Here is a 115,343-nt window from a genome sequence, read left to right as displayed (position 1 = left end):
TTTTAGGAATCTCCAGTTGTTCAAAAAGATCCTCTTGGTGTTTTCTTTTACTTGGTATAACAACAGCAATATGGTGGATCATATCCCATTTGATACTGTCTTTTCCGCCTTCCAGGCCGCCATAGCGATGACGTTGGAATAGCGTTCTATATGCATAGCGGAACAGGCTTGCTGGTGTTGAAATATCTAAGAAAATGACCCCAGTTGCTCTGGCTAAACGTTGCGGCAAACATAACCCATAGTTTCCATCAATAACCCAATTCTCTTCCTTTATTGCCATATCATGCAATGAGATAAATTCATCACGGGAACGGGCCTGCCAATCGGTGTTAGGTAAATGAAAAAGCTGATCCAAATGAACTACTTTCAATCCACATTTCTTTGAGATTGCATTCGCAAGTGTAGATTTGCCACTATTCGAAGGCCCCATAATGCAAATTCTATTTCCTAAATCCGAAAGCTGCATGATTTCCTCCAATAGTGATAGTTTAGATTATTGCTCCCCGAATGGGCGAGGGGCATTGATTATATTTAGTCGATAAATCAATGGGTTATTTTATATAAATAAAAATAAGGTATAGATCATATTATACCCTCAATGGAAAAGCTAACTGTATCAGGCGGCATCCTTGAATAATATATTCATATGTAAATAATCCGGATGCAACCTAACATTGACCCGAAACCATCGAATATTGACCTAATGATTGTGGTTCACTTTCCTAATTCCACCATAATAGCCTTATTGAGCCAATCTCGTTTTCTACATAATTTAATAAGGTTTTTATTTATGAAAATCACGCAAGTCCGCAATGCGACACAAATTATACAATTTGCAGGTAAAAAATTTCTGATTGACCCAATGTTAGCGGATAAAGGCAGCTATCCCGGAATTGAAGGCAGTGTTAATTCAGAAATTCGCAATCCAACGGTGGAGCTTCCATTTAATAAAGAAACTCTGCTTAGTGTTGATGCTGTTATCGTCACGCATACACATTTAGATCACTGGGATGATGCTGCTATTGCCATTATTCCAAAAAACAAAATCATCTATGTGCAAAATGAAAGTGATAAACAGCTTTTATCATCACAAGGATTTACAAACCTGCGCATCTTGTCTGAAACGAGTCAATTCGAAGGCATAGCCCTAATAAAAACAGCGTGCCAGCATGGTTCGGATCTCGCTTATGCCAATCCTCAATTAAATAAAAAGTTGGGGGAATCCTCTGGAGTTGTATTTAAGCATCCGTCAGAGAAAACGCTTTATTTAATGGGAGACTCAATCTGGTTCTCATCCATCGAAGATAATATAAAATTACATACTCCAGACGTTGTCATTATGAATATTGGCTGGGCGCATATACTAGGATACGGTTCCATTATTTTTGGGCAAGAAGATATTGTGAAAGTTCACTTTTTACTGCCTGATGCACAAATAGTTGGAACTCATATGGAGGCGTTAAATCACTGCCTTGTAACGCGTCAACAATTGTTAGATTATGCAACGGTAAATGGTATGGCCAACTATGTATGTGCCCCTGAAGATGGTGAAACTGTCACATTCTAATAAATTTTAAAATAAGGGAGCGATAAATTTGAAAAAAACTTCTGTAGCTATTATTGTCACCGAAGGATTCAGTACATTTCACTTATCCGTTCCCTTAATTTTTTTTGGCGGAACAATGACAGATAAAAAACTTTTTACGCGCTTACTTTGCGCTGAAAAGGAAGGGATTGTTTGGTCAAAAGAAGGCACCGCAGTCAATGCTGATTATAATTTTGATGCAATAAAAACAGCGGATATTGTTATTATTCCCTTTTGGGAACATGTTCATGAGCCTCCTTCTGAATCGCTCATTAATGCCATCATTGCCGCTAAAAAAAATGGATCATTACTTGTTGGTTTATGCCTTGGTACATTTGTCCTCGCTTACGCGGGTGTACTTGATGGTCATCGCGCAGCAACACATTGGGAATATGAAAGCCAATTTCAACAACTATTCCCGCAAGTTAAACTTGATGTCAATGTTCTTTATACTGAGGACAATGGCATCATAACTTCCGCGGGTACTGCCGCGGCTCTGGATTGTTGCCTATATATTGTGCGCCATCTTTATGGTGCCAAAACGGCTAATGAAATGGCGCGAAAGATGATTACCCCACCTCATCGCAATGGCGGCCAAGCTCAATACATTGAACAAATTGTTCCTCACAGCACAACGAATCAGCGCATAAATCAACTGCTGGATTATTTATTGATTCATTTACAGGATGCACACAGTATTGATTCTTTGGCCGAGAAAATATCCATGAGCAGGCGAACGCTGACTCGCCATTTTCATAAAGCAACAGGAATGAGTATCGGTGAATGGTTAACCACAGCACGATTACATCGAAGCCAAGAACTGCTTGAAAACCCTGAGTTATCAATCGAGCAAGTTTCCGAACTGGCCGGGTTTCAATCATCTATAACTTTTCGCCAAATATTCAAAGAAAAGTCAGGCGTAAGCCCAATAGAGTGGCGGAGAACGTTTATTGGGTGAATTTAATTTCGATTGAAATAATCGAAGGCGCTTTAAATAAGCAAAAGCGCCTATGAAACCGATTAAATCAGATAGAATGTGCCTTATTCCCACTTGGCATTTCATGCCGAGGATTGCTCTCAACATATTTAGCAAAAGCCAAATACTCTAAATTAGCGACAGATCCTTTCTTCTTTAATCTTTCAGGTAAACTATCCGTAGGGTTTAAAATAATAGCCTGAATACAAACAAAGAGTTTTTTACCATCACTCCATTGATGGTTTACCGTGTCATATAAGCCATAACCTTCAGCTTTAAATTTTTCCCTGATCCTGTTTCCACCGCTATGCCCAGATTTACCGATCAGAGAATTTTCTAATTGTTGCAACCTTCCTTTTAAACCATTTTTAGCAACGGTCATACCGATATAAGTAATTTCATCTTTCCAATCAAAATCTCTGCCTGAATAATCATCATGAGAAATCATGATGGCATAAATACCCGGCATATTGATATTTTCCTGAAAATGGCGATTTTCCCAACTGTACCATTTACCATAACAAAGTGCGGCATAATCACTATGCATTGTATTTCCTTATTATTAGTTCAAAAAGTGCACTGCTGTTAAAAAATTAGGTTAGAAATATAATTTTCTAATTTATATATTGCAAACATTATGATGTTAAGAAATCACAGTACAAAAAAATCAGTTTTTTAGGATTGCTTTCAAGTGTTGCCACTCTTTTTCAAAATACTTACGCAAAAAACATCGCCTGATATTCATTTTTATCTTTCCTATCGTACTTCTTGTTATCTGTTTTCTCCTTTAAGTAAAGGCCTCTTAAACATCCAATGGTTATTAACGTATCTTGCTTTTCTCACCAATGTCTCCGAAAAATCTTGTCTCAACAAAAAAATAAAATGCTTTAATGTATTGACGTACTTATGTCTGCCTATTATTTTATCGTCAAGGTTCGCGCAAACCGGTCAGCCCGTAGACAAAATCGAAATCGCGTTTTTTATCATAAATTTTCTTCACAGAGCCTGTTTCTTTAAGCTCTGCGTTTACGGGCCGCAGAGTATCGTTTAAGGAACAACATTATGCTCTCTGATCTGATTATCGATGCTGACGCTAGCATTCTTCCCCCTCCGCCAAAAGACATTCTCCGAAAACATGTAAGCTTCCTGAGAAATCATTGCGATATCCCTCGAGGGCACGCTTTGGAGATGGTGGCGTATTTCCATCATTTTTCCAGCTGGACAGAAATGAACTCGCGATATCCCAAAGCTCAGGACACGCTAACACTGGATATGATGAAAAAAATCAGGGAGAGTGTTCAATATTACCGCGACATAATGCCACCAGATGAGCTTTTTAAAATCAAGGAATTGCAGGCATCAATTGGAACTATAACTCGGGCGGTTGAAGAAAATAATCTCAAGCAGCTGGATGATTATGACATCATTCAGCTGCATAACCACCTTTACAAAGAAAATAACGATGGACAGCTAGTCCCTATTCCCTTGTCCGAAGCTCTTTACTCTGCCGACCACTGCCTTGTGTTGTTAGCCAAGAGGGTTACAGCCAGAGGCTATACTAAAACCGTTAATCCACATCTTTACTTCCCTTGGTTTGCTTTCAGGATGTATGGCTATCTTCACGTAGACGGCAACACACTAAACTATGATTGTAGGGAACTGGACAGCAGTCTTTTTCCTGCAAGAGATAAATACGTGGCTCTCTTGACCAGGCCTTGGTTTGTGAATTATGTCACAGGATTTATACGTTCACTGCTAAGAACTTTGAATAGATCAGGTTATAGAGGGCGTTTGACCTTCAGCAGGATTTGTAACGAAGGTTTAATTGAGCAAATGGTTTCCTTTGTAGGTAACAAACGGAGCTATAAAAGATTTAGCCTCAACTCAAATTCAATTTCTGATCGCACAATTTCTGCTCTGATTGATGCTATGTTAGAAATGGGAGCAGAGAAAAGTCAGAAAAGACAATGGATAGCTTTCCACTATGGGAATGGGGAGATTTACTAATGGCCTCCTCTATTCTCTCTCAATTAAATGATTTACCTCCTTCAACAGTAACATTTCTTTTGTTATCTGTACTGCTGTGCAGGCTTTCAAGGCAGGGCTGTTTTTCACGACTATCCTCAAGGCAATCTTTTTACGTGCTCATGACCGTGATAGGGATTTTTGGCATTAAATTATTTTATTAACGGAGCATCATACCTTGCCACGGTGCTCTTAAGATATATCTAATAAATCATATTGTTATGATCTATTAACATTAAAACTGCAGATTATGTGTTTTGACCGCATAAAAGCGAATACGCCTGTTGATAGAAACAGGCGTATTATGTCACAGTTCAGGCAACCACTAACATTGGAGCTGACGCTGTTCCAAACTGGAATAAATAGTTTTGATTTCACCTTTTAAGCTTTCACCACGATAAACTATCGACGTATCATACCGTTGATATTTCTCTTCTCGCGTAGCACTGAACCAATTAAATGACCCTACGCACAGTAGATTTTCATCTCCAATCACAATTTTGCTATGAACGCGCTTGACCAGTTTTGTGGTTACGCCCATCTCGTTCAGTTTTTCCAATGTGGCGTGAAGACGTTGCTGTTTCTCTTTACGTTTTTCGTAATCAGCATGTTCGATATTGAAATTTCTGTCCGTAACTACGGTGATATCGACACCACGCGAGCGTGCCTGAATCATTGACGTCAGGAATCCAGTTTGTTCCAGTTTTTGCCAGATCAACCAAGGAGAGATGATAGTAATGCTCTTCCCAATGGTACCGAATGTTTGATTCAGAAACGCATCGTGTTGCTCGACGCCATGTAGGGCGTAAATCTGCGTTTGCGCAGCGCTTAAATCTTTGCGTTCTTTATATTCAAACTGCAAGGCATGGCATTTAGAGGCGAAAAGGTATTTTGACAGCAAGCCTCTGGGTGAAGACGCTGGCTGGATCTCAAACAAATCCATATCACCAAAGACCAAAAAGCTATCTTTAGCTCGGGATACAGCGACGTTCAGCATGCTGCTGTCGCTATCAATGAACCCGCCATCCTCATGTTTGGAGTAGACCGGAGAAAAGAGCACGATAGCTCTTTCTGCCCCCTGTAAGGAATGCACCGTTCCAACTGTCATCGAATGCTCATCATCTGAACAATTAATACCCAGCTTTCTTAACGCCTGTCTGATGGCGTTGACTTGTGCCGAAAAAGGCGTAACGATCCCCACCACTTTATGTAGAGGTTTGTCGTAATGACGAACTATTTCCTCTTTGTGTGCTGCTAACCAGGCTGCTATTGTCTCAGCTTCAAAGGCATTGTAACGGCTCCCACTGTTTGCCTGCATGCCTTTACCATCGATATGCAGATAACCCATTGCAGGGAAAAGGAACTCTTTTCCATCACCTCGTTTAGGTTGCAACTTACCGTGATAGCAGAGCGTATTACAGTAACCAATAATGTTATCGAAGCAGCGACGATGCTCATACAGGTACATTCCACGAGCTAAGTCTGGGTCATACTGATAGCGCGAGTTAAATTGTGCGATCTTCATGACGCTGCCTGACGCCGAACTTTTACCAGAATCACATATCGCTGCGTAGGCGTCCGTCAGTTCTTCCTGAGTACCACCAGGAAGGATGTTCTCTTCCACCATATTGCCTATGTCAATGCCGGGCAAACTGTTCCAGATAGGCGCGATTTGCTCTGTATCACCGATCACTAGCGCTTTTTTCGCTAATGCAAAGGAGGCTGCTGCTACCTCCGGGAGCACCTGCCCCGCTTCATCGACGATCAGCAGATCAGCAAAATTATAAAAATAGCTGTCATCGAATTTCTTCGCACCACCTGTAAATTCACTGATTGCCATATGACGAGGTAGCATATAACAGGTCATTACCACACATGGAGTGAGCTTCATTCTGCGTTGCCAGCGGGCCTTAACGGTTTTCGCCCCCTTGCGTTTTTTCTCTTTTTGAAGATCATCAATAGTAGCCATATCCATCAGCCAGCGACCTTCCCAGTAGTGGGTCGCCAGTAGGAACGCCGGGAAGCGGATCTGCGTATCGGCAAGCATATCGGCTCCAGCCAGGCTCAGTTCCTCTTCGCCTGTATGCCCCAATGCCCGAGCCAACTTGCACCATTGCTGGAGGGCTTCGCTTTCTCGTCGGGAAACATCTTGAGCTAAATCGATTTTCTGCTGATACTCGTCCCGCTCCTTTTGTGCCTGCACAATCAGGCCGTCGATATACGCATCAATGCCTTCTGGTACGCTTCCCTCAAACGCGGCCATTCTTGTACCAAAGATAGCTTCCATAAAGAGATTAATCTGATAATAGCGTTTAGTGCGAACAGCAGGGATCCAGGAGAAGAGCGCATACACTATTGACTCACTGGCACGGTATTGCTGCCACTGCTTTTTGCCTTGGGTTAACAATGCGATGTCATCCGTACTGTCGAGCAGTCGCTCCCTTTTGCCCTGAATATACTGGTCGAGGTCTTCGCTAATGGCGCTACGCTCCTGGCGGATACGATTCAAGCTGTCCCATACTCGCTCAATTTGCTGAAGCTGAGTGAACTGAGTGGTTAAACACTCATGTAGGAGAGTCACGACATGTTCGGGGGTGTTGCATTCCATCGACGGAAACGCTTCCCTTGCCCTCTCAAGGTAGAAGATTTGAGCATCTTCAACGTACTCGATGGATTCAACGCGGCTGAAAAAATCATCCGTCTGGTATTTTTTCGCCGATTCAGCCTTACGGCTCTGCGATGGGAAATAGGCACCATAGCTTTTCAAGTCAGGCAGCCAGCGCCCAGCCATTACTCCAGTACCGGTGGCAAAATCTTTACCGAATGCTTCGATGATATTGGTTACAGCCTGATTGTTAGTAGACGTGGCCACTACAACGGGTGGTTCGCTTTTGTTAAGGGCTGCCTTTGCCCACTCGGTGGCAATGATAGAGAGAACTAAAGTGGTTTTCCCGGTTCCCGGAGGACCGTTGACGGCAAGAATATCACCCATCTGCTGGGTAAGATAATGATTCAAAGCGTCGCGCTGCGCTGCAGCCAAAGGGAATTCATCCCCGGAATATCCCAGCCGCTCGCTGAACCTCGTATTAGTGGCCAGCAGTGGCTCCACAGCCGGCCTGACCGTCGAGGCGAAGCGCGCCAACAACGGAACCTCTTTTTTACACACTAGCAGATGATCGTACAGGGAGAGGATATAGCGGCTGGCCCCGCCAGGCTGGTTTGCTTTGATAATGTAACCATACTCTGCCAGTTCGTATTGCTCATAGGTGGTGACCCATTTTCCGGCCACATTTTCCAAGAGATTGTTTGCCTCAGTAAGGTACTTTTGCCACTGCTGCTGATGTTTTTCATAACGCTTAGCTCGCTGCTCGTCATCTTCCGCGCGGTATTGTTGCTCATCTTCTACGCCAAAGGTGACCGAACTATGCGTAGTTTTGTATTTGTCGTACTGCTCCATTTCGCCAATTGAGAAAGTACCTTTGGGGAGCGGTTCTAGCAGGTCACGAGGGATGGTGGTTGGTTCCATAGGGAACAAAAAACCTTCTCGGTTCAGTAACGCAAACGTCACTAGTGGCGTGACTATACCCGGCGCTCCTGTCGTTCGCTCTTTGCCATGCTGTAGCAAGCGGACCCAGACTTTTGGCCGTAACAACACCTTGACCGTTTTAACCGAGTCACTTTCATCCTCAAAGAACGTGCAAACAATTTCCTCATCCAGCCGTCCCGTAGTGATGTCCATCCACCGAGTGAATTTATCCGCATCTTTACGCTCAAATGCCCCTTTGCCAAATTCGGTATCAGCTAAAGTATTGCGCCAGTATGATGCAAATCCCTGAGTGTTCCTGTCCATTCCCCATCCCGTGTTTTAATAAAATTTATTGATTTCGTTGATATAAAGGCAGCACATGGTTAAGCATTTTCCACGATGCGAATGCGATCGCAATAATTTGTTTCTATTAGAGGAAATTGAACATGATTAGGTGTGAGTATGGCGATTGACATCCGTAATTTTTATTATTCTGCCTGTGGTAATTATTATGCGATGAATAGAGGAGTTATTTAATGCGATTTAATGATGCAGCACGCCAGCTGGGCTTCCTTGCAAAGTACAGCAGCCATTTGTCATTTATATAGACTAGGTACATAAACACCCAGCCCTCGGCCGGAAATTTCAACAACGAATAGTACGTTCAGTGATATACGATGTTTGTAGATATGGAATAAACAGTGTCCGCACTGCCATGGCTGGATTTATGCGTTGTCTAACAACTGAACTAATGATTGACTGCACGTTGCAAATGTAGATTAAATCAAACTGACTTAAATTGAGTGAAAAAAATGAGGAAAAAACTTGCAGATACCAAATTTCAGACATAAAACAAGACGCTTCATTTTGCGTCTTGTTTTATGGTGCCGAAGGCCGGACTCGAACCGGCACACCCGAAGGCGGTTGATTTTGAATCAACTGCGTCTACCGATTTCGCCACTTCGGCACTGAAGGGTTCGGAGAACGGAAATGATTATACCTGTCAGAAGAGCATTCGCAACATTTATCCTTTCAATTTTGTTCAAGCGTTGAAAAAAGAATCAGTTGCGCCATTTTTTCATCATTACTGCTCAAAATCCATCCGCTCCTTACCCCAAATGCACCAGTTTCTCTTTTACTATTCCTTTTCTGCCAATAGACAACCTACAAACTCCTTATATAATTCCAAACAATACACTGCAATGAGGGAAATTATCATGACAATCATCAGTTGGATTTTGACAGGCATCTTGTTGGGCCTGGTTATCGGTGCCATTTTGGCGATTTTTAAGAAAAACAAATAACGGCTTTTTCTCCCAATTAAACGCTACCTGTGATTGGTTAACTCAAAAATGAAAAAATGGCTATATAAACTGTGTGCAATTTCCACCCTGACGTGGGCACTTTCAGCTTGTGCTAATTCTGGCAGTTCATACCAGAGCAGAACTCAGCAAGTCAGTCCACAACCTGAAAAGTGGAAAGTTTTTGAGGGTAATGATGCTATCAAAAAAATGGCTGTTACATTGGTCGATCAATATTCACAATCTATCTTTGATGAGGGTAATCCTTTAGGGATGGCAATGGTGGTGATCGATAATAATCAGGTCGTGCATCGCAGTTTTGGGGAGACTTATCCAGGGAGCGGCGTGAAACCCCGGCAGGATTCGTTGATTCGTATCGCTTCTATTACCAAGTTAATGACCAGCGAAGTGATGATTAAGCTGGCGCAGAAAGAACGTATCAGGATTACCGACCCGTTGCAGAAGTACACGTATCACGGCGTCAGTGTGCCAAATTATGGCTCTGGTCAACCCATCCGGTTGTATCACCTTGCAAGCCATACCAGCGGGCTGCCACGGGAACAACCAGGCGGAAAATGGGGGAGGCCTGTGTTTATCTGGCCGACTCAATCCAACCGCTGGAGCTGGCTGAAAACCGCAACGCTTGATGCTATTCCCGGAACGACAGCCTCGTATTCTAATTTGGCTTACGATTTATTGGCAGATGCGCTTTCCAAAGCAACCGGCGAATCTTATTCCCGCCTTTTGAAAGAGGAAATCACTCGCCCCTATCACATGAAAGATACCACGCTGACACCTACGCAATCCCAGTGTTCCCGTTTGATGGAGGGTATTAAACCCAGCCCTTGCGTGAATACCCTTGCGGCCGCAGGCAGCGGCGGAATTTATTCCACTCCCGCCGATATGCAGCGCTGGATGCAGCAGTTTTTATCTTCCCAGAATCAATTGAGAAAACAGACCGCCAGCCGTGAACAGGGCATTTATTTTAAACGTGCGGATTTGAAAGCAATCAAAGGAATGGATGTTGCCGGCTTGGCGGATGGCATTGGTCTTGGTTGGGTGTATATGGATGCCAAAGACACTATTCCCGGTATTTATCAGAAAACCGGCGGCGGAGGTGGGTTCAATACTTATATGGCGATGATCCCGGAGCAGAATATTGGGGTGTTTGTCGTTATGACGCGCAAAGAGCAAAGTAAATTTAGCCGTATAACGAGTGGAGTTAATGAATTAGTGACCGCATTGGCCCGCAATCATAATCAGGTTTAGCGTAATTGGCTCGATAGTCAAATGACAGACTGGGTTTCATTTAATATGGAACTCAGTCTAATCGCAATGAAAATTCAGGATAAAATAGACTCATAGATGAAGTTTCAACCCAATAGTATTGGGGTGGATTTCCTAAAAAATTCGACGGCATTTATTGATGGAGTCAATTTTCCGTATCATACGGAGTATGAATAATACCAAAACAATCACTCCCTAATAATTATATAATATCTAACATTTTACTTATTATTTAATATTTTTTATTTATTGAATTACATCTTTTATTACATGAAGTTATTTTTAAAATGAACTAAAAAAGTAACACAAACATTAGTTAACTAAAAATTCAAAATAAAAATAAATCAATAAGCAATAGACCAAATAACATATAAAAAGCCAAAAGCATATGAAAAACCAGATTAAAATACGGTTATAAATTATACTACTATAGTATTTGTATTACGTTTGCTTTTATATCAAAGTGTTGGCTTATTTCCCTGCTGACACCCTAGATAAGTGTTATTTTTTATCAACGCTAAAGCAGGCGGGAAACACTATTAAAAATAAACTATCAAAAATGATAGTTAATATATCACAGGCTTTTAATTCCAGTTTCATATAATTTTTAATAATTTTAATTAACAGGAATTTAAAAAATGAACATGCATATTAGCGATGCCCAAAATGAGCAAATTGAAGAGTATATAATTGAAAGACTTTGGGAATATAACCATCAACATGGCAATGTAGATCTCAAGCCTCTATTTATTTATTTTACTGATAAATCCAATCAAATCATTGCAGGGCTTGTATCCAGAACTTTTTGGGAAAGTCTTGAGATTCAATATTTATGGGTCAATGATAAGTATCGTAAAAAAGGTCTGGGAAAACAGCTTATATTACAAGCTGAGAAAGAGGCCTTAAATCGATCTTGTCATATGGCTTATGTGGATACTTATAATTTTCAAGCGAAGGGCTTTTATGAGAAATTAGGTTACAAAGCCTACGGTGTACTTGAAGGATACGCACATCATCACACTCGTTTCTATCTCACCAAGCAATTTAGCAAGCCCGATTCTGACCCTGTGATAGACAATGAAGCTCTTTTACAACAACAATAATATCTATTGCTATATGATGGCTCCCCACAGTAAACAGCAATGTATGCAAGGCAAGTTGGAGCGGTGCTTCTACTGAATATATTTAAAATATGCTAACCAGAGCTTTACGGATACAAAACTCTGGTTAGTGATACCCATAAGAATTATTTCTATCATGGCAAGTTATATAGAAAATCTTTGATGTTTTCGCTTGATTGCCCTTTACAAAAAAATAATCGGCTACTCAATATATCCTTGATACAGACCGGGTCACAGGTCTCAAATTGTTCTTCCCAACTCTTCAGAGTTGATTCAAAACATGCTTTTTGAGCTTCACCATCGGAGTTAGTAGGAAACATACTTTGTGTTGCATATTTAGGTTCAAAGTCAAACATCAATGTTTGTTTTGCTCCCTTGCCAATATATTTACCTTGAGAATTTTTTTCATAGTCAATGTGATAATTCGCATTTGGTCGTGAAATTTTCTTGTAGTTCATGTCTGGAAAATCAATTGTACGTACATGCAATGTCCCTAAATAGGCTTCAATTATTGCGGCAGGTAGTAATCTTGAGAATTTTTCTGCAAAAGAGCCTGTAAACCATCCTTCCTTATCTGCTGAATGGCAAAATAACAAACGAATGTGACGATACATAAAAATATCAAGATGGCTACATAAAATTGATTTCAATCTGTCTGGAGATATCTCTTCGTCCAACGCTGCAAAGCAACCGGGCCAGCCACGTGCCGATACAGTCAATCGCCTCTCATGAGGAAATTCTGCAGGCCTATCTTCAAAAACGTGAAATTCATTTGGAGAAAAAAATATATATTTCATGAGAATACCCCACAAAAACCAATGAGCAATCTAATGCTTCAGTTCTTATCGCTATTTCCATCACTATATTTATCACTATAAACTGATTAATACCAAATAGTAATTTTATTATTTTTAATAAAATTAATTTGTTATTAATTAAATAACATGAATAGATATTATGGAAGCCAGTCTTATCGGCATTTTCTAATTCATTATGATAAATTTATTTTATATGGGAAATAAAAATCGCCCTCACGTTTAAACGCAAGAGCGATAAGAAATATTAATAAGAGTTCGGTTAATGACTGCTATTTTTTCTTCAAAAGCAAATAAACACTCACCCCAAAGAATAACAGGCTTGGCAAGAGTGCTCCCAGTATTGGAGGCATGCTATAAACCAGACTGAGCGGGCCAAATATCTCATTCAGAACATAGAAAACAAAGCCCATGCTGATACCCACAACAACCCGAAATCCCATCGGCACACTGCGCAATGGCCCGAAGATAAAGGAAAGCGCCATCAGCATCATCACCGCTACCGATAAAGGTGCGAAGATTTTCTTCCACATATTGAGTTGATAACGCCCGGCATCCTGTTGGCTCTGCTCCAGATATGCGATGTATTGATGTAAACCACGGATGGAGAGTGCGTCTGGTTCAAGGGAAACCACACCCAGTTTTTCAGGTGTTAATTTGCTATCCCAATCTGCGGAAATGCGTTGTGAACCGGTGATGCGCTCACCTTGATTTAAATCAGATTCTTCAACCTGAGATAATTTCCATTGATGGTTATCATTATCATATACAGCAGAGTCTGCATATCTTATTGATAATAATTTATTATCATCGTTAAAGTGATAGATTCTGACACCATTTAAGGCATTATCTTTATTCACACTTGCAATATAAATAAAATCATTGCCATCTTTTGCCCACAAACCTTTGGCGGTGGACATCAGCGAACCACCATACATTTTTTGGGAACGGTAATTACGGGCAAGCTGCTCTCCTTGTGGAGCCACCCACTCGCCGATGACCATTGTCAGCAAAACCAGCGGAATTGCGGTTTTCATGACAGAACCCGCCACTTGCAGACGGGTAAAGCCGGAAGCCTGCATTACCACCAGTTCACTGCGTGTTGCCAGTGCCCCCAAACCCAATAACGCGCCAAGCAAGGCAGCCATCGGAAAGAAGATTTGGATATCTTTAGGAACACTCAGCAATGTATAAATGCCGGCAGACAGTGCAGTGTATTCCCCCTGCCCGACTTTCCGCAGCTGGTCAACAAACTTGATGATGCCGGAAAGCGATACCAGCATAAACAACGTCATCAGAATGGTTTGCAGAATTGTCCTGCCGATATATCTGTCCAATACCCCAAACATCATGACGCTCCTTGATTCTTAAAGCGTGAACGCAGTTTGCGCATGGGTACGGTATCCCACAGGTTGAGAGCCAAAGCCAAGGCGAAATACGCCCCGTTGACCAGCCACATCCAGAACACAGGATCGAGTTTCCCCTTGCTGCCATTGGAGCGCAGGGAGCTTTGCAGCAGGAAGAAAATCAGGTAGAGCAACATCGCCGGCAGCATGCTGAGTATGCGCCCCTGGCGGGGATTCACGACACTCAACGGCACCACCATCAACGCCATCGTTAATACAGAGACAATCAACGTCAGGCGCCAGTGAAACTCTGCCTTGGAGTCGTTATCCGTATCATGCCAGAGTTGCCCAATCGATTTTTGCTCAACCTTACTGCTATCGATATCGGCTTTCTGATGCCCAATAACTGCCTGATAGTTGGTGAATTCAGTGATGCGGAAGTCACGCAACATTGCAGTGCCTTCATAACGGGTTCCCTGATGGAGTACCGCTATCTGATTCCCATTCGGGCTTTCTTCCATATGGCCGCCATCCGCAATCACAACAGACGGACGTTGGTCGTTCGACGGGTGGAGCTGGGCAAGGAATACATTCTCAAAGGTTTTGCCCTTCACGTTGCCGATATAGAGCACCATATTGCCATCACGGGAAGGCTTGAACTGCCCTTCCATCATCGCAGCAAGGTTGGGATTGGCTTTGGCGTCCGCCAAGACTTGTGCCTGATATTTAGAAGACCACGGAGTGAGCCAGGTAACGTTGACAGCAGCCAGCGCGGATGTGATTAAAGCCAGAATAAGTGCTGATTTCACCAAGACACTTTTGCCCAACCCACAGGCATGCATGACGGTGATCTCGCTTTCGGTGTAAAGTTTACTGAACGTCATTAATACCCCAAGAAACAAACTCAGGGGTAAAATAAGCTGCGCCATTTCCGGCACGCCTAAACCTAACAACGATAGAACCAAATTTGCGGGAATATTTCCTTCTACGGCCGCCCCCAATACATCAACTAATTTCTGACTGAAAAAGATCAGCAATAAGATGAAAAGTATTGCGATTTGGCTTTTTAGGGTTTCCCGTACTAGATATCTAATGATGATCACGCTTATTACGCCTGTGAAAACTTGTCTTTTTGCAGGAAAGTCGCTAACTTCGTCGTATATCTACCATTTATATGCATAAGTTTGGCTTCCTCATTGCTAAAATGATACCAAAGCATCCCATATATTGGTTCCCAATTAGAATATACTTATCGTTAGCCAAGTACCAAAAAATAATGTGTTTAGCTTAACATAACAGTTACTTTTCTTTGGGATGAATTAATGCGGAACGTGATATTTTAGCGATTGTATCCGTCTTTGTCTTTAAGATTCAGGAGAACGCATGGAGTTTAGTGTAAAAAGCGGTAGCCCGGAGAAACAGCGCAGTGCCTGTATTATTGTCGGCGTATTTGAACCACGCCGCCTTTCCCCTATCGCAGAGCAGCTTGACAAAATAAGTAACGGCTATATCAGTGCCTTATTACGCCGCGGGGAACTTGAAGGCAAGGTGGGTCAGACCTTGTTGCTGCATCATGTTCCTAATGTGCTGTCTGAGCGTATTTTACTGGTTGGTTGTGGAAAAGAACGTGAACTGGATGAGCGTCAATATAAGCAAATTATTCAGAAGACGATCAGCACCCTTAACGAAACAGGTTCAATGGAAGCAGTTTGCTTCTTGACTGAACTGCACGTGAAGGGGCGCAACAACTACTGGAAAGTCCGTCAGGCGGTCGAAACGGCCAAAGAGTCACTGTATGTTTTTGATCAGCTCAAGAGCAGTAAAAATGAGCTGCGTCGCCCTTTGCGCAAAATGGTGTTCAATGTACCGACCCGCCGCGAATTAACCAGCGGTGAACGCGCCATTCAGCACGGCCTTGCCATTGCTTCCGGTATCAAGGCGACAAAAGATCTGGCCAACATGCCACCCAATATCTGTAATGCCGCCTACCTGGCTTCACAGGCGCGCCAGCTTGCTGACAATGCCGACAATCTGGCAACCAAAGTCATTGGCGAAGAGCAGATGAAAGAGCTTGGCATGAATTCCTATCTGGCAGTTGGTCAGGGTTCACAGAATGAATCCCTGATGTCAATCATGGAATATAAGGGCAGCAAAGACCCCAATGCGAAACCTATCGTGTTGGTGGGCAAAGGACTGACTTTTGACTCCGGCGGCATCTCCATCAAGCCAGCAGAAGGCATGGAGGAAATGAAATATGACATGTGCGGCGCTGCTTCAGTTTATGGTGCCATGCGTGTTGTTGCCGAGCTGCAATTGCCGATCAACGTCATTGGTGTGCTGGCTGGCTGCGAAAACATGCCAGGCGGGCGGGCGTATCGTCCGGGAGACATTTTGACCACCATGTCCGGTCAAACTGTCGAAGTCACCAACACCGATGCAGAAGGCCGTCTGGTTCTGTGTGATGCGCTGACTTATGTTGAGCGTTTTGACCCTGAGCTGGTCATTGATGTCGCCACATTGACCGGTGCTTGTGTTGTTGCACTGGGCAGCCACTATACTGGCTTGATGTCCAACCACAATCCGCTGGCACATGAGCTGATGAACGCTTCTGAACAAGCGGGAGATCGTGCATGGCGCCTGCCGTTGGGGGATGAATATACCGAGCAGCTGGAATCCAATTTTGCTGATATGGTGAACTCATGTGGGCGTGCAGGTGGTGCAATTACCGCTGGTGCGTTTTTGGCTCGCTTTACAGGCAAATACAATTGGGCACACCTGGATATTGCTGGTACAGCATGGCGTTCAGGTAAAGCGAAAGGCGCTACCGGCCGTCCGGTTGCGCTCTTGTCACAATTCCTGTTAAATCGCTCAGGTTTGAATTCTGATGATTAATGCAGTCAGTGCATATTTTGCTTAATAAAAATGTGCACAACCGCATTGAAGGAATGAGTGAAATTAAGGGTATTGCATCTGCAATACCCTTTTCCGTCACTGTTTCCCGCAATCTTGTAACCAAGAAAATATGAAAAACGCCACCTTCTATTTGTTGGAAAAGCTTGAGTCAGAACAACTTAAGCCGGAAAAGCCGTTATCGGAACAATCATCATTTTCCGATGAATTGCAGCCACATGAATGGCTGGCATGTCAGCTTGCTGCTGACCAATGGCGGGCAGGGAAGCGGGTTCTGATTGCTTGTGAAAACCAGCAGCAGGCCGAAAAGTTGGACGAAGCCTTGTGGCAACGGGAGCCAAGCCAATTTGTGCCGCACAACCTTGCCGGAGAAGGCCCGCGTTATGGCGCTCCAGTGGAATTGTGCTGGCCGCAAAAAAGGAGCAACGCCCCCCGCGATGTTCTGGTGACACTGCTTCCTCATTTTGCAGACTTTGCCACAGCTTTCCATGAAGTGATAGACTTCGTTCCTATTGATGAAAATCTAAAACAGTTAGCTCGCGAACGATATAAATGCTATCGTGGCGTTGGCTTTAATTTGACCATGGCAACCCCGCCAACCTTTTGAATATCAAGATACAATGGAAAAGACACCCGCTAATCAAACGCAATCTGAGCCATCTCTCGATAAAACGTACAACCCGACAGAGATAGAGCAACCCCTTTATAAGCACTGGGAACAGAGCGGTTACTTCAAGCCGAATGGTGATACCAGCCGCGAAAGTTTCTGCATCGTCATCCCGCCACCAAACGTCACCGGCAGCCTGCATATGGGTCACGCATTCCAGCAGACTATTATGGATACGATGGTGCGTTACCAGCGCATGCAGGGTAAAAATACACTGTGGCAATCAGGCACTGACCACGCAGGTATTGCGACACAAATGGTTGTTGAGCGTAAAATCGCGGCAGAAGAAGGTAAAACCCGCCACGATTATGGCCGCGACGCTTTTATCGACAAAATCTGGCAATGGAAAGCGGAATCGGGTGGCACCATCACCAATCAAATGCGTCGCTTGGGTAACTCCGTAGATTGGGAGCGTGAACGCTTTACGATGGATGAAGGGCTGTCCAAGGCCGTTAAAGAAGCCTTTGTTCGCCTTTATCAAGACGATCTGATTTACCGTGGAAAACGCCTCGTAAACTGGGATCCAAAGCTGCGCACTGCAATTTCCGATTTGGAAGTTGAAAACCGTGAAGTCAAAGGCTCAATGTGGCATTTGCGCTATCCGTTGGCTGACGGCGCGAAAACCGCTGAAGGCAAGGATTATCTGATTGTCGCCACCACGCGCCCGGAAACCATGCTGGGTGATACCGGTGTTGCCGTTAACCCGGAAGATCCACGTTACAAGGACCTGATTGGCAAAGAAATCCTGCTGCCGCTGATCAACCGCCGCATTCCTATCGTCGGTGATGAGCATGCAGACATGGAAAAAGGCACTGGCTGCGTAAAAATCACACCAGCCCACGACTTCAATGACTATGAAGTCGGTAAGCGCCACAGCCTGCCAATGATCAACATCCTGACTTTTGACGGCGACATCCGCGAAGCCGCAGAAGTGTTCGATAGCAACGGTGAAGTTTCTGAAATCTACTCAAGCGACATTCCTGCTGAATACCGTGGCATGGAGCGTTTTGCTGCCCGTAAAGCGATTGTGGCTGAGTTCGAAAAACAAGGTCTGCTGGTTGAGATTAAACCCCATGACCTGACGGTTCCTTATGGCGACCGTGGCGGCGTGGTTATCGAGCCAATGCTGACTGACCAATGGTACGTCCGCACGGCACCACTGGCTAAAGCAGCCATCGAAGCCGTTGAAAACGGCGACATCCAGTTCGTGCCGAAACAGTACGAAAACATGTACTACTCTTGGATGCGTGATATTCAGGATTGGTGCATCTCCCGCCAATTGTGGTGGGGTCACCGTATTCCGGCATGGTATGACGCGCAAGGCAACGTCTATGTTGGTCGCGATGAAGAAGAAGTCCGCCGCGAAAACAATCTGGGCGCAGACATCATTCTGAGCCAAGACGAAGACGTACTGGATACTTGGTTCTCCTCCGGCCTGTGGACGTTCTCCACCCTTGGCTGGCCTGAGCAGACTGAAGCCCTGAAAACTTTCCACCCAACCAATGTGCTGGTCAGTGGCTTCGACATTATTTTCTTCTGGATTGCCCGCATGATCATGATGACCATGCACTTCATCAAAGATGAAAACGGCAAACCACAAGTCCCATTCAAAACGGTCTACATGACGGGTCTTATCCGTGATGACGAAGGCCAGAAGATGTCAAAATCCAAAGGGAACGTTATCGATCCGCTGGACATGATTGACGGCATTTCTCTGGAAGACCTGCTGGAAAAACGTACCGGCAATATGATGCAGCCACAGTTGGCTGAAAAAATCAGTAAGCGCACTGAAAAGCAGTTCCCGGAAGGCATTGAAGCCCACGGTACTGACGCCCTGCGTTTCACACTGGCTGCACTGGCTTCAACAGGCCGTGACATCAACTGGGACATGAAGCGCCTGCAAGGTTACCGCAACTTCTGTAACAAGCTGTGGAACGCCAGCCGTTTTGTGTTGATGAACACCGAAGGGCAGGATTGCGGCCAAAACGGCGGTGAAATGTCATTCTCTCTGGCAGATCGCTGGATTTTGGCAGAATTCAACCAGACCGTAAAAGCCTATCGCGAAGCACTGGATACTTACCGTTTCGATATTGCTGCGAATATTCTTTACGAATTCACGTGGAACCAATTCTGTGACTGGTATCTGGAGCTGTCCAAACCTGCAATCAACAAAGGTTCAGAAGCGGAAGTCCGTGCGGCTCGCCACACCCTGATTGAAGTATTGGAAGGCTTGCTGCGTCTGGCGCACCCAATCATTCCATTCATCACCGAAACCATCTGGCAGCGTGTGAAAGTGGTCAAAGGCATTGATGCCGATACCATCATGCTGCAATCTTTCCCTGAATTCTCTCAGGAAAAAGTAGATGAACTGGCGCTGAACGATCTGGAGTGGATCAAGGAAGCCATCATTGCGGTACGTAACATTCGTGCAGAAATGAATATCGCGCCGAGCAAACCACTGGAAGTTCTGCTGCGTGATGCAAACGAAGATGCACAACGCCGTGTGGCTGAAAACCTCAACTTTATTCAGGCGATGGGCCGCCTTTCTGCTGTTACCGTTTTGGCGGCAGGTGAAGACGCACCGGTTTCTGTTACCAAGCTTATCAACGGAGCAGAAATCCTGATCCCAATGGCTGGTCTGGTTGATAAAGAAGCAGAGCTGGCACGACTGGATAAAGAAATCGAGAAGCTGGATAAAGAGATTGGCGGCATTGAAGGCAAACTGGCTAACGAAGGTTTTGTCAGCCGTGCGCCGGAAGCGGTTGTTGCCAAAGAGCGTGAGCGTCTGGCAACCAATAACGCGGCAAAAGAAAAATTACTGGCACAGAAAGAAACGATCGCTGCGCTGTAATTTATTTTAGTTAACGTTTATCCATGTAAACCACTGCAAGTAAAATTGCAGTGGTTTTTTATCTCATCTCACTTTTAGCTTAATAACCGCTGTACAACCATAAAGAAGACTAACGAAAACCCCAAACTCTTTAAAATTGAATCCGTATATTTACTGATAAAATAAGCCAGAACTACCGTTATCAACGCAATTACATATTTAAAATTAAAGTGGTAAATTAATTCACTCAGAGATAATTTATTCAGGGAAATATTGACAATAATGGTTCCCAAAATAAAACAGATGGCATAATCCAATGAAGTAATCAGCAACCCCTTTCCTTTAAACAATCGATGATTACTGACCAAAAAAGGAGCTATCCTTAACACGAAACTCACTAACCCCATGACGACAATCAACAACATCATGATGCTTTATCCTTGCTCAGATTCCGCTCAATAACTGCAATCACAACCCCGCACAAAATCGGCAACGCCAGATCCATTAACTTCATATCCATTTCATTCAATAGCGGCGCACACACTCCCCCCATTACCGTTGCCAGCACCGACATATCCTTGCCCGATCGTTTGGCAGTCAGAGAGGCAAAATGAATGGGAACCAACATCACCAAAGACAGAGAAAGGGATTCATACTCCAAATGTTCTGCTGAAATATACCCCAGTAAAGTGGCACAAAATGTAATCACAAAACAAGGAATGGCAACCCCCAGATAAAAATGAAACTGAGATTTCCCATCCGCCATATTTCCCGCAGACGCAGAAATATGTGAATGTGTCACCGTATACGTGCTGGCACTAAATCCCAGCATCGCCAATAAAATATTCCGTTTTGGTATGCCCTGAAAATATTGCGTCATCACCATTGCCATCAGGAAAAAACGAAAATTGACCAACAAAGCCAGAATGATCACAGAAAACAATGCGCCATCAGCCAAATAACCAACCGCAGCTACCTGCAATGGGGCGGCATATATTAATAATGATCCAACCAACGTTTCCAATAATGGAATGCCATGACTTTGATAAAGTGCGCCAATCGACACAAAAATAAGAAAGAAAGAGATACAGACAGGTAAAGAGTGAACCATACCCTTTCGGAATAATGGGTTTAACACTTGGCACCTATATTGATAATTGAATTTAACGGTGTGAAATAATCGATCCATACCCAATGGGTTTTATATAAAAAGATAGCTATTTCATTGCCATATATTATGAACAGAGAAACCAAAATATATCAGACCATTATGTCATGACAATTTTTTCAGGAATATTTGTGACATACTTCTGTTTAATTGAAATCAGCCATCTGATAATAAACATGACTTACAATACAAATTCACCCTAAATCATATGTCATTAACCCTCTATGATATAACATTATTTTATATATAAAGGTTTTTATATTCCCGTTATAGTGAAAACTGTTATCACAAAACCGTTATTGCAAAAGCAAGCAAAAACAACAGCTTTCTTTCGGAGAGATAAAATGAAATTCATACTCAATATCTTATTGGCGGGTATCGTCCAATTTGGCTTCACCCATATCGCTTACGCCCAATTTACCTCTACACAACCTACCTCTACGCAACCTACCTCTAAACACTCCTCTCCTGAAACCACCCTTGCCTCTATTTATGCTACAGGCGTATTCAAGATAGGAACAGAAGGTGCTTATGCCCCATTCAGTTATCATGACGCTTCTGGAAAATTGACTGGATTTGATGTGGAAATAGGTCGGGAAATCGCACAGCGCATGAAAGTCACACCTGAGTTTATTGAAGGCAAATGGGATGGGCTGATTAGTGGTCTTGATGCCGGGCGTTCCGATGCGGTGATGAACCAAATTGCCATTACACCAGAGCGTGAGAAGAAATACAGTTTCTCCCAACCTTATGTTATTTCAGAAGCGGTATTAATCACCCGGACAAACAATAACGATATTAAGACATTTAGTGATCTAAAAGGAAAACGATCATCCCATACCCTGACCAATAATTTTGCCCAAATAGCCAGACATTATGGTGCCGACATTATCAGTGCCAACGGTTTTAGTCAGGAAATTGAACTAGTGAGCACAGGCCGCGCTGATGCAACCATCAACGATAAACTGTCATATCTCGATTACAAAAAGCATCGTCCGGATGCACCGGTAAAAATTGTTGCCACCGATGCTCAAGCCGCAAAAACTGCCGTGCTGTTTCGCAAAAATGATACTGAACTAAAAACCGCCGTCGATAAAGCCATTATGGAAATAAAAGCAGACGGCACTTATCAGGTAATTTGGGATAAATATTTTCCTGAATAATATACTGAATAGCACCATCACAAATAGTAACGATACAAATAGTAATGATACAAATAGTAACCCACTAAATAGATGGAATAAGAGCCTAATAGAATTAGGCTCTTAAATTATGCGACAAGGAAATACCATCCATATTATCCATAAAAAAATAAATATAAATTTTCATACATTAATTTTGAAAGATAACTCATATAAATATTAAATTAAAACTTAATAAAATTAACAAATAATAAAACAATCCCAAAATAATTATTTAATCAAACAATATGGAAAACATTTACAAAATGTGTTAGTAAAATGGCCTTTCGAGTAAATAACATCTACAAAATATGATCATAACAATATGGAATTATTGTGATTTATTTTCATCCGAACGAAATGAAAACGGATCGGAATATATATTTAGTAGACAAAATAACACTCAGAGAAAAATTTTAAAAATCATATTCTCAATATATTAAGATAACCAAATATTGAAATCATAAATGATTGAAGTATTTATAAACTAGGAACCATTATCAATGAAACTTAATTTAGTTGCTTTAGGTATTATTGGCCTGTCTGCTGCGCAAATCGCACAAGCAGCGCAAAAAACACAAGTTGAAAATACCAGCCCGGATAACTTCAATTCAAATAGTGTATCAGTCAGTACTTCATTGGGCATACTTTCGGCTAAATCAAATGAATATGTATATAGCCCATACTCAGGGCGTAAGCTTAGTGAATTGAAATGGAGAGTGAAAAATACTGCGGTTATTAAAGGTGATCTGGCCTGGGATGCCCTGCCGTATTTAACCCTGAACGTTCGCGGCTGGTATGCATCATCATCCAAAAGTGGAAAAATGGACAATTATGATTGGGAAAAAGCCAATCAATCTAAATGGACTCACTGGTCTCATCACGAAAATACTGCGCTGAATAGTGCCAGCGAATTTGATATCAATGTAAAAGGTTGGATATTAAAACAGCCAGAATATAAGCTCGGTGGAGTTTTTGGTTATCAGCAAACTGATTTCAGTTGGGAGGCGACTGGTGGGCATGGTGTATATAAAAATAATCCCCGCACATTCGAGAACAAAACCATCATCACTTACAAACAAAAATTTAACAATCCTTATTTGGGATTGGCCGGACAATACCGTTACCAAGACTTTGAATTTAATGCGTTGCTGAAATTTAGCCCGTGGGTTCAAGCAAAAGACACAGATGAACATCTCAACACCAATAAAACTCACAAAGCAGAAGTCAATAACTCACGCTATTATTCTATTGGGGTTGATGCCGGATATTACATTACTCCGAATGTAAAAATATTCAGTGAGCTAAGCTGGAATAAATTCGACAACAATAAAAAAGGGAATGTACACATTACTGATCATAGTCAGCGTACTTCTAAAACCTTTGACAATGCTAGTGGTATAAGTAATACAAACTATACTATTTCCGCTGGCGTTCAATATCGTTTTTAATCAATCGAATAGATAGCGGGTTCATACCCGCTGTCCTCTTACAGCACAGTGCCATGTTCGTACCCTATCCCACTCTTAAATACATGCTTTCGAGTTCGCATAACTGCATTTTGCCTCTATTCACTGTTCGGTTTAAATTTCCTTAAAAATTTTACTTATTCCTCTGAAAAGGTGGTTTTTGCCCTTATCATTCAAATTTCCCCTTGTTGGCTGTATTACTTTATTCCTTTCAAACAGATTTCTATTATTTACAAGCACAGCCCAATCGATGTTTTAATCACATACAGCTTACTGTTCTCTCGGCTTTTCCTAAGCATGTCAGTTTCAACATCAGCGCCCAAAAATCCCCTCATTGCTATTACTGGCAAAGCGCACAACCTTAGGCACAGAACGCCTGTTTAGCACACAAAAAAAATCAGGTGCCAAACGACACCTGATAAAAAGTTATATGACGAGTATATTACCAACCAATTGCAATCCCTGCTCCCATGACGGCTCCTTCGTCATTATTCCAGCTGGTAGAAGCCCTGAAATTGACATGTTCAGTCAGTTTAGCCTGTGCACCAACCGCAATCGCACTACCATCATGGTATTTTCCTAATCCCACACCCACACTAAAACGATCAGTATTACTGTATGGGATATTGGTCATTGCTGCGACACCAGCAATACCAGCATTAGCGCGTTTTCCTACCCGATTGATTTTGTTGTCTAACTTATTAAAGCCTTGATTCATTTCTGCTCTTAATTCTTTATTAAGATTCTCAGCATTTTCATTAGCATTTTTTTCCATTTTCTGAGCGTATTTATACAATTCGTCAGATTCTTTCTTGATTTCTTTTTTGACCTCTTTTGTCTTCTCTTCTACTTTTTGGTCTAGTTTTTCTGCTTTTTCTTCGACTTCTTTGACTTTTTCTTGACTGGCTTTCTCAGCTGCTAAGTTAATTTTTTTGTCCATTTCTATTGCGGTCTTTTTAGCCTCCCGGGCTGCGTCTACTGCGGCTTCCTTTGATTCATTCGCTTCTTTCGCAAAACCCTCCGCCTTCTCCCTTGACTTGTCCGCGTCTTTCGCAAAACCCTCCGCCTTCTCCCTTGACTTGTCCGCGTCTTTCGCAAAACCCTCCGCCTCCTGCGTCGACTTTTCCGCTGCTTCCTTTGCAGCTATCGCACCATCCGCTGCTTCTGCCGCTACTTCTGCAAAGTTATACGCATCACGCGCTGATTTTTTCGCATTTTTCTCAGACTGTGCCGCATTCTTCTCAGATTTTTGCACATTATCTTCTAAATCCTGCATCGAAGAATTCAATCGTTTTTCTACATTCTCCAATTGCCCATAAGTTGCTGCATCATGAGCATCTTTACCATCAGCAATATTAATTAGCCGTAATTGCTTCTTATCGTCAGCAAGTTTTCCATCTTTAGGTGCCTTATCACCAAATGACACGACATTGGGTTCAGTAGATTCAAAAGAAGCATTCCCCACATAATATGACGCTGGGATTTTTGTATTAGAATTCGAAAAAAAGAATATATTTTCCTTCATCTGCCCATAAGTTGCTGCATCGTGAGCATCTTTACCATCAGCAATATTAATTAGCCGTAATTGCTTCTTACCTTCAGCAAGCTCTCCTTTTTCAGGCGCCTCATCACCAAATGACACAGCATTTTTTTCATCTGAATTAAAAGTTCCGACATAATATGAAACATTGCCATCTGAATCTTTATTCGAAAAAAATGAATTATTAGCAGTTACATATGCTTTCAATTGCCCATAGGTCGCTGCATCTTGAGCCTCTGTACCATCTGCAATATTTGTTAACTGTTTATTTAGTGATGCATTCGTTTTATTTCCGAATGAAACGGAGTTCATTCTCTCCGTTTTAGCGTTCTTACCGATAGCAACTGAGTTTTCCTCATTAGCAGTCGCATCTTGTCCCAAAGCAATACCATTTTTCCGAAACGAAGTTGCATTTTGTCCTATTACAAGGCTATGCTCTGCATTGCCATGAACTTTCGCTTCGTAACCTATAGCCAAAGAATATGGGCTATTGGAATCAATAGTCGCCTTGTTAGCCGCAAAAGAATAATAATTTACTGTTCCAATAGCCGACCCGTTAAATGCAGTTGAGTATTGACTCCAATAACCAATCTTCGATTGGTTCATTGCAGTTGATTTAAAACCTCCCCACCCAATCGTTGAAGCATTAAATACAGTAGAATATGAAGAAAGGGACTCAATTGTACCTTTACCCAACGCAACTGAACTTAAAGATTCAAAGTCTTGCCTTGACAACTTAATTTCGTTGAAAACAGGTTTATTAGCATCTTCTTTTAAGTAGGCATCAAAATCTTTTCCTGTTGGTTTTTCACTTCTAATGCGTGCAGACGAGTCCTTAATATTTCCTGATTCAATATATTCCGTCACACCAGCAAAAGAGTATGTTATAAAAACAGCATTAATTAAAATCGCCAGACTCGTTTTTTTCAATAAAAATTTTCGCATTATTCCTCCATAATATAAATACAAATAAATTCATTCATAAATACAATCAAGGATATAGACCTAACATATTCACGGATGTAATTAAACCTAGGTTATTAGCCTATATCTTAGTTATTTTAAATTAATACTCTCTGGGCCATATTTATTATGGCCCGCAATGAAGGGTTACTGCACTTATTATACATAACGGTAATATGGTAGAATTAACCATTTGAATTTTTCCTTGATCAAATGCCCACCATTCCTATCGCAAATAGTTACACCACCAATAAATAACTATTTATTATATATAGTAAAGCGTAAGCTCAGGCAGTAACCTCATAAAGCTGTTAATGCAAAGGGAATTAAATACTATCGATATATATAAATCAAGTTTTATTCATAACAACCACTTAATTATACTCACTGCAAAGATAATTATCTCATATTAAATCTGGAGGGTTTTAGCTAGCGCAATGACTCTATAATTAATTGAGTGCCGATTTTATATTTTACTAAAAGAACAAATCTACTGTTTACAATTAGACAAAGGAATTATTATTCATAAAACGCATTTATATTATTCTTCAATAAAATAAAACAATCACAAAATAATACAAATTTATTTATAACTTTAAATTAATCTAATGGCTTATAATTCACATATACCAATCATTTTTTCTGGGTGAGATATTTCTTAATTTCATCATTCTCAAGCTGATAAGAAAAAAAAACAGGTGCCATTGGCACCTGAAGAGATAGTTAACTTTGTAAGATTACCAACCAACTGCAATACCTGCACCCACAACTGCGCCTTTATCATTGTTCCAGCTTGTAGATGCCCTAAGGTTTACATTCTCGGTCACTTTAGCCTGAGCACCAATCGCGACAGCATTACCGTTACGATATTTCCCCAAACCCATACCAACACTAAAACGATGGGCATTATTGTACGGAATGTTGGTCATTGCAGCGACGCTGGCAACACCGGCATTAGCGCGTTTCTCTACGTTATTAATCCTACTGTCTAACCTATTATAGCCTTGGCGCATTTCGGTTTCTAATGCGTTAAATTGGTTTCTAGTATCAACACGAGCACCATCGTAGTCTGTTTCTAACTTCTGAGCGTATTTAAACAGTGCATCGGTTTCCTTTTCTGTTTGCTTAGCATTCTCCTTTATTTTTTTATCTAGCTGATTTGTTGTTTCATCTACTTTTTGGTCTATTTGTTTTGTTTTTTTATCTATTAATTCTTTTGATTCCTTATCGACTAAACCTACAGCAGCAGTGATTTTTTGATCCACCTGTTCTGCGACTTCTTCCGCTTTCCCTGCCGCAGTTTCCGCTCTCTCTGCCGAATTTGATGCCTTTGTTACTGCTGCCTTTGCATCTATTACTGCTGCCGATGCATCTTTCACTGCTTTCTGAGCTTCCTCTGGCACTTTAACTGCAACAGCATGCTTTACTTCATCTTCCAGTGTTTTAAACTGCCCATAAGTCACCGCATCTTGATCATCTGTAGCATCAGCAATATTCTTCAGCTGCTTATTTAATGAAGCGTTATCTTTATCCCCGAATGAAACGGAATTATCTTTATCCGTTTTAGCACCAGTACCAATCGCGACTGAGTCGAGATGAGAAGCTGCAGTCCCCACTCCTAAAGAAATACTGCCTTTCTGCTGTGAAGACGCCTTGTTTCCTATTGCAATACCACCTTCTGCATTAGAAGCAACATCCGCGCTATCAGCGATAGCTACAGAGTATTTGCTCTTATCCCCAACCTTCGCGCCACTAGCACTGAAAGAGCCTTCACTTTCATTACCAACCGATGAGGAGCTCAACGAAGCAGAGCGAGAGCTATTTCGACCAACATTAGAACGGTTCGCCGCAAAAGACCTCTCACTGTTTCGATGTACGTTCGAGGCACTTATTGCAGAAGAGCCCTCACTGTCCTGTTGAACAGTAGAGCCACTTGATGCAAAAGAGGCTCTACTGTTCTTATGAACCTCACTGTGGTTCAACGCAGTAGACTGGACAGCGTTCTCGTGAACTTTACTGGCGCTCAACGCAGTAGAAAAACTAGAGCCCTCTTTAACTTCCGATGAACCGAACGCAGTAGACTTGTTAACACCATTAGCAATGGTCGATCCTTCACCCTTATCACTACCATCAGCAAAAGAGTATGGTATTGAAACTGCACTAATTAAAAACGCCAAAATAGTTGGTTTAAATAATTTGCTTTTCATTAAGTCACCCAAATAAATAAATGGTATTATTTACGCGCTCCCAAAAGAAATAAATTTTCGCACCTAAAAAATGAAATTAATTTGTTTCAATGGGCTAACGCAGTCATTTGAAACTCAATATCCCCTTAGACCACACCAAATAGAGTTATATTGTGAAGCGCAAATGCATTTATATTAATCTCATAGTCATCACCCACATATAAAGTCAGATAACAATACTCATGATTATTTCAAAACAAATTTCATAGTAAAAATTATGCAACACAAATATAAAAAACAAGTTTTTGGCTCTTAAACTGTAATTTTAAATGCACAATTATAATCGAGAGCTTATTGAAAAACCAAAAAAAATAATTTAACTATATGATTTATATATAAATAAATATATGATTATTTACAAAATTATGAGTACCAGCGAGATAAACAATTAAACCTACCATCAATAAATAATTAGCGTTTATAAGTATTTTATTTAATAAATTTTCACGCCAACCTTAATAAAATAGGTGGATTAATGATTAATAGGCTAACCGCCCAAAACACGCGTTAACCAAACAGCACATCAATTAGTTTTTCTTCAACCATCATTCGGCTCGCTGCTTCTTTATATCTATTTTTTTGTTCCCGACAAATTTGCCGCTCCCTTGCCGCTTCAATACAACTCGAAATCCATGAGGTATAAGCTATAACTTTATTGTATATAGCGTTACCCTTTTCTTGCCATATCATCATTAAAACAACTCTATAAAAAATAAACATATATTTGATTTCAATCGATTAGGAAGGTTCTATGACCCCATCATGGCTCAGCTTAGCGCTGGATTCCCTATGGCCGATGCTCTATGCCGGCCTGACATTCACAATTCCCCTAACGCTGATTACATTCGCACTTGGGATATCGTTAGGGTTTATCGTTGCATTGATCAGACTGTACGGGCCTAAACCGCTGGTTGCTGTCGTTCGGTTTTATGTCTGGCTGATCCGCGGTACGCCGCTGCTGGTGCAACTGTTTTTGATTTTTTACGCCCTGCCAAGCGTAGGCATCACATTGGAAGCATTCACCTCCGCCGTTATCGGCTTTACCCTGAATGTGGGTGCCTATACCTCAGAAGTGATCCGCGCTGCCCTGATTTCAGTCCCCAAAGGACAATGGGAAGCCTCCCACTCAATCGGCATGAGCTGGTGGCAATCACTGCGCCGGATCGTATTGCCACAAGCGGCACGGGTTTCTATTCCACCTTTGTCCAATACATTTATCTCGTTGGTAAAAGACACGTCCCTGGCTTCCGTTATTACCGTGCCAGAAATGTTTCTGGCAGCGCAGCGCATTGCGGCTGTCACTTATCAGCCGTTAATCCTGTATACCGAAGCCGCTATTCTTTATCTCCTCTTGAGTTCGGTATTGTCGGCCCTGCAAGTCCGGTTGGAAAAGAAATTCGCCCAGCAAAACAGTAATCAGCCAAGTAGCAATAAGGAAGCCAAAGATGATTCAGCTATCCAACATTGAAAAATTTTTCGACGGGCAAAAGGTGCTGAAAAATATAAGCCTGACAATTAAAGAAGGCAGCCTGACGGCACTTATTGGCCCTTCCGGCAGTGGTAAAAGTACTTTGTTGCGTTGTGTTAATTTGTTGGAGATACCTCAGGCTGGCACGCTAAAGATTGGTAATGAGCAGATTACTTTCAGCGGTAAGGAGCGGCTGCCACACCGGGAAGTCCAGCGTTTTAGCCTGCAAACGGGCATGGTTTTCCAGAACTTCCAACTCTTCCCGCATTTGACAGTGATTGAGAATATTATGGAAGGGTTGATCTGGGTGCAGAAATGGCCACGCGAACGCGCCAAAAAACGAGCGCTGGAGCTACTGGAAAAAGTCGGTATGTCCCATAAGGCCGATGTTTGGCCGGCGACGTTATCCGGCGGGCAGCAGCAGCGTGTCGCCATCGCCAGAGCCATGGCGCCTTCTCCCAAGGTATTGTTGTGCGATGAACCGACGTCAGCACTTGACCCAGAGTTATCTAAAGAAGTCGTTTCCGTGCTGAAGCAATTGGCCGGAGAAGGCACCACCATGTTAATGGCAACGCACGATTTACGCTTGGCCGCCAACCTTGCCCATGATGTCGTTTTTTTAGAGTCTGGTGAAATTGTCGAATCAGGTTCGGCGAAGACCCTGTTCACCCGCCCCAATAAGGAACGTACCGTTAAATTTATTTCAACCCTGACGGAGGCTTTACCGGATTGGGAGATATAGCAAGCAGTCACACATTTATGCCCTATTGATGTCAGCAACTTTATTTATCTGGAGAAACGCAATGAAAAAATTTTTGAGTCTGTTACTGGCGGGTGCGACTGCCCTTGCTATTTCCGCCCCAAGTTATGCGGGCAAAGATTTAGACGCCATAAAAGCCTCCGGTGTCTTTAAAGTCGGTACAGAAGGCACTTATCCTCCTTTTAGTTATCATGATGCCAGCAACAAGCTGACGGGCTTTGATGTGGATATCGCGCGGGAGATCGCCCGTCGTTTGAACGTTAAACCTGAGTTTATGGAAGTAAAATGGGATGGATTAATTGCCGGATTGGATGCAAAACGTTTTGATGCCGTTATCAACCAAGTAGGCGTAACCCCTGCGCGCGCGGCAAAATTCAGTTTTTCCATTCCTTATACAACATCTCAGGTTGTGTTGATCACCCGTGACAATAACAACAGCATAAAAACTTTCGCGGATGTAAAAGGAAAGCGCTCAGCACAATCTCTGACCAGCAATTACGGGCAGTTGGCAACTTCTTACGGCGCTAATTTAGTCAGTACCGACGGGTTTAACCAAGCCATTGATTTGGTCGTCACAGGGCGCGCCGATGCAACGTTGAATGACCGCCTGTCTTTCCTTGATTTCAAGAAACAACGCCCTAATGCACCAGTAAAAATTGTTGCTGAACAATCAGATGCCAGTAAATCAGCTGTGTTACTGCGCAAAGGCGATCCTGAATTGGTAGAAGCGATTAATAAAGCACTGCAAGAAATGAAAGCTGACGGTACTTACGCCCGCATTTCAGAGAAGTATTTTGGCGTGGATATTTCTAAGTAAGGACTCTGTGAGTTAAATAAATTGGGGCTGCGGCCCCATTTTTATGATGGCTTGAAATAAAAGTGGCAAGCCATCAACCACTGCGATTTTTTCGTCACAAATCCAGCACCAACCGCTTCCCTTTAGCCCGAGAGCAACAAATCAGCATAGATGTCTGGCTTTGCTTTTCTTCATCACTAAGATATTGATCACGGTGATCCGCTTCTCCTTCCAAAATCACGGTTTCGCAAGTCCCGCATACTCCTTCACGACATAAACTTTCTACATGGGCTGCGTTATTTCTTTCAAGAACCTGAAGAATTGTCGATTCACTGTCAACGTCCAGTTCAACGCCGGATTTCGCCAGAACAACAGTAAATGCCTCACCGGTTTTATCTTCAACTGCAAATTGTTCAAAATGCAATTGATGGGCAGGAAATCCGGCATTTTGTGCAGCTTGTTTTACCCCATTATTCAATGAAACTGAACCGCAGGTGTAAACGTGGCTTCCTTCTGGCAATCGGGAAATCAGTGTATCAAGTGCAAGACGCGTCCCTTCAGAAGAAACATAGCAATAGATTTTATCCTTAAATTCCGCAGCCATTAACTCATGCACAAATGCATTCTCATTAGAATAGCGATAACAATAATGCAATTCATAATCACAATTTTGCTGTTTTAATTCATGCAGGTGAGACATAAAAGGAGTTATTCCTATTCCACCCGCGATTAATATATGTTTTTTGGCTTCAGGCTCTAAGGCAAATAAGTTATTTGGCTCAGAAATAATGAGATGATTGCCAATAGCTACTTTATCGTGCATAAATGCCGAACCGCCGCGGGAATTAGCTTCCCGCTTAACCGCAATTTGGTAGCTATTTTTATCAAATGGTGAATTCAATAAAGAATACGCATTACTGTAGCGTTTATCTCCATCCTGCATCTGTACAAAGATGTGGCTTCCGCCAGTAAACGCGGGCAGTTGCATATTTTCAGCCGGTATTAATGTAAATCGCTTAATATTTGGTGTAATTAGCTCAATATTACTGACAATCACATCCATCGTTTGATAAGTTGACATACGCCATTCCTGATGATGATTATACCCTTCATCTTTCTATTTGCCCTGTGTTGGCTGTATTTTTAATTCTATTGGATATATAGGATTAAATTCCCTGACAAAGATATTTAAGTTCTAAATAATCCTCAATACCGTGGGCAGAACCTTCACGCCCCAATCCCGACTGTTTTATTCCACCAAATGGGGCAACTTCATTAGAAATGAGCCCTGTATTAATGCCAACCATGCCATAGTCTAATTTTTCTGAAACGCGCCAAATGCGTTGCGGGTTTTCAGTGTAAAAATAAGCAGCAAGCCCATAAATGGTATTGTTGGCGTATTCAATAACGCTCTCTTCATCATCAAAAATAACCAGAGGGGCAATTGGCCCGAATATTTCTTCCTCTAATATCAGGCTATTTTGCGCAACATTGCCGAGTACTGTTGGCATAAAGAAATTATCACCCAACGCATGGCGTTTACCGCCATACAATAAATCGGCGCCTTTATTGAGTGCATCATCTAAAAGAAACTGAACTTTATCCGCTGATTTCATATTAATCAGCGGGCCTATTTGTACCCCCTGTTCAAAACCGTTACCGACTTGCAATTTTTGCACTTCTTCAACAAGGCGCTGGCTGAATGTCTGATAAATATCTCTGTGGATATACAAACGATTTGCACAAACACAAGTCTGTCCCGCATTGCGGAATTTGGCGGCAATCGCCCCTTCCACTGCTTTTTCAATGTCCGCATCTTCAAATACAATAAAAGGCGCATTTCCCCCTAATTCTAAAGAGACTTTTTTTATGCTGTCCGAACACTGTCGCATTAATAAGCGCCCAACCTCAGTGGAACCTGTAAAGCTCAGTTTGCGTACGCGCTCATCGCTCGTAAATATTTCACCAATAGTACGGGAATGGCCGGTGATGATATTAATCACTCCCGCAGGTATTCCTGCCTGAATGGCTAATTCCACCATTGCCAAAGCCGTAAAGGGCGTTTCATTCGCGGGTTTTATTATCATGGTACAACCTGCCGCGAGCGCGGGGGCGGCTTTACGGGTAATCATCGCCGCCGGAAAATTCCAGGGAGTGATGGCCGCACAAACGCCAATGCCCTGTTTAATCACCATCAACCGTTTATCCGCCGCCGGAGACGGAATAATCTCTCCGTTTGTCCGCTTTCCTTGTTCCGCAAACCACTCAACAAAAGAAGCGGCATAGGTGATTTCGCCCTCCGCTTCCACCAGCGGTTTACCCTGTTCCAGTGTCATGATTTCTGCCAGCCATCTTTTATTTTCACTGATGAGGCGAAACCAGTTTTGCAATAACCGGGCACGCTGGTGGCCTGTCAGTGCTTGCCATTCCGGCAGGGCGTCATGCGCTGCCTGAATGGCTTTTTTCGCTTCCGTGGCGGCCATATTGGGTATCTGCCCGATGGCTTTGCCGGTTGCCGGATCAGACACGATTAATGTTGCTTTATTATCAGCATCGCACCACTGACCATTAATGTAAGCCTGTTGACGAAAGTATGGATTTTTTGAAATATTCACCTGATACCCCCTTTGACTAAACCTGTACTGTCGTGTTCTTACCCGATCCCGTCTTATTCTTCGTGGTACGTCTGGGCAATGATGTTGTGGAAATGCGCAATACCGTGTTCACTAATTCCACTTCCTGTACTATCCGCCATGATGCGCCCCTGACCACGGTAGCCACGTGATTTCAGCCCCTTCTGAACACTTTCAACCAAGCGCAAATCTTCCGGGCGAAAAACGTCACGGTACCATTCGATCAGTTCTTTCTGCTCTGGTGTAATATCTTCATTCGTAAAGTAAATATCGTAATTTTGCAGTGTTGTTTCTGCATCAACAGGGAATTCATAGATAACTGTCATCATGCCCTTGATTGGGGTTACGTTATACATAGTGCAAGGCCATAACCAAAAACCATGAAATGACGATTCCCCTTCAAATTTGAAAGACTGATCAGAGGGAATTGCATAGCCGAATTGCAGAGACCATTTCTCATGCATGGTATGCCAATAACGATCAACCTGAACGGATGTTGAAAAACCCGGGTGTGCCGGCCCGCAGTGGTAACACTCCAGATAGTTATCAACAATGCTTTTCCAGTTGGCGGGAGTCGCTGTCGTGAAACGAGCCGCCAGTTTTAAGTCATACACATCCGGGCAGGCTTCCAACACCTTGGCCCCCAATCCCGGCAATTGCTCTTCAACTGTTCCTGCATTCATGTCCATGTTGATAAAAATAAAACCCGCATACTCTTCTACTTTTACGGGCGTTAATTCCGCCAATCCTTTGTCGAAATTGGTCACATTCTCGCAGTTACGTGCATGTGCCAAAGAGCCATCCAGTTTGAATGTCCAAGCATGATAGGGGCATGTGATGACGTTTTTCGCTTTTCCTTCACCCGTTAATAATTGGTGGCCGCGATGGGGGCAGACGTTAAAGAATGCACGCAGTACTTTGTCGCGCCCTCGAACAATCACGATACTTTCACCAATAATTTCACGCGTGACATAATCATTGGGGCTGGCAAGCTCACTGCTGTGTGCAACGCAGATCCAGCTTTTGGCGAAAATCGCCTCCTTTTCATAATCAAAAACGTCCTGAGAAGTATAGAAACGTGCAGGCATGGTGTACGCTTCTGCCGGATTCTCACAAAAATTTTGGGGGAGTGTGAAGTAAGGGTCTTGGATGCTCATATCAATTCCTTAATCATTTAACGAAATGGGTGCCATCGATGAAGACATTGAAGTTTTTTTCTCTGTCATTGCCTGCGCAGTGATGTGTTTTTGCTGATTTAAATCCTCAATGAGATGCGCAGGAATGTGTGCATAGTCTTGCTTTATCCAACGGATGAAACCGTATGTTTTAATCAATAAAATCACTAGAAAGGGCAAGGCAGTCAGTACCACGGTCGTTTTCATCGTTTCTAGCGATGCTTGTGTAAAGAGAATTGAAAGTGGGATCAGCGTAATCACGACACACCAGAAAAGGCGCAATTTCCGGCATGGGTCTTGGCCTTCCCGCAAGTTATGCGTGCTGGTCGCCGCCATGGTATAAGCCACCGCATCCATATGCGAAGCCAGAAAAATAACCATGATGAAGAGATAAGCGGCGAGGAATAATTGCCCCAACGGTAATGCACTCAATAATTGATGGACGGCTGTTTCCCCACCCAATGTGTTCAATATTTCAGGGACATTAAGGGCACCGGTGATAAATTGGTGCATGGCGTAGCTCTCCAACACACCAAAGAAGAACCAGCAACCAAAGGTACTTCCGAGTAGCAACGCCCAAATCACCTCTTTAATTTTGCGCCCGTGGGAAACCCGGGTTACAAACATGGCGACACCCGGTGTATAGGAAACCCACCATAACCAATAGAATACCGTCCAGCTACGCGTGAATTGGCCGTCTCCCATCGGATCGGTGAATAAGCTCATTTGCAGGAAATTCTGCGTTGTCAGGCCAATCGCATTAATCATATTGTTAATGGTAAATTCCGTAGGCCCGACGATCAGTACCAGCAATGCAAACCCCAAGGCTCCCCATCCCACCATTTGGCTCAGGCGCTGCATGCCTTTATCTATGCCGATATAAGAACTCAGTGAGAAGATTAGGGCAGCCAGTAGCGTAACTCCCGCCTGAACAGCAAAATTATTGGGAGTGCCGATAAGTGAAGAAAGGCCGCCGCTTAATGTGGCCGCAGTCACCACCAAAGAAATGGTTAAAGCACCTACCGTCGCGATTAAATATGTCATATCAATCAAACGCCCCCAAAAGCCGTGAGGGTTGATTTTGATAATGGCGGAAATAATGCCGGACAAGCTCAGTCCTTTATTTTTCCGGACATGAAAATGGTAAGCCATAATCAATGAAGCGAGTGCATAAGTGGCCCAGGCACTTAAGCCCCAATGAAAGAAAGAGTAACTGATGCTGTATTCCAGCGCCTTGGGCGTGTGAGGAGAAATATTCAGCCCCGGCGTTTGGTAATAATATGCCCATTCCATTACGCCCCAATATAAAGTCGAGGAACCCAACCCTGCGCAAATAAACATAAACAGCCAAGGTATTGTGGCATATTTTGGTTTTCCTTCACCCAATCGAATATTGCCATATTTACTTATTGCCAAATAAACGACAAACATCAAAGCGACAAGAACCAATATTTGAATTGTAGATCCCAGTAAGCGCGTCAGCCCATTAAAAATTGAATTAGCAATAATACTTGTTTCTTTAGGGAATAAGCTAAGTGTTATTGCTATCACAACTATACACACCAGGCTTATTGTAATTAAAGGAATGTCTTTCTTTGTGCTGCTCAACATGAACCCTCCGTTTTATCACTTTGTTTGTACCCATTTTGCATTCGGGCGATAAAAACAAAGTGCCTATTATCGTTATTATGATTACGTTGGTATAAAGGAAATATTCCAATAAGCGGAAAAGGTAATAAATTGAAACGGTACTTATCGCGTCTTTTTATTAACCATTAAAATATAATATTGATACATATCTTAAACAATTGCCCGAAGAGTAAATAGATAAAACACATATCGTAATTAATGTTTTGTGACATCCATTGTAATTAGGATTATATAAATTAACTGGAACATTAAATAGTTTAATTAATTCGTCATGATTTTATTAATTGAAATCGCAATAAAAACAAGAATAAAAACAAAAAAGGCATAATCCAATTAATTATGCCTTTTATTTGCATGACTACTTTCTGACAAATCGCTTATTTAAGTGCCCAGTCTTCAAACTTTAAGCCATTCACTCAGAAATCATCCGCCACAGGTTGTTTTGAGACACAATTCAGGATAAATGCCGAATAATGGCGTCTCCGACTTGCTGTGTCGAGGCGTTGCCTTTCAAGTCAGGCGTCACTGTGCCTTCGGCTATCACCGCTTCAATGGCAGATAAAATATCATCATGGGCACGTTGGTAACGTTCATCCTTTTCACCCAAGAACTGGAGCATCATGGCACCAGACCAAATCATCGCGATTGGGTTGGCAATATTTTTGCCATAAATATCGGGTGCGGACCCATGAACAGGTTCAAACAGGGAAGGAAAATCTCTTTCGGGATTCAAGTTGGCAGAAGGCGACAGCCCGATGGTTCCTGTACATGCCGGGCCAAGATCAGAAAGAATATCACCGAATAAGTTGGAAGCGACAACAACATCAAACCGTTCCGGATTCAACACAAAGCGCGCACAAAGAATATCAATGTGCTGTTTATCCCATTTAATTGCCGGATACTGTTTTGCCATCTCCTCAACCCGTTCATCCCAGTAAGGCATACTGATGGCAATACCGTTTGATTTAGTGGCAGATGTCAGCAGCTTGCGGGGGCGATTTTGTGCTAATTCAAACGCATACTTCAATATGCGATCAACACCACGGCGGGTGAAAACGGACTCTTGGATCACCACTTCATGTTCTGTGCCTTCGTGCAGACGCCCACCAATCGCTGAATACTCCCCTTCGGTATTCTCCCTGACGACATAAAAATCGATATCTTCCGGTTTTTTATTGGCTAACGGGCATGGTACGCCCGGCAAAAGGCGGACAGGACGTAAATTGACGTATTGCTGAAATTCACGGCGAAATTTCAGCAATGATCCCCAAAGAGAAATATGATCAGGTACTTTGTCAGGCCAGCCGACAGCACCAAAATAGATCGCATCAAAGGCCGTTAACTGTTTAAACCAATCCTCTGGCATCATGGCGCCGTGCTTAAGATAATAATCGCAGCTCGCCCATTCAAAATATTCAAACGACAAATGGAGATCCCATTTTGCGGCTACCGCCTGTAATACCCGGACTCCTTCCGGCAAAACTTCATGACCAATCCCATCCCCCGGAATTGCAGCAATCTTGAACAGTTTTTTCATCAGACATCTCTCAATTATCAGAATGCAAAATTGACTTTTGCACTATCTTATAATTGACTGATTTGTATTCAATCCAAAAAATGTAGAAACATAATTTACGATATATGAATAATTTGCCTATTTTGCAGGATCTGCGGGTTTTCCTTTTAGTTGCCAAGAGAGCCAGTTTTGCCGCTGCTGCGGAAGAAATGGGCGCATCCCCGGCCTTTATCAGTAAACGCATTGCAATATTGGAAAGTGTATTGAATGTAACCTTGTTGCACCGAACAACACGCAGGGTTTCAATTACTGAAGATGGTGAACGCATATATGAGTGGGCACACCGTATTCTCAATGACGTGAACCAGATGCTTGATGAGCTTTCTGAACTTCGGCAAGAGCCGCAAGGAACAATCCGAATTGTCAGTAGCTTTGGTTTTGGGCGGCAATTTGTGGCTCCCGCCCTATCTGCCCTTATCCAAGCATATCCGCAATTGGAAATCCGATTTGATGTGGAAGATCGTCTGGTTGATTTAGTCACGGAAGGCATTGATTTGGACATTCGTGTTGGTGATGATATCGACAATAATCTTATTGCGCGCAAACTCGCATCCAACCGCCGGATTCTCTGTGCTGCGCCTTCTTACCTCGCCCGTCACCCGATGCCAAAATCACTTAATGATCTCCCGTCTCACTCTTGTTTGGTCATCAAAGAGCGGGATCACCCTTTCGGCATCTGGCAACTACAAAGCAATGCAGGCACTCAATCAGTGAAAATCACCGGGCCGATGTCATCCAATCACGGTGAGATTATTCACCAATGGTGTTTGGATGGACATGGCATTACGCTACGCTCTTATTGGGATGTCAGGGAAAATATCAAATCAGGGGCATTGGTGCATATTTTGCCGGAATATTATCAACCCGCGAATATCTGGGCGGTATATGTTACCCGTTTGGCTATGTCTGCTCGTATTCGTGTAACCGTTGAATTTTTGGAACGCTATTTCCAGCTCCATTATTCAGATCAAATTGAAATGTAATCCGTTTAGTATCAAACACAGACTTATTCCCGCACCGTTTTATTTATCTTGATATTCTGTTGTTCGGTGCCGGAATATTTTCTGAAACGTCTCGAAGAGGAATAGAAAAAACTTGCTCTTATATTGACAATCGGATAGTTTTTACTCACCAAATTAAAAAACACCTGAATTGATAACCTATAAATCTAATACCTTAATTGAGATTAGTTATAAATCAGTATTACAAAAGAATTTATTTATATTTAATATATAACCACGAAAGACAATAAGCATAATAAATAAGTACGTATAATAGTGAGACTTTATTGGCAATCGTTGCAAAAAACATTTTAAATAATTATAAATATTACATATGTGTTTTTGCTTTCTTATATGGGAAACAATATTTTTTCAATATCTATGAATTATAACTTTCATTTTTAACATCAATAACATTTATATAAAGTAGGATGGTAAACTCTATGTCATACATGATTTATCTAACTTTAAATGGCAAGAAGCAAGGTTTAATATCTGCTGGGTGTTCAACTCTCGACTCTATAGGAAACCGATATCAAAAAGGACATGAAGATCAAATACAGATACTTAGCTTAAACCACACGATAACCCGTAGCCAAAATGTAAGTCATCACCCAATACAATTTATAAAGCCTATTGATAAATCATCTCCATTATTAGCTATGGCTATAGATTCTAACGAATCATTAAATGGTGCATTTGTTTTTTATAGGACAAATCAAACCGGGCAATCAGAACTTTTTTATGAATTAAAAATCACAGAAGCTACCATTTCTGATATTACATGTGTCTATCCTAACTCGATTAATAACAATGAATTAATGCCATATGAGAAAGTTTTCCTTAAATACAAATCCATAGCATGGAATCATGTTACAGCGGGAACATCCGCTTATAGTATATGGGATGATCGAATTTATTAAAAATAATTAAAGCTAAGCATCATGCTTAGCTTTTTTTGCTTTTTTTCTTTTCGTTTATATATAAGATAATAAAAAACAACACAAAAATAACAATAATTCCTATCAAAGATAAAACACCCCAGTTATCAGGAAAAAATTTATATGATATCATGCACCATATGATAATAGATATAGCAGGTATATTTGACCATAGTGATTCTTTAATCAAAAAAACAATACTATCTTTAAACCAACCCTTACTAAAAAATTTATTCTTCATTATAAATTTCCTATCATATCTGCAAGTACACGAGCAACTTCTTCATAGCTTGTTTGTTTTTTGTTAAACCCTTCTATTATGTGAGGTGATTTACGCAGTTCAGATTAAGCAATGAAATATAACACCTCAAATTTTTTAAATACAAAACTAATTTTAATTATTTTACCTGCCAGCTATTCAGATGTAATTTTTAATATACATTATGATATAGCATAATTCATTAAAAACTAAAGCTAATCTTTATGCTTAGCTTTTTTCTTTTCGCTTATATACATAAAAAAGAAAGTCAAAGCCAGAATGATTATGCTTCCCACCGAAGACAAGCCCAACCAATAATCCGGAAAAAAATACAAAGCTATCATACTCCATATAAAAATAGCAAAGACGGGAATTTTTGTCCAAAGTAATTCTTTAATAAAAAAAAGAAAAAGATCTTTAAACCAGCCTTTGCTAAAAATTTCATTCTTCATCATAAATTCCCTATCATATCTGAAATAACACGGGCTACTTCATCGTCACTTACATATTTCTTATTAAAACCATCTATTAAATAAATACCTTTTTCCAACTCAGACTCCACTATAAAATATAACATTTCCAGCTTTTTAAAATACAAAGACAAATATAATTGAGGGCATTGTATTTTAAGCCTATTTGCTGCCGCTGAAGCTTTTTCATAAAAACCATAAACTTGAAAAGCACTAAGAAAAATGTTGGCATATCGACCAACTATACTTTTTAATGCGGTATTTTTTATTATGCTTAGATATATAGCTTCTGCTATTGCATATGATGCACCAAATTTAATTGAATTTCCTACTGCAGATTTAGATGAAACTTTAAATATCAATCCTAGTATTCTATTCACCTCTCTTTCTTCACGACCTTTAAATACTTCTTCAATATATGTTTCTACTATTTTAAAAATAAATTTCCGGTTATCTCCAATTAAAAGATTAATTAAATTTAGCTCCATTCTTTTATCTTCATTTTGTATCCTTTCATATACATCTTCATAGCCATCGAAAAAATATGAAATACTCCACAACTTACGTCTCATGCCCAAACCAATAGTATCTACAACCTCCCCACCTAATTCTGTAGTGTCTGCTACCGCCTTTTCAAGATTAAGACCTGCTACACGCTCAGCCTCCTTTATTCTCCAAGCCCAATCATGTTGCTTATCTACTTCTTTCCAAAGATCATCTTCAATACTAGATCCCATACATGGCTCCAAGCTAATGTTTAATGACATCATTATCAAATTGAAGCGTTAATACTCTTCCATCAGAGGCCAGCATATTAACTCCATCTGCATTAGTCGATGATAACAATTGAAAACAGTAGAACATCATTACAGCCAGCTTATCTTCTGTTATAGCAGGGCTATTGGCTAACACTGTTTTAATTTCCTGCATTAATACTTCTTTGTTATCCATACGATACCACTATTATTTATTCATTAAATGACAGAATACAGCACTTAAATATAAAAAATAACAACTTAAGTCAAATAATTATGATTAAACTTCAATATTCGGAATATTCCTCTCCTATTCTCACACGATAAACCGTGTTGCATGGAGCTGGGAAAAACCAGCCTAATATTCGCTTCATGGAAAGGGGAAATCCGCTAAATACAGTTTCGCCTAATCACAGTTTGATCCAGATACAATATGATATATCCTGTTTTTTGTTATTACGTCCCTATCAATCAACAAAAAAGATAAAGAGAAAATAATGACAACCCAAACAGCACACAATTACCTCATTCGCCCCATTACCCAACAAGACAATACCGGCATTGCCGCTGTTATCCGTGAAGTTTCCGCCGAGCACGGTTTAACCGCAGACAAGGGTTTTGCAGTTGCTGATCCGATTTTGGATACCCTGTACGAAGTTTACAGCCAGCCACGCAGCGCTTACTGGGTCGTTGAGATGGATGGCGAGATTGTTGGTGGTGGCGGTGTTGCTCCGCTGGCAGGTGGTGATGGCGATACCTGTGAATTGCAAAAAATGTATCTTTCCTCAGTATTGCGGGGAAAAGGGGTTGCCAAGCAAATTGTGAAGCAGTCTCTCGAATTTGGTACAGAGCAAGGCTTTAAACGCTGTTATCTGGAAACGACGGAAAACTTGAAGGCAGCCATCGCCCTGTATGAAAAACTGGGGTTCGGCTTTCTTGATGAGCCACTCGGCAATACAGGCCACAGTGATTGTGAAGTCAGAATGTTAAAAGCGCTATAATGTTGTCAGGTCACGCGGCTTGACATAAACCAGCCCCACAGTTGCAGTGGGGCATTTTCTTTTAGCAAAAGTGTTAATGAAGCCGTGGTTCATCTTCTTCTGGTGGGAAAAGATCGTCGTCGTCATCTTCATCTTCTGATGCGTTAGGATCTTCAAAGTATGTTCCCCAACCGTCGTAATTTACGCCGATCTTTTCAGCCAAGTCCATTAGTTGCTCAACTTGGGCGTTGATCAAGTCGGCTTCTAAACGGCTTTCGCTAATCACATCACAGCACATTAAAACGACACGATCTTCCGTTTCCAGCTCTTCCGCATCCGTGACTTCATAGCCTAGTTTAAATGCTTCAACAGCGGCTTTTTCCAGTTGATCAAAATCTTCCGCTGAAAAGTGATGTTCAATGATATAAGTTGCATCAGGATCGCTGCCATCTTCTAATAACTCTTCGATGATCAAGCGAGTTTCTTCATACTGTTCTTCTAAAGCATGTGGGTCTGCCATGCCAATCCCCTCCGTCAGTTGGCTGTCCTGTTTTGCATTCTCCCATCTTTTCCAAACAAAGGATATATCTATCCCATTTTGCCCAGAGAGAAATACAAACCATAATCGACTGATTCATCAACACTCTATGCCCTTCACCTTTCAAGTTGCCTCCTTGTGGGTTGCACGCATTTAATCCCGATGGATTTTTCATTCCTTTGCCATCGCGATGCAACTTGAAATCCATTGCGTATATACCATCGCCCTTACAAACACCAGCACCAGAACTTGCACTTGAATTTTTAATCGATATATAGTGAATATAAATTCAATTTAACATTCATGGAGCCATGAAAAATGAACCCATTTTTTCAACGTTCATTCCTCAAATTACTTGACTTTACACCAGTGGAACTTAATGAATTATTAACACTTTCCCATAAATTTAAAACGAATAAAAAATCAGGTAATGAGCCACCTTTGCTCAAAGGAAAAAATATCGCTTTGATTTTCGAGAAAGACTCAACCCGCACACGTTGTGCATTTGAAGTCGCAGCTCACGATCAAGGCGCGAATGTCACTTATTTAGGCCCAAGTGGCAGCCAAATTGGACACAAGGAATCCATCAAGGATACAGCGCGGGTGCTTGGCCGCTTCTATGATGGTATCCAGTACCGTGGCTATGGTCAGGATGTCGTTGAAACATTGGCTCAATATTCAGGGGTTCCGGTCTGGAATGGTTTGACTGACGCATTCCATCCAACCCAATTACTGGCTGATTTAATGACAATACAAGAACACAGCCAAAAACCACTGTCTGAAATCAAATTTGCCTATTTGGGTGATGCCCGCAACAACATGGGTAATACGATGCTGGAAGCCGCCGCATTAACAGGCATGGATCTGCGTTTGGTTGCGCCAAAAGCATGCTGGCCAGAGGCAATTTTGGTTGCAGAATGCCAAAAACTGGCAGAGAAAACTGGCGGTCAGATCACTCTGACGGAAGATATTGCGCAAGGTGTGAAGGATGTTGATTTTCTGTATACCGATGTTTGGGTTTCAATGGGAGAATCCAAGTCAGTTTGGCAAGAGCGTGTTGCCTTGCTGAAGCCCTATCAGGTGAATATGGATGTCATCACACTGACGGGAAATCCGGAAGTCAAATTCCTGCATTGCCTGCCTGCCTTTCACAATGAGGAAACTACTCTCGGCAAGCAACTTGCAGAGGAATTCAATTTATATGGCGGGCTGGAAGTGACCAATGACGTGTTTGAATCAAAACACAGCATTGTATTTGATCAGGCCGAAAACCGGATGCACACCATCAAGGCTGTAATGGTAGCAACGATGGTGGAAAAATTGGATTAATCGTTCCTAATTCTTCTATTGGGTTATGGGTTCGTTGGAACACAAAGCTTTTGACTAATCCGTTGATGCGCTGCTTCAGAGTTCCGTTACGGCTTTCACAATGTTAGAGAACAACAAACACTGTCAGATTGAAATCAGGCTCTGACAGTGTCAGAAAGAAGCCTATTTAGAGGGCGAGTTTCATCAGCTAATAAGAATCAGGTTTAGGTAACGCAAAGATAATCAAAACTACATAAAGCACTAACCCGAAAACAGTCACTATCCAATTAGCAATTGCATAATTTTTTTTATTTAAATTGGTGCTTTTTGAAAGACTCCAATAGGCTAAAAACACCAAATTAACAAACGGAATCATGATTAGAATTATTGTCCAAACCCACTCTTTTGTAGATATAACTTGTGTCCTATCATTCGGTTCCATAAATCACCCTGAAAAAATAAATTGATATTTAACCATATGGGATTACATAAAATTTATTTATACAGTCCCATTGGATAAATCTTATTTTCTCCGCTGAAAAGTTCTTTTACCTTCGACTATCTGGCTTTTGCGTCATAGACCGTTTCGTTAAAAACAGGCTTGGCAGGAAGGAACGTCGCGTTTCTTGATTGAATTCCTCTTTTGCATTGGCGGATGAAAAGCGGTTATCCCAATAAATTTTGGTGAGTCACATTCCATGCCCTAAAGAGTGTCTAAAAGTCATCTTTTACAGTCTGCCAGCAGGGATGATCACTGGACAAAAAGGATACAGCCCAGTAATCGCCAAAATACCTGAGCATATAAATTATGCTCAGGTTCTATTTACCAAAATAATTATCGGTTACTGACAGCTAATTTGAACGCAAAAAGCAGGAACACTCCACCAGTCACGCGATTCATCCATTTAATAACATTTTCGCGGCGTAAAATATGGGAAAGAGGCCGTGTCGCATAAATCAATGATAATGACCATAATGTGCCAAGTAATACATGAATAGACACTAAGCCGAATGTCCACACAATGGGTGAATGCCCTTGAGGAATAAACTGCGGCAAGAATGAGACATAAAACACCCCGACTTTCGGATTAAGCACATTGCCCAACATTCCCCTGACAAACCAATTGCGGTTTTTGGTTGAGGGAGATGTTTCTTCTCCCCCTAACTGACTTTGCGGATGCCAAATCATTTGAATGCCCAGCCAGCATAAATACAAGGCACCACACCATTTCAGTATGTTGAATGCCAGTTCTGAGACAGCAATCAATGTACCAAGCCCAAATGCCACCATTGCCCCCCAGATAAAACAGCCGGCATTAACACCGAGGGCAGCTTGGAATGCTTTTTTGCCCCCTTCCGCCGCTGCGGTTCTCAATACCAATGCAGTATCTAAACCGGGAGTCAATGTGAGTAATGTGGCAGCAGCCGTAAATGCAAGTAGGGTATCCGTAACTGTCATATTTTTCTCTCTGAGGCTGACCGTAATATAAATAGATTATCGCTAACGCTAAATGACGCTCATATATTCAACAGGTATGTTTTTCGTCAACCAAACTCCGTTGTCGGCCTGATGAAATTTGAAGCCAAGTTCATACATCCGCAGGGATTCTATTTTCAGGATAATCACTTTTCCATGACGTTGCCCTACTTTTATGGCTGTCGATATCTCTGCCGACAAATGCACATAATGCCGTGTTCCCGCGACTATCCCCTGTTTAAAAATCGAGTCTAAAAAACGACTGGCTGTGCCGTGGTATAAAATGGCAAGAGGAATTTTCTCTTGGTATGGAATATCTACTTTCTGGGCTGAATGGCCCTGAACTGCCCTGATACGTTTCTTATCCGCAGAAATAGCGAATCGCTTTTTATCATTGGTATCGACAATTTTTTCAATGAGCGCGTAGTTCAATCGTTTACCGTGTTTAGCGGCACATTTGATTAATGTGCCAATATCCGCCCATCCTTCATTATCCAATGTCAGGCCGATAGACTCAGGTTGATGGCGCAATATGTAACTTAAGAATTTACTGGTTTTAGTATCAGCTTGCGCATTGTTGTTATCCATTAGTCTCCCTTCTTTCTATTTGATTCAATGTGTTATTCATTCCTTAATTTATAAAATCAATAGCCTTTTTTTATACACAATATATTCTGCCTTATTATTGTTCGTTTAATATACATAGTTCATAAGACAATATTTTTAATTAAATATCTTCTATGTTTTGACATACTCTAATCAGTTTAATTGATAAGTTAATAATGGAAAGAATCAATATCCATGATTAAAGGCATCTGATGCATTGAGCAAGCCGAAATTGCCGGGCAATTTTTTCTAAAACAACATCATTAATGAATTGCATTTATTGGTTTTTTATAGCGATAATTGTCATCGGTTTCATACATTGATTTCGTTATTCGTTTTGCGATAAATACCAAATCACAGATGGAGCTTTTTTCTCTCTGAATTAACGAGTTACCGCGTAAGATCCTGTATATGATAGTGGAATAATACTCCTGCCCACTTCACAAGATATTGGACATGCCTTTTAGCTCTTAGACGTTTAACTTGGTGCTGTTGCCGGCAATTCTGGCTGTAATTATCATTATCATTCAGAGAATTCAATTACTTGTGATAGTAACTATTATAAGTTAAATTATTTTTACAACAATAAGTTAACAATCATTATGATATACCGTTTACCATCTAAATATATTTGGGCATTGGTTTTTATTGCCTTTGCCCTCTTCGCTGGGGTAGGAAATATCATTGCCCCATCTTTGGTTAGCCTGCTGGCAGCCGAACATGTTTGGAGTGCAGTCGCTTTTCTGCTATTGGCTGTTTTTGTGCTAAAGGCTACTTTTTTGCTAAAGGCAACAGGGTTGTTTACACATGTTAACAGTACATCTATCCGGGGGTTAGCATGAGTCAACAATGGACGTCCCGTCTGGGGCATATATTAGCGGCAACCGGCTCCGCCGTTGGCATTGGTGCCATCTGGAAATTCTCATATGTTTCAGCAACAAATGGTGGCGGTGCATTTCTCGTTGTATTTTTATTGTTTAGCTTTGTGATTGGGCTGGCAATCCTGTTGGCTGAAAACATCCTGGGAAGCAGTACGAGTGAAGTGGCCGTTAACGCGTTCAAAAAATTGCTCGGTAAACACTGGGGATGGGTTGGCTTCATAGGCATATTCAGTTCATGGTGTATCTATAGCTTCTACAGCGTTGTCGGTGGCTGGACTATCGGTTACACCGTGATGGCGGGTACTGGGCAACTGAATATTACTGACAACTCTCAACTGACCTCGATTTTCACCAACTTCATCAGCAATCCATTCTGGCCGATAATTGCGCATCTGGCATTTTCAGGGTTAACCTGCTTCGTGGTGCTGTCTGGCGTGCAAAAGGGGTTGGAAAAATCAGTTAAGATCATGATGCCAATGCTATTTTTCATCATGATAATGCTGATTATTGTCGGTATCCGCTTACCGGGTTCATCAGAAGGTCTGAAATTATTCTTATATCCAGATTTCAATAGCCTGACCGGGAAAGGGGTTTTAGATGCTCTGGGATTGGCATTTTTCTCCCTGTCCATCGGCTTGGGAATTCACATTACGTACAGTTCCTATTTGCCGAATAACAGGGGTATTGGTAGATCGAGTGTCTGGGTTGTTATCCTCTCCTGTCTGGTTTGTGTATTGGCGGGTCTGATGATTTTCCCGGCGTTGGCAGCCGCTGGTTTACAACCAAATGCAGGCCCCGGGTTAACATTCATGACTATGCCTATTTATTTCGCCAGCATTCCAGGCGGATCAATATTGGCAGTCACCTTCTTTTTATTGCTACTCATGGCGGCACTGACTTCCGCAATTTCATTACTTGAGCACATTGTTGCTTATGTTCAGAGTCGCTTTAAATTTCAGCGCCGCAAAGCAAGTTTACTTGTCACAGCCTCCATTATGTTAATGGGGATACCTGTTTCCCTGTCTTTTGGACCTCTCAGCCATATCACATTAGCGGGTAAAACCATCTTTGATTTGCTGGACTTCATTACTTCCAATGTCTTGATGCCATTATTCGGGATTATAATTTGCCTTGTCTTTGGTTGGTCACGTAAAGCCAATGAGCTCATGCCGGATAATATGCCATCGTGGAGCCGTCATTGCTTGCGGTTTATATGGCGTTATGTCGGGCCTTTGTGCATCGGTGTGATTCTGGTACACGGGCTTATTTGATTGTTCAAATAGGTGAAAAATGCCTGAACAGGCGTTCCAATTGATTGATAAAGTGCTGGTTCATACCCAGCACTTTTTTTAATCCTGCTCCTTCAAAGGTATGCCGGTAACTGTTAGCCATTCATGATCCACCGCCTTAAATAGCTATCCAATAGTTCAGAACTGCGTTCGCACTGATCGTGAAGCTCACAACGAACCAGAGTTTCATCCAATTCTGATTCGATAAAAGCATGAACTTTCAGTTTCCGCGAACCATACCCTGACTCATTCGCCGCCCGCTTAACCCGCAGTAGTTCATCAATCTCCATTTTGAGCTGCGGATCATCCACGGTTCCCGCGACCAATGTTTCAAAATCTATCGGTGGCGCTCCCTTTCCCATCTCAATCCAGCGAACAGCAAGCAAGGGGCGCAAAACGTAAAAATATTTTTTGAGCCGGATTTCTTCACCTTGCAGGTAGCCCTGAAAGTTCTTTTTCGCCATTGAAAGATAGTGATAGCGCGCTTTGATATCCGAAAAGAAATGCGGTGCCATCGTTTTCAACCCGTTGGTTGCTGCCGGATCAGCATGATAAATGATGGGAGAATCCAGCCATTCCATTAAGGTCGGGTTTGCCTGTTTCATCAGTTTTAACGCCTTGCGCAATTCCCAGCCACTGATATCCAGCTCATCGCTGATTGGCAATTCGATAACATCCCGTTCGGCTTCCACTTTCAGATACCACTCCACGGGATGAACATAGATAAACCGGACATCATAGTCACTGTCCGGTGAGGCAAAGCCCCACCCACGACTGCCGGATTCACAGGCATACAAGATTCGTACACCATACTTTTTTTCTATATCCATCAATTCCTGGCTGATGCGTGCCCGCATAGCCGGGCTGACAGCTTCGTCTTCTTTGTCCAATTCCATTTCTGTGTCTAATTTCATTTTTCCCTCTATTCCTAATTTTTAGAGCAACCTAACCTTTTACACACACCACCTGACGCAAGGTATGCACGATTTCCACCAGCGAAGACTGCGCTTGCATCACAGCGTCGATATCTTTATATGCCATCGGAATTTCATCGATAACATCGCTGTCTTTACGGCATTCCACATGCGCGGTTGCCCGTTTTTGATCGCTGACCGTAAAGCGTTTTTTCGCTTCGGTACGGCTCATCACCCGGCCTGCGCCATGACTGCATGAACAAAAACTCTCTTCGTTACCCAGCCCACGGACGATATAGCTTTTTGCTCCCATTGACCCCGGAATAATCCCCATTTGGCCTTTGCGGGCAGATACCGCACCTTTGCGGGTCACTAAAACGTCTTCACCATAATGCTGTTCACGCTGCACATAGTTATGATGGCAATTCACGGCTTCCTGCTGTGTCGTAAAAGGTTTCGGGATCTCACGTGACAGTGCTTCAAGCACGCGATGCATCATCACTTCCCGGTTCTGGCGGGCATAATCCTGCGCCCAGCCGACCGCTTCCATATAATCGTCAAAATAACGGCTTCCTTCCTCGAAATACGCCAAATCACGATCAGGCAAGTTAGCCATATGCTGCTGCATATCTTTCTGTGCCAAGGTGATAAACAAGTTACCAATCGCATTCCCCACACCACGGGAACCGCTATGCAACATCACCCAGACGCGATCGGCCTCATCAAGACATAACTCGATAAAATGGTTTCCCGTTCCCAACGTTCCCAGATGATTATGGTTATTGGTGTTCAACAATTTGGGGTATTTATCGGCAATACGCTTAAAACCCTCTGCCAATGTTCCCCAATGCTGATCCACAATCTCCGGCGCTTTATTCCAAGAACCTTTATCACGGCCGCCACGGTTTACGGTACGCCCATGCGGCACTGCGGCTTCAATGGCGTGGCGAATATTCAGCAGGCTATCCGGTAAATCCGATGCCGCCAGCGAAGTGCGCACGGCAATCATCCCGCAACCAATATCAACACCAACTGCCGCCGGAATAATGGCACCGCGCGTTGGGATCACGCTCCCGATGGTAGAACCCTTACCGACATGAACATCCGGCATAACGGCCAGATGTTTAAAAACAAAAGGCATTTTCGCCGTATTCTGCAATTGAATAATCGCCTTGGGATCAACGGGTACCCCGTTTGTCCACATTTTTACCGGCGCACCATTCTCTTGCTTCAATAAGTGATAAGCGTTGGTTTTCATCTCTGTCGTTGTCATTTTTGTTCTCCTTTAATGTGTACCAATCCGTTTAGAACCTGATCTAAACCGCCATATACCGAAATCTGATTAATACGTTCTGCAATACTTTCCAATGTTTCTAATTCTTTTAATCGTAGGGCGACCGGGTTGTTTTCCATCACTTTCGCGGTATTCAGTAAAGAGCGTGTCGCCGCGGTTTCTTCCCGGCGCCGGATCACATTCGCCTGTGCGGATTTTTCCGCTTCAACAACCTGCGATAAAATGACTTTCATATCACCAGGCAAAATAATGTCTTTTACCCCCAACGAGGCCACTTCCAGCCCAAAGCTGTGGGTGGCTTGTGCGATTTGCTGGCTCACCAGTTCATCAATAACTTGTTTGTTTTCCAACAACTCATCCAGCGAGCGGGTTCCTACCACTTCCCGCAGCGCGAATTGCAATTCCCGATACAAATAAGCCACAGGCTCACTCAATTGTCCGTAAGCCATCAAGACGTCGTGGTAACGCCAGTTGGCGGATAGATTGATGCGCAAGTTAACTTTGTCGCGAGTCAAAATTTCTTGCCCGCTCACTTCCAGCGACTGTAAACGGGTATCAATGATTTCTACTGCAACGTCATACCCAACCCGCCAGTAACCTTTTATTCCTGGCTGCAACAGTTCCTGCACCGTGCCATCCACTTTTAAAATACCAACATGCCAAGCGGGGATTTGGGCGATCAAAACACTATCCCACCCTTTCACGCTGTGCTTGCGTGACATGGACGCGGCCAATAGGGAAACCAGCTCGTGTGATACTTCCAGCTCGGATGTTTTAAACTTCACAATGCGACGCGGATTACCATTTTTCCAATATAAGCAACGTGTTGCAGGAGATAGAATTTCCATCAGGACATCATGCTCATACAACAATCCCATTTCGTTATCTGCAATCTGGATAACATCACAATACTGCTCTACCCAATCATAGTGGTGCTCACGCAAGTATTCGGCCAAATCAGCTTCCAATTGCTCGTGCAAGCGGGTATCAATCACTTTAATTTCAATATCATGGCCAAACCGCCAATACCCTTGCAGGCCCGGTTGCAATAGCTGCTGTACAACCCCATCAATCAGCAAAATACCGATATGCCAAGCGGGAATTTGAGCAAACAGTACGTTTTCCTGCCCTTTCACACCGCGTTGTTTATGCGCTTTCGCTGGTTGAAATAAAACCAGCAATTCAGGGGATACCGCTTTCTCTGCCGTATTGCGAACCTCAATCCGACGTTGCCCACCATTTTTCCAATACAAACGACGTGTTGCAGGTGGAAGGATTTCCATCAGCAAATCATGTTCATACAACAACCCCATCTCATCTTCGGCAAGCTGTATATCGTCGCAATATTGCTCTACCCAAGAGGAATAGTACTGGCGCAAGTGTTCTGCCAGTTTTGTCTCAATTTCATCCCCACCGAGATCAAAAACCGTCACTTCCAGTTTGTTAAACCAATCATAAAAGCGGTATTCGCCAGCCACTAAAATTTGTTGGTATTCAGACTCTTTCGCCAATAAGCCAATTTGTCCCTGCAATATTTTTATTTTTTTGATCATTATTATTTTCCTTCATATCCATTTTATCTTCCCTTTCATCCTGAAAACTGAGCATCAGGGCGAGGCCAAGAGGGAAAGACATCGGTACCCAAATAGCGGTAGCTCAGTCTTCTGCCCTTGGCTCAGCAACATCTGCCGAGCTTTCAAGAAGGTGGCTCTCAACAGGCAGCCACAGGATTCTCTTCATTTGTTTTACAGCGTGTTTTACCGGGAATGTAAAAGACATTTCATGTTTCGGACTTGGGATTCGAACCCAACATAACCCTCTGTTAATCCGATCATCGTTTTTACACCGACGGAATACATGCAGCGTAATGACTCATGTCATCACCCATGCACCGGCTGGATTTTGAATCCATGCTATTTCAGTGTATGACTCTCTAGTTATTGCCAATTGCGTGCCAACTTTGAAAAAAAACAGAAAAATTTTTTATCTATTTGAAAAACAATTATTTTTATTTCTCATTGTTTTTATTGATTGTTTTTACAACGCAATTTTTTTATCTTTCTATATCATTGTTTATAAATATAGATAAATTAAACACAAGGAAGACAATGAAACGCAGAGTTGCTATCGGGATTTTGGGAACCAAATTAGACAGGCGCGGCAAGAAAGCCAATCGATGGACAAAATGGCGGCCAACCGTCGGGATGTGTCAGCAACCAGAGTTACCGATTGATAGGCTGGAACTGCTTTATCAATCCAACGATTCTGTTTTTGCCCAGAGAGTTAAAGAGGATATTGAACAGGTTTCACCGCAGACAAAAGTGATGCTGAATGAAATTCAGCTCGGAGATCCGTGGGATTTTGAAGAAGTTTATACGACATTGCTGGATTTTGCCGCACGTTACCCTTTCGATATTGAAAACGAAGAATACCTGGTGCACATCACAACCGGCACCCATGTCGCGCAAATCTGCTGGTTTTTGCTGACTGAAGCCCGTTACCTGCCCGCCCGGTTGATCCAAACCTCGCCCAACAATGAAGGTGAAGAAAGCCATCCCGAAGGCGTTTACACCATTATTGATTTAGACCTCAGTCGTTACACTACCCTGACCAGCCGCTTTTTACGTGAGCAACAGGAACAAGTGGCATTTTTGAAATCAGGTATCGCCACCCGCAACGCCAATTTTAACCGACTGATTGAGCAGGTTGAGCGAGTCGCCTTGCGCTCTGCTGCCCCTATTTTGCTGACTGGGCCAACAGGCGCGGGGAAATCCTTTCTCGCCCGCCGAATCTATCAGTTGCGGCAATCACGCCATTTAATCAAAGGGCGGTTTGTCGAGGTCAATTGCGCAACGCTGCGTGGTGACAATGCCATGTCCACGCTGTTTGGCCACATTAAGGGAGCCTTTACAGGGGCGATTCAACCACGCAATGGTTTGTTACGTGAAGCCAATGGCGGCATTTTATTTCTCGACGAAGTGGCAGAGTTGGGATTGGATGAACAAGCCATGCTGCTGAAAGCCATTGAGGAAAAAAGTTTTCTGCCTTATGGTTCAGATAAAGAAGTTCACAGCGATTTTCAACTGATTGCCGGCACACACCGCAATTTGAATGATTGGGTGGCTCAGGGAAAATTCCGCGAAGATTTATACGCACGCATCAATATGTGGACATATCAATTGCCCGGTCTGGCACAACGCCGTGAAGATATTGAACCAAACATTGATTATGAACTCGCCCGCTATGCTCAAGTGCAACAAACACAAGTCCGTTTTGATAAAGAAGCACGGCAACTTTATCTACATTTTGCCTGCTCAGAACAAGCCCAATGGCGGGGGAACTTCCGTGAACTCAGTGCATCCGTGGCGCGGATGGCGACTTTTGCCGAAAATGGTCGCATCAATCAGCAGGTCGTCATAGAAGAAATCACTCGGCTCAAACAACATTGGGGCAAAGAAGAGCATTTTTCTCTCTTGCCAAGCCATCTGCCGGAAATCGATCTGTTTGACCGCCAACAATTGGAAACGGTGATTAAAGTGTGTCGTAGCTCCAGCAGCTTGTCAGAAGCAGGCCGCAAGTTATTTTCCGTTTCTCGTCAACATAAAAAACAGCCCAACGATGCCGATAGGCTACGCAAGTATCTTGCCCGATTCGGCCTGGATTGGGAAAGCATTCAATGCCATTAGGAGAGCAATAACATGGAACTGAAATTTTTGGGCACCAGCGCGGGAGTCCCCACCAAAGAGCGCAACGTCACCAGCCTGATCCTCGATTTACAAGGCATCCGCAATGCATTGTGGATGTTTGATTGCGGTGAGGGAACGCAGCATCAAATCCTCCATTCCCCGGTCAAAATATCCAAACTGGAGAAGATTTTTATTACCCACTTGCATGGCGATCATATCTTTGGTTTGCCCGGCCTGTTGTGCAGTCGATCCATGGGAGGCTCTACCGACCTGCTCACGCTGTATGGCCCAACCGGCATACGCCAATTTGTGGAAACTTCACTGCAATTGAGCAGTTCTTTTCTGACCTATCCACTGGAGATTATCGAAGTTCAGTCAGGGCAGCTATTTGATGATGGAGAACTGAAAGTCACGGCCTACGCTTTAAACCATCGAGTGGAATGTTATGGCTACCGCATTGAAGAACACGATAAACCCGGCGCACTCGATGCCCAAAAACTGAATCAGGATGCAATTCCCCGTGGCCCGTGGATGCAGGCCTTGAAACAAGGTGGCACAGTCACTTTGGAGGATGGCCGTACCATTTGTGGCAAAGATTATTTAGGGACGCCGATCCGCGGCAAGTCACTGGCTATTTTCGGGGATACTGAACCGACGCCGGAAGCTCTGAAAATGGCGGCCGATGTGGACGTGATGGTGCATGAAATTACGCTGGAAGATGCCTTCGCCGCGAAAGCCAATGAACGCGGGCACTCCACCACAAAGCAGGCCGCGACACTGGCACGCGATGCCAAGGTGAAACATTTTATTGCCACCCACATCAGCGGGCGTTATGGCGTTGAAGATTGCCCGCGATTATTGGCTGAGTGCCGGGAAATCTTCCCCAATACCGATCTGGCCGCAGATTTTGCAGTGTTTACAGTGAAATAATTACCATTTGAAAAATTAACATTTTCTTATGAAAGGTGAATTCACCTCTGTTTTATCTTATTTGGATGTTGATTTGGTTATTCTTTTCAAAATAGGCCGACTGAGTGAGAACAGGTTTTACTATTTATTCGACTCATTGGGCATAGCGATGCATTAAAACAAAAATTTCTTCCGGCAAACCTTGCGGTGAATGCTATCGTGAGTATAATGCGCGACGATTTGCTGGGAGAAAACATGAAACATTGCGCGGTCAAAGCCGTTACAAAACATCAAGCTAACGAAAAACTGTCTGCTGGCAGCGTAGGCGTATTGTTTTTCCCATTGCATAACCAAACATTTAAAAAGCCCCTCAATTGAGGGGCTTTTTTTTGTCTGCCCAGCACAAGGCTAGCGTCATAAAAGAGGAACGTACACATGGCTAATCCGTTATATCGCAAACATATCATTTCAATTAATGATCTGAACCGCACAGATCTCGAATTGGTATTGCAGACGGCAGCTTCATTGAAAGCCAATCCACAGACTGACTTACTGAAACACAAAGTGATCGCAAGCTGCTTCTTTGAAGCCTCAACGCGTACCCGTCTCTCTTTTGAAACTGCCATCCAACGACTCGGCGCTTCGGTAGTTGGCTTTGCTGACAGCAGCAATACTTCATTGGGCAAAAAGGGGGAAACACTGGCAGATACCATTTCTATCATCAGCCAGTATGCCGATGCGATAGTCATGCGTCATCCACAAGAAGGGGCTGCTCGGCTGGCATCTGAATTTTCCGGTCAAATCCCTATCATTAATGCCGGCGATGGGGCAAACCAGCATCCAACCCAAACTTTGCTCGACCTTTTCACCATTCAGGAAACTCAGGGTAAGCTGGAAAACCTGAAAATTGCCATGGTCGGTGATTTGAAATATGGCCGTACCGTTCACTCATTGACTCAGGCACTGGCTAAATTCAACGGCAACCATTTCTGCTTTATCGCGCCGGATGCGCTGGCAATGCCAAGCTATATCCTGCATATGCTGGATGAAAAGCAGGTGAGCTACAGCTTGCACAATAACTTTGAAGACGTTATGCCTGAGCTGGATATTCTGTACATGACCCGCGTACAGAAAGAGCGCCTTGACCCTTCAGAGTATGCCAATATCAAGGCACAATTCGTTTTGCGCGCAGCAGATCTGGTGAATGTGAAAGAAAACCTGAAAGTCCTGCATCCCCTGCCACGCATTGACGAAATCACCGTAGATGTCGATAAAACGCCATATGCTTATTATTTCCAGCAGGCAGGAAATGGCATTTTTGCCCGTCAGGCATTGTTGTCACTAGTTTTAAATGAAGACGTTGTTATCTAACGTTAAGAACAGCAAATAACGATTGATAGTGTGATTGAATTTGGTGACCGGTTAAACGGCCACCTTCATGCCGTACAGCCTATTTCATAATTTCGCCAAATAGCCGAGTTTATTTTTCTGGCTTCGTTGCAGAACAGGGAATAGTTTTAATACGAAGTCATTAGTTCTGTTTACCTAATGAAAGCATCAACGTATAGGGTTCCAGCGGTGACTGGACGAAACCAAGGCGCATATAAAATGTTCTGGCGCTCTCATCAAATGCGTGGACAATTATAGCTGAAATGCCCACCTGTTCCGCCGTACTGGCGACACGCTTCCAAGCATTTTGGAGAAGCAATGCCCCGAGTTTCTTACCCTGATATTCCACATCAATAGCCAAACGGCCGAGAAGTACTACAGGGATAGGATCTGGCATATTGCGTTTCAGAGAAGGCGTAGATTCAATATGATTAATTGAACCAGCACTTAGACAATAATAACCGATAACGTCTTTTGTGCCTTCCTTGCAAATAACAAATGTGCGGCTCGCGCCGAGCTTATTATTTTTTAAAGCTCGACGTGAAAGCCATTCGTTTAATGTCTCATGCTGACAATAAAAATCCTTTACATTATGTTCAGCCGTTAATATTTCTGGTGCACTTATTCCCATGGCGCTTTATATTCCATGAGCTTTTTAAAGCCTACGTTCTCAGAAAGCGGTTGCTCCAGCATCTGCATGAACGCCTGATATTTTTCGTCGTTAACGAAAAAGTGGCGTTGATCGAGTATGGCCTCTTCAGCTGCGCGGCAGGCCGCATCTAAGATAAAATCCGTTCTGGTCTTCGAATGCAGGTTTGCTGCATGATCAATAAGTTCTCGCTGAAAAGCTTTCGCCCGGATGTTGATCGGGGTTTCTTTAGGTTGTGTTCTCATAAATCACCTGTGTCACTAATTAGTAAATCATTATTATAGCAGGTGTATATCTGATAGATATACATTTAGATCGCAAAATACACAACACTATCATCATTGGTATGTTGATAAAGAGTAAATATTTAGATATTACAATACGATGCAGAATATTAAACATTTGTTTTTGCGACAATCTGTGCCTGTTTTTCTAAACAGGCACCACTCTGAAGTTCAAGGCATTTAATCACAAATACCTTATATCAGCCGCTGAGATTCAGATTTACTCTGTTCAGTGAGAGATAATCTTACCGGGACTGATTTTGACGTGGGTGTTCCCGTACCACTCCCGATACTTTCCATGGGAACCAGAGGGTTGGTTTCAGGGTAGTAAGCAGCCAGGTTTCCACGTGGAATGGTGTAAGGCACCAACTTAAAGCCAGAAACTTTACGCGTAATGCCATCATTCCATACCGTTTCGATATCAACCAAATCACCAGCCTGATAGCCCGATTGCGCAATATCTTCCGGATTCATGAACAGAACTTCCCGCTGACCATAAACCCCACGGTAACGATCATCCAAGCCATAAATCGTCGTGTTGTATTGGTCATGGGAACGCAACGTCTGCAATGTGAAAGGAACGTCAGCACCTTCAATTTGCGGGAACAAGGTTTTTGGCAGTGGAGCATGGCTGAATTCGGCCTTTTTGCTCGGTGTCGCAAAACGTAATTCAGCCGCTGCATTGCCCAGATAAAAGCCACCGGGGTTTTCACATTTTTTATTGAAATCACTGAATCCCGGAATTGTCGCCGCAATATGGTCGCGGATTTTATTGTAATCCCCTGCTAATTCCAGCCAATTAATCGTCTTGGTATTGCCCAACACCGCATTGGCGATACCCGCAACAATCGCAGTCTCTGAACGTTGGGTATCAAATAATGGCTTATTTACCCCTTCTGAAGCATGAACCATGCTGAAAGAGTCTTCCACTGTCACGAATTGTGAACCCGTTGCCTGAATATCACGCTCAGTACGCCCCAGTGTCGGCAGAATAAGGGCGCCTTTTTTACCGGTAACAAGATGGCTCCGATTTAATTTTGTACTGATGTGTACAGTCAAATCGCAATGCTGTAAGGCTTCTTCTGTGCGTGGGCTGTCCGGTGCTGCTGCTGCAAGATTTCCCCCTAGCGTGATCAAGACTTTAACTTCATCACGTAACATCGCTTTCAGTGCTTCCACAACATTATGCCCGTGGGCACGTGGGGGTTCGAATCCAAAATGCTCTGCCATACTATCCAAAAAGGGTTTGCTCGGCTGTTCATTGATTCCCATCGTCCGATTACCCTGCACATTACTGTGACCACGAACCGGACACAGGCCTGCACCGGGTTTCCCTAATTGGCCGAACAGTAATTGAAGGTTTGCGATTTCACGTACCGTCACCAAGGAGTGTTTATGCTGGGTTATTCCCATTGCCCAAGTGCAAATGACACGCTCAGCATTCTGGTAAATCCCCGCCGCTTCGCGCAGCTGTGCTTCGCTCAGTCCTGATTGCTCTTCAATAAATGACCATGTGGTGGTGGCAACTTCTTGCAAATAAGCATCCATACCCTCGGTGTGGTCGGCAATAAATTCCAGATCAAAAATACCTGATTTGCCTTCAGCCAGCAGTGAGTTATGGGTTTCCAAAAGTGCCTTAACCATGCCACGCACAGCGGCCATATCGCCGCCCAATTTTGGCTGGTAGTAGCGGTGGCTGATTTCTCCTGCCATGGGCGTGATCACTTCGAGTGGCTTTTGCGGATCAGCGAAACGCTCCAACCCACGCTCACGCAATGTATTAAAAGTGACAATGCGGGCACCATGTTCAGCAGCATGTCGCAGGCTGTGCAGCATTCTCGGATGGTTTGTACCGGGATTTTGGCCGAAAACAAAAATGGCATCCGCGTGATCAAAATCTTGCAGCCGAATGGTGCCTTTCCCGACACCGAGGCTTTCCAACAAGCCGTAGCCACTCGCCTCATGGCACATATTGGAGCAATCAGGGAAGTTGTTTGTGCCCAATACACGGCCAAACAGTTGATAGAGCCACGAGGCTTCATTACTGGCCCGGCCGGATGTATACAGCTCAAGCTGGTTCGGGTTATCCATCGCCTTAATGTGGCCGGCGATAAGGGCGAAAGCATTATCCCAGCTAATCGGCTCATAATGATCGGTTTGCGGGTTATAACGCATTGGCTCCACAACCCGACCTTGGTATTCAAGGAAATAATCACTTTGCTGATAAAGGTTACTCACGCTGTGAGCTGCGAAAAATTTTCGGTCAACATATCGGCGGGTTGCTTCCCAAGTGACTGCCTTGGCGCCATTTTCACAGAAACTAAACAAGCTCTTATTGTCATCTCCCCATGCACATCCCGGGCAATCAAACCCCTTGGGCTTGTTCATGCGCATCAGATTAACCATGTTTTTCAATGCTTGTTTACTATCAAAGACAAAGCGGGTAGTTGCCTCCAATGATCCCCAACCACCAGCAGCCGAGTGATAAGGTTCTATTTTTGATTTGAATTTCATGACAATCTCTATTCTTTATGTCGTTATGCTGTGGTCAACACTAAATGGCCACAAAATATACAGGTGAACCAATAACGCCGATTTTATTCATTAACGGATAACCACCAATGAATCACAGGGGCGGGTCGGGTAGCCATGTCGCGATATAACCAGAAACGGAGCAACGGCCACCTTTTTATAATCATACTCCTATCTGCTCATAGTTGTAGTTATTCCGTGGTCACACCACGTAAAAACCGATTAATAGACTTTTATATACCAAGCTATTGCCGCAATATTTATGCAAATAAGCCTCTTCTGTTAATCCATTTTTATGGATTACTTTATGATATTCTTTATATTTTATGGCGATAAGTTAATGATAAAAAAGATGTAATAATAGAGGTAATAAAAAATGAAAGTTATTCACTTAACAGACATACATTTGACTCGAACTAGAGATCAAAAAATGTTTAATGTGAATCCATATGATAATTTTGATTTTGTCTGTCAAGAAATATCAAGAATAAAAAAAATTACTGAAATAGAGTTAATTATCGTATCCGGTGATATTACCCATGATGGTGATATCGAGGCTTATCGATATTTTTTAGATAAAATGGAGTCACTGGAAAAACCTTATTTTGCCATATTGGGCAACCATGATCTGAAAGAGAATTTTGATATCGTGCTTGCAGAAGAAAAAAGAGAATATATTGTTAATTCGAAAGAGTATAACCATAACAACTGGCATTTTTTGTCTGTTGATACCGTTGTCGTAGGTGAAGATTATGGGGCTATATCTGCAAATAATCTTGCTGAGTTAGAAAGAAAAATCATTGAAAAAAGCCATTTTGATCTCGCGATCTTCATGCACCACCATGCAATGCCGGTTGGTACACCATTGGTGGATAGCAGCCAATTGAATAATGGCGAAGCACTGCTGGCCCTTTGTGAAAAACATAAGGTTAAATTTATCGGCAGCGGGCACGCGCACAATGCCCGCATTTGGCATCACCATGATATGACAGTCAGTGTTGCCCCTGCGGTGGTATTCCAATGGTTGCCGGGTATAGATACAGTCGAGATATCGCAAGGTTTCGGTTTCAATATTATTGATTTTTCATCCGATGTTTCCATCACATCGTGCATTTATTAATGCCAATCCCTCTGTTCATCAAGTTGCAGCGTTATCGGCTGCACTTGTTTATCCCACAGCTTTATCCCACAACAAAATAAACAAACGTCCCAACGTAATTTCCAATCACATAACCCACGGTTCCGATGACCATAATCGGCCCAACCAGATCGACCCATCCCCGGCTGATTGCCATTGCTGCTGCGGTAGTTGGGCCGCCAATATTGGCATTGCAGGCAAGTATGTTTTCTTCAAGGCTGAATTTAAACATTTTACCTGCGGCAAAGGTCAGTATCAGGTTAAGCATCGCAATGACAAAGACGAAAGCAAATAATAAGGGTGCCTGACTGATGATGACATGTATGGATGTGGGAATGCCTATCACGACAAAGAACATGTAAATGGCATAAGTTCCCAGCTCTTGAGTGCCATTCAGTTTGCTGAATGTCTCTTTAAAGATGGAAACAAGAATAAAAGTGGTGGTGGTCAGGAGCAGGTATTTATCCGTGATCAGGCTGAAAAGAAGTTCCTGATAAATATTATTTGGTTGCCCAAGCAGCGCTTTTAACCATGCTGCCAGATGAAATGATAAAGCGACAATGAAAATAGACCATGCCAGAGATAGCGCTATATCTTTCAGGGCAATGCTTTTCGGTTGCCAATAGGCCTCTGCCAGAGTGTGGAACTTGTCCAGATTGGGATTTTTTTCTACTTTATCAGCATACGGGCTGCCCCAGAACTTCCTCGCTGCGGCCCAGCCGGATAAAGTAATCAGAATGATAAAGTAGCCCGCCATCATGAAATTATCAGCGATAATGGCAGAAGCAACCATATCCTGAGAAGTCCCCAATTTGGCTGACATTGCGACAAAGTTAACGCCACCTCCCGTATAAGAGGCAGCCATCATGCCACTGATTTTATCCAGTTCAGGAATATATGATTTAAAGATATGGAAAGAAACTATCGCCCCAATCATCGTTGCGATAGAAGAAATCAGAAACAGTATCAGCAACCTTCCGCTTTCTTTTATGATGCGCTGGAAATTAGTTTTGAATAGCAGCAAGGGGATCGATAAGGGCAGGACATATCCCCAAATTGCATCATAAACAGGCGCTTCCGTCGGAATAATATGCAGATTGGATGCTGAAACTGCAATAAGCAATGCGAGCACCGATCCCGGTATTTTCGATGCCCACTTGAAACGCTGCTCTGCCATTATGGCAACAGCAACTGAGATCATAATAAATGCCCAGAGAATTAATGAATTATCAGCAGCAATCAATGTATTTTTCATTATTTCTCCCGGCATTTTAATTTAATAAAGCGGGCATCAACCCGCTCTCGCATGGATAAAATGACTGATGATTAATTGGTTATGCCATCTATCGCGCCATAAATGGCAGTTTGGTTTTTATAGAATGCCCACAGGGAGTTGCCGTAATCATAATGCCACCATTCCGTAGGTAAACTGCTAAATCCGACCTGTGTCATAACACTATATAACAATCGACGATATTGAGTAGCCGGCATATACCTCTCTGGATCAGCTTCTAATGCCGCAGTATAAGAAAGCTCACTCACTTCATCGAATTCTGTGCCCAAAAACAGGGCCTGACCAGATGCAATATCAAAAAGGGTCACATCCACAGCGCCGCCCGTTAGATGAGGGCTGACTTGAACAACATCCGCTGAGGCCGGAGCCACGAATTTCTGCAACATTTTCTGCTGCTCGTCGGGAGGTAAATGGGCATATTCAAGTGCAATTTCAGCCTGCATTTGATCTTGCAATGCTTGCTGGGCTTTCCGTGAACGCCAGCCATCCAAGACCAGAATTCCTAAATGTGCGGGCAGTAGCTGTGATGCCATGATGAGTTTTTCTGCCACACTTTTTCTCACCATACAGGACTCAACGGCCCCCTTGATTCCCGCCTGAAAATAAGCAGGTTTCTGTTTTATTTTATCTTTATCAATAATTACTTCTAAAGGCTCATGGCATTCATCAATAGCAATTTTGTTAATTGTAGGCCAATCAACACCTTTTACTTCCCCTGTCATGATTTTTTCCACAGAATTTTCCTTAACAACTATATTTTCAAAAATAAGCGGCAACAGATTTAACTTTACCCTGCATCTTGAATTACATTTTCAACGACATTCTCAATTGCACCTTAAACTGCATATTGCTATTAACGATTAAATAGGCAGCCGCCGTCTTTCAAGTTGCAGTTTTATTACCGCATCCAGACCTACTGTTTAGGCCTGCTGGGTATAAGCCACTCAAACAACAACACCATTACATATTGACAACACTGACGCAAAATAGCCGATTTTACGCATGTTCTTTCAATAAGTTAAATCATCCTTTAAATTAAAAAGTTAATCAGATGAAATGCCAAATAGTCTGTGACAAAATAAGTCGATTTTCTGATCCCCTAATATTTGGAGGAGGAATACCGAAAAAGGTATTCGTAACACAATATGACCCAAGACCATCAATTACAAGTAGAAGCCATTAAATGTGGCACCGTTATCGATCATATTCCTGCACATATCGGCTTTAAGTTATTATCTTTATTCAAACTCACAGAAACAGATCAGCGTATTACCATCGGATTGAATTTGCCTTCCAATCATTTGGGCAAAAAGGATCTCATCAAGATTGAAAACACTTTCCTGACCGAGCAGCAAGCAAACCAACTCGCGATGTACGCCCCGCATGCCACCATTAATAACATTGAAAATTATATGGTCGTTAAAAAGATGCCAATCAACCTGCCAGAGTACATCGACAGTGTTTTGGTCTGCCCGAACAGCAATTGCATCAGTCACAATGAGCCGGTTGAAAGCAGTTTTCATGTCGTCGCTGCCAAAGATGATGTAGTACTGCGCTGTAAATATTGTGAAAAAGAGTTTGACCGCCAGGCTGTTATTAATAACGATTAAAAAAACGTTTTAAGCCATTTAATGGATGTCCGGTATTGTTTGATGCAGAATTGGGGATCACTATATACCCTTCGCCTTTCAAGTTGCCTCTTTGTTGGTTGCACTGCAACTTGAGATCCATTGGGTATAATAACTGGCGCTACCACATAAGACTTTCAATCCAGACGTTAAACAGGAGTTTCTAATGTCACGTTCTATTCATACCGATAATGCACCAGCAGCAATCGGCCCTTATGTTCAGGGTGTTGATCTGGGCAGCATGGTTATCACATCAGGCCAGATCCCTGTTGATCCAAAGACTGGGGCGATCCCTGAAGAAGTTACCGCTCAGACACGCCAATCTCTGGAAAATGTCAAAGCTATCATCGAGCAATCCGGCCTGAAAGTAGCTGATATCGTAAAAATGACAGTATTTGTCAAAGATTTGAATGACTTTACGGCCGTAAATGGTATTTATGAAGCCTTCTTTACTGAACATAATGCGCCATTCCCTGCCCGCTCTTGTGTTGAAGTGGCCCGTTTGCCAAAAGATGTGAAAATCGAGATCGAAGCTATTGCCGTTCGCAGCTAATTTGCAGCAAGGCTTTTTAATGACGGTTAATAATAATCGTGATGGCTTTCTATCTTGATTATTTCTCACCTTGACAATACTCAGCCCTGATAGTTCTTCTGTCAGGGTTATTATTTTTCAGCCTGCTTTATCCCCCTGCCAGACAACCACCATTTTCCTTGTCTTAGATCAACTTTGTCATTTGTATATTCGCTCAAATAATCTATATATTGTGTTTAAATAAACAAATAACACCACATATGGTATTTATACACAAGATTATCCACACCCAACAAAAAGCGAGCACTCATGTCATTTGCGCCTGTGGATATCATATTGAGGAGCCTATTGTGAATTCCGATAAATGGCATGATCGGTTAGATCAGGAAATTCGTGGTTTGATCGAGCAAAATAATTTTTCCCTGCTTAATGAAAATGCCAATAAAGACAGCAAAGTGATCCCAACACAACGCGATTTATTGGCGGGGATCGTCGCCAAACAGTACGCCAAACAACACATGCTGCCACATGATGTGGTGGAGGCGCATGAGAAAGGCGAAATTCACTATCATGATCTGGATTACGCCCCTTTTTTCCCCATGTTCAATTGCATGTTGATTGATTTGCAAGGCATGCTGACCAACGGCTTTAAAATGGGCAATGCCGAGATTGAACCACCGAAGTCCATTTCTACAGCAACCGCAGTAACCGCCCAGATTATCGCGCAAGTCGCCAGCCATATTTATGGCGGTACAACGATTAATCGCATTGATGAAGTTCTTGCTCCCTTCGTCAAAGCCAGTCATAACAAGCATCTCGCCATTGCCGAAGAATGGAAGATTGAAGATCCAGTTGCCTATGCAGACGCCCGCACTGAAAAAGAGTGCTATGACGCTTTTCAATCTCTGGAGTACGAGGTCAATACTCTCCATACCGCCAATGGGCAAACACCGTTTGTCACGTTTGGGTTTGGGCTGGGTACGTCAAAAGAATCCCGCCTGATTCAGATTTCTATCCTGCGTAATCGAATTGCCGGGTTGGGCAAAAATCGCAAAACCGCCGTTTTCCCTAAACTGGTTTTTGCCATTCGGGATGGGTTGAATCATCGGTTTGGCGATCCTCACTATGACATTAAGTTATTGGCATTGGAGTGTGCCAGTAAACGTATGTATCCCGATATTCTTAACTATGATCAGGTCGTTCAAGTAACAGGTTCGTTTAAAACCCCGATGGGCTGCCGCAGTTTTCTCAGCGTTTATGAAGAAAATGGGCAGCAAATTCACGAAGGTCGCAATAATTTAGGTGTCATCAGCCTGAATTTGCCCCGCATTGCCCTCGAAGCCCAAGGTCAGGAAGCGAATTTTTGGTCGCTTTTGGATCAACGTTTGTCTATCGCCAAAAAAGCACTGATGACCCGAATTGACCGCCTCGAAAATACAAAGGCCCGTGTTGCTCCCATTCTTTATATGGAAGGTGCCTGCGGTGTACGCCTGAAAGCCGATGACAATATTGCCGGGATTTTCAAACATGGCCGGGCTTCTATTTCTTTGGGTTATATCGGCTTGCATGAAACGATAAATGCATTATATGGCAATCGTACCCATCTTTTTGATGATGAACACCACCAGCAGAAAGCTATCGCTATCATTAAACATTTGCGTAAGGCCGTTGAGCAATGGAAGCAGGAAACGGGTTATGGATTCAGCTTGTACAGTACGCCAAGCGAGAATTTATGCGACCGTTTCTGCCGCTTGGATATAGCTGAATTTGGTGTGATTCCGGGGGTTACTGATAAAAGCTACTACACCAACAGCTTCCATCTGGACGTGGAAAAGAGAGTCAATCCCTACGATAAGCTGGATTTTGAAGCGCCTTATCCTCCACTGGCAAGCGGAGGTTTTATTTGCTACGGCGAGTATCCCAACCTGCAACACAACCTGAAAGCATTGGAAGATGTCTGGGATTACAGCTATTCACGCGTGCCTTACTATGGCACTAACACGCCAATCGATGAGTGCTACCAATGCGGTTTTACCGGAGAGTTTGCCTGCACCAGCAAGGGATTCACCTGCCCTCAATGCGGCAATCATGATTCAGCCCATGTTTCGGTGATCCGCCGGGTTTGCGGCTATCTCGGCAGCCCTGATGCCCGCCCATTCAACGCAGGCAAGCAAGAGGAAGTGAAACGCCGCGTGAAACATCTCGGCAATGGGGAAATAGGTTGATGCCATGAATTATCATCAATATTATCCGGTTGATGTCGTCAATGGCCCCGGAACCCGCTGCACGCTGTTTGTATCAGGCTGTGAGCATCAATGCCGTGGCTGTTACAACCAAAGCACATGGCGGCCTGATTCTGGTCAGCCTTTCACTCAAACACTAGAAGATCAGATAATCACCGACCTGCAAGACAGCCGCATCAAGCGGCAAGGTTTGTCATTATCTGGCGGAGATCCCCTGCATCCTCGCAATGTTCCTTGCATACTGAAACTGGTTAAGCGTGTAGAGGAAGAGTGCCCAGATAAGGATATCTGGCTATGGACAGGTTATGTTTTCAGTGAATTAACTGAAGCTCAACAAGAAGTCATCAATTATGTTCATGTTGTGGTTGATGGGAAGTTTGAACAAGCACTGTATGATCCTTCGTTGATCTGGCGAGGCAGCCACAATCAGGTCATTCACTATTTAAGATAATCAATTATTTTCACCGGGCGGGCAGTGTCATCAACGCTGCCAATGCAGTTTTTTGCCAAAACCCAGCGTGTTATCCACCATTTTTATTTCATTTATATTGAGCTGCCAAATTGGAGATTTGGCTGTGAGTGCTATTGGAAAACGGCGGCAATAGCGCTTTCTGGCAATGGCTTCAGCTTCACCGGTCAAAGCAATGACCTCGCCCCGGAATTGAATGCCTTTGATTAATGCAACATTGCGTGTTTGCCCTGCAACAGTACCCGCAACAATGGGGTTGCTTTGCATCATCTGGCCGTGCCGGGTATTTGATTCAGTCATAAACCAGAATGCCATTTCGTCAGCATCAAAGACATAAAAACAGCTGGCACACCATAAATCTTGAGTTGAAGAAGTGCAAAGTGTGAAGACATGTTGTTTGGCGAGATATTGGCGGATAGTTAAAATTTCTTTATTTAAATCCATGTATTTCCGTACCGTTATTTTATTTACTTGCTATAGAACACGAATGGATATTATCCGGTTTCGTGTTCTAAATCTAGCAAGATACACCAAGAGGGTTTACGGAAATACTATAAGTTATTTATAGATTTCAGCAACACCGTTGAGGTTGTTTTGCCCGTGAGCTGCGACTATGCGGAAGTATTTTGCTCCAGCTTCATCAGCTTTTTTGGATAACATGTGTGTCAGAGTATCCAGAGTTTCTGCGCCAGTAGCTGAGACGACACCAATTTTGTCACCTTTAGCATCCTTAACTTCTGTAGCAGCCATTGAGCCAAATGAAACCGCACCTAACGCTAAAACAGCTACGATACTTTTTACAACTTTCATCTTTCGATCCTCTGTTCATACTTGAAATAGAACTTGTACACTCGTGATGTTGATCATGTTATACGCCTGTTTCTAAAATGATAATTAGCAATTATTGCTATATTTTTTCAGTAATTTTGAACAATATAATTATCACTTTTTGTTTGATGACATATATTTTTAGATAATTCACTTGGTTACATGATAAGATCTCGTAAATTCACTCTATAGCCGAACAATCCACAACCCTTACCCACAATAAAATTGTGCTAAATTATTAAACATAAATAATGAATAAAGACTCCCTTTGGTATCTTTACCTAATCAGAACACAAAGTGGTGCCGTCTATACCGGGATCACCACCGATGTCTCTCGTCGGTATAAGCAACATGTATCAGGAAAAGGCGCGAAAGCCCTCAGGGGTAAGGGGCCATTGACATTGGTTTATCAATGTTTGGTTAAGGATCGGGGGATCGCATCGAAAGTTGAATACCGTGTGAAGAAGCTCAATAAGCAGCAAAAAGAGAGACTGATTATGAACCAGCCTCCCTGTGTAGTGACTTACTTGATGGCAATTGGTTTATCTGAGAAGTTTTTCACCCACTCAGTGAGTTCTCAAGCAATCATCACTCAGACGGCTACCAAAGAGCCTCAAATTGAGTTGGATACGTAACCAGGCCTTGATACTCCTTCAGCGAGAAATCAGCCAAAGGGTAGATCAGGAAATATTCCTCACAATCAGGCCACGGGCAATGCAACTGATATTCACTGGCGGGTTTGAAGCCAAAGCGGAGGTAATATTCCGGCTCACCCAGTACGACAACTGCGCTATATCCAAACTCGTTCAGGCTATCCAAGCCTTCATAAACCAATTTTTCACCAAGCCCACGATGACGGTGTTCTTCCGCCACCGCCAATGGTGCGAGACCAACCCATTGACGATCTTCTCCATTGATATCGACTGGCGTAAAGCCGGCATAACCAATTACTTGACCTTCATCGTCAGTCGCAACAATACCCAGTGTCAACAAGCCATCTTCTCTTAGTTGATGAACCAACTCAGCTTCTGCCGATGTCTCAAAAGATTGACGCAACAAACTGTCAATCCCCATTGCATCGACTGGAATTTCGACCCTGATTAACATGACGATAATGCGCGATCTTGCTGATCAACGCCCTCTTTCTGTCCCGCTTTGATTAATTCAGCCAGACGTAAAAAACCAAAGCGAAGTATGGATGGCCTAAATCTCATCGCGATGAGATCCGTCAGATTTTTCACATGCAGTCCCAATTCTGTATTTCCTTCAATCCGTAAATGACGCTGAAAAAACAGTGTATCAGGATCTTCTCTGCGAATAGCTATCAGGATGATATCATTTGCATCACCACTGAAACTGGCCTTTTCATTGGTATTCTGCCGAATTATCAAACGATTACTCAACACTACGACCTCCTGTTCGTGCAAAGTGATGTGCTATTTCGCCAAAATCCTGCTACGTTTCCCGATCCTACATCAAGACTCGATAATAAATCTCTCATGACAAAACGTCTACATAGTAAACACTAAAACAAAGTTAAAGCCATTTTTGTGCATAAGAACGGGCAATTTTCCCATCACGTTGGTATATACAGTAAATGCCTGCTACTCCGTATGCGTTTTCTGTTTATTGTTATTGAGACATATTGTTATTGAGACATATTGTTATTAATTGGCAAAAAAACGCTTAATGCTCTGGGTTACTTCCCTCAGTTCTCCATTACGCAACGCACCCACCAGAATTCCAAGGAACATATAGATCACGCCAAGCAGCAGCAGCATGCCAATATCCTGCAACACACCGTGTATCGGCATGCCCATCTGATTGACCCCTGCGATCGCTTTTGTCGCCCAAGTGGAAGGCAAAGAGGATGAAACCACTTTTACCCAATCCGGCATTGATTGAATTGGCCAAATGGTGCCTGAAATGTAAAAAATGGGAGTCGTAATAAAAGCCAGTGTCAGGTAAATCATTTCTACACTGCGCAAGCACTCGGTGACCAATTTCCCCAATCCCAATACAGCCAGCAGGAATGGAAATGTCAGTAACAGCACAATATAAATCGGTGCATCCTGTCGATACCCCAATACCCACGGCCACAGGACAAAGAAAATCACTGATAAAAACAGCCAGATGGGAACCAAAGCAGACAACGCCCCCAAATAAACAGGAAGGGGAGGCTTACCCTTGGGTACTCCCCGCACGGCAATACTGACACGAACGCAAGCAATCAATAAGGAATGTTGCAGTAACATGACCAGCAAACCGGGAAAAACTATTGCGGCATAACTTACCCCCGGATTAAATAACCCAATGGTTTCGCCCTTAATCGGTTGCAGCAATATTTTTACCTGTTCCAGGCTGAAGTTCGCCTGCAAAAGCAGTGCCCCATTGTATTCGGATAAAAGCTCTTGATAAGCCAACGCCAAATCCTGTTGGATCTGCCCATTGGCAAGCCGGTTCGTGGCATCTCCGTACACCGGAACCGTCACATTTTGCCCATTGAGCAGACGCTTTTCGAAATTGGCGGGAACGATAATGATGGCGAAAATTTTTCGCTGCAACATGTCACTGCGCGCGTGGCTTAGATTGCTGTAACTTCTGGCTTCCACTTTTGCCGTCGAATCAATACGACGGATCAGCGCCCGGCTCGCATGGCTATTATCCTGATCAATCACCGCAACCGGTAAATCCCACAGGGAAGGACGAACATAAACCAGACTCATTATCCCCAATGAAACGATGAGCAATAACCACATGGGTTTTTCCAGCATCCCCAACAATACATTGCGAAATGTTTGCCAGTACAGTTTCCAATTGGTGTGTCCATTACCCGGCATCATGCAACTCCTTCTGGCTGGTTTAGTCGTACCCATAAACGGTTGCGGATCAAAAACCCACAAACTGCCGGGTAGATCATCAATATCAGGCAAACATGCAGGATAACGCCCGGTGATACTTCCCGCAGGAAGATGTCGAACATGGCATTCAAGGCGTGCGTCAATGGTTCGAGGTTAGAAATGATCCTTGCCGGTAATACCATCGATAATTCAGGTACAACCATACCGGAAAAGGCCATGGCAATACTGACCAGCATCCCGATTAAGGTGTAAGCCGTGATTGCGCTGTTGGTGAAAGTAAACAGCAGCAAGCCAATACTTTGTGCCGCAAAAACATAGAAAAACCCAACAATCGGCATATACAGTGGATTGCCTGTCACTTTTGCATCGGAAAAAGCCACCATTGCCGTGATTTCGACTATCAATAACAGTGTAAAAATCAGGGTGTAAGGCACCAATTTTCCTAATAAAGCCCCGACGAACGATTTCGTTTTCAGAAGCTGCTTATCTTTGGACATCGTATAAATGGTCGATGTCACGACAAAAAGCTGCAATAGATGGATGATCGCGGCAAATTGTTGGTAGTAAATATAACTGCCACTGGCATTGAACAAGCTGTCATAAGACATTGTGGCTTTCGCCAAAGGAGGAAGTTTCTTGCCGATTTCTGACGCAATGATTGTACGGTACTTCGCATTTGCTTCCGCCATCAATCCGCTGAAATCTTGGGTGGAATAACGGCCTGCCCCATAAAATAGCGCATTATAATACATTCTTACTGTAGGCTGCTTGCCGCTCAATGCGTCTTTTTCTAAGTTTTCAGGAAGATACAGCAGGGCATAATCCTGCGCACTGCCCAAGCGCTCCAAAGATTTCGACAAACTATTGTCATAATATTTGATATCCGCATGAGGTGCTGCGTTCAAGTTACGGCTCAACGTACGTGATAGCGTACTTTGATCATTATCCACGACTGAAACGGGCAAGTTTAACAATGTTCCTTCTGAAAAGTTTGCACTGATGAGGATAAACAGCAACAAAGGAAACAGCCAACTCAGCCAGTGAAAAATCGGGCTGTGAAGCGCAGCCTTGACTTCTCGTGTAAATGCCTGTTCGAAACTGATCCATGCAGCTTTCTTGTTCATCAGACCGCCACCTTACTTATCCCAGACCCACAAGGCACTCATGCCGGGGCGTAATCCTTCAATGGGTTGCAGTGGGTATAACCTGACTTCAAACGTTTTCAGATCAAAATCCCCTGTCGCACGGGTTGCACGCTTTGTCGCATAATCTCCCATTGGCGCGATATAGCGGACTTCAGCTTCAATTTTTTTATTGCCCAATGCAGGTACACGCAATTCAATTTTGTCGCCCTTGTGAACATTAGCCAGAATATCTTCGCGCAAGTTATAGACGAAATAAGCCTGTGGAATGCGAACCAGTGTCGCCAGAGGGCTCTTGGCATTAAAGAGCTGGCCAATCTCAGCAGGCAATGGCCCGACTTCACCATCAACCGGTGCCTTGACTTGTAATTCATCGTGCTGGATTTTAAGCCCTCGCAGATTCTCATTGGCCTCATTCAAAGCAGCCTGATACTGTTGCCGCAATTCAATGCGATCCCCTTTTTTTCCGGCGTCCAGTTCTGCTTTCGCCCCTTGCATTTTCTGATAGGCAATATCCCGCGTACTGCGTGCAGTGTCCAATTGGCTGACCGAAACATAACCTTTCGACGAGACATTGCTGAGGCGCTCATATTCACGCTGTGCGTTTTTGTATTCCGATTGAGTTTGTGCAAGGATTGATTCCAAGTTACGGATACTTTCTTCACGTGTGCCATGCAAAGACAACTCAAGTTTTGCCTTTACCTGATCACGGGCCGCCTGTGCTGCGGCGACTTTAGTAACCAGTTCAGGGTCCTCAAGACTCACCATCAGTTGCCCGGCTTTTATATCGTCACCCCGATTGACATGGAGCTGAATAACCCGACCAGAGGCTTTGGAAGAAACGATGACTTCCGGCGCATCCACTTCTCCCTGCAATAACAACTCTTGGTTTTTTGAGTGAAAAAGTACCGCCATCGCGATCAGGAAGATGATTAGCAATATTGTGAAAAGTGTTCTTTTCTTCATTATGTTCTGTAGGCCCCAAGAATACTGTCAGGTCAAGGTTCTTTATAAAGTTGACGGGTTGCGGTTGTAAAAATTAGCGGCGTAGTGTGACACCATTAGGCAAGATTCTTTTTAGAAATCCGTGCGCCTGATCACTGAAAAAATAAAGTTTCCCATTGAAATGCACGAATACAATACTAAAACGTGCAATTCTTAACCGCACCTCAATTTTAGCATTTATCCGCCAAATCACCCGAACATTAGCTATAAATATCACCTTAAAGAATATATAAGATAATTAATCTTAAATACTGCACTGATAATCTTAAATAACAGCATTATATTTTGAAAAACTGCAATGGATAATATATCATCACGTAAATTTCGAATAGTAAACAACAAAAAATCAATTAAATGATTTTTCTCTAATTTTGATATCGGGATGAGGAATAGGCAGAAAGTCGAATTAATTGCTGAATTAAAACATTTGGTTACCATGATAACCATGACTAACCATATGTCATCTAATTGTTACCAGTTAATACATATTAACGCTAATGTCATTCTTTACAAGAAATAGATTTTTGTAAGAGGTGAAAAGGCAGCTTCAAAGTGAGAAATGCAAATTATTATGAAGAAAAATTTCACATTTTAATTTCATAATAATTTATGACGACATTCTATACATTAATTTCATTAAAACATCAGGGCAATTCCTCTATCAATCAATTCTAACCAGATTTTTAATTATTAAAATCCCATTGTATTTTCATGAAAGAATAAAAGGAATATTTATATATTATTTTACTTTTCATTATAGAATGATAAAAAATAACACACTATAATAATAAAAATACAATAATTACAATGAGAAATAAAAACACTTTATATTAAAGTTATATTATCCCCCCCTGTAATATTACGATACCTTTATGGAGAAAATAAAAAAACCGGATAGATACAGTGATCTCTCCGGTTTAATTCATATTAATTGACCGAATATTTATTCTATCCAGGCACGGCGTTATTCAAAAATCACGCTATTCGAAAATAGACTTACAAACCCTGTTATTCACAAACGAGTTATTCAAAAGCTATGTGTAATTTACAGATAGCATTTGGGATCATTGCAAAGAAAAGTGTATACCCTATGGTTTCGAATGGCGTCGGGCTGCAATAACCCTCTTTCATATCAGCCAGCCATTAAGAGATAAAGTATGCATTGCCTTCTATTTTTAGCTTCTGCTTACGTTGCCAGGCCTTCTGGAAACGTTCTGGGTTACTCGCGGTATAATGCATAGTGTGACGAATATTCCGGTGCCCCAGATAATCCTGAATCAGACGCGTATCCAACCCTTGGTTAGCCAATTCAAACCCACAGGAATGCCGCAATTTATGAGGATGCAACTTGATGGATAGCCCCGCTTTTTCGCCATATCTTCCCATTAATACATGCACCCACTGGCGGGATAATCTTCCTCCTTTGCGCGAAGGAAATAACCACGGAGAAGACAAGTATACTGAGTTGCAGTTTCTGACCTGCAACCACTTTATGATAAGCGCTTTTTCCATTGTTGAGATGGGATGTGTCGTCGAAAAACCGTTTTTTAATCGCTTTATATAAATGGTTCTTCCTGTGATATCGATATCGGAGACTTTTAATGCAGTCAACTCGCTCACACGCAGGCCATGAATATAGGTTAAGTACAACAAACACTGATCGCGTTCTTTATTTACAGAATTATTTAATGTTAATACAGCAAAAACACGCGTCCATTCGTCTTGTGTGATGTATTTTCTCATGACAATCTCCAATAAAACGAACCCAGCACTACTCCAATTTCATACTTTGAATTTGAACAAAACATCAACATGGTAAGAATATCGATAGCTCTATTACTTTTGCAGCAAATAAGATTTCCCCTGACAGAAAAATATCTGTTAATAATTAAGCGGCGATTATTTTTTAGCCTATCACATAAAATGTTATGCCTTATTAATTATATGACCTATATACAAATTTGCAGAATATAAACCACATCTAAATCACAAAAAACATATTAACTGGTTGTAAAGCATGATGAACAGCGGTGACAACCTTACATAATAAATTCTTAACACCATTAATAGACTACTTTTTGATCTATGAAAAATAATTCATCAATTATAAATAGCCATTTATGATAAAAATTAATATCGCAATAGTGTTACGTGATTAAGTACTGTACATTACATCACCAATGATGACAGGAATAAGAAAAGGGAAAATACACACAAAGGAGAGAAATAATAGAACCCGATAAAATGCGTAAATACATCATATTTTTTTATATTTTATGCAATTTTATTCCGATAGGTTTGATAATATATAGATAATATAAAGGAAAACGATAACTATTTGTTTTTACTTAACTAATGAAATAAAACATATTTTATTTTCTAATATAATATCTTATTCCATCAAATCTATTTTTTCCTCTATTCTTTTATTTGTTCAAAATGATTTATCACAAAAGTTATATTGATCGTTAAATGATTTTATGCTGGAATAAAAAACCTCTCAAAGAGCAAATTTCAGATCAATAATCTGGGCATTGCCATGCAACAAAATTTTTTAACTGCTTTGAGATATCTTTGATCGGGCAATGACGTGTTGTCATTTTTAATTTCGTCATTACCTGATGTCGTTCCTCCTGATTACATGACTCATGACCAGCTATAAATAACAGGTAATATCCTGAAATGGATAGGTTTAATGCTGGTTATCGTTTGATGTTTTTTGATTGTTACAGGTTTACAATTATGAACAAAAAATTCGATAAGAAGTGGTTGCAAAACCAGCAAATCCTGCTGAAACGTGTAGCTTGGGTAAACATTTTCACCCAGCTTGTGTTTCCAGTAGTTGGTGCACTCACTCCCTCTATCGCAACGGCTAAAACACACGCAATTTTTCAGAATAAAAATGGAAAATGGGAAATACCCACCGAGCCTTATTTTCTTAAATCTGGGGAAACTGTTGGTATCGTCGCTGCACGTTACGGGCTGACAGTAAATGATCTGGAAAAAATCAATCAACAACGTGTCTTTAATAAGCCTTTTATAAAACTTGCGGCTGGCAGCGAAATTGATGTGCCAGAACCTCGACAGAATAAATTCCTGCCCTTTAACTATTCCGCATTAGAACAAACCACCACAACGGATGAAAATTCCCGCCGCTTGGCCGAGGTTGTTTCTCGTGTCGGCAGTGTGCTGGCCAGTGAAAATAGTGAGAAAAATGCTGTCGGGGAGTTAAGCAATCTGGCAGTAGGAGAAGTGAACCAGCAAATTCAAGATTGGTTGGGGCGCTATGGTACTACACATATACAGGCCAATATCGATAGCCACGGCCACCTGAATGGCAGCCAATTTGATATGTTGCTGCCCCTGTATGATACTTCCAACCAAATCACTTTTACCCAATTAGGATTACGCCGTATCGATAAACGCAGCACCGTTAATATTGGCGTCGGGCAACGCCATTTTTTCCACGATTGGATGTTGGGGTATAACGCTTTTATCGATCATGATATTACCGGTGATAACAGCCGGTTTGGCCTGGGTGCAGAATACGCCCGCAATTATCTGAAACTGAGTACAAACGGCTACTTTCGCCTGAGCAATTGGAAAGAATCCCGCCTGCTGACTGATTATGATGAGCGCCCAGCCAACGGATTCGATTTGAGGGCACAAGGTTACTTACCCGCATACCCACAACTTGGTGGAAAGCTCGTGTATGAACAATACTTTGGGGATGAAGTCGGGTTAATCAACAAAGATCACCGCAGCAAAAACGCCTCTGCATTTACCGCCGGAATCAATTATACCCCTATCCCATTACTGACCTTCGGTGTTGACCGTAGACAGGATATGTCCGGTAGCGGAGAAACCCGGTTCAATATGGAATTGAATTATGAAATCGGTACACCGTGGTCAAAACAGGTTGATCCGAATGCCGTAATGTCTAAACGCACTCTGCAAGGCAGCCGCTATGATCTGGTTGATCGCAATAACCAGATTGTGCTGGAGTACCGCAAGCGTGAAGTGATCTCTTTAATCATGGAAAACCTGATCATCGGCCATGACAGCGAGACTAAGCCTCTGAATGTCAGGGTAAACAGCAAGTATGGATTTAAAAATATCCAATGGAATAAAGCCAGTCTGGTTGCCAACGGTGGTGACATAGTACATCAAGGCGGCACGCACTATTTGCTGACTCTGCCGAGATACCACTATCAGGGCAATAATAGTTATACCGTAGGTGCCGTGGCCTATGATGAGCGCGGTAATGCTTCCAAGCAAATGGAAATGGAAGTTCAGGTGCTTCCCGCAGAAATCAATGTCAATCAATCGACTTTCATCGCGAAAGATCAGGAGATGGCCGCAGATGGTCATTCCACCACCCGTCTTACCCTTACTTTGAGAAATAAGGATAATAAACCGATCAGCGGTATTGCCTCGAATATTAAATTGCTCACTAACGATTTAAGTGGAGAAGGCAGCGCACCGACGATTGAAAACATGAAAGAAACTCAACTGGGTGTCTATGAATCCCGATTAGTCGCGGGTGAAAAAACCGGGGTACTGAAAATTACGCCACAAGTGGACGGGATTACCATCAAGCCCGCTGAAATCTTGTTCGTGCATCCTGACGCCCCGATTGTCAAAAATCTGACCCTCGTTGGTAAGTTAGAGATGGGACAGAAACTGAGTGCCACTTATACCTTTAGCCCCAATCATGGCGATACAACAGATAAGTCCCGTTATATATGGGGTAATAAGGGAACTACCGACATAACCCAAGGCCATACAATCACTGAATCGGGTAAAATTCCTGACCTTATCTTGACTCAGGATGACGCAGGAACAGTGAAAGAGATTGTAGTTCAGGCTCAGAATGCACTTGGAATTATCGGTAATACAAAAGCCATTGATACCAGCATGAGTGCCGAACAAGGCAATCATACTCATGATGGCGGAAGAAACGGTACTGTCAGAGGGCTTGCCGATAAAATGACGATCTCACTGAGCGCCGACAAGGTCAAAAGAGACGACCCAATTACCCTGAAAATCCAGACATTCAATCATGGGCAGCCCGTTAAGAATGTGGCAACCAGAATCAAAGCCATCAAGGCATTGAACCGTCAGGAGCATAACGAAAAAATTACCCTATATCTCAATGGAGATATCGGAGAAACCCAAGATTATACGGGTGATCAAGGTGTACTTTCTGTTCACGTGGTTGATCCTCTCGGACTTGGGGTAAAAACGACACTGTCTATTGCAGCAGACGGCACCGTTTCTTCCGAATCAAGAGATGTGACTTTCACGGTAGCCACCAGCCCCGATGTGTCGGTAGCGAATTATTGGGGACATATGGCTGACACCATCACCGTTAATGGTATTACTTTTAAACGTCCACCACTGGAAGCAGAACTGGTCAGAGATAAGGAACACAGGCATGAAACCATTTTTACTGAATACGGTGAAATATGGCCACGCCGCATGAATACAGGTGCCAATTGGTTCTGTAAGCTGACGAACAATACTGTACCGACAAAAAATGATTTTCAGAATCTGTACCAAGCCTATCCTGAAAACAGAATTCATGAGCAATTCGGTTGGCCACAAGACCGCTCTTACCGGACTTCAACGCCGGGAGTTAGCGATGAAGGGAAGGATGCTCATTATGCAGTGAACATCAGCGATGGATATGAGCACGTCATTGATGAAGATGTCACTGATTATGTTTCCTGTAAGCAATAATCTGCTTATTTGCGAACGGCGAAAAACAACTGACGAAAATATCCGCCCCAATCCGGGCGGATAATCCCACCTCACACGATATCACTCGATTTATCGCCAACCAGTTGCTCACTATTTTCAACCGTTCATTATCAACAACTTGCCAACTATGGTTTGTTAGCAACTACTTACACACAATGTCCGACAATGCCCTATTGACGAGGTTAAATTCCACCTTTGATAATGACTGCTTCAATTTATTAATCACTCATAAAGATATGTATGAATTTAATCTTGTGTTGTTATTGCTTCAGCAGATGTGCGTCTATCTGGTGATCGCTTGGCTGCTGAGTAAAACACCACTCTTCATCCCCTTGCTGCAAGTTACCGTTCGCTTGCCACACAAGTTGATGTGTTACGTTATTTTTTCTATTTTTTGCATTATGGGCACTTATTTCGGGCTGAATGTTAATGATTCAATCGCGAATACCCGTGCTATCGGTGCAGTACTGGGTGGCTTTCTCGGCGGGCCAACGGTAGGCGCAATGGTAGGATTTACCGGAGGGTTGCACCGTTATTCTCTCGGAGGGATGACTGCATTCAGTTGTATGGTATCCACGATTGTAGAAGGTGTATTGGGTGGGCTGGTACATAATTACCTGATGAAACGGGGACAGATTAATAAATTATTGAACCCGTGGACGGCCGCCATTGTGACTTTCTTCGCTGAATGCGCCCAAATGGGCATTATTTTGCTGTTGGCAACACCTTTCGATGAAGCGCTGGGTTTGGTGAAAAATATCGCAGCCCCCATGATTATCGCCAATAGTATTGGTTCAGCCATGTTTATTCGCATTCTGTTGGATAGGCGCGCTATTTTCGAAAAATACACCAGCGCTTTTTCTGCCCAGGCGCTGAAAATTGCTGTTTGCACAGAAGGGATATTGCGTAAAGGATTCAATGAAGATAACAGCATGCGTGTAGCAAAAGTCATTTATCAGGAGCTGGAAATCGGCGCTGTCGCTATCACAGACAGGGAAAAATTACTGGCGTTTATCGGCATTGGCTCTGACCATCATCTGCCCGGAACGCCCATTGCTTCTGAGCAATCCCGCCGGGCCATTGAAAACAATGAAGTCGTGTATGCTGATGGTAATGAAACGCCCTACTGCTGCTCACTTGACCCCACTTGTAAACTTGGCTCCGCCCTTGTGATCCCTTTACGGGGAGAAAACCAGCAGGTAATCGGCAGCATCAAACTTTACGAGGCTAAAAATCGTTTATTCAGTTCAATCAATCGCACACTGGGTGAAGGTATTGCCAGTTTGCTCTCTGCGCAAATCCTTGCCGGACAATATGAACGCAATAAGCAATCTTTGCTGCAATCAGAAGTGAAGCTGCTTCACGCGCAAGTAAATCCTCACTTTTTATTTAATGCCCTAAACACATTACAAGCAGTAATTCGCCGGGATAAACAGCAGGCAGGGCAGCTAGTACAGTATCTTTCAACATTTTTCCGGAAGAATTTGAAGCGGCCAGAAGAAATCGCCACACTGGAAAATGAAATAGAGCATGTAAATGCTTACTTACAAATCGAGAAGGCACGTTTCCGTGAGCACCTACAAATCACCATAGAGATACCAAAATCCCTGCTCACGGCAAAATTGCCTGCGTTCTCGCTACAACCAATGGTCGAGAATGCCATTAAACACGGTACATCACAGTTGCTCGATATAGGAAGAATTACCATAAGAGCCTATCAGGAAGACAGTTTACTGATAGTGGAAATAGAAGATAATGCGGGACTTTATTGCCCCAGACAAGCAGGAGATGGACTTGGGATGAGTCTGGTAGATAAACGTTTGCAGCTTCGTTATGGTAAGCAGTATGGCATCAGCGTTAATTGCCAATCAGAAGAATTTACCCGTGTCATTTTACGTTTACCACTAGAAAAAGAGGCTGAAAAGGCGGCGTAAATATGAATGTATTGATTGTTGATGATGAGCCGTTAGCTCGCGAGAATCTACGTTGTCTACTGGAAGAAGAAACAGATATCCAGATCATTGGTGAATGTGCAAACGCTGTAGAAGCGATTGGAGCCATCCATCGCCTGAAACCGGATGTCGTTTTCCTCGATATTCAAATGCCCCGCATTACCGGGTTGGAAATGGTCGGTATGCTCGATCCAGAACATCGCCCTTATATTGTTTTTCTGACAGCATTTGATGAATATGCAGTGCAGGCATTTGAGGAACATGCGTTCGATTATTTATTGAAGCCGCTGGAAAAAGAACGTTTGGACAAAACATTACAGCGGCTGCGCTCTGGCTATCAAAAACAAAATCTGGCGGTATTGCAACGCGAAGATGAACACCTGAAATATATTCCTTGCACAGGACACAGCCGGATATGGTTGGTGCCGCTGGATGATGTTCTGTATGTCACTTCCCGCTTGAGCGGTGTGTATGTGATGAGTGCTAACGGGCAAGAGGGTTTTACCGAGTTGACGTTACGGACGCTGGAGAGCAGGACGCCATTAACTCGCAGCCACCGTCAATATCTGGTCAATATGAGCCATTTACGGGAAATTGTCTTCGGAGAAAACGGTCAAGCTGAGCTGGTTCTGAGCAATGATGGGCGTATTCCGGTTAGCCGTCGCTATTTACGGCCCTTGAAAGAGGAATTGGGGTTAAATTAAACAGAGGAGGTATTTTTGGCAGATTTTTATCTCAAAATCAAAACAAACCACATGATCCTGAAAGACCTTAAAACTCAAAAAGAATTAGAGATTAAAGGTAACTTCAGTACCTCACGTTTGTTGGTTGGTGACTTTTATGATGCAGAGTATCAGTTGTCTACATTAGTGAATCAACATGGTTTCCGTGAAGGATTAAGGGGATGGCTAGACAGGAGGCACCGGGTCGTTATTCATCCTTTGGATCAAAGTGAAGGCGGTCTGTGTTCTGTAGAAGAGCGTGTTTTACTGGAAGTCACTCATGGTGGTTTCAGAAGCTATATAACGAAAATGGTGATTCATCAAGGTGAGCGCTTACTTTCGGATATCGAAATCAAAGAAAAATTGAAATCCAGTCCCAAAAGACCTAAAGGTCACTAACAACCACAAACTGGCGTAATTGCACGCCAGTTTGCATACAATGATGCCAGTTTGGCTGCATTGGTTTTTACCATCCCATGAGAGCCTCTATCAACTGACCCCATAGTGAAATCTAAAATACTGTCCAAATTTCACTCCAGCCATATTTGGGACTCTAATTTCAACTCTAAAAAGCCCGCGAAGAATATCGTTAAATTCGTCATCAGAACTCGCGCTTAGAATAACTTTTTGATCTTTCGCGTTTAATTCTCGAGCGACTTCTATCATTGATAAAGCCAGTGCGTTTAAAATATCTTTTCGCCCATAAAAACTGAGTGAATGGCGTTTGTAAAGATAGGAACGGTTGCTCAGCGTGTTCTTTCCGTCGTGACTTAATCCGCGTATTTGACAGGTCGGGGTCTTCAATTCGAGTAGATCCAAAAGAGCCATGGAGGAAAAATCGAAAATAGAGTGCGTGAAAGGAATTTTATATAACGTATTTCCGAATCGGCTGCCTTTGCCATCCCTCGGATTTTTGCTGGGTTTAACGCCAATTTCCAATGAGAAAAACACATTATCATCACTTGCAATCATATCTATATCGCGGCGGCTTGTGTTTTCTTCCGGAAATGTAATGTTTTTTTCGATCAGTTTTTTTCTTGAAAATAAAACCAAATCCGCTTGGCTGTTCATGACTTCTTGGCTATTTGTCGCATGAACAGCATAAAAATCAGCAGCTAAAAATCGTCGATAGAAATTTCGCTCATCTATTGTTAACGGATTTAATTTTGCCTTTAAGGCATCAAGGTTTGTTTTTGATAATGCTGGTAAGCCAAGATGCCGTTTATCACACCAAAACAGCCCCGTGTTTATCATTTTATCATTGGTTTTTGTCGCCATTGAATGGCGGTAATGATCTCTGAACTTTGTACCTGCAATGTCGCTTTTCTTTTGGTCTGTCAAATCTTTATTCAACAATGACTGGTAATATTTCTTAAACATTAGAATACCCCCGAATGAATTCAAATTTAACGTTACGGTTTGAAGTTCTGATTTCCCTTCAAGATCAATTGAGTTAAATACAACCCTTGGGTTTTGAATTACAACAAGACGGTAAGGGTGAACTTCCCGCCAGCATAGATAACGATATGTTTATAAGAACGGTATCTGGGGTTCAGTTATAAAAAATGGCAGTTTTAGAAAAAAGCGTAATGTAATGATGAAGCCGAAAAGGTTGCGATTTGAACAATGGTGGATATGAGGAAGTATTCCTACGTGAAAACCTTACTATTCCATTTAAGAAAATAAAAGCCCTTTCTCTTATCCAGAGAAAGGGCTTATTTCAATTTAATCTTACAACGTATTATTTATTGCTAACGCTAGCAACAATCAACGGTGAATTAAACGTTACCACTGCCTTGTGGCTGTTGCTGACGGCGACGTGTTGCTCCGCCATTGGCATCATCGCCGTTGCGACCGCGGAAAGAACCACGCTCACCGCCACCACGACGTTCGTTGTTAAAACGACGACCGCCATTACCAGCGTTATCACGGTCACGACGTTGGCCATTGCCACCGTTGCCGTTTCCATTACGGCCACCACCACGACGCTCACGGCGTTCGAATGGTTGTGCATCACCCATCAACTGCATGTTCAGAGGTTTGTTCAGGATGCGGGTACGGGTAAAGTGAGACAGTAATTCGCCCGGCATTCCTTTTGGCAGCTCAATCGTGGAGTGAGTCGCGAACAGTTTGATATTGCCGATATAGCGGCTGCTGATATCACCTTCATTCGCAATAGCACCCACGATGTGGCGCACTTCAACACCATCATCACGGCCCACTTCAATGCGGTACAGTTCCATGTCACCCACATCACGACGTTCACGACGAGGACGGTCACCTCTGTCGCCTCTGTCATTTCTGTCACCTCTGTCACGCTCACCGAAGCTGTTACCGTTGCGGCGGCGATCATCACGGTCGTTGAATTCACGACGAGGGCGACGGACTGGATCTGGTGGCAGGATCAGTGGACGCTCACCTTGTGCCATTTTCAGCAGGGCGGCAGCCAGTGTTTCCATATCCAGCTCTTCATGCGTGCCCAGTTTAGACAGCAGTGCGCGGTATTGATCCAAATCGCTGCTTTCCAGTTGTTGCTGGACACTGGCAGCAAATTTTTCCAGACGACGCTGACCCAACAATTCCGCATTCGGCAGTTCAACTTCTGGGATTGTCAGTTTCATTGTGCGTTCGATGTTACGCAGCAAACGGCGCTCGCGGTTTTCAACGAACAACAGAGCACGACCCGCGCGACCCGCACGGCCTGTACGACCAATACGGTGTACATAAGATTCTGCATCCATTGGAATGTCATAGTTGACAACCAGGCTAATACGTTCAACATCCAGACCACGCGCAGCAACGTCTGTCGCGATCAAAATATCCAAACGGCCGTCTTTCAAACGCTCAAGTGTCTGCTCACGCAAAGCCTGGTTCATATCACCATTCAGTGCCGCAGAGTTATAACCGTTACGCTCCAGCGTTTCTGCCACTTCCAGCGTTGCATTTTTGGTACGTACGAAAATGATCGCGGCATCAAAATCTTCTGCTTCAAGAAAGCGTACCAGCGCTTCGTTTTTACGCATGCCGTAAACAGACCAGTAGCTCTGGCTAATGTCAGGACGGTTTGTCACGCTGCTCTGAATGCGAACTTCTTGTGGATCATTCATGAAACGACGGGTAATACGACGAATCGCTTCTGGCATGGTTGCTGAGAACAAGGCTGTCTGATGTTCAGCAGGGATCTGGCTCATGATGTTTTCAACATCTTCGATAAAGCCCATGCGCAACATTTCGTCGGCTTCATCCAATACCAAACCTTTCAGGTTGGACAGATCCAATGTTCCGCGTTTCAGGTGGTCAAGCAAACGACCTGGCGTTCCTACCACAACTTGTGGCCCCTGACGCAGAGCGCGCAATTGAACGTCATAACGCTGTCCACCATAAAGAGCGACAACATTCACATTACGCATGTGTTTGGAAAAATCTGAACATGCTTCAGCAACCTGTACCGCCAGTTCACGGGTTGGTGCCAACACAAGGATCTGTGGAGCTTTAAGTTCAGCATCTATGTTATGCAGCAAAGGCAAGCTGAATGCTGCAGTTTTACCACTACCCGTCTGTGCCATGCCCAATACGTCACGGCCATTCAGCAGGTGAGGAATACACTGTTGTTGAATAGGAGAAGGCTTTTCGTAGCCCATGTCTCCCAGTGCAGAAAGAATAGGTGCCGATAATCCTAAATCAGCAAAAGAGATTTCAGTCTCAGTGGTCATGTAATGGTGCCTCATTAATCGTGGCGGCCAGTCTACATAACACAGTGAAAAGAATTTCTGTCATTTTCATTTAAAATGTGAACTGGCTCAAATTATGTTATTAAACGAACAAACAAGCCCTCACCCTTCAAGGTGTGGACTTTAAAATTGTCGTGAAAATGTTCGTCAGCTATTGTTGGTTCGATTCCGATAAGTCATCTTGTCTTTGGCCCAATAATGCCAATTCCAACAATGCATAGCGGTGCTCAACAAAGTTATGAACGTTGTTAGCTACCGTCAGCTTGAATAACGCAGCTGCGCTATCCTCATCCCCCAGACTTAGGTAATGTTTACCTAAATAGAAGTCAGTTTCACTGAGATGCTCAGCGAGCGAAGTGTTATCTGTTGAACTCTGTTTCAAACGCTCCATCAATGTTTTTTCACTGATTTTGCCCAAATAGAATTCAACGATATTCCAGCCCCATAGCCCCCGGTTCGCTTTGTCAATACGATGTGACAAGTTAGTCATTGCAACCTTAGGATCAATTTTTTCTTCCACAAGGTACAACCACAACGAACGGAAGGGATCATTTGGATCGTCTTGATAAAACGCCTGCAGATCATCCTGCGCCAATCGATAGCGGCCACCGTAATACAGTGCAATGCCGCGATTCATTCGCGCGTAGTTGTAAGTTGGATCAAGCTCTAAAACAGAATCAAACGCTTCATAGGCAGAATCAAAATTGCCTGCCTGCGTAAAATAAATTCCCAGATAATTAAAAATCTCTGGAATATCAGGACGGATAGACAAAGCCACTGAAAAATCATTCTGTGCCAATGCCCTCAGCCCGAGACTATCATACAGCACACCTCGTTCATATAAAAGCTGTGCATACTCATCTTCCGTAAGTGAGCGACTCGCAAGTATTTGTTCCATACGAGCCAAGATAACCTCTTGTTGCAATGTTGGCTGTAACGGAATAGCAATAACTTCATTTTTACGCCACTCAGTGCTGCCACATCCCGCAAGGAGAAAAATAGCCGCAACATAACACCAGCGCAGAAAAGAATTCATTTCCCACTCCCGAAGTCAGACATTAATCAGAATGCCCTGCTACTCCACCCACATTGTAAATTTCAGGCATCCTGCCCAAAATTGACTTTCCCTTTATTTTCCGCAAGTAATCATATCATGGGTTACAATTCGGAAAATATTTTGGGAACAAACGGCGCCCTTTTTACAGGACGCCGCTCTTTACGTCAAATTTATTCTACTGATGATTCTGGTGCTTTTGGTTCTTCACCAGCAGCAGAAACTGCTTCTTTCATGCTCAGACGGATACGACCCTGACGATCGATTTCCAATACCTTGACAGGTACTTCCTGGCCCAGTTGCAGGTAGTCAGTCACTTTCTCTACGCGCTTATCCGCGATCTGAGAAATATGTACCAGACCTTCTTTTCCGCCGCCAATGCCAACAAATGCACCAAAGTCAACAATACGGACAACTTTACCGGAGTAGATGCGGCCAACTTCAACTTCAGCCGTAATTTCTTCAATGCGGCTGATAGCGTGACGTGCTTTGTCACCATCAGTTGCGGCAATCTTCACCGTACCATCATCTTCAATTTCGATGGTTGTGCCAGTTTCTTCGGTCAATGCACGGATTACTGAACCACCTTTACCGATCACATCTTTGATCTTGTCTGGATTGATCTTGATGGTGTGAATGCGTGGAGCAAATTCAGAGATGTCATTACGTGGGCTTTCGATAGCCTGTTCCATCACGCTCAGGATGTGCAAACGGGCACCTTTAGCCTGATTCAGAGCAACCTGCATGATTTCACGGGTAATGCCTTCAATTTTGATGTCCATCTGCAATGCGCTGATACCATCGCGGCTACCTGCAACTTTAAAGTCCATGTCGCCCAGATGATCTTCATCACCCAGAATATCAGACAGAACAACAAAGTTTTCGCCTTCTTTAACCAGACCCATCGCGATACCCGCCACAGCGGCTTTAATTGGTACGCCAGCATCCATCAGTGCCAATGACGCGCCACAAACGGAAGCCATGGAAGAAGAGCCGTTGGATTCAGTGATTTCAGATACGACACGAACAGTGTATGGGAATTCGTTAGCGCTTGGCATTACTGCCAGTACACCACGTTTCGCCAGACGGCCGTGACCAATTTCACGACGTTTTGGTGAGCCAACCATGCCGGTTTCACCAACAGAATATGGAGGGAAGTTATAGTGGAACAAGAAGCGATCTGTACGTTCGCCCATCAGTTCATCGATAACTTGTGCGTCACGCTCTGTACCCAGCGTTGCAGCAACCAAAGCCTGTGTTTCACCGCGGGTGAACAAAGATGAACCGTGAGTACGCGGCAATACGCCAGTACGAACGTCCAGAGCACGTACCATGTCTTTTTCACGACCGTCAATACGTGGCTCACCACGCAGAACACGACCACGAACAACATTTTTTTCCAAGGCAGACAGAACATCAAGAACTTCTGATTCTTCTAGTTCAACGCCTTTTTCCGCAGATTCTGCCACGATAATTGCAGAAACTTCTTCTTTGATGATATCAACTTGAGCATAACGCTCTTGTTTTTCCGTAATGCGGTAAGCATCGCCCAGACGGCTTTCTGCCAGTTCTGCAACACGATCATGCAGTGATTGGTTAACAGGCTCTGGTGACCAATCCCACTTATCTTTTCCTGCTTCAGCAGCCAAAGAATTGATGTTATTAATCACAATCTGCTGTTGCTCATGACCAAATACAACCGCACCCAGCATTTGCTCTTCAGTCAGCAGTTCTGCTTCGGATTCTACCATCAGAACCGCGCCTTCAGTACCTGCAACCACTAAGTCCAGACGGCTGTGCTTAAGCTCATCGCTGGTTGGGTTCAGTACGTACTGGTCGTTGACATAACCAACGCGGGCAGCACCGATTGGGCCATTGAATGGAATGCCAGACAGTGCCAGTGCAGCAGATGCACCAATCATAGCAACGATATCAGGGTTAACCTGCGGGTTAACAGAAACCACTGTTGCGATGATCTGAACTTCGTTCAGGAAACCTTCTGGGAACAGAGGACGCAAAGGGCGGTCAATCAGACGAGCAACTAAAGTTTCGCCTTCTCCTGGACGGCCTTCACGACGGAAGAAACTTCCTGGGATACGACCAGCAGCGTAAGTACGCTCTTGGTAGTTAACGGTCAGTGGGAAAAAATCCTGACCAGGTTTTACTTTTTTCTGGCCGACAACGGTAACAAATACCGCAGTGTCATCCATATTTACCATAACGGCTGCTGTCGCTTGACGAGCCATCATGCCGGTTTCGATGGTCACAGTGTGCTGACCATACTGGAATTTACGAACAATCGGATTCAGCAAAATCATTTACCTTTGTTAGTGTTGCCGATTCTCAATCTCAGCAACTATGGATTATATCTTCTTGCTACACCCTCACGACTAATGACAGTGCTCAAGCCATTAAGGACTCTCATTAGCCGCGCGAGTCACTGTAGCGGAAGAGGTTCAGTTTTCTAGAAGAAAAGGGGCCCTATTTGGCCCCTTTCCTCTGAAACTCATCGATTAGCGACGCAGACCCAGACGCTCAATCAGCGCTGTATAGCGAGCCAAATCTTTACGCTTCAGGTAGTTCAGCAGCTTACGACGACGTGCAACTTTTTTCAGCAGACCACGACGGCTGTGGTGATCTTTTTTGTGCTCAGAAAAGTGACCTTGCAATTTGTTGATGTCAGCGGTCAGCAGGGCTACCTGAACTTCGCTGGAACCACTGTCGTTCGCGCAACGGCCAAAATCAACAACAATCTGCGCTTTTGCAGTAGTACTTAGAGACATAGTATAACTCCAAATATGTAGTTTTTTAAAATGACGAGCGCCGATCTCTAATTCAGCAACTCATGTAGACGCGGTATTCTACGCTGCAAATAGATGAAGCGCAAGACAGCACAATCGCCGCCATTCACGACTTCTATACAATTTACGCGCTGAAAATTCCTCATCTGTTATGTCATTAATTAATTTGATATTAATTAATGAACATTACTCAATTTCAGCTTCAACAACCAAACGGCGTGGCGCGACCATTCCATCTTGGTCAATTACAGCGATACCGATGAATTTATTTTCATCCCCTTCGGTAACGCGTACCCATTCGCCAGCAGGCAAATCATGCCCGCTTCTGACTGGCTGCCCCTGCTTAAAATATGATGCAACTATAGATGGCAGATGGATCTGCGGGAAATGTGCGACAGCAGTATCCATTGGCAACAACAATGGATCGAGCAATTCCCCTGCTTCAATTTCCTGATCTTCAGCCTTCTGTTTTAGTTCTTGCAACTGTTCCAGTGTTACCATCCTTTGGTTGGGATAGTTAGCCACTTGCAAACGGCGCAGAAAAATAACATGCGCACCACAGCCCAAAAGTTCACCCAAATCATCAATGATGGTACGGATGTATGTTCCCTTGGAGCAGTGTATTTCCAATTCCAGCTCATTCCCTTCCCAGCGAATGAACTGTAATTCATAAACAGTAATCGGGCGAGCTTCCCGCTCAATTTCAATGCCTTGACGGGCATATTCGTACAGCGGCTTCCCTTGATGTTTCAGGGCCGAATACATTGAGGGAACCTGCATGGTATCGCCACGGAATGTATCCAGTGCGGCATCTAGCTGTGCTTGGGTAATGTGTACTTCACGTTCACTAATGACAGTGCCATGTGAATCCGAAGTATCTGTACGCTGCCCCAATCGAGCAATCACCCGGTAGCGTTTGTCAGAATCCAGCAAAAATTGGGAAAATTTGGTGGCTTCACCAAGGCAAATCGGAAGCATGCCTGTCGCCAGTGGATCTAGCGCGCCTGTATGACCTGCCTTGTTGGCATTAAAAATCCGCCTTACTTTCTGTAACGCATCATTGGAGGAAATATCCTGTGGCTTGTCCAGCAACAGTACACCGTGTATTGCACGGCCTCTACGACGGCGTCCCATTATTTTTCCTCATTGCGATCCGTAGAACCCCGACGTTGCTCATCATTTTTTACAACGTTGCTAACCAGGTTCGACATACGCATCCCTTCCACCAAGGAACTGTCATAAGAAAACGTCAGTTCAGGCACAATTCGCAGGCGCATCGCTTTCCCCAACAGGGAACGAATAAAACCTGATGCTTCATTCAACGCCTTGATGCCTTCATTGACCTGGGATTCATCGTGACCGTCTATCAGTACATTCAAAAAGGTTACGAAAACCTTAGCGTAGGCCAGGTCACGGGAAACCTCAACACCAGAGACAGTCGCCATACCGATACGCGGATCTTTGACTTCACGCTGTAAAATGATGGCAATCTCTTTTTGCATTTCCTGTGCAACGCGCTGAGTACGGCTATATTCTCTTGCCATTGTTGTATCTCCTGACATTTTGGGGGGCATTAAGCCCCCCAAGAATGGAATGAATCTATTGGTATCCCCTTCATCTTTCAAATTGCTGCTTTGTTGGCTTCGCTCTTTCACTCCAGTCACATAGCTATCTATGTTCCTGGAGATTCATTCTCTTGCCGCCTCGCTGCAATTCAAAATCTATTGGGTATAAATTTTGGTGGTATTAATCGATGGAGCGTTTAACTTCAATCACTTCGAAGACTTCAATCATATCGCCAACGCGAACATCATTGTAGTTCTTCACACCGATACCACATTCCATACCATTACGGACTTCGTTAACGTCATCCTTAAAGCGGCGCAGGGATTCCAATTCACCTTCGTAAATCACCACGTTATCACGCAATACACGGATTGGGTTATTACGTTTGATGTTACCTTCAGTCACCATACAGCCTGCGATTGCACCAAATTTCGGTGACTTAAATACGTCACGAACTTCAGCCAGCCCCATAATCTGCTGTTTGAACTCAGGTGCCAGCATACCGCTCATTGCCTGTTTGATTTCGTCAATCAAGCTATAGATAACGGAGTAGTAACGCAGATCCACACTTTCACTCTCGATGACACGGCGTGCGGAAGCATCAGCACGAACGTTGAAGCCCAGAATGATTGCGTTAGATGCGGCTGCCAGAGTTGCATCAGTTTCAGTGATACCGCCCACGCCAGAACCGATAATTTTCACTTTCACTTCATCGGTAGACAGTTTCAGCAGTGAATCGCAAATTGCTTCACAGGTGCCCTGAACGTCGGTTTTCAGTACGATGTTCAGCTCAGATGCCTTACCTTCTTCCATGTTAGCAAACATGTTTTCCAGTTTAGATTTCTGCTGACGAGCCAGTTTCACTTCACGGAATTTACCCTGACGATACAGAGCAACTTCACGCGCTTTTTTCTCGTCACGAACAACAGTCGCTTCATCACCTGCTGATGGAACATTGGACAGACCCAAGATTTCCACAGGAATTGATGGGCCAGCCGAAGTTACTTCGCGGCCAAGCTCATTGCGCATCGCACGGATACGGCCATATTCGAAGCCACACAGAACGATGTCACCTTTGTTCAGAGTACCTGACTGAACCAGAATGGTTGCAACTGGGCCACGGCCTTTATCCAAGAAGGATTCAATGACCACGCCGTTCGCCATGCCGGTACGCACTGCTTGCAGTTCAAGAACTTCAGCCTGAAGCAGAATCGCTTCCAGCAATTCATCAATACCAATACCTGCTTTAGCAGAAACGTTGATGAACTGAGTTTCGCCACCCCATTCTTCAGAAATGACGCCATACTGAGAAAGTTCGTTCTTAACGCGATCTGGATCGGCTTCTGGCTTATCAATTTTGTTCACTGCAACAACCACAGGAACATTCGCAGCTTTCGCATGCTGGATAGCTTCTATCGTCTGAGGCATTACGCCGTCATCCGCAGCCACAACCAGAACCACGATATCCGTTGCTTGTGCACCACGAGCACGCATTGAAGTAAACGCAGCATGGCCCGGAGTATCCAGGAAGGTGATCATACCTTTTTCAGTTTTTACGTGATATGCACCAATGTGCTGGGTAATCCCGCCTGCTTCTCCAGAAGCCACTTTGGTGGAACGGATGTAGTCCAGCAGAGAGGTTTTACCGTGGTCAACGTGACCCATGATGGTCACTACTGGCGCACGGGATTCTGCTTGGGTTTCACCCGTATCACGATCGCTCATCAGCGCTTCTTCCAGCTCGTTTTCACGACGCAGGATAACTTTGTGCCCCATTTCTTCGGCAACAACTTGCGCAGTTTCTTGATCGATAACTTGGTTGATCGTTACCATTGCGCCCATTTTCATCATGGTTTTGATGACTTGGGAGCCTTTGACAGCCATTTTGTTAGCCAGTTCAGCAACAGTAATTGTCTCACCAATCACGACATCACGGTTAACCGCCACGACAGGTTTGGTAAAGCTTTGCTGCAACGTACTAGGTTTACGCTGCTTACCCTTAGTACGGCCTACAGCGCGTGCTTCTTCGCGATCAGCTTTAGATTCAGAATGTTTGTTATTCTTCTTCTGGCGGGTAGCTTTGCCTCCGCGGGAGCGGGAACGGCGATCGCCTTCAACCTTGGCGTCGTTTTCGTCTTCCGCATCACGAGCGTAACGGGAAGTAGTTACGTGGTAATCACTGTTTTCAGTAGTATTAGCATCAGAATCATTAGACCATTTGTCTTTATTTTCTTCTGCCATCCGACGAGCCTCTTCTGCAACACGTTTTGCTTCAGCTTCAACCTTACGGCGCATTTCTTCTTCAGCTTTGCGTTTTAAATCTGCTGCTTCAGCTTCACGGCGCGCTTTTTCATTTAGCGCGGCAGAATCATTCTGAACTGATTTTGATTTGTTTTCGGTATGTTGCTTAGTCACTTTTTCTTTTTCCGCCGCCTTGCGGTGAGACAATTCAGCCTCTACGCGCTTGGCTTTTTCTTCTGCTTCACGTTGAGCGCTCACTTCAGCTTCACGCTTCGCTTTTTCTTCAGCTTCACGTTTAGCTTGCTCTTCCGCGAGTTTTTTCGCTTCAGCTTCAAGCCGCGCCTTCTCTTCTGCCTCGCGCCGAGCTTGCTCCTCCGCTTCACGCTTCGCCTGCTCTTCCGCTTTAGATTCTTCAATCACATCGCGGTTTACATATGTGCGCTTTTTGCGGACTTCAATCGCTACCGATTTACTTTTGCCACCGGTGCCAGGGACGTTCAATGTACTACGCGTTTTACGCTGTAGTGTCAATTTACCTGGCTGGCCGCCAGAACCACCTTGTTCGCGGTTCAAGTGAGCCAGCAAAGATTCTTTTTCTTTCTGGGAAACAGAGTCAGTTGCGGTTTTCTGAATGCCAGCATCAGAAAATTGCTGGATTAGACGCTCTACCGATGTCTGGATCTCTTCTGCCAGTAATTTTACGGTTACCTCTGTCATTCTGTTCCTTCCTGCTACAGTTTATTTATGCATCATCGCCAAACCAACAGATATTACGGGCCGCCATAATGAGTTCTCCTGCTTTCTCATCATTCAGTCCTTCGATGTCAGATAAGTCGTCGATACCCTGCTCGGCAAGATCTTCCAGAGTACAGATGCCACGGGCAGCCAGGTTAAACGCCAAAGTACGTTCCATGCCAGGCAGATTCAATAAATCTTCGGCAGGTTGCTGGTCACCAAGGCTCTCTTTTTGAGCCAGTTCCAGCGTAGTCAAGGCCGCTTTTGCTCGTTCACGAAGAACTTCAACGGTTTCCTCATCAAGACCTTCTACTGCCAGAAGTTCATTGATTGGCACGTAAGCCAATTCTTCCAGTGTAGAGAAGCCTTCCTCGACCAATACGGTGGCGAAATCTTCATCAATGTCGAGATGCTTAGTAAAGGTATCAATAGAAGCGTGTGCTTCTGCTTGATGTTTCGCTTGCAGCTCTTCCGCAGTCATGACATTCAGTTCCCATGAATCATCACCACGATGCTTTTTCAATAGTTGTGCCGCCAGACGAACGTTTTGACCATTACGGCCAATCGCCTGAGCAAGATTGCTGTTTTCAACAGCTACATCCATTGTGCAGTTATCTTCATCTACCACGATAGATGCGACATCCGCCGGAGCCATTGCATTAATGACAAACTGCGCAGGGTTATCATCCCACAGCACAATGTCAATTCTCTCACCGCCCAGTTCGCTGGAAACAGCTTGTACCCTTGCACCACGCATACCAACACACGCACCAACCGGATCGATACGCTTGTCATTGGTTTTTACTGCGATTTTAGCACGGGAACCTGGATCACGGGCGGCCGCTTTGATCTCAATAATCTCTTCGCCGATTTCAGGCACTTCGATACGGAACAGCTCAACCAGCATCTCAGGACGAGAGCGGGTGATGAAAAGCTGTGCACCACGTGCTTCAGGGCGAACATCATACAGTACGCCACGCACACGGTCGCCCGGACGGAAGTTTTCCCGTGGCAACATATCTTCACGCAAAATAACCGCTTCTGCGTTATTACCCAAATCCAGAGTAATATTTTCACGGTTCACTTTTTTGACCTGAGCAGTCACAATTTCACCTTGCTGCTCACGAAATTGCTCAACGACCATCGCACGTTCAGCTTCACGTACTTTCTGTACGATAACCTGTTTAGCTGTCTGGGTTGTAATGCGGTCAAAAGTCACTGATTCAATTTGGTCTTCAATATAACCACCCAGATCAATTTCTGGGTCTTCATATTTTGCTGCATCCAGCGTGATTTCACGAGTTGGCAGGGTGACTTCTTCAACCACTAACCAACGACGGAACGTATCGAAATCACCAGATTTACGATCAATACAAACGCGGACGTCGATTTCCTGTTCATACTTTTTCTTGGTGGCTGTCGCCAGTGCAATCTCTAATGCTTCGAAGATTTTTTCGCGAGGGAGAGATTTTTCATTAGAAACCGCTTCCACAACAGCCAGAATTTCTTTATTCATCCTAGTTGCCTCATCCGAACTTTAAAAGTGGGGTACCAGGTTCGCTTTCTGGATGTTGCTCAGTGCGAACACTTCGTCTTTTCCATCCACCGTAACCGTAATCATTTCACCATCAACAGCCTTGATGATACCTTGCCATTTGCGGCGGTTCTGCATTGCCATGCGTAAAACCAAACTGACTTCTTCCCCTAAGAAACGCTGATAATGTTCAGCCTTAAATAGCGGACGCTCAAGCCCCGGCGAAGATATTTCCAGGTTATAAAGCACCGAAATCGGATCTTCAACATCAAGCACTGCACTGACCTGGTGGCTAACATCAGCACAATTATCAACAGTGATACCTTCTTCACTATCGATATAGACCCGCAAAGTTGATACTCGTGCGCGAATAAACTCCAGGCCCACTAATTCAAAGCCCAAAGCTTCAACTGGTGCTGAAATCATCTCTGTTAATTTTTGCTCTAATGTGGACAAGCCCACCCCCAAGACATAAAAAAAGGGCTATATTAGCCCAGTAGTTCTGCTGTCAAATAACAAAAAACCCCGATACTCGGGGCTTTATGCAACTGGACCCTATTTACTGCCAGTGGTCTCAACCAGCTTCTTTCTATACCTTTCAAAGCAACTTTGCAAATTAGGATCGATGTCTTAAGGTTGCTGAATGACTACTCTGGAAAAGGTACATGTTGTTAAGAAGTGGTTGCGGGGGCCGGATTTGAACCGACGACCTTCGGGTTATGAGCCCGACGAGCTACCAGGCTGCTCCACCCCGCGTTCGAAAACGTGGCAAATCTTACGCTGATAATACTAAAAACGCAAGTTTCTAGATTTATGGTGCCGAGGACGGGACTTGAACCCGTACGCCCGTTGTTTAGGCACTACCACCTCAAGGTAGCGTGTATACCAATTTCACCACCTCGGCACTGATTTTACAGGACTGTTACTTTAATGGTTAACTATAAAAACTAACTCTCTAAACCAACAATCCTACTTAAACTTTTTTACTGAATATTACTGTGGGATATCACTATTTGGTTTTTCTTGCACTGCCGGAACTTCTGATTGTGTTTCAACTTTCACTGGCTCAGACAGATTATCCCATTTACTGCTCGATCCCGTCTTATTGCTGGTCATGTTACCAAGAATCAAACTGATAACAATGAAGAGCGTTGCGAGAATGGCTGTCATACGGGTCATAAAGTTACCAGAGCCCGATGAACCAAACAGTGTGTTAGATCCACCCGCACCGAAAGAAGCACCCATATCAGCACCTTTACCCTGCTGTAGCAGAACCAGAGCAATTAGCCCGATACCAACTAGCAAGAATATACCTAAAAGAGCTTCATACATATGTTGTACCCGTTTCCTCGTGGGGATTTCCACAAATTCGTAGCGACGTTAACTGCATCACCCGCTCAAAATTAGAAAAATTAACTGATTGAGCGGGTGTGAATACTAACCAAAGCATTTCAGACAAGCAAGGTTAATTTTAAATACTGCTGCTGATCGCGGAAAAAATCAACAAATTAACCCATTTTTTTCACGGCATCAGCGATGCGGTGCGCCAATGCAGTGACTAATTCTTCATCTTCGCCTTCAACCATGACACGAATCAATGGCTCTGTTCCCGATTTACGCAGTAAAACGCGGCCACGCCCATCCAATTCAGTTTCAACAGATTTGACGGCTTCAAGCACTGATTCTGATTGCAAAGGATCGGTGTTACCCGCAAAGCGAACGTTAACCAAGATTTGTGGCAACAATTTCATTCCGCTGCACAGGTCATGCAAGCTCATATCATTGCGTACCATTGCACTCAACACTTGCAACCCAGCGACAATGCCATCGCCCGTTGTCGTTTTATCCAATAAAATTACGTGGCCTGAGTTTTCAGCTCCCAAGCGCCAGCCTTTTTCCTGCAATTTTTCCAGTACGTAGCGATCGCCCACTTTAGCTCGTTCAAATGGAATGCCGAGCTGTTTCAACGCTAATTCCAGCCCCATATTGCTCATCAATGTGCCGACAGCCCCGCCACGCAATTGCCCTTGTCTCAATGCTTCACGTGCAATGATGTAGAGAATTTGGTCACCATCGACTTTGTGGCCCAGATGGTCAACCATAATGATGCGGTCACCATCGCCATCAAATGCCAGGCCTACATCTGCCTGCTCTTCCAGCACGCGCTTTTGCAATAGACGTACATCTGTTGCACCACACTCTTCATTGATGTTAATGCCATTTGGCTCACAGCCGATGGTAATAACATCTGCCCCCAATTCTCTGAGAACATTGGGGGCGATATGGTAAGTCGCCCCATTGGCACAATCCAGTACGATTTTTAGCCCATTTAGGTTCTGTTCACTGGGGAATGTACCTTTACAAAATTCAATGTAGCGGCCTGCTGCATCCACAATACGGTTGGCACGGCCCAATTCAGCCGATTCAACACAGGTCAACGGCTTTTCCATTTCTGCTTCAATTGCTTCTTCAACATCATCAGGCAGTTTTGTCCCATCAATGGAGAAAAATTTAATACCATTGTCATAGTAGGGATTATGGGAAGCGGAGATAACAATTCCAGCTTCTGCGCGGAAGGTACGTGTCAGATATGCCACAGCAGGTGTCGGCATCGGGCCTGTGAAAGATGCAGATAAACCTGCCGCAGCCAGTCCGGCTTCCAATGCAGATTCCAGCATATAACCTGAAATTCGAGTATCTTTACCAATGATAATTTTGCGAGAACCATGGCGTGCCAGGACTTTTCCCGCAGCCCAGCCCAGTTTCAATACGAAGTCTGGGGTAATTGGCGTATTACCGACCTTGCCACGAATACCATCGGTACCAAAATATTTGCGGTTACTCATAAATTTCTTTTTCCTTTGCTGAACTTAATTCTTTGCTTACGGCATACTTTTTTCTGGCATCGTATTTTGGGAAGACAACGTTGCCTGAACAATTTTCATAGCCTGAACGGTTTCTTTTACATCATGCACGCGGATAATCTGAGCGCCTTGCATGGCTGCAATCACAGCGCAGGCAACACTTCCGGCTACACGCTCTTTTGGTGGAACGTTAAGCAACTGACCGATCATAGATTTTCGTGACATTCCCGCCAATACAGGCAATCCAAAATCATGGAATTCCTTCAGTTGAGCCAATAGCTGATAATTATGCGATAAGTTCTTACCAAAACCGAAGCCAGGATCAAGGATCAAGTTATTTTTTGTGATACCCGCTGCAACACAAAGCTCTATTTGCTGTATCAGGAATGTCTTAACCTCAGTCAGAACATCATCATAGTCAGGCGCGGCCTGCATTGTACGAGGTTGCCCCTGCATGTGCATTAAACAAATCGGCAAGCCGGTTTGTGCCGCTGCATTGAGAGCCCCCGGCTCCTGTAATGCACGGATGTCATTAATAATATGTGCTCCGGCATTGGCTGATTCCCGCATCACTGCAGCCTTGGATGTATCCACTGAAATCCAGGCATCAAAACGCTGTGACAGCGCCTCAATCACGGGGACAACGCGATCCAGTTCTTCCTGCTCACTTACATCATCTGCACCTGGACGTGTTGATTCGCCACCCACATCAATAATCGTTGCCCCTTCCTCGACCATTTTAGCGGCGTGTCTTAACGCTGTATCAAAGGTGTTATGAGTTCCACCATCAGAGAAAGAATCGGGGGTAACGTTCAAAATTCCCATCACTTGTGGGAAGGAAAGATCGAGGACACTGCCTCTGGCTGTCAGTTTCATCGTTTAGGGAGCCTTAATGTCAAAACCCCAGGCGAACCTGGGGTTTTAGAGTACAGTCTATCAAGAGACTACGAGCCGCCATTAATAACGGCTCTGAGTTTGAATAGCCTGATTAACTACATTATGCAGTTGGATTATCATCCGCAGGTTTCACCGTCTGTTTCGGTGATGATGGAGTTTGACGGTTATTGCTATTGCTACCGTTACTATCGCCTTCCCAACCTGCTGGTGGACGCACAGTTACGCGATTCATCAGGTCATCAATCTGAGGAGCATCGATAGTTTCATACTTCATCAACGCGTCTTTCATTGCGTGAAGAATATCCATGTTATCCGTCAGGATCTGGCGAGCACGAATATAATTGCGATCAATGAGTGCTTTCACTTCCTGATCAATTAAACGCGCTGTATCTTCAGACATATGCTTCGCTTTAGCCACTGAACGACCGAGGAAAACTTCACCCTCTTCTTCTGCGTACAGCAATGGCCCCAGTTTTTCTGAGAAGCCCCACTGCGTTACCATGTTACGTGCAATGGATGTTGCAACTTTAATGTCGTTAGATGCGCCTGTAGAAACATTATCTACACCATAGATAATTTCTTCCGCCAAACGACCGCCGTATAAAGTTGAAATCTGGCTTTCCAGTTTCTGGCGGCTTGCACTGATTTGGTCACCTTCCGGCAAGAAGAACGTAACACCCAATGCACGGCCACGAGGAATGATAGTAACCTTGTGAACCGGATCGTGTTCCGGAACCAAACGACCAATGATAGCGTGCCCGGCTTCATGATATGCGGTGGATTCTTTTTGTTCCTCCGTCATCACCATTGAGCGGCGTTCCGCACCCATCATGATCTTATCTTTGGCTTTTTCGAACTCAACCATAGAAACAACGCGCTTGTTGCCACGTGCAGCAAACAGAGCCGCTTCATTCACCAAGTTCGCTAAATCCGCACCGGAGAAGCCAGGTGTACCACGGGCAATGATAGATGCATCGATATCAGTATCCAGAGGGATACGGCGCATGTGAACTTTCAGAATTTGCTCACGGCCACGGACATCAGGCAGACCAACAACAACCTGGCGGTCAAAACGGCCTGGACGCAACAATGCAGGGTCCAGAACGTCAGGACGGTTGGTTGCTGCAATAACGATAATGCCTTCGTTACCTTCGAAACCATCCATCTCAACCAGCATCTGGTTCAGGGTTTGTTCACGTTCATCATGACCACCACCGAGACCAGCACCACGCTGACGGCCTACCGCATCGATTTCGTCAATGAAAATAATGCAAGGGGCTGCTTTTTTAGCCTGTTCGAACATGTCACGAACGCGGGAAGCACCAACACCAACAAACATTTCAACGAAGTCAGAACCGGATATGGTGAAGAATGGAACTTTCGCTTCACCTGCGATAGCTTTCGCCAGCAATGTTTTACCAGTACCCGGAGGGCCAACCATCAAGATACCTTTCGGGATCTTACCGCCCAGTTTTTGGAAACGTCCTGGCTCGCGCAGATACTCAACCAATTCACCAACTTCTTCTTTTGCTTCGTCACAGCCAGCGACATCAGCAAACGTGGTTTTGATCTGATCTTCGGTTAACATGCGGGCTTTGCTTTTGCCAAAAGACATTGCCCCTTTACCGCCACCGCCTTGCATTTGACGCATAAAGAAGATCCAGACGCCAATCAGCAGTAGCATTGGGAACCATGAAATAAAGAGGGTCGCCAACAGGCCTGGTTGCTCTGGTGGTTCACCGACCACTTTTACCTGTTTATTGAGCAGGGTATCCAGCAGCTTCTCATCCTGAATCGGCATATAAGTGCTGTATTTTCCACCGTTGTCTTTCTTAGTGAAATCAATGTCACGACCCGAAATACGTACTTCGCTTACTTGATTCTGCGATATCTCATTGATGAAATTAGAGTAATCCACCCTACGACCGCTAGAATCGCTGGGACCGAAACTCTGGAACAATAACATCAAGACAACTGCGATGACTAACCAGAGAATCAGGTTTTTCGCCATGTCACTCAAGGGATTAACCTCATATTACAACTGTGTTAACAAATAGTAGTCAGGGTACTATACTTTCAGCCCTGTCGCTACAATGTATACTTCACGTGATCGTGCCCGCGAAGCTTCTGGTTTACGAACTTTTATCTTCGTAAAAAGGGAGCGAATTTCCCTCAGGTACTCATCAAAGCCCTCTCCCTGAAACACTTTGACAATAAAACTACCCCCAGGGGCCAGCACATCACGACACATATCCAACGCTAACTCAACCAGATACATGGATCGGGGAATATCGACCGCGGGGGTTCCACTCATATTGGGAGCCATATCCGACATGACGACCTGGACTTTATTATCACCAACTCTTTCAAGCAATGCTTTCAATACAAGTTCATCACGAAAATCTCCTTGAAGGAAATCGACCCCAACAATCGGATCCATTGGTAAAAGATCGCAAGCAATAATCCGCCCGCTATTACCAATCTGACTGACTACGTATTGAGACCACCCACCGGGGGCAGCGCCTAAATCAACAACGGTCATGCCCGGTTTAAAGATTTTGTCGCTTTGCTGTATCTCATCAAGTTTAAACCAAGCGCGAGAGCGAAGCCCTTTTTTCTGCGCCTGAAGAACATATTTATCACTAAAATGTTCCTGTAACCAGCGACTTGAGCTTGCTGAGCGTTTTTTATTGGCCATTGTTCTTTCCAATTATACTAATCGAGAACCTTAATTTTTGCGTTCTCTCATCAAACCACACCACACTTTTATGGTGATAGATATGAGATGGCGGTAGAATACGTCGTTTTCAATCCCATTTAAGCAAAAAACGATGACTCTTAACAAGAAACAAGTCCAATATCTGAAAAGCCTCGCTCATTCACTAAAGCCTGTCGTTATGATAGGCAACAACGGTCTGACCGAAGGTGTATTGGCTGAAATCGAACAAACTCTCTCACATCACGAGCTTATCAAAGTCAAAGTTGCAGGCGAAGACCGTGAAATCAAAACTTTGATCGCTGAAGCGATTGTTCGTGAAACCGGTGCACATAATGTGCAAATCATTGGAAAAATGCTCGTTCTCTACCGTCCATCACAAGAGCGCAAAATTAGTCTACCTAAATAACTTCGGCATACTTATACAAAAATGCCATATCTATTTTATCTTGATAAAAAAGGCCAAATCTGGCCTTTTTTCATATCAACCAATGAGTGGAATGGCTGATGACCATGGTATTTGCTAAATATAATCCACGCTCAATACTTCGTATTCCACTTGACCGCCAGGCGTGGTAATCACGACAACATCATCCACTTCTTTGCCAATCAACCCACGAGCAATCGGTGAATTAACAGAAAGAAGGTTTTCTTTGATATTGGCTTCATCGTCACCCACGATACGGTAAGTTTGCTCTTCATCTGAGTCAACATTCATTACCTTTACCGTTGCCCCGAAAATAACCCGACCATTATTGGTCATTTTCGTTACATCAATCACCTGTGCATTAGAAAGTTTAGCCTCAATTTCCTGAATACGGCCTTCACAAAAACCCTGCTGCTCACGAGCGGCATGATATTCTGCATTCTCTTTCAAATCACCATGCTCACGCGCATCAGCGATTGCAGTAATAATCTGAGGGCGACGTACATTTTTCAAATATTCTAATTCTTCGCGCAATTTATCCGCGCCACGTACCGTCATCGGAATTTGTTTCATTTATCAAACCTCTAAATCAATCCTAAGCCCAAAACCACATCTTCCTGATTTTTGCAATAACAGCACAATGAGCACACCTTATCAGGCGGGCTTCCAGACAATAAAAGGAGTGTAAACCCAGCATGACCTGAAGTTCACGTACATATTTCACCTGCTAATCTATCATTCTAACGTAGAGTCGATGATGGATCATCGTTTACTTTTCCCTGAATTGCACCTTAGTATTACTAATATAAATATTCTTGAAACCCATCCACCTTCATATGCGAGAATTATGGCTCTTTTAAAAATTACCAGCAGAATAGCTTGTATGCTCAGTCTGAGCCTGAGCATTTCCAGTGTAAATGCCTCTTCAATTGAAGACATTGGCCAACATTTACCGACGGGAACGAGTTTTTCATTTATTGCCGAAAAAGTTGGCTCAAACAGCCCTATTCTTGATTATCAAGGACATAAACTGGCACTACCGGCCAGTACGCAAAAAATCGTGACAGCATTGGCAGCTTTGCTTCAGCTTGGTAAGGATTACCATTTTGTAACAACACTGGAAAGTGACGCAAATGTCTTAGATGGCGCATTAGAAGGTAATTTAACAGCACGTTTTGTCGGCGATCCTATGCTGACGCGCACTCAACTGCGCAATATGGTTGAAGAATTGAAACAGGCCGGCATAACGCAAATTGATGGCGATCTTATTATCGATACGTCTATCTTCGCCAGCCATGATAAAGCACCGGGATGGGTATGGAATGACATGACCCAGTGTTTCAGCTCTCCGCCAGCGGCTGCCATCGTCGATAAAAACTGTTTTTCAGTTTCACTGCATAGTGCAGCACAACCCAACGAAACGGCATTTGTTCGAGTCCCCTCTTTTTATCCTGTCAGTGTCTTCAGTGAAGTAAAAACATTGGCCAAAGGCGCTGCGGAAGCAAAATACTGCGAACTTGATGTGACCGTTGGTGATTTAAACCGATATACCCTTACCGGATGCATGGTGCAGCGCGATGATTCATTTCCATTGGCTTTCGCTATTCAAAATGGTGCCAGTTATGCAGGCAATATTTTGAAAAATGAACTGCGCATTGCTGGCATTGAATTAAAAGGTCATATAAGACGCCAATCCGCTCCCCAGCATCCGCAAAAAATCCTCGCAGTGAACCAATCAGTACCACTGGCGAATATGCTGAAAATCATGCTGAAAAAATCAGACAATATGATTGCTGATACGATTTTCCGTACCCTCGGCCATCGCTACTATAACGTTCCGGGCACATGGCGTACTGGCTCTGATGCGGTTCGTCAAATTTTGAGGCAAAAAGCCGGCATTAATTTAGGCAATACGGTGATGGTGGATGGTTCCGGCCTTTCACGCCACAATCTAATTTCACCAGCAACCATGATGAAAATATTACAATTTATTGCCGAGCATGATAATGAATTGGATTTTATTTCAATGCTGCCCCAAGCAGGGCACGACGGGACTTTAGCTTATCGGGCAGGTCTGCATGAAGCAGGTCTTGATGGTAAGATATTCGCCAAAACAGGCTCATTGCAGGGTGTTTATAATCTTGCAGGCTTTATGACCGCCGCCAGCGGGCAGCAAATTGCTTTCGTCCAATTTGTTTCCGCTTATTCCATTGTTCCTGAAGATTTCCGAACCCGTCGTGTTCCACTGACCCGTTTCGAAAATAACTTATATAAATCGTTATATAAAAATAATTGATCAAGAATGACTGGATAACAAAAGGGCGCTATTTTGGGCGCCCTTTTATCATATTCGATGTTTTATATTAGCGTTTATAAATAAACTCAACGCCTTCATCGTCTTCTTCGTCCCAGTCGTCATCCCAATCATCATCTTCAGATGGTTGCTCCAACTGTTCCTTGTGGTAATCGTCCCACATGAACTCAACTTTTTCAGGTTGAGCTTCTTCCGATGCTTCCTGACTGCGAGGCTGTGCCTTCATGAATTCCATGATATCCCAGCAAAGCTCTTTCACACCCTGACGGTTCACAGCAGAAATCATGTAATAATCGCCTTCCCAACCAAGCTCATCGGCAATAGCCTGAGCCCGTTGCTTGGCTTCTTCTGGATCAGTGAGATCTACTTTGTTGAATACCAACCAACGTGGTTTCTCTGCCAGTTTTTCACTGTACTTGTGCAGCTCTTTGGTAATGATACGAGCATTCTCAACCGGATTGGATTCATCGATCGGGCACAGATCAATTAAGTGCAACAGTACGCGGCAGCGCTCCAAATGTTTCAGGAAGCGAATACCCAAGCCAGCCCCTTCTGCTGCCCCTTCAATCAAACCAGGGATATCAGCGACCACAAAGCTCTGCTCATTATCCATGCGCACAACACCAAGGCTTGGTACTAATGTGGTAAATGGGTAATCGGCGACTTTCGGTTTTGCTGCTGAAACAGCACGGATGAAGGTGGATTTACCGGCATTTGGCATGCCCAACATGCCCACATCAGCCAGAAGCATCAACTCCAGCATCAGTTCGCGGTTTTCTCCTGGCGTACCCATCGTTCTTTGACGAGGAGCACGGTTCACTGAGGATTTGAAGCGGGTATTGCCAAGGCCGTGGAAGCCTCCTTTTGCGACCATAAAACGCTGTTCATGGCGCAACATGTCACCCAGAATTTCCCCGGTGGCAATATCACGTACACGCGTTCCAACCGGAACCTTGATAGTAATATCCTGACCACGTTTGCCGGTACAATCGCGGCTTTGTCCATTTTGACCACGTTCTGCACGGAAGGATTTTTCAAAACGGTAGTCGATCAACGTATTTAGGTTTTCATCAGCCAACAGATAGACGTCACCACCATCTCCGCCATCACCGCCGTCTGGCCCACCTTTTGGAATATATTTCTCACGACGGAAGCTGACGCAACCATTGCCACCATCTCCCGCTACAACCAGTATTCTGGCTTCATCTACAAATTTCATCTTATTTCTCCGTAGGATAGCCACTGTAAAGCTGGATGGCAGTACCCAGAGATGGCGTAATCCAGAATATAAAAAGCCCCGCAACACACATTGCAGGGCTTCCGATTCGATTAAGAGTCAAAAAACTTATTCAGCTTCGATGCTGATGAATTTACGGTTTTTTGGACCTTTAACTTCGAATTTAACTTTCCCGTCAGCTAATGCGAACAGGGTGTGGTCACGGCCACAGCCTACGTTGTTGCCAGCGTGGAACTTAGTACCACGTTGACGAACGATGATGCTACCAGCCAGGATAGACTCACCACCGAAACGTTTTACACCCAGACGTTTGCTTTCAGAATCGCGACCGTTACGAGTCGAGCCGCCAGCCTTTTTGTGTGCCATTTATCTGCTCTCCTAATATCTTAAGCGATGCCAGTGATTTTAACATCAGTGAACCACTGACGGTGGCCCTGCTGCTTACGGCTGTGTTTACGACGACGAAACTTAACAATCTTAATTTTCTCGCCACGACCGTGAGCAACAACTTCAGCTTTAACTTTAACGCCTTCAACTACTGGAGCGCCGATTTTGATGTCTTCGCCATTAGCGACCATCAGTACCTGGTCAAACTCAACAGTTTCACCTGTTGCGATGTCCAGTTTTTCCAAGCGAATAGTTTGACCTTCGCTTACTCGGTGTTGTTTACCACCACTTTGGAAAACCGCGTACATATAAACTCCGCTTTCCGCGCACCCCCTAAATTTCATCCAGAGTGCGCTATAAAATATTCACAATAGGGCGCGAATTCTACGCAAAAACCGCTTGGAAGACAAGTGCAGAATTAGAACAGATGAGAAAAAAACGGAGTTTTTCGATTGTCATTTATTTAAGCTGTTTTTCAAGTACAATCGATACATCGTAATATCTGTTGATATGCTAATTTAATGAGCACTGCTCTGAATCAGAGTTAAAAGCCAAAACATGAATTTAGAATCGATAATAAAACTTACCGCTGACGATATGGCCGCGGTTAATGAAACCATTCTTAACCAATTAAATTCTGATGTTGCGCTAATCAATCAACTCGGTTACTACATTATTAGTGGCGGTGGTAAACGTATTCGCCCGATGATTGCAGTACTCGCTGGGAAGGCGCTTCATTGTGACGATGAAAAACATGTCAAAGTTGCGGCTTTGATTGAATTTATTCACACCGCAACATTATTGCATGACGATGTCGTTGATGAATCTGACATGCGTCGTGGCAAGGAAACAGCCAACGCGATTTATGGCAATGCCGCCAGCGTTCTCGTCGGTGATTTTATCTATACACGTTCATTTCAAATGATGACAGATCTTGATTCCATGCGTGTATTGAAACTGATGTCTGACGCGACAAATGTCATTGCTGAAGGCGAAGTGATGCAGTTGATGAACTGTAATGATCCCAACATTTCAGAAGACGACTATATGCGGGTTATTTACAGTAAGACCGCCCGCCTGTTTGAAGTTGCCGCACATTCAGCAGCAATTCTAGCCAATGCTTCTCCAGAACAAGAAACCGCTCTGCGTGACTATGGCCGCTATCTTGGCACTGCGTTCCAGTTAATCGATGATCTGCTGGATTATGATTCTGATGACAGCACGCTCGGCAAGAACACCGGGGATGACCTAAACGAAGGCAAACCAACGCTGCCACTCTTGCATGCCATGAACCATGGAGAGCCAGAGCAATCTGCATTGATCCGCAATGCCATTGAGAAAGGAAACGGCCGCCATTTATTGGATACCGTACTGGCAACAATGAAACAGTGTGGTTCGCTTGAATACACCCGCCAACGGGCGGAAGAAGAAGCCGATAAAGCTATTTCAGCGTTGCAAGTATTGGATGATTCTCCATATAAGGCGGCCTTGGTCGGTTTGGCCCATGTCGCGGTACAGCGACTTTCTTGAGCGACACCAATCGGTATCCCAGATAATTCAGTCTGGGGTGCCGTTTTTATTTTCAATATCTTTAATTTCAATATCTTGAATTCCGACGTATTGAACAAGACTCGACAGCCCTTTTCTCAAGATAAATTTTACCATTCGTTCCCTTTCAGATTTGGTTAGCTGATAATAAGCTTCCACCCAAATCATAAATGGGTCTTGTCGTTTATTCCGGTAGTATTCAACTGAGCTTTCGCTGACTGTCAGGACATTCAAAACTTCTTCAGGCAGACTGCTGACATTATATTCGAGTGCTTTCCCTTGTACCCCACGCTTACGGCGTTGTTCCCAACCTTCGCGTCTTGCCATCAGGTTTACCCCCTGGGGAGATGATGGCAGCCCTGCGAGGCCGATGAGTTCCTTTGCAGAATACCATTCTTTTTTCATCTCTTGCTCCTCGCGTTGTATCAGGACAGTGAAGAGAAAGCCAAATTTTGGATATTTGGCTTTTCAAAAGCTGTCTTAGGTTGCTGTGATTTTTTCCAAAAAACTTCTTATTCCATCACGCAATATCACTTCGGTAATTACCTCCTTTTCTTCCTCTGTCAGTAAATTAAATGCACTCACCCAAATAGAGAGAGGATCTTGTTTCTGAACCTGATATTCTGGTGACATTTCATTAAGTTCTAAAGCCGCCAAAGTTGATTCAGGAAAACAAGAATAATGGTATTCAATTGCCCTGCCTTGAACACCGGTTCGTTTTTGCCTCAACCATTCTTCACGTTTTGCTCTGGCATTAACTCCTTGTGGTGATCTAGGTAACTCGCCTACACCGGTCAACTCCATTGCCGTATACCACTCTTTTTTCATAATGTTTCTCTATTTTTGTAACCAAGTTCAAAAAAGAAGTTATTAAGAAAAAATTAGAAATATTTTTAGAAAAAATAATGTTATTTTATTTTCTTAATAACAGATTCGTGTTCGTTATTAATTTCACACTAACACTTTAGTTATACCACTAATGTGGCTTCAAATTTAATAGGAAAGGATTAAAAAAATGATTTCTATGAAATCGGATTGGCATCCTGCTGATATTATTGCCGCTTTACGTAAACGTGGAACTACACTGGCAGCAGTTTCTCGTGAGGCTGGGTTAAGTTCATCAACTTTGGCGAATACTCTTTCTCGCCCGTGGCCCAAGGGAGAATGGATAATAGCGAATTATTTAGAATTGCATCCGTCTGAAATATGGCCAAGTCGTTATTTCAATCCGCTTACTGGAGAATTATTAGAAAGAAAGATTCGAGATAAAAAAAATAATTAGCGACCAATTTAATTATTAAAAAAAACCGCTAGTTAAAAAATAACTAGCGGTTTAAGTTATCTAATATATTTAACTTAATTCGTATATTAATAAATTACGAATTAAATAAATTAACCATTAATAAATTCTTCGCCTAATGCGATATCTTTTTTCAGAACATCTAACATGTTATCCAGTGCTGTTTGTTCAAAGTCACTTAACTTGCCAATGTCTAAACGTTCTTCGATACCATTTTTACCCAAGCGAACTGGCTGAGCGAAGAAACGGGCATGTTTTCCGTCACCTTCCACATAGCTGCACTCGATAACGTTGCTTTCACCTTGCAGACCACGGATCAGAGAAAGACCGAAACGTGCTGCGGCCTGTCCCATAGACAGAGTTGCAGATCCGCCACCTGCTTTGGCTTCAACCACTTCAGTACCGGCATTCTGGATACGTTTGGTCAACGCAGCAACTTCTTCATCAGTGAAGCTGACACCTGGAATTTGAGACAGCAGTGGCAGAATGGTCACACCAGAGTGCCCGCCAATCACTGGAACTTCTGTTTCTTCTACTTTTTTGCCTTTCAGTTCAGCCACGAAAGTATTAGAGCGGATAATATCCAGAGTAGTCACACCAAACAGACGGTTTTTATCGTAAACACCTTCTTTTTTCAGAACCTCAGCCGCGATCGCCACGGTGGTATTCACTGGGTTTGTGATAATTCCGATTAATGCTTTAGGGCATGTTTTCGCAACTTGCTGAACCAGATTACGAATGATCCCTGCATTGATGTTGAACAGATCAGAACGATCCATGCCAGGTTTACGCGCCACGCCCGCAGAAATCAATACAACATCAGCGCCTACCAATGCAGGGGTTGCATCTTCACCAGCAAAACCGACGACTTTGACTTCCGTTGGGATATGGCTCAAATCGGCGGCTACGCCTGGAGTTACCGGAGCAATGTCATACAAGGAAAGATCTGAACCTGAAGGAAGCTGGGTTTTAAGTAGAAGGGCGAGTGCTTGACCAATACCACCGGCTGCACCGAGAACTGCAACTTTCATCCTGATACTCCTTAAAATAAGTGCTGTAAAAAACTTAAATTTGTCTGGTTAAGAGAGTTATTTCACTCTTTCCATCAAAACCACAATGATAAAGAGGACTCTCAACTCGTTCATCACTACGTATTAAAAACAATCTGTTAACAGCTAGATTATCCACCTAATGGCTTGATGATGGAACACCAAAGTTGTTTTATTCTAGACAAAAGGCTTATCTGTTAATGAGATAACGGACACTTTTTTGATATTTATTCCCATTATCTCATTAATTAATTAGCCAATTACCTTACTCTTCCCTGCAATTTCAAACAACACCATTTAATTAACAATGCATTTACCATATCGGCTTTATCTGCAGGCTTTATGAACAAACTTTATGAATAAAAGAGACAGGTAAAAATAAAACGTTTATAGCCGAACATTAATTAAACAAATTTAATTAAAAAACGTTAATGAAACAATATGTACAAAATCAGCGATTATGCTCAATCCATCCCCTCTAAGGGGATAAATGAGTTCTGGCGCATTGATTATTCCCTTTCCGCCACAATGTAATCTGAAATTCATTGGGAGGTATGTTCCCATTTTCGCCGCTCTTTCTTGAATAAAAATTCACTGTTTTGCATAATATCCGTCTCATAACGGATATAACGATGGTGAAATATGCGTGTTCCTTCGAAACAGGAAGATTTGGTAAAAGCTTTCAAGGCATTATTGAAAGAAGAAAAATTCAGCTCCCAAGGTGAAATTGTTTCAGCGCTTCAGGATGAAGGGTTTGAAAATATCAACCAATCTAAAGTTTCCAGAATGCTGACAAAATTTGGTGCTGTCCGAACCCGTAATGCCAAAATGGAAATGGTTTACTGCCTGCCGGCAGAATTGGGTGTCCCCACGGCAACCAGCCCATTAAAAAATCTGGTATTGGATATCGACTATAACCATAGCATTGTGGTTATACGCACCAGCCCGGGCGCTGCACAGTTGATTGCCCGTCTTTTAGATTCATTGGGAAAAGCGGAAGGGATCCTTGGCAGCATTGCGGGTGATGACACTATTTTTACCACGCCAGCACAAGACCTGACGACAAAACAGCTCTACGAAGCAATTCTAAACTTATTTGAGCAAGAACTTTAACCCTTTTCTGTCGTCTGTACTTTATGGATTCTGGGTTGCGCCAATGTAACAAAGAATCAAAGTGACGGGGAACTAACGGCAGATAAACACAGAGGATCGCCCAATCGGTGCGATCCTCCATCTATACATAATGTTGCAATCACAACATTGCACCCGTTATCCAATCAAACAGGGACTGATTTCTTAGCCAGCTCTGTTAATAATTTTTCATGGATACCGTCAAAACCGCCATTGCTCATAATCAGGATGTGATCACCCGGCTGTGCTGTCTCAACAATCATCCGAACCAACACATCTATATCAGCGCTCCAGCGGGCGGGCTGGACACACTGCTCGGCAATTTCAACAACCTGCCACGGCATATTGGTAGGCTGGTAGAGAAAAACTTCATCTGCACGCCCCATAGAAGGTGCGATATCATTTTTACTCATGCCCATTTTCATCGTATTCGAGCGTGGCTCCAATACAGCCAGAATGCGGGTCACTCCACCGACTTTACTTCTCAATGCTTCCAATGTCGCCAAAATGGCGGTTGGGTGATGGGCAAAATCATCATAAACTGAGATGCCATTCACTTCTCCACGCAACTCAAGGCGGCGGCGGGCATTAATAAATTTACTCAGTGCCAGACAAGCATCCACAGGCAGTATGCCAACATGATGGGCGGCGGCAATCGCAATCAGGCCATTATGCATGTTGTGCTCACCGACTAATGACCAGTTCACTTCGCCAACCAGTTCCCCACGATGGAATACTTGATAATGACTACTATCCTGGCTGATTTTTTTCGCCTGCCAGTCCCCGGTTTCGCCAAGCTGCTCCAACTCACTCCAGCACCCCATGGAAAGCACATGTTTCAGGTTGATATCATTGTCAGGAACGAGAATTTTGCCCGTACCAGGCACAACTCTGACAAGATGATGGAATTGTTTTTGAATGGCCGCCAGATCCTCGAAAATATCAGCATGATCAAATTCAAGATTGTTCATGATCAGTGTACGAGGGCTGTAATGTACAAATTTAGAACGCTTGTCGAAAAAAGCGCTGTCGTATTCATCCGCTTCAATCACAAAAAATGGGCTTTCACCAAGTTGTGCTGAAACTTCAAAATTACCCGGCACCCCACCAATGAGGAACCCTGGTTTGTAGCCACAGGCTTCCAGAATCCATGCCAGCATACCTGCCGTTGTTGTTTTGCCGTGAGTTCCCGCAACAGCCAATACCCAACGCTCCGGCAGTACATTGTCATGCAGCCATTGCGGGCCGGAAGTATAAGGTATACCACGATCCAATACCGCTTCCACACAAGGATTGCCGCGTACCATAGCATTGCCGATGATCACTATGTCCGGTGCAGGATCGAGCTGTGCAGGATCATAACCGTGAATCAACTCGATACCCTGTTTTTCCAGCAAGGTGCTCATTGGCGGATACACATTGGCATCAGAGCCAGTGACCTCATGACCCAGTGAACGAGCGAGGATTGCGAGTCCCCCCATGAAAGTACCACAGACGCCAAGAATATGAATGCGCATTTGTTTCTATCCACTTTTATTTCTAACTGATAGCATGAACTGTATCACTATTCTAACCATCAATTCGCATATAAGAAATGCAATGGCCTATCAATGATTCCATTCTTTAGCTAAACTGCCCGCGCATAAGTGCAACACTAAATCAGTGAAACATAACAGTGAAGCACGCTTCCTAAAACCATAATCAAATTCAAGGCCTTTGTCATGAAAACATTAGGCGAATTCATCGTCGAAAAACAGCAAGACTTTCCTCATGCTACAGGTGAACTTACCGCACTTCTGTCTGCCATCAAATTGGGTGCCAAAATCATTCATAGGGATATCAACAAAGCGGGTTTAGTCGATATCTTAGGGACTAGTGGCGTATCCAATGTTCAAGGTGAAGTTCAGATGAAACTGGACTTATATGCCAATGAAAAACTCAAGGCGGCACTGAAAGCACGTGGAGAAGTTGCCGGCATCGCTTCTGAAGAAGAAGATGAGATCGTTATTTTTGACGGCGACCGTGCAGAAAATGCCAAATATGTTGTTTTGATGGATCCTCTGGATGGTTCTTCGAATATTGATGTAAACGTTTCCGTTGGGACTATTTTCTCAATTTACCACCGCATTACTCCAATCGGACAACCTGTGACTGAAGAAGATTTCCTGCAACCAGGAAACCGCCAAGTTGCAGCAGGTTATGTGGTTTATGGCTCATCCACGATGCTGGTGTATACCACAGGTTGCGGTGTCCATACTTTTACTTATGATCCTTCCCTTGGTGTTTTCTGCCTAAGCCATGAAAAGGTTCAGTTCCCAGAAAAAGGCAACATATACTCAATTAATGAAGGGAACTACATTAAATTCCCGATGGGTGTAAAAAAATATATTAAATATTGCCAAGAACAGGATGAAGCAACTCAACGCCCATACACTACCCGTTACATCGGCTCCTTGGTTGCTGATTTCCACCGTAATCTGCTGAAAGGCGGGATCTACATTTATCCAAGCACAGCAAGCCACCCAACAGGAAAACTGCGTCTGCTATATGAATGCAACCCAATTGCATTGTTGGCGGAACAGGCGGGAGGAAAAGCCAGTGATGGAGCAAATCGCATTCTGGATATCGTGCCAAATAAATTGCACCAACGTGTACCTTTCTTTGTCGGAACAAAGTCAATGGTAGAAAAAGCAGAAAGTTTTATGGCTGAATTTCCGGACGAATAATCTACTGAATTATTAGCCGAAATTAAAAGAGGTGAATTTTGCCTCTTTTAATTAACAACCCATTCGCATTTTTACTTCTCATCATCTTTATATCATTACTGAATCATACATTTTAAATGCACCTATCTTAAGGAAATCTATTTTAAGTCCTCACTCCAGACCGCTATTCCAAACCCTTAAATATCGTCAAACCTGCATTAGAGTTATCATTTTATAAGCGTAGTAATAGCGTTTATATTGGCTAAATTTATCCGACATCATGTCATTACCTTTTTTTATCACCCGATAATAATTATTCATTACGCAGACTAATAAAAAAGCTCCTAATGTAT

The 115,343-nt window shown here is 43.4% G+C and carries 103 protein-coding genes, 3 tRNA genes and 1 pseudogene (1 of these 107 running past the window's edge); 39 read left to right on the top strand and 68 right to left on the bottom strand.

All coding sequences use genetic code 11. The features are described from left to right. Window positions 1-466, bottom strand: the 5' portion of a protein-coding gene (locus FE392_RS06035) for a P-loop NTPase family protein (RefSeq protein ID WP_319929323.1). Its footprint begins 59 nt before the window's first position; the window shows 466 of its 525 coding nt (coding positions 1-466); its start codon is at window positions 464-466; the stop codon falls past the left edge of the window. 324 nt (window positions 467-790) lie between these two features. Between FE392_RS06035 and FE392_RS06030 the strand changes: the two genes are divergently transcribed. Continuing rightward, complete coding sequence (locus tag FE392_RS06030; protein WP_319929322.1) at window positions 791-1,567, top strand: MBL fold metallo-hydrolase; 777 nt, start codon at window positions 791-793, stop codon at window positions 1,565-1,567. A gap of 28 nt (window positions 1,568-1,595) precedes the next feature. Continuing rightward, complete coding sequence (locus FE392_RS06025) at window positions 1,596-2,543, top strand: GlxA family transcriptional regulator (RefSeq protein ID WP_319929321.1); 948 nt, start codon at window positions 1,596-1,598, stop codon at window positions 2,541-2,543. A gap of 67 nt (window positions 2,544-2,610) precedes the next feature. Here the strand turns inward: FE392_RS06025 and FE392_RS06020 are convergent, their stop codons facing one another. Then, a complete protein-coding gene (locus FE392_RS06020) occupies window positions 2,611-3,108 on the bottom strand; it encodes a hypothetical protein (protein ID WP_319929320.1) in 498 nt (165 codons plus the stop codon). Between the two features lie 515 nt (window positions 3,109-3,623). Here FE392_RS06020 and FE392_RS06015 point away from each other — a divergent pair. Continuing rightward, window positions 3,624-4,568 (top strand): hypothetical protein, encoded by a 945-nt coding sequence (locus FE392_RS06015; protein ID WP_319929319.1) that lies wholly within the window; start codon window positions 3,624-3,626, stop codon window positions 4,566-4,568. Between the two features lie 343 nt (window positions 4,569-4,911). On the opposite strand, the gene FE392_RS06010 is transcribed toward FE392_RS06015, so the two are convergent. Beyond that, window positions 4,912-8,436, bottom strand: coding sequence for an AAA domain-containing protein (locus FE392_RS06010; protein WP_319929318.1), 3,525 nt, complete (start codon window positions 8,434-8,436; stop codon window positions 4,912-4,914). A gap of 558 nt (window positions 8,437-8,994) precedes the next feature. Continuing rightward, window positions 8,995-9,079: transfer RNA gene (locus FE392_RS06005), tRNA-Leu, on the bottom strand. A 385-nt stretch (window positions 9,080-9,464) separates the two neighbouring features. Between FE392_RS06005 and ampH the strand changes: the two genes are divergently transcribed. Beyond that, window positions 9,465-10,682: a D-alanyl-D-alanine-carboxypeptidase/endopeptidase AmpH gene (gene ampH / locus FE392_RS06000; RefSeq protein ID WP_319929317.1), complete on the top strand. Its 1,218-nt coding sequence runs from the start codon at window positions 9,465-9,467 to the stop codon at window positions 10,680-10,682. A gap of 656 nt (window positions 10,683-11,338) precedes the next feature. Beyond that, window positions 11,339-11,803, top strand: coding sequence for a GNAT family N-acetyltransferase (locus tag FE392_RS05995; protein WP_319929316.1), 465 nt, complete (start codon window positions 11,339-11,341; stop codon window positions 11,801-11,803). Between the two features lie 152 nt (window positions 11,804-11,955). On the opposite strand, the gene FE392_RS05990 is transcribed toward FE392_RS05995, so the two are convergent. The 3 genes from FE392_RS05990 to lptF form a co-directional block, all read right to left on the bottom strand. Then, the gene (locus FE392_RS05990; protein WP_319929315.1) at window positions 11,956-12,618 is read right to left on the bottom strand and encodes a hypothetical protein; all 663 of its coding nucleotides are present in this window, start codon (window positions 12,616-12,618) and stop codon (window positions 11,956-11,958) included. Between the two features lie 290 nt (window positions 12,619-12,908). After that, complete coding sequence (lptG, locus tag FE392_RS05985; RefSeq protein WP_319929421.1) at window positions 12,909-13,985, bottom strand: LPS export ABC transporter permease LptG; 1,077 nt, start codon at window positions 13,983-13,985, stop codon at window positions 12,909-12,911. After that, entirely contained in the window at window positions 13,985-15,085 is a 1,101-nt protein-coding gene (lptF, locus tag FE392_RS05980) for an LPS export ABC transporter permease LptF (protein ID WP_319929314.1), read from the bottom strand. Before lptF ends, lptG begins: the two co-directional genes overlap by 1 nt. Before the next feature lie 280 nt (window positions 15,086-15,365). Between lptF and pepA the strand changes: the two genes are divergently transcribed. The 3 genes from pepA to FE392_RS05965 all read left to right on the top strand — a co-directional run bounded on the left by pepA (window position 15,366) and on the right by FE392_RS05965 (window position 20,410). Beyond that, window positions 15,366-16,874, top strand: a complete 1,509-nt coding sequence (pepA, locus tag FE392_RS05975) for a leucyl aminopeptidase (RefSeq protein ID WP_319929313.1) — start codon at window positions 15,366-15,368, stop codon at window positions 16,872-16,874. 130 nt (window positions 16,875-17,004) lie between these two features. Next, window positions 17,005-17,499, top strand: a complete 495-nt coding sequence (locus FE392_RS05970; RefSeq protein WP_319929312.1) for a DNA polymerase III subunit chi — start codon at window positions 17,005-17,007, stop codon at window positions 17,497-17,499. A gap of 13 nt (window positions 17,500-17,512) precedes the next feature. Next, a complete protein-coding gene (locus tag FE392_RS05965) occupies window positions 17,513-20,410 on the top strand; it encodes a valine--tRNA ligase (protein ID WP_319929311.1) in 2,898 nt (965 codons plus the stop codon). Between the two features lie 74 nt (window positions 20,411-20,484). On the opposite strand, the gene FE392_RS05960 is transcribed toward FE392_RS05965, so the two are convergent. Both FE392_RS05960 and FE392_RS05955 read right to left on the bottom strand, forming a co-directional pair. After that, window positions 20,485-20,817: an AzlD domain-containing protein gene (locus tag FE392_RS05960; protein ID WP_319929310.1), complete on the bottom strand. Its 333-nt coding sequence runs from the start codon at window positions 20,815-20,817 to the stop codon at window positions 20,485-20,487. Beyond that, entirely contained in the window at window positions 20,814-21,527 is a 714-nt protein-coding gene (locus FE392_RS05955) for an AzlC family ABC transporter permease (protein WP_319929309.1), read from the bottom strand. The genes FE392_RS05960 and FE392_RS05955 overlap by 4 nt, the downstream gene beginning before the upstream one ends. Window positions 21,528-21,901: 374 nt before the next feature. Here FE392_RS05955 and FE392_RS05950 point away from each other — a divergent pair, with 374 nt between their 5' ends. After that, on the top strand, window positions 21,902-22,720 hold the full coding sequence (locus FE392_RS05950) for an amino acid ABC transporter substrate-binding protein (protein ID WP_319929308.1): 819 nt from the start codon (window positions 21,902-21,904) through the stop codon (window positions 22,718-22,720). Between the two features lie 521 nt (window positions 22,721-23,241). Next, window positions 23,242-24,189, top strand: a complete 948-nt coding sequence (locus FE392_RS05945; protein ID WP_319929307.1) for an omptin family outer membrane protease — start codon at window positions 23,242-23,244, stop codon at window positions 24,187-24,189. Window positions 24,190-24,649: 460 nt separating this feature from the next. Here the strand turns inward: FE392_RS05945 and FE392_RS05940 are convergent, their stop codons facing one another. From FE392_RS05940 to FE392_RS05930, 3 genes are all read right to left on the bottom strand, one after another. Further along, window positions 24,650-26,692 carry a YadA-like family protein gene (locus tag FE392_RS05940; RefSeq protein ID WP_319929306.1) on the bottom strand — a complete coding sequence of 681 codons (2,043 nt, stop codon included), beginning with the start codon at window positions 26,690-26,692 and terminating at the stop codon, window positions 24,650-24,652. A gap of 755 nt (window positions 26,693-27,447) precedes the next feature. Next, on the bottom strand, window positions 27,448-28,917 hold the full coding sequence (locus FE392_RS05935; RefSeq protein WP_319929305.1) for a YadA-like family protein: 1,470 nt from the start codon (window positions 28,915-28,917) through the stop codon (window positions 27,448-27,450). Between the two features lie 546 nt (window positions 28,918-29,463). Beyond that, window positions 29,464-29,649, bottom strand: coding sequence for a hypothetical protein (locus tag FE392_RS05930; protein ID WP_319929304.1), 186 nt, complete (start codon window positions 29,647-29,649; stop codon window positions 29,464-29,466). Window positions 29,650-29,707: 58 nt separating this feature from the next. Between FE392_RS05930 and FE392_RS05925 the strand changes: the two genes are divergently transcribed. From FE392_RS05925 to FE392_RS05915, 3 genes are all read left to right on the top strand, one after another. Beyond that, window positions 29,708-30,424: an amino acid ABC transporter permease gene (locus FE392_RS05925; protein ID WP_319929303.1), complete on the top strand. Its 717-nt coding sequence runs from the start codon at window positions 29,708-29,710 to the stop codon at window positions 30,422-30,424. Beyond that, entirely contained in the window at window positions 30,402-31,166 is a 765-nt protein-coding gene (locus FE392_RS05920; RefSeq protein ID WP_319929302.1) for an amino acid ABC transporter ATP-binding protein, read from the top strand. Before FE392_RS05925 ends, FE392_RS05920 begins: the two co-directional genes overlap by 23 nt. Before the next feature lie 61 nt (window positions 31,167-31,227). After that, window positions 31,228-32,001 (top strand): amino acid ABC transporter substrate-binding protein, encoded by a 774-nt coding sequence (locus FE392_RS05915; RefSeq protein WP_319929301.1) that lies wholly within the window; start codon window positions 31,228-31,230, stop codon window positions 31,999-32,001. 94 nt (window positions 32,002-32,095) lie between these two features. On the opposite strand, the gene FE392_RS05910 is transcribed toward FE392_RS05915, so the two are convergent. The 5 genes from FE392_RS05910 to FE392_RS05890 form a co-directional block, all read right to left on the bottom strand. After that, window positions 32,096-33,061: a PDR/VanB family oxidoreductase gene (locus FE392_RS05910; RefSeq protein ID WP_319929300.1), complete on the bottom strand. Its 966-nt coding sequence runs from the start codon at window positions 33,059-33,061 to the stop codon at window positions 32,096-32,098. A gap of 85 nt (window positions 33,062-33,146) precedes the next feature. After that, window positions 33,147-34,595, bottom strand: a complete 1,449-nt coding sequence (locus FE392_RS05905) for an NAD-dependent succinate-semialdehyde dehydrogenase (RefSeq protein ID WP_319929299.1) — start codon at window positions 34,593-34,595, stop codon at window positions 33,147-33,149. Window positions 34,596-34,648: 53 nt separating this feature from the next. Then, entirely contained in the window at window positions 34,649-35,770 is a 1,122-nt protein-coding gene (locus tag FE392_RS05900) for an aromatic ring-hydroxylating oxygenase subunit alpha (protein WP_319929298.1), read from the bottom strand. Window positions 35,771-35,779: 9 nt separating this feature from the next. Next, window positions 35,780-37,399 carry a BCCT family transporter gene (locus FE392_RS05895; protein WP_319929297.1) on the bottom strand — a complete coding sequence of 540 codons (1,620 nt, stop codon included), beginning with the start codon at window positions 37,397-37,399 and terminating at the stop codon, window positions 35,780-35,782. A gap of 493 nt (window positions 37,400-37,892) precedes the next feature. Beyond that, window positions 37,893-38,975 (bottom strand): tartrate dehydrogenase, encoded by a 1,083-nt coding sequence (locus tag FE392_RS05890; protein WP_319929296.1) that lies wholly within the window; start codon window positions 38,973-38,975, stop codon window positions 37,893-37,895. Between the two features lie 104 nt (window positions 38,976-39,079). On the opposite strand from FE392_RS05890, the gene FE392_RS05885 reads away from it, so the two are divergent. Both FE392_RS05885 and FE392_RS05880 read left to right on the top strand, forming a co-directional pair. Continuing rightward, window positions 39,080-39,997, top strand: coding sequence for a LysR substrate-binding domain-containing protein (locus FE392_RS05885; RefSeq protein WP_319929295.1), 918 nt, complete (start codon window positions 39,080-39,082; stop codon window positions 39,995-39,997). Window positions 39,998-40,458: 461 nt separating this feature from the next. Further along, window positions 40,459-40,938, top strand: coding sequence for an Hcp family type VI secretion system effector (locus tag FE392_RS05880; protein ID WP_319929294.1), 480 nt, complete (start codon window positions 40,459-40,461; stop codon window positions 40,936-40,938). A gap of 25 nt (window positions 40,939-40,963) precedes the next feature. Here the strand turns inward: FE392_RS05880 and FE392_RS05875 are convergent, their stop codons facing one another. The 4 genes from FE392_RS05875 to FE392_RS05860 form a co-directional block, all read right to left on the bottom strand. Beyond that, window positions 40,964-41,197 carry a hypothetical protein gene (locus tag FE392_RS05875; RefSeq protein ID WP_319929293.1) on the bottom strand — a complete coding sequence of 78 codons (234 nt, stop codon included), beginning with the start codon at window positions 41,195-41,197 and terminating at the stop codon, window positions 40,964-40,966. Window positions 41,198-41,430: 233 nt separating this feature from the next. Beyond that, window positions 41,431-41,670 carry a hypothetical protein gene (locus FE392_RS05870; RefSeq protein WP_319929292.1) on the bottom strand — a complete coding sequence of 80 codons (240 nt, stop codon included), beginning with the start codon at window positions 41,668-41,670 and terminating at the stop codon, window positions 41,431-41,433. Continuing rightward, entirely contained in the window at window positions 41,667-42,422 is a 756-nt protein-coding gene (locus tag FE392_RS05865; RefSeq protein WP_319929291.1) for a hypothetical protein, read from the bottom strand. The genes FE392_RS05870 and FE392_RS05865 overlap by 4 nt, the downstream gene beginning before the upstream one ends. 13 nt (window positions 42,423-42,435) lie before the next feature. Further along, window positions 42,436-42,636 (bottom strand): hypothetical protein, encoded by a 201-nt coding sequence (locus FE392_RS05860; RefSeq protein WP_319929290.1) that lies wholly within the window; start codon window positions 42,634-42,636, stop codon window positions 42,436-42,438. Between the two features lie 301 nt (window positions 42,637-42,937). On the opposite strand from FE392_RS05860, the gene FE392_RS05855 reads away from it, so the two are divergent. Further along, window positions 42,938-43,441 (top strand): GNAT family N-acetyltransferase, encoded by a 504-nt coding sequence (locus FE392_RS05855; RefSeq protein ID WP_319929289.1) that lies wholly within the window; start codon window positions 42,938-42,940, stop codon window positions 43,439-43,441. 73 nt (window positions 43,442-43,514) lie between these two features. Here FE392_RS05855 and rraB read toward each other — a convergent pair whose 3' ends face one another. Together rraB and FE392_RS05845 are read right to left on the bottom strand one after the other, a co-directional pair. Then, on the bottom strand, window positions 43,515-43,940 hold the full coding sequence (gene rraB / locus FE392_RS05850) for a ribonuclease E inhibitor RraB (RefSeq protein WP_319929288.1): 426 nt from the start codon (window positions 43,938-43,940) through the stop codon (window positions 43,515-43,517). Further along, complete coding sequence (locus FE392_RS05845; RefSeq protein WP_319929287.1) at window positions 43,906-44,166, bottom strand: hypothetical protein; 261 nt, start codon at window positions 44,164-44,166, stop codon at window positions 43,906-43,908. The genes rraB and FE392_RS05845 overlap by 35 nt, the downstream gene beginning before the upstream one ends. A 110-nt stretch (window positions 44,167-44,276) precedes the next feature. On the opposite strand from FE392_RS05845, the gene argF reads away from it, so the two are divergent. Then, window positions 44,277-45,287 carry an ornithine carbamoyltransferase gene (gene argF, locus FE392_RS05840; protein WP_319929286.1) on the top strand — a complete coding sequence of 337 codons (1,011 nt, stop codon included), beginning with the start codon at window positions 44,277-44,279 and terminating at the stop codon, window positions 45,285-45,287. A 187-nt stretch (window positions 45,288-45,474) separates the two neighbouring features. Here argF and FE392_RS05835 read toward each other — a convergent pair whose 3' ends face one another. The 3 genes from FE392_RS05835 to FE392_RS05825 all read right to left on the bottom strand — a co-directional run bounded on the left by FE392_RS05835 (window position 45,475) and on the right by FE392_RS05825 (window position 47,331). Continuing rightward, window positions 45,475-45,708: a hypothetical protein gene (locus FE392_RS05835; RefSeq protein WP_319929285.1), complete on the bottom strand. Its 234-nt coding sequence runs from the start codon at window positions 45,706-45,708 to the stop codon at window positions 45,475-45,477. Between the two features lie 393 nt (window positions 45,709-46,101). Further along, window positions 46,102-46,725, bottom strand: coding sequence for a LysE family translocator (locus tag FE392_RS05830; protein ID WP_319929284.1), 624 nt, complete (start codon window positions 46,723-46,725; stop codon window positions 46,102-46,104). A 48-nt stretch (window positions 46,726-46,773) separates the two neighbouring features. Next, complete coding sequence (locus FE392_RS05825; protein ID WP_319929283.1) at window positions 46,774-47,331, bottom strand: RNA 2'-phosphotransferase; 558 nt, start codon at window positions 47,329-47,331, stop codon at window positions 46,774-46,776. 620 nt (window positions 47,332-47,951) lie between these two features. Here FE392_RS05825 and FE392_RS05820 point away from each other — a divergent pair. Together FE392_RS05820 and FE392_RS05815 are read left to right on the top strand one after the other, a co-directional pair. Next, window positions 47,952-48,191 (top strand): branched-chain amino acid transport system II carrier protein, encoded by a 240-nt coding sequence (locus FE392_RS05820; RefSeq protein ID WP_319929282.1) that lies wholly within the window; start codon window positions 47,952-47,954, stop codon window positions 48,189-48,191. Beyond that, window positions 48,188-49,501, top strand: coding sequence for a sodium-dependent transporter (locus FE392_RS05815; protein ID WP_319929281.1), 1,314 nt, complete (start codon window positions 48,188-48,190; stop codon window positions 49,499-49,501). The genes FE392_RS05820 and FE392_RS05815 overlap by 4 nt, the downstream gene beginning before the upstream one ends. A 113-nt stretch (window positions 49,502-49,614) precedes the next feature. On the opposite strand, the gene FE392_RS05810 is transcribed toward FE392_RS05815, so the two are convergent. Genes FE392_RS05810 through FE392_RS05800 form a run of 3 tightly spaced genes read right to left on the bottom strand, consistent with a single transcriptional unit; the run spans window position 49,615 to window position 52,842 of the window. Next, window positions 49,615-50,433, bottom strand: a complete 819-nt coding sequence (locus FE392_RS05810) for a nucleotidyltransferase domain-containing protein (protein ID WP_319929280.1) — start codon at window positions 50,431-50,433, stop codon at window positions 49,615-49,617. 31 nt (window positions 50,434-50,464) lie between these two features. Next, the gene (locus FE392_RS05805) at window positions 50,465-51,691 is read right to left on the bottom strand and encodes an RtcB family protein (protein WP_319929420.1); all 1,227 of its coding nucleotides are present in this window, start codon (window positions 51,689-51,691) and stop codon (window positions 50,465-50,467) included. An 11-nt stretch (window positions 51,692-51,702) separates the two neighbouring features. Next, window positions 51,703-52,842 (bottom strand): slipin family protein, encoded by a 1,140-nt coding sequence (locus tag FE392_RS05800; protein WP_319929419.1) that lies wholly within the window; start codon window positions 52,840-52,842, stop codon window positions 51,703-51,705. A gap of 993 nt (window positions 52,843-53,835) precedes the next feature. Between FE392_RS05800 and rtcR the strand changes: the two genes are divergently transcribed. From rtcR to pyrB, 4 genes are all read left to right on the top strand, one after another. Next, window positions 53,836-55,413, top strand: coding sequence for an RNA repair transcriptional activator RtcR (gene rtcR / locus FE392_RS05795; RefSeq protein WP_319929279.1), 1,578 nt, complete (start codon window positions 53,836-53,838; stop codon window positions 55,411-55,413). Window positions 55,414-55,425: 12 nt separating this feature from the next. Beyond that, window positions 55,426-56,343 (top strand): ribonuclease Z, encoded by a 918-nt coding sequence (gene rnz / locus FE392_RS05790; protein ID WP_319929278.1) that lies wholly within the window; start codon window positions 55,426-55,428, stop codon window positions 56,341-56,343. 198 nt (window positions 56,344-56,541) lie between these two features. Beyond that, the gene (locus FE392_RS05785; RefSeq protein WP_319929428.1) at window positions 56,542-56,700 is read left to right on the top strand and encodes a hypothetical protein; all 159 of its coding nucleotides are present in this window, start codon (window positions 56,542-56,544) and stop codon (window positions 56,698-56,700) included. A 57-nt stretch (window positions 56,701-56,757) separates the two neighbouring features. After that, window positions 56,758-57,693, top strand: coding sequence for an aspartate carbamoyltransferase (gene pyrB, locus FE392_RS05780; protein ID WP_319929277.1), 936 nt, complete (start codon window positions 56,758-56,760; stop codon window positions 57,691-57,693). A gap of 160 nt (window positions 57,694-57,853) precedes the next feature. On the opposite strand, the gene FE392_RS05775 is transcribed toward pyrB, so the two are convergent. The 3 genes from FE392_RS05775 to FE392_RS05765 all read right to left on the bottom strand — a co-directional run bounded on the left by FE392_RS05775 (window position 57,854) and on the right by FE392_RS05765 (window position 61,158). Then, the gene (locus FE392_RS05775) at window positions 57,854-58,342 is read right to left on the bottom strand and encodes a GNAT family N-acetyltransferase (RefSeq protein ID WP_319929276.1); all 489 of its coding nucleotides are present in this window, start codon (window positions 58,340-58,342) and stop codon (window positions 57,854-57,856) included. Further along, window positions 58,333-58,605 (bottom strand): type II toxin-antitoxin system TacA family antitoxin, encoded by a 273-nt coding sequence (locus tag FE392_RS05770; RefSeq protein ID WP_319929275.1) that lies wholly within the window; start codon window positions 58,603-58,605, stop codon window positions 58,333-58,335. The genes FE392_RS05775 and FE392_RS05770 overlap by 10 nt, the downstream gene beginning before the upstream one ends. 234 nt (window positions 58,606-58,839) lie before the next feature. Continuing rightward, window positions 58,840-61,158, bottom strand: coding sequence for an FdhF/YdeP family oxidoreductase (locus FE392_RS05765; protein WP_319929274.1), 2,319 nt, complete (start codon window positions 61,156-61,158; stop codon window positions 58,840-58,842). Between the two features lie 394 nt (window positions 61,159-61,552). Between FE392_RS05765 and FE392_RS05760 the strand changes: the two genes are divergently transcribed. Continuing rightward, on the top strand, window positions 61,553-62,296 hold the full coding sequence (locus FE392_RS05760; RefSeq protein ID WP_319929273.1) for a metallophosphoesterase family protein: 744 nt from the start codon (window positions 61,553-61,555) through the stop codon (window positions 62,294-62,296). Between the two features lie 61 nt (window positions 62,297-62,357). Here the strand turns inward: FE392_RS05760 and FE392_RS05755 are convergent, their stop codons facing one another. Both FE392_RS05755 and FE392_RS05750 read right to left on the bottom strand, forming a co-directional pair. Beyond that, window positions 62,358-63,569 carry a DUF819 family protein gene (locus FE392_RS05755; protein ID WP_319929272.1) on the bottom strand — a complete coding sequence of 404 codons (1,212 nt, stop codon included), beginning with the start codon at window positions 63,567-63,569 and terminating at the stop codon, window positions 62,358-62,360. Window positions 63,570-63,640: 71 nt separating this feature from the next. Beyond that, window positions 63,641-64,342 carry a M15 family metallopeptidase gene (locus FE392_RS05750; protein WP_319929271.1) on the bottom strand — a complete coding sequence of 234 codons (702 nt, stop codon included), beginning with the start codon at window positions 64,340-64,342 and terminating at the stop codon, window positions 63,641-63,643. Window positions 64,343-64,753: 411 nt separating this feature from the next. Here FE392_RS05750 and pyrI point away from each other — a divergent pair, with 411 nt between their 5' ends. From pyrI to nrdG, 4 genes and pseudogenes are all read left to right on the top strand, one after another. Beyond that, the gene (pyrI, locus tag FE392_RS05745) at window positions 64,754-65,218 is read left to right on the top strand and encodes an aspartate carbamoyltransferase regulatory subunit (RefSeq protein ID WP_319929270.1); all 465 of its coding nucleotides are present in this window, start codon (window positions 64,754-64,756) and stop codon (window positions 65,216-65,218) included. Window positions 65,219-65,402: 184 nt separating this feature from the next. After that, window positions 65,403-65,789, top strand: coding sequence for a 2-iminobutanoate/2-iminopropanoate deaminase (gene ridA / locus FE392_RS05740; protein ID WP_319929269.1), 387 nt, complete (start codon window positions 65,403-65,405; stop codon window positions 65,787-65,789). A gap of 353 nt (window positions 65,790-66,142) precedes the next feature. Then, window positions 66,143-67,993: pseudogene (nrdD, locus tag FE392_RS05735) on the top strand (anaerobic ribonucleoside-triphosphate reductase); the annotation flags it as partial. Between the two features lie 4 nt (window positions 67,994-67,997). Beyond that, entirely contained in the window at window positions 67,998-68,462 is a 465-nt protein-coding gene (gene nrdG / locus FE392_RS05730) for an anaerobic ribonucleoside-triphosphate reductase-activating protein (RefSeq protein WP_319929268.1), read from the top strand. Window positions 68,463-68,492: 30 nt separating this feature from the next. On the opposite strand, the gene FE392_RS05725 is transcribed toward nrdG, so the two are convergent. Next, the gene (locus FE392_RS05725) at window positions 68,493-68,924 is read right to left on the bottom strand and encodes a YhbP family protein (protein WP_319929267.1); all 432 of its coding nucleotides are present in this window, start codon (window positions 68,922-68,924) and stop codon (window positions 68,493-68,495) included. A 114-nt stretch (window positions 68,925-69,038) separates the two neighbouring features. Beyond that, a complete protein-coding gene (gene bhsA, locus FE392_RS05720; protein WP_319929266.1) occupies window positions 69,039-69,290 on the bottom strand; it encodes a multiple stress resistance protein BhsA in 252 nt (83 codons plus the stop codon). A gap of 269 nt (window positions 69,291-69,559) precedes the next feature. Here bhsA and FE392_RS05715 point away from each other — a divergent pair, with 269 nt between their 5' ends. Further along, window positions 69,560-69,943 (top strand): GIY-YIG nuclease family protein, encoded by a 384-nt coding sequence (locus tag FE392_RS05715; RefSeq protein WP_319929265.1) that lies wholly within the window; start codon window positions 69,560-69,562, stop codon window positions 69,941-69,943. Here the strand turns inward: FE392_RS05715 and FE392_RS05710 are convergent. The 6 genes from FE392_RS05710 to FE392_RS05685 all read right to left on the bottom strand — a co-directional run bounded on the left by FE392_RS05710 (window position 69,909) and on the right by FE392_RS05685 (window position 76,059). Further along, complete coding sequence (locus tag FE392_RS05710) at window positions 69,909-70,415, bottom strand: GNAT family N-acetyltransferase (RefSeq protein WP_319929264.1); 507 nt, start codon at window positions 70,413-70,415, stop codon at window positions 69,909-69,911. The two genes, FE392_RS05715 and FE392_RS05710, sit on opposite strands and share 35 nt — an antisense overlap. After that, entirely contained in the window at window positions 70,409-70,714 is a 306-nt protein-coding gene (gene ubiT, locus FE392_RS05705) for a ubiquinone anaerobic biosynthesis accessory factor UbiT (RefSeq protein WP_439153466.1), read from the bottom strand. The genes FE392_RS05710 and ubiT overlap by 7 nt, the downstream gene beginning before the upstream one ends. Before the next feature lie 261 nt (window positions 70,715-70,975). Next, the gene (locus tag FE392_RS05700; RefSeq protein ID WP_319929263.1) at window positions 70,976-72,151 is read right to left on the bottom strand and encodes an ABC transporter permease; all 1,176 of its coding nucleotides are present in this window, start codon (window positions 72,149-72,151) and stop codon (window positions 70,976-70,978) included. Then, window positions 72,148-73,293: an ABC transporter permease gene (locus FE392_RS05695; RefSeq protein ID WP_319929262.1), complete on the bottom strand. Its 1,146-nt coding sequence runs from the start codon at window positions 73,291-73,293 to the stop codon at window positions 72,148-72,150. Before FE392_RS05695 ends, FE392_RS05700 begins: the two co-directional genes overlap by 4 nt. 12 nt (window positions 73,294-73,305) lie before the next feature. Then, window positions 73,306-74,277, bottom strand: coding sequence for an HlyD family secretion protein (locus tag FE392_RS05690; protein WP_319929261.1), 972 nt, complete (start codon window positions 74,275-74,277; stop codon window positions 73,306-73,308). A 1,182-nt stretch (window positions 74,278-75,459) separates the two neighbouring features. Next, window positions 75,460-76,059 carry a tyrosine-type recombinase/integrase gene (locus FE392_RS05685; protein WP_319929260.1) on the bottom strand — a complete coding sequence of 200 codons (600 nt, stop codon included), beginning with the start codon at window positions 76,057-76,059 and terminating at the stop codon, window positions 75,460-75,462. Between the two features lie 999 nt (window positions 76,060-77,058). Between FE392_RS05685 and FE392_RS05680 the strand changes: the two genes are divergently transcribed. The 4 genes from FE392_RS05680 (at window position 77,059) to FE392_RS05665 (ending at window position 83,152) form a co-directional block, all read left to right on the top strand. Then, entirely contained in the window at window positions 77,059-80,058 is a 3,000-nt protein-coding gene (locus FE392_RS05680; protein WP_319929259.1) for an inverse autotransporter beta domain-containing protein, read from the top strand. A gap of 257 nt (window positions 80,059-80,315) precedes the next feature. Next, complete coding sequence (locus tag FE392_RS05675) at window positions 80,316-82,013, top strand: LytS/YhcK type 5TM receptor domain-containing protein (protein WP_319929258.1); 1,698 nt, start codon at window positions 80,316-80,318, stop codon at window positions 82,011-82,013. A gap of 2 nt (window positions 82,014-82,015) precedes the next feature. Further along, a complete protein-coding gene (gene btsR, locus FE392_RS05670; RefSeq protein ID WP_319929257.1) occupies window positions 82,016-82,735 on the top strand; it encodes a two-component system response regulator BtsR in 720 nt (239 codons plus the stop codon). 15 nt (window positions 82,736-82,750) lie between these two features. After that, window positions 82,751-83,152: a hypothetical protein gene (locus tag FE392_RS05665; RefSeq protein WP_319929256.1), complete on the top strand. Its 402-nt coding sequence runs from the start codon at window positions 82,751-82,753 to the stop codon at window positions 83,150-83,152. Window positions 83,153-83,242: 90 nt separating this feature from the next. Here FE392_RS05665 and FE392_RS05660 read toward each other — a convergent pair whose 3' ends face one another. From FE392_RS05660 to rlmE, 18 genes are all read right to left on the bottom strand, one after another. After that, entirely contained in the window at window positions 83,243-84,133 is an 891-nt protein-coding gene (locus tag FE392_RS05660; RefSeq protein ID WP_319929255.1) for a hypothetical protein, read from the bottom strand. 398 nt (window positions 84,134-84,531) lie between these two features. Continuing rightward, the gene (locus FE392_RS05655) at window positions 84,532-86,466 is read right to left on the bottom strand and encodes a DEAD/DEAH family ATP-dependent RNA helicase (RefSeq protein ID WP_319929254.1); all 1,935 of its coding nucleotides are present in this window, start codon (window positions 86,464-86,466) and stop codon (window positions 84,532-84,534) included. Then, window positions 86,456-86,530 (bottom strand): hypothetical protein, encoded by a 75-nt coding sequence (locus FE392_RS22230; RefSeq protein ID WP_489686875.1) that lies wholly within the window; start codon window positions 86,528-86,530, stop codon window positions 86,456-86,458. Before FE392_RS22230 ends, FE392_RS05655 begins: the two co-directional genes overlap by 11 nt. A 105-nt stretch (window positions 86,531-86,635) precedes the next feature. Then, window positions 86,636-87,520 carry a lipoprotein NlpI gene (nlpI, locus tag FE392_RS05650; protein WP_319929253.1) on the bottom strand — a complete coding sequence of 295 codons (885 nt, stop codon included), beginning with the start codon at window positions 87,518-87,520 and terminating at the stop codon, window positions 86,636-86,638. A gap of 191 nt (window positions 87,521-87,711) precedes the next feature. Further along, window positions 87,712-89,850, bottom strand: a complete 2,139-nt coding sequence (pnp, locus tag FE392_RS05645; RefSeq protein ID WP_319929252.1) for a polyribonucleotide nucleotidyltransferase — start codon at window positions 89,848-89,850, stop codon at window positions 87,712-87,714. A 201-nt stretch (window positions 89,851-90,051) separates the two neighbouring features. Beyond that, a complete protein-coding gene (rpsO, locus tag FE392_RS05640) occupies window positions 90,052-90,321 on the bottom strand; it encodes a 30S ribosomal protein S15 (RefSeq protein ID WP_092508243.1) in 270 nt (89 codons plus the stop codon). Window positions 90,322-90,525: 204 nt separating this feature from the next. After that, window positions 90,526-91,473, bottom strand: coding sequence for a tRNA pseudouridine(55) synthase TruB (gene truB / locus FE392_RS05635; RefSeq protein ID WP_319929251.1), 948 nt, complete (start codon window positions 91,471-91,473; stop codon window positions 90,526-90,528). After that, window positions 91,473-91,883 (bottom strand): 30S ribosome-binding factor RbfA, encoded by a 411-nt coding sequence (rbfA, locus tag FE392_RS05630; protein WP_319929250.1) that lies wholly within the window; start codon window positions 91,881-91,883, stop codon window positions 91,473-91,475. Before rbfA ends, truB begins: the two co-directional genes overlap by 1 nt. Window positions 91,884-92,085: 202 nt before the next feature. Continuing rightward, window positions 92,086-94,863, bottom strand: coding sequence for a translation initiation factor IF-2 (gene infB / locus FE392_RS05625; protein WP_319929249.1), 2,778 nt, complete (start codon window positions 94,861-94,863; stop codon window positions 92,086-92,088). A 25-nt stretch (window positions 94,864-94,888) separates the two neighbouring features. Further along, window positions 94,889-96,397, bottom strand: coding sequence for a transcription termination factor NusA (gene nusA / locus FE392_RS05620; RefSeq protein ID WP_092508251.1), 1,509 nt, complete (start codon window positions 96,395-96,397; stop codon window positions 94,889-94,891). Window positions 96,398-96,418: 21 nt separating this feature from the next. Further along, window positions 96,419-96,871 (bottom strand): ribosome maturation factor RimP, encoded by a 453-nt coding sequence (rimP, locus tag FE392_RS05615; protein WP_319929248.1) that lies wholly within the window; start codon window positions 96,869-96,871, stop codon window positions 96,419-96,421. Window positions 96,872-97,094: 223 nt separating this feature from the next. Then, window positions 97,095-97,171: transfer RNA gene (locus FE392_RS05610), tRNA-Met, on the bottom strand. A 58-nt stretch (window positions 97,172-97,229) separates the two neighbouring features. After that, a tRNA-Leu gene (locus FE392_RS05605) sits at window positions 97,230-97,319 on the bottom strand. An 89-nt stretch (window positions 97,320-97,408) separates the two neighbouring features. Beyond that, entirely contained in the window at window positions 97,409-97,747 is a 339-nt protein-coding gene (gene secG, locus FE392_RS05600; RefSeq protein ID WP_319929247.1) for a preprotein translocase subunit SecG, read from the bottom strand. Between the two features lie 176 nt (window positions 97,748-97,923). Next, entirely contained in the window at window positions 97,924-99,261 is a 1,338-nt protein-coding gene (glmM, locus tag FE392_RS05595) for a phosphoglucosamine mutase (protein ID WP_319929246.1), read from the bottom strand. 36 nt (window positions 99,262-99,297) lie between these two features. Further along, entirely contained in the window at window positions 99,298-100,155 is an 858-nt protein-coding gene (gene folP / locus FE392_RS05590; protein WP_319929245.1) for a dihydropteroate synthase, read from the bottom strand. A 121-nt stretch (window positions 100,156-100,276) separates the two neighbouring features. Continuing rightward, on the bottom strand, window positions 100,277-102,187 hold the full coding sequence (gene ftsH / locus FE392_RS05585) for an ATP-dependent zinc metalloprotease FtsH (RefSeq protein ID WP_319929244.1): 1,911 nt from the start codon (window positions 102,185-102,187) through the stop codon (window positions 100,277-100,279). A gap of 57 nt (window positions 102,188-102,244) precedes the next feature. After that, entirely contained in the window at window positions 102,245-102,874 is a 630-nt protein-coding gene (gene rlmE / locus FE392_RS05580; protein WP_319929418.1) for a 23S rRNA (uridine(2552)-2'-O)-methyltransferase RlmE, read from the bottom strand. Between the two features lie 133 nt (window positions 102,875-103,007). Here rlmE and yhbY point away from each other — a divergent pair, with 133 nt between their 5' ends. Next, on the top strand, window positions 103,008-103,301 hold the full coding sequence (gene yhbY / locus FE392_RS05575; RefSeq protein ID WP_038237672.1) for a ribosome assembly RNA-binding protein YhbY: 294 nt from the start codon (window positions 103,008-103,010) through the stop codon (window positions 103,299-103,301). 114 nt (window positions 103,302-103,415) lie between these two features. Here the strand turns inward: yhbY and greA are convergent, their stop codons facing one another. Beyond that, window positions 103,416-103,892: a transcription elongation factor GreA gene (gene greA / locus FE392_RS05570; protein WP_319929243.1), complete on the bottom strand. Its 477-nt coding sequence runs from the start codon at window positions 103,890-103,892 to the stop codon at window positions 103,416-103,418. Window positions 103,893-104,166: 274 nt separating this feature from the next. On the opposite strand from greA, the gene dacB reads away from it, so the two are divergent. Beyond that, entirely contained in the window at window positions 104,167-105,615 is a 1,449-nt protein-coding gene (dacB, locus tag FE392_RS05565; RefSeq protein WP_319929242.1) for a serine-type D-Ala-D-Ala carboxypeptidase, read from the top strand. Window positions 105,616-105,682: 67 nt separating this feature from the next. Here dacB and cgtA read toward each other — a convergent pair whose 3' ends face one another. From cgtA to rplU, 3 genes are all read right to left on the bottom strand, one after another. Further along, window positions 105,683-106,852, bottom strand: coding sequence for an Obg family GTPase CgtA (cgtA, locus tag FE392_RS05560; RefSeq protein ID WP_319929241.1), 1,170 nt, complete (start codon window positions 106,850-106,852; stop codon window positions 105,683-105,685). 126 nt (window positions 106,853-106,978) lie between these two features. Further along, complete coding sequence (rpmA, locus tag FE392_RS05555; RefSeq protein ID WP_092508273.1) at window positions 106,979-107,236, bottom strand: 50S ribosomal protein L27; 258 nt, start codon at window positions 107,234-107,236, stop codon at window positions 106,979-106,981. Window positions 107,237-107,256: 20 nt separating this feature from the next. Next, on the bottom strand, window positions 107,257-107,565 hold the full coding sequence (gene rplU, locus FE392_RS05550) for a 50S ribosomal protein L21 (RefSeq protein ID WP_012986964.1): 309 nt from the start codon (window positions 107,563-107,565) through the stop codon (window positions 107,257-107,259). A 250-nt stretch (window positions 107,566-107,815) separates the two neighbouring features. Between rplU and ispB the strand changes: the two genes are divergently transcribed. Continuing rightward, a complete protein-coding gene (ispB, locus tag FE392_RS05545; RefSeq protein WP_319929240.1) occupies window positions 107,816-108,787 on the top strand; it encodes an octaprenyl diphosphate synthase in 972 nt (323 codons plus the stop codon). A gap of 27 nt (window positions 108,788-108,814) precedes the next feature. Here ispB and FE392_RS05540 read toward each other — a convergent pair whose 3' ends face one another. Beyond that, window positions 108,815-109,210 carry a DNA-binding protein gene (locus FE392_RS05540; protein WP_319929239.1) on the bottom strand — a complete coding sequence of 132 codons (396 nt, stop codon included), beginning with the start codon at window positions 109,208-109,210 and terminating at the stop codon, window positions 108,815-108,817. A 75-nt stretch (window positions 109,211-109,285) separates the two neighbouring features. Beyond that, window positions 109,286-109,633, bottom strand: a complete 348-nt coding sequence (locus FE392_RS05535; protein ID WP_319929238.1) for a DNA-binding protein — start codon at window positions 109,631-109,633, stop codon at window positions 109,286-109,288. 187 nt (window positions 109,634-109,820) lie between these two features. On the opposite strand from FE392_RS05535, the gene FE392_RS05530 reads away from it, so the two are divergent. Beyond that, window positions 109,821-110,087, top strand: coding sequence for a helix-turn-helix domain-containing protein (locus FE392_RS05530; RefSeq protein WP_319929237.1), 267 nt, complete (start codon window positions 109,821-109,823; stop codon window positions 110,085-110,087). A gap of 110 nt (window positions 110,088-110,197) precedes the next feature. On the opposite strand, the gene mdh is transcribed toward FE392_RS05530, so the two are convergent. Then, complete coding sequence (mdh, locus tag FE392_RS05525; RefSeq protein WP_319929236.1) at window positions 110,198-111,136, bottom strand: malate dehydrogenase; 939 nt, start codon at window positions 111,134-111,136, stop codon at window positions 110,198-110,200. Between the two features lie 660 nt (window positions 111,137-111,796). Here mdh and argR point away from each other — a divergent pair. Further along, entirely contained in the window at window positions 111,797-112,267 is a 471-nt protein-coding gene (gene argR / locus FE392_RS05520; RefSeq protein WP_319929235.1) for a transcriptional regulator ArgR, read from the top strand. Window positions 112,268-112,431: 164 nt separating this feature from the next. Here argR and mpl read toward each other — a convergent pair whose 3' ends face one another. After that, complete coding sequence (gene mpl / locus FE392_RS05515; RefSeq protein ID WP_319929234.1) at window positions 112,432-113,802, bottom strand: UDP-N-acetylmuramate:L-alanyl-gamma-D-glutamyl-meso-diaminopimelate ligase; 1,371 nt, start codon at window positions 113,800-113,802, stop codon at window positions 112,432-112,434. 204 nt (window positions 113,803-114,006) lie between these two features. Between mpl and fbp the strand changes: the two genes are divergently transcribed. Beyond that, window positions 114,007-115,011, top strand: coding sequence for a class 1 fructose-bisphosphatase (gene fbp / locus FE392_RS05510; RefSeq protein ID WP_319929233.1), 1,005 nt, complete (start codon window positions 114,007-114,009; stop codon window positions 115,009-115,011). Window positions 115,012-115,343: the final 332 nt, after the last annotated feature.

It is taken from the genome of Xenorhabdus santafensis (assembly GCF_033949405.1).
Taxonomy (GTDB): Bacteria; Pseudomonadota; Gammaproteobacteria; order Enterobacterales; family Enterobacteriaceae; genus Xenorhabdus; species Xenorhabdus santafensis.
Note: the sequence above shows the minus strand (reverse complement) of the source record. Positions and strands in the feature narration are given on the sequence as shown.

Bases quoted from the DNA above. Each gene is read 5' to 3' on its own strand.
- FE392_RS05535 (WP_319929238.1), bottom strand. From the start codon at position 109,633: ATGAAAAAAGAGTGGTATACGGCAATGGAGTTGACCGGTGTAGGCGAG.
- infB (WP_319929249.1), bottom strand. From the start codon at position 94,863: ATGACAGAGGTAACCGTAAAATTACTGGCAGAAGAGATCCAGACATCG.
- FE392_RS06010 (WP_319929318.1), bottom strand. From the start codon at position 8,436: ATGGACAGGAACACTCAGGGATTTGCATCATACTGGCGCAATACTTTA.
- FE392_RS05890 (WP_319929296.1), bottom strand. From the start codon at position 38,975: ATGAAAAAACTGTTCAAGATTGCTGCAATTCCGGGGGATGGGATTGGT.
- ftsH (WP_319929244.1), bottom strand. From the start codon at position 102,187: ATGGCGAAAAACCTGATTCTCTGGTTAGTCATCGCAGTTGTCTTGATG.
- rplU (WP_012986964.1), bottom strand. From the start codon at position 107,565: ATGTACGCGGTTTTCCAAAGTGGTGGTAAACAACACCGAGTAAGCGAA.
- FE392_RS05540 (WP_319929239.1), bottom strand. From the start codon at position 109,210: ATGAAAAAAGAATGGTATTCTGCAAAGGAACTCATCGGCCTCGCAGGG.
- FE392_RS05880 (WP_319929294.1), top strand. From the start codon at position 40,459: ATGTCATACATGATTTATCTAACTTTAAATGGCAAGAAGCAAGGTTTA.
- FE392_RS05870 (WP_319929292.1), bottom strand. From the start codon at position 41,670: ATGATGAAGAATGAAATTTTTAGCAAAGGCTGGTTTAAAGATCTTTTT.
- ampH (WP_319929317.1), top strand. From the start codon at position 9,465: ATGAAAAAATGGCTATATAAACTGTGTGCAATTTCCACCCTGACGTGG.
- FE392_RS05815 (WP_319929281.1), top strand. From the start codon at position 48,188: ATGAGTCAACAATGGACGTCCCGTCTGGGGCATATATTAGCGGCAACC.
- FE392_RS05690 (WP_319929261.1), bottom strand. From the start codon at position 74,277: ATGAAGAAAAGAACACTTTTCACAATATTGCTAATCATCTTCCTGATC.
- FE392_RS06020 (WP_319929320.1), bottom strand. From the start codon at position 3,108: ATGCATAGTGATTATGCCGCACTTTGTTATGGTAAATGGTACAGTTGG.
- FE392_RS05935 (WP_319929305.1), bottom strand. From the start codon at position 28,917: ATGAAAAGCAAATTATTTAAACCAACTATTTTGGCGTTTTTAATTAGT.
- FE392_RS05865 (WP_319929291.1), bottom strand. From the start codon at position 42,422: ATGGGATCTAGTATTGAAGATGATCTTTGGAAAGAAGTAGATAAGCAA.
- ispB (WP_319929240.1), top strand. From the start codon at position 107,816: ATGAATTTAGAATCGATAATAAAACTTACCGCTGACGATATGGCCGCG.
- FE392_RS05805 (WP_319929420.1), bottom strand. From the start codon at position 51,691: ATGAAAACCAACGCTTATCACTTATTGAAGCAAGAGAATGGTGCGCCG.
- lptG (WP_319929421.1), bottom strand. From the start codon at position 13,985: ATGTTTGGGGTATTGGACAGATATATCGGCAGGACAATTCTGCAAACC.
- FE392_RS05695 (WP_319929262.1), bottom strand. From the start codon at position 73,293: ATGAACAAGAAAGCTGCATGGATCAGTTTCGAACAGGCATTTACACGA.
- glmM (WP_319929246.1), bottom strand. From the start codon at position 99,261: ATGAGTAACCGCAAATATTTTGGTACCGATGGTATTCGTGGCAAGGTC.
- FE392_RS05825 (WP_319929283.1), bottom strand. From the start codon at position 47,331: ATGGATAACAACAATGCGCAAGCTGATACTAAAACCAGTAAATTCTTA.
- argF (WP_319929286.1), top strand. From the start codon at position 44,277: ATGAACCCATTTTTTCAACGTTCATTCCTCAAATTACTTGACTTTACA.
- rraB (WP_319929288.1), bottom strand. From the start codon at position 43,940: ATGGCAGACCCACATGCTTTAGAAGAACAGTATGAAGAAACTCGCTTG.
- FE392_RS05950 (WP_319929308.1), top strand. From the start codon at position 21,902: ATGAAATTCATACTCAATATCTTATTGGCGGGTATCGTCCAATTTGGC.
- FE392_RS05990 (WP_319929315.1), bottom strand. From the start codon at position 12,618: ATGAAATATATATTTTTTTCTCCAAATGAATTTCACGTTTTTGAAGAT.
- rpsO (WP_092508243.1), bottom strand. From the start codon at position 90,321: ATGTCTCTAAGTACTACTGCAAAAGCGCAGATTGTTGTTGATTTTGGC.
- pepA (WP_319929313.1), top strand. From the start codon at position 15,366: ATGGAGTTTAGTGTAAAAAGCGGTAGCCCGGAGAAACAGCGCAGTGCC.
- FE392_RS05830 (WP_319929284.1), bottom strand. From the start codon at position 46,725: ATGACAGTTACGGATACCCTACTTGCATTTACGGCTGCTGCCACATTA.
- bhsA (WP_319929266.1), bottom strand. From the start codon at position 69,290: ATGAAAGTTGTAAAAAGTATCGTAGCTGTTTTAGCGTTAGGTGCGGTT.
- rpmA (WP_092508273.1), bottom strand. From the start codon at position 107,236: ATGGCACACAAAAAGGCTGGCGGCTCGACTCGTAACGGTCGCGATTCT.
- rtcR (WP_319929279.1), top strand. From the start codon at position 53,836: ATGAAACGCAGAGTTGCTATCGGGATTTTGGGAACCAAATTAGACAGG.
- FE392_RS05885 (WP_319929295.1), top strand. From the start codon at position 39,080: ATGAATAATTTGCCTATTTTGCAGGATCTGCGGGTTTTCCTTTTAGTT.
- FE392_RS05660 (WP_319929255.1), bottom strand. From the start codon at position 84,133: ATGTTTAAGAAATATTACCAGTCATTGTTGAATAAAGATTTGACAGAC.
- FE392_RS05960 (WP_319929310.1), bottom strand. From the start codon at position 20,817: ATGATGTTGTTGATTGTCGTCATGGGGTTAGTGAGTTTCGTGTTAAGG.
- folP (WP_319929245.1), bottom strand. From the start codon at position 100,155: ATGAAACTGACAGCCAGAGGCAGTGTCCTCGATCTTTCCTTCCCACAA.
- FE392_RS05530 (WP_319929237.1), top strand. From the start codon at position 109,821: ATGATTTCTATGAAATCGGATTGGCATCCTGCTGATATTATTGCCGCT.
- FE392_RS05680 (WP_319929259.1), top strand. From the start codon at position 77,059: ATGAACAAAAAATTCGATAAGAAGTGGTTGCAAAACCAGCAAATCCTG.
- rnz (WP_319929278.1), top strand. From the start codon at position 55,426: ATGGAACTGAAATTTTTGGGCACCAGCGCGGGAGTCCCCACCAAAGAG.
- FE392_RS05760 (WP_319929273.1), top strand. From the start codon at position 61,553: ATGAAAGTTATTCACTTAACAGACATACATTTGACTCGAACTAGAGAT.
- FE392_RS05860 (WP_319929290.1), bottom strand. From the start codon at position 42,636: ATGGATAACAAAGAAGTATTAATGCAGGAAATTAAAACAGTGTTAGCC.
- FE392_RS05755 (WP_319929272.1), bottom strand. From the start codon at position 63,569: ATGAAAAATACATTGATTGCTGCTGATAATTCATTAATTCTCTGGGCA.
- nlpI (WP_319929253.1), bottom strand. From the start codon at position 87,520: ATGAATTCTTTTCTGCGCTGGTGTTATGTTGCGGCTATTTTTCTCCTT.
- FE392_RS05715 (WP_319929265.1), top strand. From the start codon at position 69,560: ATGAATAAAGACTCCCTTTGGTATCTTTACCTAATCAGAACACAAAGT.
- mdh (WP_319929236.1), bottom strand. From the start codon at position 111,136: ATGAAAGTTGCAGTTCTCGGTGCAGCCGGTGGTATTGGTCAAGCACTC.
- mpl (WP_319929234.1), bottom strand. From the start codon at position 113,802: ATGCGCATTCATATTCTTGGCGTCTGTGGTACTTTCATGGGGGGACTC.
- FE392_RS05875 (WP_319929293.1), bottom strand. From the start codon at position 41,197: ATGAAGAATAAATTTTTTAGTAAGGGTTGGTTTAAAGATAGTATTGTT.
- FE392_RS05775 (WP_319929276.1), bottom strand. From the start codon at position 58,342: ATGGGAATAAGTGCACCAGAAATATTAACGGCTGAACATAATGTAAAG.
- FE392_RS05915 (WP_319929301.1), top strand. From the start codon at position 31,228: ATGAAAAAATTTTTGAGTCTGTTACTGGCGGGTGCGACTGCCCTTGCT.
- rlmE (WP_319929418.1), bottom strand. From the start codon at position 102,874: ATGGCCAATAAAAAACGCTCAGCAAGCTCAAGTCGCTGGTTACAGGAA.
- greA (WP_319929243.1), bottom strand. From the start codon at position 103,892: ATGAAACAAATTCCGATGACGGTACGTGGCGCGGATAAATTGCGCGAA.
- yhbY (WP_038237672.1), top strand. From the start codon at position 103,008: ATGACTCTTAACAAGAAACAAGTCCAATATCTGAAAAGCCTCGCTCAT.
- FE392_RS05855 (WP_319929289.1), top strand. From the start codon at position 42,938: ATGACAACCCAAACAGCACACAATTACCTCATTCGCCCCATTACCCAA.
- rbfA (WP_319929250.1), bottom strand. From the start codon at position 91,883: ATGGCAAGAGAATATAGCCGTACTCAGCGCGTTGCACAGGAAATGCAA.
- FE392_RS05970 (WP_319929312.1), top strand. From the start codon at position 17,005: ATGAAAAACGCCACCTTCTATTTGTTGGAAAAGCTTGAGTCAGAACAA.
- FE392_RS05945 (WP_319929307.1), top strand. From the start codon at position 23,242: ATGAAACTTAATTTAGTTGCTTTAGGTATTATTGGCCTGTCTGCTGCG.
- FE392_RS05765 (WP_319929274.1), bottom strand. From the start codon at position 61,158: ATGAAATTCAAATCAAAAATAGAACCTTATCACTCGGCTGCTGGTGGT.
- FE392_RS05700 (WP_319929263.1), bottom strand. From the start codon at position 72,151: ATGATGCCGGGTAATGGACACACCAATTGGAAACTGTACTGGCAAACA.
- FE392_RS05810 (WP_319929280.1), bottom strand. From the start codon at position 50,433: ATGAAATTAGACACAGAAATGGAATTGGACAAAGAAGACGAAGCTGTC.
- FE392_RS05895 (WP_319929297.1), bottom strand. From the start codon at position 37,399: ATGTTGAGCAGCACAAAGAAAGACATTCCTTTAATTACAATAAGCCTG.
- FE392_RS05920 (WP_319929302.1), top strand. From the start codon at position 30,402: ATGATTCAGCTATCCAACATTGAAAAATTTTTCGACGGGCAAAAGGTG.
- FE392_RS05845 (WP_319929287.1), bottom strand. From the start codon at position 44,166: ATGGATTTCAAGTTGCATCGCGATGGCAAAGGAATGAAAAATCCATCG.
- argR (WP_319929235.1), top strand. From the start codon at position 111,797: ATGCGTGTTCCTTCGAAACAGGAAGATTTGGTAAAAGCTTTCAAGGCA.
- FE392_RS06030 (WP_319929322.1), top strand. From the start codon at position 791: ATGAAAATCACGCAAGTCCGCAATGCGACACAAATTATACAATTTGCA.
- FE392_RS05925 (WP_319929303.1), top strand. From the start codon at position 29,708: ATGACCCCATCATGGCTCAGCTTAGCGCTGGATTCCCTATGGCCGATG.
- pyrI (WP_319929270.1), top strand. From the start codon at position 64,754: ATGACCCAAGACCATCAATTACAAGTAGAAGCCATTAAATGTGGCACC.
- secG (WP_319929247.1), bottom strand. From the start codon at position 97,747: ATGTATGAAGCTCTTTTAGGTATATTCTTGCTAGTTGGTATCGGGCTA.
- FE392_RS05675 (WP_319929258.1), top strand. From the start codon at position 80,316: ATGTATGAATTTAATCTTGTGTTGTTATTGCTTCAGCAGATGTGCGTC.
- fbp (WP_319929233.1), top strand. From the start codon at position 114,007: ATGAAAACATTAGGCGAATTCATCGTCGAAAAACAGCAAGACTTTCCT.
- btsR (WP_319929257.1), top strand. From the start codon at position 82,016: ATGAATGTATTGATTGTTGATGATGAGCCGTTAGCTCGCGAGAATCTA.
- FE392_RS05725 (WP_319929267.1), bottom strand. From the start codon at position 68,924: ATGGATTTAAATAAAGAAATTTTAACTATCCGCCAATATCTCGCCAAA.
- FE392_RS05940 (WP_319929306.1), bottom strand. From the start codon at position 26,692: ATGCGAAAATTTTTATTGAAAAAAACGAGTCTGGCGATTTTAATTAAT.
- FE392_RS05910 (WP_319929300.1), bottom strand. From the start codon at position 33,061: ATGTCAACTTATCAAACGATGGATGTGATTGTCAGTAATATTGAGCTA.
- pyrB (WP_319929277.1), top strand. From the start codon at position 56,758: ATGGCTAATCCGTTATATCGCAAACATATCATTTCAATTAATGATCTG.
- ridA (WP_319929269.1), top strand. From the start codon at position 65,403: ATGTCACGTTCTATTCATACCGATAATGCACCAGCAGCAATCGGCCCT.
- cgtA (WP_319929241.1), bottom strand. From the start codon at position 106,852: ATGAAATTTGTAGATGAAGCCAGAATACTGGTTGTAGCGGGAGATGGT.
- dacB (WP_319929242.1), top strand. From the start codon at position 104,167: ATGGCTCTTTTAAAAATTACCAGCAGAATAGCTTGTATGCTCAGTCTG.
- FE392_RS05685 (WP_319929260.1), bottom strand. From the start codon at position 76,059: ATGAGAAAATACATCACACAAGACGAATGGACGCGTGTTTTTGCTGTA.
- FE392_RS05835 (WP_319929285.1), bottom strand. From the start codon at position 45,708: ATGGAACCGAATGATAGGACACAAGTTATATCTACAAAAGAGTGGGTT.
- nrdG (WP_319929268.1), top strand. From the start codon at position 67,998: ATGAATTATCATCAATATTATCCGGTTGATGTCGTCAATGGCCCCGGA.
- FE392_RS05710 (WP_319929264.1), bottom strand. From the start codon at position 70,415: ATGTTAATCAGGGTCGAAATTCCAGTCGATGCAATGGGGATTGACAGT.
- FE392_RS05930 (WP_319929304.1), bottom strand. From the start codon at position 29,649: ATGATGATATGGCAAGAAAAGGGTAACGCTATATACAATAAAGTTATA.
- truB (WP_319929251.1), bottom strand. From the start codon at position 91,473: ATGGGACGCCGTCGTAGAGGCCGTGCAATACACGGTGTACTGTTGCTG.
- FE392_RS05900 (WP_319929298.1), bottom strand. From the start codon at position 35,770: ATGAGCATCCAAGACCCTTACTTCACACTCCCCCAAAATTTTTGTGAG.
- FE392_RS06015 (WP_319929319.1), top strand. From the start codon at position 3,624: ATGCTCTCTGATCTGATTATCGATGCTGACGCTAGCATTCTTCCCCCT.
- FE392_RS05995 (WP_319929316.1), top strand. From the start codon at position 11,339: ATGAACATGCATATTAGCGATGCCCAAAATGAGCAAATTGAAGAGTAT.
- nusA (WP_092508251.1), bottom strand. From the start codon at position 96,397: ATGAATAAAGAAATTCTGGCTGTTGTGGAAGCGGTTTCTAATGAAAAA.
- FE392_RS05820 (WP_319929282.1), top strand. From the start codon at position 47,952: ATGATATACCGTTTACCATCTAAATATATTTGGGCATTGGTTTTTATT.
- FE392_RS05655 (WP_319929254.1), bottom strand. From the start codon at position 86,466: ATGACCACTGAGACTGAAATCTCTTTTGCTGATTTAGGATTATCGGCA.
- FE392_RS05770 (WP_319929275.1), bottom strand. From the start codon at position 58,605: ATGAGAACACAACCTAAAGAAACCCCGATCAACATCCGGGCGAAAGCT.
- FE392_RS05965 (WP_319929311.1), top strand. From the start codon at position 17,513: ATGGAAAAGACACCCGCTAATCAAACGCAATCTGAGCCATCTCTCGAT.